Origin of the sequence: Aeromonas simiae, assembly GCF_000820125.1 — a bacterium.
Lineage (GTDB): Bacteria > Pseudomonadota > Gammaproteobacteria > Enterobacterales > Aeromonadaceae > Aeromonas > Aeromonas simiae.
On the sequence record NZ_CDBY01000061.1, the window covers coordinates 17,289 to 130,923 of the forward strand.

Sequence of the window (113,635 nt, forward strand, 5' to 3'; positions counted from 1 at the left end):
AGAGGCAGAGGCAGAGGCAGGCTAGCACCGCCGAGAATCCTGGCAAGCGCACAATACAAAAAGGCCGCTCATTGAGCGGCCTTTTCCGATTTGGTCGGTGTGAGAGGATTCGAACCTCCGACCCCTTCGTCCCGAACGAAGTGCGCTACCAAGCTGCGCTACACACCGATGTCGACGGGGCGAGAATTTACCTAAACCCCCGTAACATGACAAGGCTTTTTTCACTTTTTTTAGTAAAAAGCCGCCATTTGCTCATCCCGCCGTCACAACGCTGGTTTTTCAGGCAGGAATGCCTTCCGGCCCGAGCAGACGGCGGCGCCAGTCACCCGGTTCGCCCCGCTCCAGCCAGTCACGAGCATGCTGCCGCCAGTTGGGAGAGAGAACCGGCAGCTCCGCCAGCAGGCGCAGATCGGCCTCGACCCGCTCCTGATTGAACAGGATGTCGGCGCAGCGCCGCACGCTCAGGTTGTGGGCGCGATCGATCAGGGTCAGCTCGGCATCCGGCGCCACCCACCCCTCCTCCAGCACCCGCAGCAGCCAGCCACAGCGGCCGCTGGCCTGTAGCAGCACGGCGAAACCGGGATAACCGAAGCAGGCATTGAGCTTGAAGCAGGGGGAGCGCGGCTGACTCACTTGCACCAGCGCCTCGCCAAGGCGGAACACATCGCCGATATGCACCTGCCCCTCACTCATGCCCAGGGTCGACAGATTCTCGCCAAACGCCGCCGGCTGCCATGGGGTGACGGGGTCCGCCAGTCCCAGGCTGCGCTGCCAGCTGCGCCAGAAGGGGTAATGATCGGCTGGGTAGTGGTGCAACGCCCGCTCCGGCCCACCATGGTGGCGCCGTTCGGCCTGTTCGTCCCCCTGCAGCCCAAAGAGGCCGCACCAGAGGGGTTGAGAGGCGGGTTGCTTATCGATGGCAGAGAGGAGCTGGGGAGCCAGTTCACGCGTTGAACCGGCAAAGAGGGAAATCCGCATTCTCATCCTCCTGATTGACGAGAGAATGCGGATTTTATCATCACTGGGCGTCGACCACCGCCTGCATCTGCTGCATCTGGGCGATCTCGCTCTTGCGCCGCCGCTCAGCCTTAGCCATGGAGTACCATGCCACGAAGGTGAACAGGGAGACCGACAGCAGGATCAGACTAGCCACGGCGTTGATCTCGGGTTTCACCCCGAGGCGCACCGCCGAGAAGATCTCCATCGGCAGCGTGGTGGAGCCAGGGCCCGCCACGAAGCTGGCCAGCACCAGATCATCGAGGGAGAGGGCAAACGCCATCATGCCGCCCGCAGCCAGCGAGGGGGCGATCATCGGGATGGTGATGAGAAAGAACACCTTCCACGGGCGCGCACCCAAGTCCATGGCGGCCTCCTCGATGGAGAGATCCAGCTCGCGCAGGCGCGCCGACACCACGATCGCCACATAGGCGGTACAGAAGGTGGTGTGGGCGATCCAGATGGTCAGCATGCCGCGTTCGGCAGGCCACCCCACCAGCTGGGCCATGGCCACGAACAGCAGCAACAGCGACAGACCGGTGATCACCTCGGGCATGACCAGTGGCGCCGTCACCATGCCGCCGAACAGGGTTCGGCCGCGAAAGTGCGGGATGCGGGTCAGCACGAAAGCCGCCAGGGTACCGAGCGCCACCGCGGCGATCGCCGTGTAGAGGGCGATCTCCAGCGAACGCAGCACAGCGTTGATGAGCTGGCTGTTATCGAGCAGGCTGAAGTACCACTTCACCGACCAGCCGCCCCACACCGTCACCAGCTTGGAGGCGTTGAAGGAGTAGATCACCATGATGACCATGGGCAGGTAGATAAAGCCAAGCCCGAGCCACAACATGATGCGCGAGAAGTTGTGCTGTCTCATGCCTTGCCCTCCAGTTCCTTGGCCTGGTTACGGTTGAACAGAATGATGGGGATGAGGAGAACCACCAGCATCACCACCGCCAGCGCCGAGGCCACCGGCCAGTCGCGGTTGTTGAAGAACTCCTGCCACAGCACCCGGCCAATCATCAGGGTCTCGGGGCCGCCGAGCAGCTCAGGGATCACAAACTCCCCAACCACCGGAATGAACACCAGCATGCAGCCGGCGATGATGCCGTTCTTGGAGAGGGGCACAGTGATCTGCCAGAAACGGGTCAAGTTGCGCGCCCCCAGATCCGAGGCCGCCTCAAGCAGGCTCTGATCGTGCTTGGCCAGGTTGGCGTAAAGCGGCAACACCATGAACGGCAGGTAGGAGTAAACGATACCGATATACACCGCCGTGTTGGTGTTGAGGATCTGCAACGGCTGGTCGATGAGACCCACCCCCATCAACAGGCTGTTGAGCAGGCCGTTGTTGCTGAGAATGCCCATCCACGCATAGACCCGGATCAGGATGGCGGTCCAGGTCGGCATCATGATGAGCAGCAGGTAGACGGTCTGCATGTGCTTGTCGGCCTTGGAGATGGCATAGGCCATGGGGTAGCCGATCAGCAGACAGAGCAGGGTGCTGACGCACGCCATCTTGAGCGAGCCGAGATAGGCCGCCAGATAGAGCTCATCCTCATCGAGCAGCAGGTAGTTGCCGAGATTGAGCAGTATGGTGAGCTGGCTGTCAGCCCAGGTCACCACATCCGTGTAGGGCGGGATCGCCACGTCCGCTTCGGCGAAGCTGATCTTCAGCACCATGATGAACGGCAGCAGGAAGAACAGGAACAGCCAGAAGAAGGGGACGGCGATGACGAAGCGCTGCCCGATTGCCAACTTCAACCGACGTTTCATGATTGCAGTACCACGCCGCTGTCATCTTCCCAGTACAGGAACACCTGATCATCCCAGGTGGGCCGCTTGCCGTGGCGTTCGGCGTTGGCGATGAAAGCCTGAACAATCTTGCCCGAGGGCAGTTGGATGTAATAGACAGAGTGGCCGCCCAGGTAGGCGATGTCATAGACCTCACCCTTGGTCCAGTTGAAGTCCGGGTGCTCGATCTCCACCGGCTTTTGCAGGCTCATCAGCAGCTTCTCAGGACGCAGGGCATAGGTCACCTTCTTGTTCTCGGCACGCGAGCTGATGCCGTGACCCACGTAGATGGGCTGCTCCAGATCGGCGCAGGCGATGGTGGCGTGGTCCTGCTCATCCTCCACCAGCATGCCGTCAAACAGGTTGACGTTGCCGATGAACTCGCACACCAGACGGCTGACCGGGGTCTCGTAGATGTCCATCGGGCTACCGATCTGTTCGATGCAGCCTAAGTGCATGATGGCGATGCGCTCGGCCATGGTCATGGCCTCTTCCTGATCGTGGGTCACCATGACGCAGGTCACCCCGACCCGCTCGATGATCTCAACCAGCTCGAGCTGCATCTGGGAGCGCAGCTTCTTATCGAGGGCCCCCATCGGCTCGTCCAGCAGCAGCAGCTTGGGGCGCTTGGCCAGGGAACGGGCCAGGGCCACCCGCTGGCGCTGGCCACCGGAGAGCTGGTGCGGCTTGCGACGGGCATACTGGGTCATCTGCACCAGTTTGAGCATCTCTTCGACCCGGGCGTCGATCTCGGCCTTGGGCAGACTGTCTTGCTTGAGGCCGAAGGCGATGTTCTGAGCCACCGTCATGTGCGGGAACAGGGCGTAAGACTGGAACATCATGTTGATCGGCCGCTCGTAGGGAGGCATGTCGGTAATATCCACCCCGTCGAGGAAGATACGCCCCTCGGTCGGGCGCTCGAACCCGGCCAGCATGCGCAGCAGGGTCGACTTGCCGGAGCCGGAGCCGCCGAGCAGGGCAAAGATCTCGCCCTTGTTGATATTCAAAGAGACGTTGTCCACCGCCAGAGTCTCGTCGAACTGCTTACTCACCCGATCGATCTTGACCAGCACCTCTTTGCGCTGCTGGCTTCCTTCTAGGGCTTTCTTGTAGGCACTGGAGGCTATTGCCATTACCACACTCCTAATAATGCACACCGCCCCTTGCGGCCGTGCCGTTGCATCCAATCTGGACGAACCCAGAGGGCCGCCCGCGGCTTCTTCACTTGCCGGACTTGATCTTGGTCCAGCTACGGGTCAGCAGGCGCTGCACCTGGGCCGTACGCTCCTTCTGGATATACAGCCGGTTCAGCACTGCCTGAGGCGGGTAAACCGACTCGTTGTTGGTCAGCTCGGGGCTCATGAAGGCCCGCGCTGCCGGGTTGGGGTTGGCATAGCCAACGTAGTCGCTCACCTCGGCGATCACCTTGGGGTCGAGCAGGTAGTTGATGAAGGCGTGGGCCTCGTTGACGTTCTTCGCGCCGGCCGGGATGGCCATCATGTCGAACCAGAGGTTGCCCCCCTCCTTCGGGATCACATACGCGATGTCGATCCCCTTGCCCGCCTCCTCGGCCCTGGCAGCCGCCTGCAACACGTCACCGGAAAAACCAGCCGCCACGCAGACGTCGCCATTGGCCAGATCGCCGATGAACTTGGAGGAGTGGAAATAGGTGACATAGGGGCGCAGCACCATGAAGCGCGCCTCCGCCGCCCGAATATCGGCCGGATCGCCACTGTTGGGGTCCTTGCCAAGGTAGTTGAGCATGGCCGGGATCATCTCGTCCGCCGAGTCGAGAAACGCCACGCCGCAGCTATGCAGCTTCTTGAGGTTTTCCGGCTCGAACAGGACACGCCACGAGTCGATACGCTCGACCCCCAGCACCGCCTTCACCTTGTCGATGTTGTAACCGATGCCGTTGGTGCCCCATAGGTAGGGCACGGCATACAGGTTGCCCGGATCGGCCTCCTGCAACTGCTGCATCAGCAGCGGATCGAGGTGGTTCCAGTTCGGCAGCAGACGGCGATCCAGCTTCTGGAACGCCCCCGCCTTGATCTGTTTGGCCAGGAAGTTGTTGGAGGGAACGACCACGTCATAACCGGTGTTACCGGTCAACAACTTGCCCTCAAGAGTCTCGTTGGAGTCAAACACGTCATACACGGGCCGGATACCGGTGGCCTGCTGGAACTGGGCCAGCGTCTGTTCACCGATATAGTCCGACCAGTTGTAGATGTGCACGGTAGGGGCGGCCTGTGCGCACGATGCGCCCATGGCCATCCCCAGAGCAATGCTCAACAGAGTCTTGTTCACAGATCCATCCTCGTATCTTGGGTGGTCCCCATCACGCTCCGGCGAGCCCCCTCCCGAGAGAGGGGGCGATACGGCTTACTTACCAGACTTGATCTTGGTCCAGCTGCGGGTCATGGTCCGCTGCACCTTGGCCGGCAGATCCGGGAAGGTGTAGATCTTCTTGAGGGTATCCGGGGTCGGGTAGATGCCCGGATCGGTGCGGATGGCCTCATCCACCAGCGGGGTGGCGGCCTTGTTGCCGTTCGGGAACTGCACGGCGTTGGTGATCTCGGCCATGATATCGGGCTTCATCAGGAAGTTGAGGAAGGCATAGGCCTCGTCAACGTTCTTGGCATCGGCCGGAATGGCGATCATGTCAAAGAAGCTGCCCGCCCCCTCCTTCGGAATGGAGTAGACGATGTTCACCCCATTCTTCGCCTCGACGGCACGGGACTTGGACTGCTGCAAATCACCGGAGTAGCCGACCGCCACACAGATGTTGCCGTTGGCCAGGTCACCGATGTACTTGGAGGAGTGGAAATAGGTCACGTAGGGGCGGATGGCGAGGAACAGCTCCTCAGCCTTCTTCAGATCAGCCGGCTTCTGGGAGTCGTTCGGCAGACCCAGGTAGTGCAGGGCAGACGGCAGGATCTCGGTCGGAGAGTCGAGGAAGGAGACACCACACTCCTTGAGCTTGGCGATGTTCTCCGGCTTGAACACCAGATCCCAGGAATCGACCGGAGCCTGGTCACCCAGGGCCGCCTTCACCTTATCGACGTTGTAGGCGTAACCTATGGTGCCCCACATGTAGGGGAAGGAGTACTGGTTACCCGGATCGCTCGGCTCCAGCGCCTTGAGCAGATCGGTGTCGAGGTTCTTCCAGTTCGGCAGCTTGGACTTGTCCAGCTTCTGGAAGACGCCCGCCTTGATCTGCTTGGCCAGGAAGGGGTTGGAGGGAACCACGACGTCATAGCCCGACTTACCGGCCAGCAACTTGGCTTCCAGCACTTCGTTGCTGTCGAACACGTCGTAGACGACCTTGATACCGGTCTCTTTCTCGAACTTTTCGATGGTATCCGGCGCAATATAGTCGGACCAGTTGTAGACATGCAGCACCTTGTCGGCCGCCATCGCATTTCCAGCCAGCATGGCGGACGCCACGCAGACGGCAAGTACACCCTTGTTAAAAGACATTATCCTTGTCTCCTTACAGTTGCATAAGGTCACCGATCTAGAGCGTCAAACGAGCAGCCGTTCGGCGGTCAGCTCCAGACTCCGTCTAGCCAGGTCAACCAGGTTATCCACCTCCGTCTCGGTGATCACCAACGGGGGCGATATGATCATCGTATCGCCGACCGCCCGCATCACCAAGCCATTGTCAAAACAGAACTCGCGACAGGTCAGACCGGCATGGGCCGTGGCCGGGAAGCGGGTTTTGCTGTGTTTGTCCTGTACTATCTCCAGTGCGGCCACCATGCCTTTGCCACGGGTTTCCCCGACGATCGGCAGGGCGGAGAGCTCTGCCCAGCGACGCTGGAGATAGGGCGCGATTCTATCATGTACTCGCTTAACTATGCTCTCTTTTTGCATAAGGCGAATGTTAGCGATCGCTACGGCGCAAGAGACCGGATGACCTGAATAGGTGAAGCCATGGGCGAACTCGCCGCCACGCTCGATCACCCCCGCCACCCGGTCGCTCACCATGACGGCCCCCAGCGGCACATATCCCGAGGTGATCCCCTTGGCCAGACACATGAAATCGGGGCGAATGCCGAAGGTGTCGCAGCCAAACCATGACCCGGTACGACCGAAGCCGCAGATCACCTCATCGGCAATCAACAAAATGCCGTAGTGATCGCAGATGCGCTGCACCTCGGGCCAGTAACTCTCGGGCGGGATGATGACCCCGCCGGCCCCCTGGATCGGCTCACCGATGAAGGCCGCCACCTTGTCCGGCCCCAGCTCGAGGAGCTTCTGCTCGAGCTGGCGCGCCCGCGCCACTCCGAACTCGTGCGGGCTCATCCCCTGCCCCTCGCCAAAGTGGTAGGGCTGGTCGATGTGGACGATCCCCGGGATCGGCAGCGAGCCCTGCTCGTGCATGCCCCGCATGCCGCCGAGACTGGCCCCCGCCACGGTCGAGCCGTGATAGGCGTTGCGGCGGCTGATGATCACCTGGCGCTCCGGCTTCCCCTGACAGGCCCAGTAATGGCGCACCATACGTAATACCGTATCATTGCACTCCGAACCTGAACCGGTGAAAAACACCTGGTTAAATCCCGGCGGAGTCACCTCGGCCAGCAGGCCGGCCAGCTCGATGGCCGGCGGGTGGGCGGTCTGGAAGAAGAGGTTGTAGTAGGGCAGCTCGCGCATCTGCCGTTCGGCCGCCGCGATCAGCTCCTCGCGGCCATAGCCCATGTTGACGCACCACAGGCCGGCCATGCCGTCGAGGATGCGCCGCCCCTCCGAGTCGATGAGATAGACCCCCTCACCACGGGTGATGATGCGAGCCCCCTTATCGCGCAGCTGCTGGTGATCGGTAAAGGGGTGCAAATGGTGGCTGGCATCGCGCCGCTGCCACTCACGGGTATCAAGATCCATGTTGTCGCTCCTTGCGCGGGCTTCGGTCGCCCCACATTCCCTAAGTGAAGCGGGCCTTGCGGCCCGCCTGTCACACGTTCAGCAGCAGAAACTCACGTTCCCACGAGCTGATGACACCGAAATAGGTCTCGTACTCCTTGCGTTTGACCGCCACGAAGGCGCGCACGAAGCGCTCCCCTAGCATCTCCTTGATGGGCTCGCACTGCTCGAGGTGGGTCAAGGCCTCCTCCAGGGTGCGCGGCAGGCTGTAGGGCAGGTCATAGGCGCTGCTCTTCATCTCCGGCAGTGGCTCGAGCTGCTCCTTGATGCCGAGATAGCCGCACGCCAGGGTGGCGGCGATGGCCAGATAGGGGTTGGCATCGGCACCGGCAAAACGGTTCTCGACCCGGCGCGCCGCCGTGTCGGCGAAGGGAATGCGCAGACCGCAGGTGCGGTTCTCGGTACCCCACTGCACGTTACGCGGGGCACTCTCACCAAAGGTGAGGCGACGGTAGGAGTTGACGTTGGGGGCCAGCAGGGCGGTGACCGCCGGGGTGTACTTCTGCAACCCGGCGATGAAGTGCATGAACATCTGGGTGTTGCCACCATCGGCGCTGCCAAACAGGTTCATCCCGTCCCCATCCTCCAGGCTCTGGTGGATGTGCATGGCCGACCCCGGTTCGTGGCTCATCGGCTTGGCCATGAAGGTGGCATAGATGCCGTGCTTGTGGGCTGCCTCGCGCATGGTGCGCTTGAACAGGAACACCTGGTCGGCCAGATCGATGGCATCCCCGTGCAGGAAGTTGATCTCCATCTGGGCTGCGCCGGACTCGTGCACCAGGGTGTCGACCTCCAGCTCCTGAGCCTCGCAGTAGTCGTACATGTCCTCGAAGATGGGGTCGAACTCGTTCACCGCATCGATGCTAAACGACTGGCGCGCCGTCTCGGGTCGGCCGTTGCGGCCGATCGGCGGCTCCAGCGGGTAGTCGGCATCCTCATTGCGCTTGATGAGGTAGAACTCCAGCTCGGGGGCCACCACCGGCTTCCACCCCTCCTGCTGGTAGCACGACAGCACCCGGCGCAGCACCGAGCGCGGGGCAATGTCCACCAGTTGGCCGGTCGCGTCGAAGCAGTCGTGGATCACCTGAGCCGTCGGCTCCGCCGCCCATGGCACGAAGCGGATGGTGTTGGGGTCTGGGTAGAGCAGCATGTCCCGCTCCAGCGGGTCGACCATGCTGTCATCATCGGGATAATCGCCGGTGACGGTCTGAATGAAGATGACCTCGGGCAGCCGCAGCCCCCCTTCACGCAGAAACTTGCTGGCCGGGATAATCTTGCCGCGGGCATTGCCGGTAAAATCCGGGATGAGACACTCCACCTCAGTGATGCGGTTGGCGTCCATCCAGCTCTTGATACGATCCATATATAACCCCGACAGGTTGGGCAATCGGGTGCCATCCTGGCACCTTGTTACCGGAATGTGAGCCCTACCATCTAAGCCACCGCCCAATTTGGGTGTCAAGGCAGGCGTTTAAAAAAATAAATGAACCCGGCCTCATTTAACCAACTTGGTGCAAAATACTAAACACCTGCCCCCCTATGCCCCCTGCGTCGAGCTGTGCCGTTTCCCAGCAAAAGGCGTCAAAAAGCACTGCTGTTTCCCTATACCGCGCACAATTTGCAGAAACAGCGCTTTGCTATCCGCCGAAGATCTGATACAAGGCCCGCCCTGATTTCGTGCAGCAACACGCAAGTCAGACTGCAGGGACTCGGTCTGGTCACAGACCGCCCATATCCATACTGACAATCGGGTTTGAATACACGGGTAATAGATCACATGTGTGACGTTATGACTGAAGACCAGCTGGCTTTTTACAAAGGCCAAATCCAGGCGCAAATCGACAACATCGAGGAGCGTCTGAACTCCCAGGCCAGCCAGGCGATCGCTACCGACACCAACGAGATGGCCGACGAGATCGATCGCGCCAGTGTCGAAGAGGCCCGCCGCCTCGAGCTGAACCGCATCGAGCATGACAAGCTGCACCTGCGCAAGCTCAAGGCTGCCCTCAAGCGCATCGATGAAGGGGATTTCGGCTACTGCGAATCCTGCGGTGACGAGATCGCCGAGAAGCGCCTGCAGGCTCGCCCCGAGTCGCGCTTCTGTGTCGAGTGCCAGAGCACCAAGGAGTTCAACGACAACCACGTCTATCGCCGCGTCGCCTGACATTTCTGCTAGAATCCGGCCCATTCCTGCCCCTTTCGGAGTGTGGCCCGATGAAATGGCTCGGCTGGCTGTGCCTGTTGCTCCCCCTGCTGACGCAGGCACAGCCCCTCAAGATCAAAGTCCCCCAGCTGCCCGTACACCAGCTGGCCGACGAGTACCAGCTGCCGCTGCTCAAACTGGCGCTGGAAAAGTCCGGTACCCCCTTCACCATCGAGCTGGTGCCCACCACCCTGACCCAGGACTCGCTGCGTCGCGAGCTGGAAGAGGGCAAGCGCTTCAACCTCTACTGGATGGGCACCTCGAGCGAGCTCGAGTCCCGCCTCACTGCCATTCCCATTCCGCTGTTTCGTGGCATGGAAGGGATGCGGGTGGCCCTTATTCATCAGGATGACCAGGAAAAATTCGCCCAGATCACCGGGCTGGGGCAACTGCGCAAATTTCGCGCAGGTCAAGGGATCGGCTGGAGTGATGGCCGTATCCTCGACGCGGCCGGCATCCCCACCTACGCCGGGCGGGCCGCCAACCTGTTTCGCCTCATCAATCGCCACGAAGCCATCGACTTCTTTCCGCGCTCCCTGGTCGAGGCCTTCAGCGAGCAGCACGAGCTGGTCGAGCAGTATCCCAATCTGGTGATCGAGCGCCACCTGCTGCTGCGCTATCCCTATGCCCAGTTCTTCTTCGTCAATCATGATCAGAAGGCGCTGGCCAAGGCATTGCAGACCGGTCTGGAGCGGGCCTATGCCGACGGCAGCTTCCTGCGCTTCTTCAACCAGCACCCCAGGGTGCGTGAGGCGCTGGCCGGCGCCAATCTGGCCGGACGCACCACCCTCACCTTGGGCAATCCCGACCTGACCGACGCCATGCGCAAGGTGCCGGCCCACTACTGGGAGTGGCCACTACCCTGATTGCCGGCTCAAGGAGGAGCCCATGAAATCCATCGATGCGTGGTTTGCCGCTTACGCCACCTGTCACCGTCACCCCGGCAACCTCGCCATCCACCAGGTGGCGGTACCCGGCATCTACCTGAGCGTCATCGGCCTGTTGCAGGCGCTGCCGGCACCGGTCGGGGCGGGCTGGGGGGCCCTCATCGCCATCCCGGTATTGCTGTTCTATCTGCGCCTCTCCTTCAGCCTGTGCGTCGGCATGGCCCTGTTCACCGCCGCCGGACTCTGGCTGTGGCAGGGGATGGCCGCCGTTTCTCCTATCTGGCCATGGGCTCTGACGCTGTTCGTCCTGCTCTGGCTGGCCCAATTCATCGGACACCGCTGGGAGGGACGCCGTCCCGCCTTCTTCACCGACCTGCAGTTTCTGCTGATAGGTCCCCTCTGGGTGCTGGCCGGCCTCTATCGCCGGCTGCGTATCCCCTACTAGACGAGGATATCCATGCGTCAGTCTCTCCTGCTTGCCACCCTGCTCTGCGCCGGCGCCGTCCAGGCAACCGATGCCGACCGGGTCGGTGAGGTCAGCACCGCCTTCAAGCTGTTTGGCCCCAACCACAAGATCGTCATCGAGGCCTTTGATGATCCCCGCATCAAGGGCGTGACCTGCTACCTGGCCCGCCCCAAGACCGGCGGCATCAAGGGCGGGCTGGGGCTGGCCGAGGACCCTTCCCATGCCACGCTGTCGTGCCACCAGGTGGGCCCCATCACCCTGCCGGCCAAGCTCAAGGAGAGCGAAGAGGTGTTTGACGTGAGCACCTCGCTGGTGTTCAAAGAGCAGCGGGTCGTGCGTTTTTATGACGCCAGGCGCAATGCCTTGGTCTATCTCACCTACAGCACCAAGCTGGTCGACGGCTCTTACAAGAGCGCCGTCAGCGCCGTGCCCATCATGCCCTGGGGTTAACCCACAAGGAGAACAGGATGTACGAGACCATACTGGTTACCGGCGCCACCAGCGGCATCGGTCATGCGTTGGTGCACGATCTGTGCGGCCGCGGCTATCGCGTCTATGCCAGCGGCAGGAACGAGGCGGCGCTGGCCGCGCTGATGACCGCCACCGGCTGCCTCGGCAGCACCGCCGATCTGACCGACCCGCAGCAGGCGCTGGATCTCTACCAGCGGTCCCGCACCGCCCTCGGTCACATCGACGTGCTGGTCAACAACGCCGGGGCCAACCACCGCAAGGCACCCATCGCCGAGACCAGTCTGGAGGAGTTCGAGCTGCAATATGCCCTCAACCTACGCGCCCCCTATCTGCTCGGGCGTGAGGCGCTGCGCGAGATGATCCCGCGCGGCAGCGGCTATCTCATCAATGTGGTGAGCACCTGCGCCCTGCGCCACCCCAGCCCCATGGGGATCTACAGCACCATGAAGAGCGGCCTGGCCAGCCTGAGCCAGGTGATGATGAAGGAGGCGCAGCCCCACGGCATCAAGGTCTCGACCCTCTACCCGGGCGGCGTCGATACCCCGTTCCGTGCCGAGGCCAAACCCCACTACATGCAGCCGGCCAGCGTCGCCACCACCCTGGTGACCCTGCTCACCCTGCCGGCCGATGTCGTCGTCCATGAGATGACGTTCCGGCCGCCGTCCGAGCTGGAGTGAGCCCTTTTCCCACACGGTGAAGCGGGTGATCGGGATCACGCTTTGTAGTAACGTGGAGCCATCGCCCGCATCGGAGTCAACAAGATGAAAATCGCTGTCTTCAGCAGTAAGAGTTATGACAAGGAGTACTTCCAGAAGGCCAATGCCGCCTACGGCTTTGATCTGGAATTTTTCGACGTGCGCCTCGAGACCAAAACCCTGCGGCTGGCCCACGGCTTCCCCGTGGTCTGCCTGTTCGTCAACGACGATGCCGACCACGCCATTCTGAGCGAGCTGGCCCAGCACGGCACCAAGGTGATCGCCCTGCGCTGCGCCGGCTACAACAACGTGGATCTGGTGGCCGCCAAGGAGCTGGGACTGACCGTAGTGCGGGTGCCCGCCTACTCCCCCGAGGCGGTGGCTGAACACGCGGTAGGGCTGATGATGACCCTTAACCGCCGCATCCATAAGGCCTACCAGCGCACTCGCGACGCCAACTTCTCCCTCGAGGGGCTGGTCGGCTTCAACATGTTCGGTCGCACCGCCGGCGTCATCGGCACCGGCAAGATCGGCCTGGCGACCCTGCGCATCCTCAAGGGGTTCGGCATGCGCCTGCTGGTGAGCGACCCTTACCAGAACCCGGCCGCCATCGAACTCGGCGCCGAATACGTCGATCTCGACACCCTCTACCGCGAGTCCGATGTCATCTCCCTGCACTGCCCCCTGTTCCAGGAGAACTATCACCTGCTCAACGCGGCTGCCTTCGCCAAGATGAAGGACGGGGTGATGATCATCAACACCAGCCGCGGCGGCCTGCTCGACGCCAACGCCGCCATCGAGGCACTCAAGACCAGCCGCATCGGTGCGCTCGGCCTCGATGTCTACGAAGAGGAAGAGGAGCTGTTCTTCGAGGACAAGTCCAACGAGGTGATCACCGACGATGTATTCCGCCGCCTTTCGGCCTGCCACAACGTGCTGTTCACCGGTCACCAGGCCTTCCTGACCCGCGAGGCGCTGCACGCCATCGCCGACACCACACTGAACAATGTCAAAGCAGTGCACGAAGGACGCCACAGCGGCAACGAAGTGGAATAAACCCGCCGCTTGAGCCCCGCTCCGGCTTTGGGGTAGGCTCTCTCTTTTGCCCGGGAGAACCTGCCCCATGTTTGTCGGATTCGATTACGGCACCTCCAACTGCGCCATGGCGGTGCTGGAGCAGGAGGGCCCGCGCCTGCTGCCACTCGGCCGTACTGCCTATCTCCCCTCCACCCTGCACGCCCCGCACCGGGATGCCATCCCCGGCCTGCTCGCCGAAGCCCTGCCTGCGCCACTGCGCGAACGTTACCTGGCCCTGCGCGGCCCGCAGATCCAGCGTGCCCAGAGCCTGCGCCGAACCCTGCGCGAAGAGGGGCTGCCCGACGAGCTGGCCTTCGGCGAAGCGGCACTGGAGGCCTATCTGGAGGAGCCGGACGAGGGCTACTACATCAAGTCGCCCAAATCCTTCCTCGGCGCCTCCGGCCTCAAGGCCCCGCAGATCGCCCTGTTCGAAGACATAGTGCTGGCCATGATGCTGCAGGTGAAACAGCGCGCCGAGGCACTCACCGGCGCCCCGATCACCCAGGCGGTGATCGGCCGGCCGGTCAACTTCCAGGGGCTGGCCGGTGAGGAGAGCAACCGCCAGGCTCTGGCCATCCTGAGCGAGGCGGCCAGCCTGGCCGGTTTTGAGCAGGTGGCGTTTCTCTATGAGCCGGTCGCCGCCGGCTTCGAGTTCGAGGCCCGCCTCAGCGAGGACTGCACCGTGCTGGTGGTGGACATCGGCGGCGGGACCACCGACTGCTCCATGCTGCGCATGGGGCCGAGCTACCGGGATCGGCTCGAGCGCGACGCTCAGATGCTCGGCCACAGCGGCCAGCGCATCGGCGGTAACGACTTCGACATCCGCCTGACGGTGGAGGGGATCATGCCGCTGCTCGGCATGCACGAGCGGCTCAAGACCGGCAAACCGCTGCCCCACCCCCTGTTCTGGGATGCGGCAGCCATCAACGACGTGGCGGCCCAGAGCCGCTTCTACAGCCTGACCACGGGGCGCGAGCTGCAAGACATGCTGCTCGACTGCCAACCGGGCAGCCTGCTGCCCCGTCTCATCCGCCTGCGCGAGCACAAGTTAAGCCACCAGCTGGTGTGGCGCGCCGAGCAGGGCAAGATCGCCCTCTCCGAGCAGCCGGTGAGCCGCCAGCCCCTCGGCGAGCTGGAGCACGACCTCAGCGTCGAGCTGACCCGGTCACAGCTGGCCGATGCCGCCGCCCTGCTGCTCGACAAGATCGGCGAGCTGATGGACGAGGCGATCGCCCAAGCCGGGTGCCAGCCGGATCGGGTGTTCGTCACCGGGGGCAGCGCCAAGTCGCCGCTGGTGGCCCGCTTCATCCGCGAGCGTCTGCCCGGCGTACCGGTCGAAGGGGGGGACGATCTCGGTTCGGTGGCCGCCGGCTTAGCCCGTCACGCCGCCCGTCTGTTCCGCTGACGCCCCGCGACAGGGGCGGTCGGTTGAGCGCCCCGCCCCTCTGTCATCCCCTCCGGCCAGCCTCTATCCTTGCCCTCAACCAAGGAGCCGCCGTGATAAACCGCCCAGCCATCATCCTCACCAGCCTGTTACTCACCGCCTGCACGACCCCCAGTGCCCTCCGCCAGGAGTTGATGCACCACCACTGGGTGCTGGAGAGTGTCGACCAGCGCCCGGTGCAATCCGAGCGCGGCCGGGCACCGGATCTCGAGATCGGCGAGCACTTCACCGTCAACGGTATCGCCGGCTGCAACCGCTACTTCGGCAAAGGCAACCTGAAGCAGGGGCGCTTCTGGGTCAGCAGCCTCGGCAGCACCGAGATGGCCTGCGGCGCCACTCTGGATGTGGTGGAGCAGGCGGTGCTCACCACACTGCGGCAAGGCGCGGCACTGACCACTGACGCGCAGGGGCTGACACTGCAAGGAGAGCAGCACACCCTGCGCTACCGGCTGGAAGAGTGGAAATAACACGCTAGCCCCGCCATCGCGCTCACCCCGGCGTGCATGGCGCGCAGGCATGAGTTCCCGGCTGAACATGGGGCCATCGAAAGGAGGCGGCCCGCGCTCCCCTGTGACACAATAAGCACAGTTGGCCACAGGGAACCGCCACACCATGTCGATGGATCGCCTCTTTGACAAGATCAAGCAGTTGCCGAGCATCCCCCAGCTGCTGCATGAGCTGATGCACAGCTTCGGTGACGAGAACGCCCGCATTGACGACATCGCCGCCAAGATCGCCATGGATCAGGTGATCAGCGTCAAGGTGCTGCGCATGGCCAACTCGGCGGCCTTTCGCCGTGGCAACGAGGTCACCTCCATCGAGCAGGCGGTGATGCGTCTTGGCTTCTCTCGCCTGCGCTCGCTGGTGGTGGCCTCCGGCATCATGAGCGGCTTCAAGGCCCCCCCCAGCTTCGACAAGACCCACTTCTGGACCGAGACCTTCCAGGTCGCCACCATCGCCAAGACCCTGGCCCAGCAGTGCGGCACGGTCGATCCCGAAACCGCCTTTACCTGCGCCCTGATCCACAACATCGGCGAACTGCTCATCCAGACCACCCTGCCGGAAGAGGCGGAGCTGGTGCACATGGCTATCGAGCGGGGCGCCAGCCGGGTCGATGCCCAGCGCGAGATGCTGGGCTACGACTACGCCCAGCTCGGCGCCGAACTGGCGCGGCGCTGGAACCTGGCCGACACCTTCGTCACCGCCATCGCCGAGCAGCTCGATCCGCTGGAACATGAGCCGGTGAGCAAAGAGGCGGTGCTGATCCGGCTGGCGGTCTTTGTCTCGTTCGCCTGGAGCGCCGGCGTACCGGCCCAGGCCATCGCGGCCCGTTTTCCGCGCGCCCTCGCCGAGCAGCTGGCGCTGGACCCGGCCACCCTCATCCCCCATCTGGAATCACTGCATCAACAGGGCAATGCCCTGGCCGACATATTGACGACCCCATGACCCCACCATTTCTGTTTCACCCCCAGGTGTCGCCCTGGTTTCGCGCGACCCACGATCAACTGCAGCTGACCCTGTTCAGCGATGCCGAGACCGCCTTCGACCAGGTGCTGCTGCGCCTCGAGCCCGATAACGAGGAGGAGCTGCACCCCATGGCGCTCCTCGAGCAACGTGGCCGGTTGCAGATATGGCAGATCACTGTGCCGTTGCCACGCGGCCAGGAGCACCACCGCTACTGCTTCAAGTGCCTCACCGGCGATGGCCAATGGTGGCTGCACGGCGGAGGTTGTGACCCCGCCATGCCGGCACGCGACACCCATTTTCGTTACAACAGCCGTCACCGGCCACCGGCCTGGGTGCAGGATCAGGTGTTCTACCAGATCTTCCCCGATCGCTTCTGCAACGGCGATCCGAGCCTCGACGTGCAGACCGGCGACTATGACTACCGCAATCGCCCTGTCATCCACAAGGCGTGGGGAGAGCCGGTCAGCGCCCAGGGTGAAGGCACCGCCGCCTGCGAATTCTACGGCGGCGATCTGGCCGGCATCGACCAGAAGCTGCACTACCTGCAATCGCTCGGGGTGAGCGCCCTCTACCTCAACCCCATCTTCGCCTCGCCGAGCAACCACAAGTACGACACCCAGGACTACTACCGGGTCGATCCCCACTTCGGCAGCAATGCCCAGTTCGCCGAGCTGACCCGCAACCTGCGCCAGCGCGGCATGCGGCTGGTGCTCGATGCGGTGGTCAACCACACCTCCACCGAACACCCCTGGTTTGCCCCTCCCGCAGGAGCCCACCGCAACCCCGCCTCCCCCTGGCGCAGCTTCTACACCTTCGATGCCGAGGGCGACTACGTCAGTTGGAAGGGGATCCGCAGCCTGCCCAAGCTCGATTTTGCCAGCGAGCAGGTGCAGGACGCCGTCTATCGCGCCGATGACGCCATTTTGCGCCACTGGATGCGCCCTCCCTACCAGATCGATGGCTGGCGCCTCGACGTCATCCACATGCTGGGGGAAGGGGGCTGCGCCCAGGGCAACCGCCGCCACGTGCGGGCCATCCGGGCCGCCATCAAGCAGGAGAACCCGGACGCCTACGTGCTCGGCGAGCACTTCTTCGAGGCCAGCCAGTGGTTGCAGGGCGATCAAGAGGACGGCGCCATGAACTACTACGGCTTCGCCCACCCGATCCGGGCCTTCCTGGCCGGCAAGGACATCGCCTATCACCCGATCAAGATCAGCGCAGCCGGGCTCGACCAGTGGCTGCGCCAGGCCCGCGCCCATATCCCGTTTGCCAACCAGCTGGCCCAGTTCAACCTGCTCGACAGCCACGACACCGCCCGCTTCCTGCAACTGCTGGACGGGGATCGCGCCCGCATGACCCTGGCCGTCACCCTGCTGATGACCTATATCGGCGTCCCCTGCATCTACTACGGCGACGAGGTGGGCATGCTGGGGGGCAACGATCCCGACTGCCGCCGCTGTTTCCCATGGGAGACCACCCACTGGGATCACGCGCTGCACGAGCGCTACCGCCACCTGATCCGCCTGCGCCGGCAACGGCCGGCCCTGCGCCGTGGCGACTGCCAGACCCTGTATGCCGGCGATCATACCCTGGCCTTCGCCCGCACCCTGGAGAGCGATCAGGTGGTAGTGGCCTGCAACCGTCACCCGACCAACCCGCGCACCCTCACCCTGCCCCTGTGGCAGACCGGCGCCAACGCCACCCGCTTTCGCGATGCCTGCAGCGGCGAGCGCTTCGAACTGGTGCAGGGTGAGTTACAGCTGACCCTGCCCCCCGGCGCGGCCCGCGTACTCATCGCCACCTGATCCACGCCACCGCCCGGCCTTTGCCCCACGCCGGGCGGAAGATTAGAATGTGCCCCTAACCTGCAAACGGATAACCCTATGTCAGCTCAGCAACCCGTGACCCTGGCGGTCGCCATCACTACCTTCAACAGCATGCGCTGCCTGCCCCAGGTGCTCGACAGCCTGGATGGGCTGGCCGAACGGGTGGTCATCGTCGACTCCGGCTCCACCGACGGGACTCGCGAGTACGCCAGCGAGCGCGGCTGCGTGGTCATCGAGCGCCCCTGGCCGGGCCCGCTCAAGCAGAAGGTCTTCGCCATGGAGCAGTGCGCACCGGCCAAGTGGATCCTGCTGCTCGACTCCGACGAGTCGCTCGAGCCGGAACTCAAGGCCGATATCGCCCGGGTGCTGCAAGAAGATGACAGCGCGATCGCCGCCTGGGAGTTCCAGCGCAAGATCTGGTTCCTCGGCGGCTGGCTGCACCACATGTACCAGCCGGAGTGGCGCCTGCGGCTGGTTCGCGACGGCCAGTGGCGGATGGAGGGCAAGATGGGCCTCTACCACGACAAGCTGGTGACCGACGGCAAGGTGGGCAAGCTCAAGGGGATCTGCCGCCACGACTCCTATGCCGACATCAAGGATGCGGTGCTGCGCGCCCAGCGCTACGCCGAGCGGGCGGTGGGCCGTGAACTCAAGGGCGGGCGCTGGTATGACTTCGTCTGGTGCGTCATCGACGTACTGTGGCGCCACGGCATCCGCCAGCGCGCCTTCCTCGACGGCAAGCGCGGCCTCATCATGCTGGGGATCACCATGGCCTCCAAGTTGATCCGCCAGGCCTACCTGTGCGAGCAGCGCCTCAACCCGCGTCCGAAGGACTGGGACAACCCAGTGGTGTAACGGCAATAAAAAAACGGGCTCACAAGAGCCCGTTTTTCATGGGAGATCAAGACCAGAAGCGGGGAGCCCAATCGGCAATCTCGGCCGCCACCACCTTGGGTTCGATCTGGCTCATGTCCTCCGGGTGGTCGCTGTCCTCCGGCGGACTGAAGGCCAGGTGGCGCCCCTCGCCGTTGAGCGGCCGCCAGCGCAGCGGCGTGGCCGAGCGGCGCATCGGGAAGAAGCCGACCGTCGGCACGTCCATGGCAGCCGCGATGTGCAGCGGCCCTGTGCTGCCCGCCATGAACAGGGCGGCGTTAGCGATCACCTGGCAGAACAGGGGTAACCCCCCTTCCGAGCGGTAGATCCAGCCGTTACCTCCGTGGGCCAGCATCTCGGCGGCCAACTGCTCGGCGATCTTCTCCTCCCCCGGGCCGGCAGTGAGGATGCACTGCAACTCGGGCCGCGCCTGGTTGAGCTTGATGATGATGCGGGCGTACTGCTCGATGGAGAGGTTGTTGGCCGAGCCACCGCTGCCGGCATGCACCAGCAGCCAGGGACGCTCGGCATCGACCCGCAACCGCGCCGCTACCTGCTCGCGCACCCGGGCCAGCACTTCGGGCGGGAAGCGCAGGAAGGGGGCCGAGGGTTCGACCGGGCTGGCCCCCTGCTCGTGCACAAAGTGGCGGATCAGATCGAGGTTGTACTCGGATTCGGGCTTCTCGGAGCGGGAACGGCGCTGGGTCAGGCGATGGTTGTAGAGCACCTGGGCCAGCTTGGTGGCCGGCGCCAACCGGTAGGGAATGCCCGCCTTCCACACCAGCATGGCATTGCGCGAATTGGAGAAGAGGCAGATGGCGGCGTCAAACGCCTGCTGCTTGACCCGCGCCAGCAAAGCCAGTTGGGTCTCTTTGTCCGCCCCCTTGCCGGGATCGATCATCACCTCGTCGATCCAGGGGCACAATTGCGCCAGCGGCGCCGTGTAGGCGGGCACCAGGGCGGTCACGTGGCAAGGCAGCGACTGCTTGAGCATGGCAAAGCTCGGCCAGGCCAGCATGAAGTCGCCGATCTTGTCGTTGCGGACCACCAGTATACGTTTCATCACAACCTCGACTTGTGCCCCGTTACTTCGGGTCGGGACATTGGTTTCACACGGTGCGCTATTCTTGCCCGGCACACTCCACATCTCAAGCGGTGGCCGTATAATGCGGGCATTTCGCCTTCAGGAGATCACGCCATGAGCAATCGGGTCATCTATCCGGGGACGTTCGATCCCGTCACCAACGGCCACACCGACCTCATCAACCGCGCCGCCCATCTGTTTGACGAGGTGATTGTCGGTGTCGCCGCCAGCCCGAGCAAGCGCCCCCTGTTCGATCTCGAGGAGCGGGTCGCCCTGCTGCAACAGGTCACAGCGGCGCAGCCCAACGTCACCGTGGTGGGCTTCTCCGGCCTGCTGGTGGAGTTCGCCCGCCAGCATGGTGCCAACGTGCTGATCCGCGGCCTGCGCGCCGTCTCCGACTTCGAGTACGAGTTCCAGCTGGCCAACATGAACCGCCGCCTGATGCCGGAACTCGAGAGCGTCTTTTTGACCCCGGCACAGGAGAACTCGTTTATCTCCTCCAGCCTGATCAAGGAGGTGGCGCTGCACGGCGGCGACATCGATCAGTTCGTCGACCCGCTGGTGGCAAAGGCCATCAACGCCAAGCTGGCCGCCCGCTCCGCTTAGCGCGGGAACAGCTCGGCCATGCGCTGGGCCAGCGCATCCAGCCACTCGTAGCGGCGCCGGTACATGGCCCGCTTCTTGGAGGCGATCTCCTCGAGTGGCTTGCGCTCGACCTGGCCCAGCTGGACGAAGTTATCATCCAGCGCCGTGGCGCCAAACTCTTCCCACAACTCGTCATAGTCAGCTTGCAGGTTGGCCTTCTGCTTGCTGCTGTAGCGCTTGGCCTGGAACACGTGAGCCTGGGTGCGCACCGCCCGCACCCGGCGGGCACCGAGCCGTTCGGCCAGCATCAGCACCAGCATCACCACCAGTGACTTGGGACGCAGTCCATGGGCCTGCTTGGTGAGGACGCGCACCCGCCCCTGGGCATCGTCGATCGAAGGCTCCGGCCCCTGCATGGAGCCGATCACCAGCCCGATGCCATCGCCGACCCGTTCGAGGGAGAAGGCGCAGCTGTAGAGCCGTTTGTCCTGCTCGTCGAGAATGGAGAAAGAGAGCTCGGCCTCGCGACGGAAGGTGCCGTCATAGCGCAGCACGATGCGCGCCTGCTCTTCGGGCAGGGGGCCAAAATCCAGCCCCTGCTCCAGATAGAGCGAGCGGATCAGCTCAGGGTAGAGCGAGAGCAGCAGGCGATAGTGCTCCTCGAGCATCTCGGCCCGCTGCGCGGCGCTGGAGCCGGCGAAACGGTAGGGGCGCAGCGGCTTGTCGAGCAGCTCGTGGTAGCGCGCCGGCAGCTCGCGCAGGCCCGGCTCCTGGAACAGCTGGAAAATGCGGGTCAGCTCGTTGCGATAGAGCAGGCTGCGCAGCCGGAACTTGATGCGATTGAAGGTGACGCGTGACGAGCCGTCGGGGTAGAGATACTGCGCCATGGCAGCAGCATCATAGCGTTGCCGGCTAGCCAGTTCAGGCCAGCTCATGCGAGATGGAGTCATGATGTTCTCTCAATTCAATAACTGCACCGGATCCTAGGGAAGCTGACGCGGCAAGGCAACCCGGAGCAACAGGCCGTTACAAGATGGTTCAGTGCTGGCACTCGGGGCAGTAGAAGGTGTTACGCTGCCCCAGTCGCAGGGAGCGGATCTCGCTGCCGCAGGCATAACAGGGCTCGCCAGCCCGGCCATAGACCTGCAACTGCTGCACGAAATAGCCCGGTTTGCCGTCGGCACTGGTGAAATCCTTCAACGTGGTGCCCCCCTGCTTGATGGCCTCGGTCAGCACCCGCTTTATCTCTGCTACCAGCTCCCCCAACCGCCCCCGGTCAATGTCGCCGGCGGCGCGCTTGGGATGAATGCCGGCGGCAAACAGCGCCTCGTTGGCATAGATGTTACCCACCCCCACCACCACCTGGTTGTCCATCAGGAACTGCTTGATGGCGGTGCTGCGCCCCTTGGCGCGCGCTTGCAGGTAATCGGCGTTGAAGGCATCGGTGAGCGGCTCGGGGCCCAGTTTGGCCAGCAGGGCGTGCGCCTCGGCCGGATCGCGGGTCCACAGCAGGGCGCCGAAGCGGCGCGGGTCGTTAAGCCGCAGCAGCTTGCCGTTCTCCAGCTCGATATCCACGTGATCGTGTTTCTCGGCCGGCGTACCGATCGGCAACACCCGCAGGCTGCCCGACATCCCCAGGTGCAGGATGGCGGTACCAAAATCGGTCTCCAGCAGCAGGTACTTGGCGCGCCGGCTGACCCGGCGGATGGTGAGCCCGGCCAGCTCCTGGATCTCTCCCGGCACCGGCCAACGCAGACGACCATCACGCACCACCACGCGGCGCACGGCGACGCCGGTCAGCCAGGGGGCGATCCCCTGCCGGCTCACCTCGACTTCTGGCAATTCAGGCATTTAACGACTCCGCTTCACTCTTTGGCCACCGGCCCGGGGGCCAGCAGCGAACGATATTGCTGCTCGCTCAAGGCGAGCCAGCGATCTGGCGGCAGCAGGGCGGCATACTGGCCATTGTCCTGGTACAGACCGATTTCGAGCGGCTCATCGCGCCCGGCCACCCACACCTTGAGCACCACAGGCACACCGCGCAGTGCCGTGGCGGCAGGCAATGACCAGCGACTCCATTCGCGGATATGCGTATCGAGCGCGGCGGCATCCAGCCCCAGATCGGGCCGGCTGCGCCAGCCCTGACCAAGCCGCTCAATCTGCCAGCTCGGCCCCTGCCAGGTGAGCACGACCGCATCAGCAGGCAGCAATGGCCGCTCACGATCGCGGCTGTTGATCTCCTGCATCTGATCCATACGGTGCAGCAGCGTGATGGCGGCGAGTACACCGACGATGATGACGTTGTTCCAGCCCTTGCGGGAGAGTCGCAGCATGGGTCCTCCTGGTGCAGCAGGCAGTGTATGTGGATCGCCGGTATAAAAAAACCCGGCCGAAGCCGGGTTTTTTGGGAGAGCAGGATCAATTACTTGATCTTGCCTTCCTTGTAGATCACATGCTGGCGAACGACCGGATCAAATTTCTTGATCTCCATCTTTTCGGGCATGGTGCGCTTGTTCTTGGTAGTGGTATAGAAGTGACCAGTACCGGCGCTGGAGTTCAGGCGAATCTTCTCGCGAATACCTTTAGCCATGATTTAGCTCCTTATACCTTCTCGCCGCGGGCGCGCAGTTCGGCCAGAACGACCTCTACGCCACGCTTGTCGATGATACGCATGCCCTTAGCGGATACGCGCAGGCTTACGAAGCGCTTTTCACTCTCAACCCAAAAACGGTGAGTGTGCAGGTTCGGCAGGAAACGACGCTTGGTAGCGTTGTTAGCGTGCGAACGGTTGTTACCAACTGCCGGACGCTTGCCGGTTACTTGGCATACTCTAGACATGTCAGTCTCTCCAAATCTTACTTCTTGCTCGAGCAAATATTTGCCCCGCTGGCCTTCGATTGCGGGGCAAACAGAAGGCGGCATTTTATACAGCATCTGTGATCAAAGATCAACAAAAACGGGGCCCAGCGCCGCCGGCCATTCAGAGCCAACCACGCTCAGCAAAGGAAACCGTGATGCCGTCACCGATCACCAGATGATCCAGGACTCGCACATCGATCAGGGCCAGCGCAGCGAGGATCCGTTCCGTGAGCTGGCGATCGGCCCGGCTGGGCTCGGCCACACCGGACGGGTGATTATGCGCCAGAATCACCGCCGCTGCATTATGTTTGATGACGATCCGCACAATTTCCCGCGGCCAGACGCTGGCACCAGCCAAGGTTCCCTGAAACAACTCCTCGTCATGCACCACCCTGTGCTGGCTGTCGAGCAGCAGCAACAGGAACACCTCCCGCTCGCGATCGCGTAATCTGGCCTGCAAATAATCACGGGTCAGCAAGGGGCTGGTGAGAGGGTCGCCACGGCGCAGCGGCTCACCCAGATAACGGCGCGACATCTCCAGCACCGCCTGCAACTGCACGAACTTGGCCTCGCCGAGGCCATGGCTGCGGCAGAACGCCTGACGATCGGCACCGAGCAGGGCGCGCAGCGAGCCGTGCTCATTAAGCAACACCCGAGCCAGCGCCACCGCATCCATGCCACGCACCCCGGTGCGCAAAAAGATGGCCAGCAGCTCCGCATCCGAGAGGGCCTCCGGCCCCTTTTGCAGCAGTTTTTCACGCGGCCGCTCGGCGGCCGGCCACTCCTTGATCCCCATCCCATGCTCCTCCCCTAGCCTGCATCAACCATAGCCGGCGCGGCTGCCTCCGTGCGTTTTCGGTTCCTTGACCTCACCCCACTGTGCTCGCCAGCACGGTGTGTTATCTTAGCCGACCAGTATTCAGACAGTCTGGAATTGCCCATGAGATTGGCCGACAAACGCATCCTGCTTGGCATCAGTGGCGGCATCGCCGCCTACAAGAGCGCGGAACTGGTGCGCCGCCTGAAAGATCAGGGGGCCGAAGTGCGCGTGGTGATGACCCGCTCCGCCAAGGAGTTCATCACCCCGCTGACCTTGCAGGCGGTGTCGGGCCATGCGGTGGCCGACAGCCTGCTCGATCCGGCCGCCGAGGCTGGCATGGGCCACATAGAGCTGGCCAAGTGGGCCGATCTGGTGCTGATCGCCCCGGCCAGCGCCAATCTGATGGCACGTCTGGCCGCCGGCATGGCCGATGAGCTGCTCACCACCCTCTGCCTGGCCACGCCGGCCCCCGTCGCCTTGGCGCCGGCCATGAACCAGCAGATGTACCGTAACGCCGCCACCCAGGCCAATCTGGCCACCCTGGCCAGTCGCGGCCTCCAGCTGTGGGGGCCCGACTCCGGCAGCCAGGCCTGCGGCGATGTGGGCCCCGGTCGCATGCTCGATCCGCTCGAGCTGGTCGAACGCTGCGTGGCCGCCCTGGCACCGGCGCAAACGCTGGCCGGTCTGCGCCTGCTGTTGACCGCAGGGCCGACCCGCGAGGCTCTCGACCCGGTGCGCTACATCAGCAACCACAGCTCGGGCAAGATGGGCTTTGCCCTGGCCCGCGCCGCCGCCGAGCTGGGTGCCGAGGTAACCTTGGTGAGCGGCCCGGTGACCCTGACCACCCCGCCCGGCGTCACCCGGGTCGACGTGGAGAGCGCCGAGCAGATGCACGCCGCCGTGATGGAGCGCGTCAGACAACACGATATTTTCATCGGCTGCGCCGCCGTGGCGGACTATCGTCCGGCACAGATCAGCGCACAAAAGATCAAGAAAACCGCCGATAATGACGAGATGGTGCTGCAACTGGTGAAGAACCCTGACATCATCGCTGCGGTTGGCGCCCTCGCTAACAAACCCTTCACGGTCGGATTTGCCGCCGAAACCGTGGATGTGGAACAATACGCCCTCGACAAGCTCAACCGTAAACGCCTCGACATGATCGCCGCTAACGACGTGTCGCGCGCCGGACAGGGCTTCAATGCCGATGACAACGCCCTGACCGTGTACTGGCAAGGCGATCGGCGTGAACTGCCACTGAGCGATAAGTTGTCGCTCGCCCGCCACCTGCTTGATTTGGTGGCGGATCGTTATCGATCCAGCCGGGCCCCCGGCACACAACCATAACCACAAGCCGCATGACGACACAGATTGAAGTAAAGATCCTCGACACCCGTATCGGCCGCGACTATCCGCTGCCCGCCTACGCCACTCCTGGCTCTGCCGGTATGGATCTGCGTGCCCTGCTGGACGAAGCCATCACCTTGGCTCCCGGCGACACCGTTCTGGTACCGACTGGCCTGGCCATTCACATCAAGGATCCGGGTCTGTGCGCCACCATACTGCCGCGCTCCGGTCTCGGCCATAAACACGGTATCGTGCTCGGCAACCTGGTCGGTCTTATCGACTCCGACTACCAGGGCCAGCTGATGGTCTCGGTCTGGAACCGTGGCCAGGATAGCTTCACCATGCAGCCCGGCGAGCGTATCGCCCAGTTGGTGATCCTGCCGGTCGTGCAGGCTAGCTTTCAGCTGGTCGAAGAGTTCGATCAGAGCGAGCGGGGTGAGGGCGGCTTCGGCTCCTCTGGCCGCCAATAAAAACCGGATGCTTTGCGTTCCGGGATAAGAAAGATAAGCCATTGTTTTTAGGGGAATATATGGCAAGCAGTCAATTGAAACAGAGCCGGCGGGAGCAGATCCTGCAGGCCCTGGCCCACATGCTGGAGACCAGTCCGGGGCAGCGCATCACCACCGCCCGGCTGGCCGCTGAGGTGGGGGTTTCGGAAGCCGCGCTGTACCGCCACTTCCCCAGCAAGGCCAGGATGTTCGAGGGATTGATCGATTTCATCGAGGACTCCCTGCTATCTCGGGTCAACCTTATCCTCAGCGAGGAGAAGGAGACCATGGCGCGTTGCCGCCATATCCTGCAACTGTTGCTGGTGTTCGCCGAGCGTAACCCCGGGATCACCCGCATCCTCAACGGCGATGCCCTGCTCGGCGAGAACGAGCGGCTGCGCGATCGCATCGGCATGCTGTTCGACAAGCTGGAGACCCAGCTCAAGCAGGTGCTGCGTGAGAAACGACTGCGCGAAGGACAAGGGTTCCAGCTCGATGAGGGCATGCTGGCCAACTTGCTGCTGGCCTATGCCGAAGGGCGCATCAGCCAGTTTGTGCGCTCCGAGTTCAAACACAAGCCGACCACCGGCTTCGAGGAGCAGTGGACCTTCATTCGCAGCCAGTTGCTGCAGAGTTGAACCCATCGCTCCCATGCTCCAGAGGGAGGCCTTGGCCTCCCTTTGCTTTTTTATTGTTCACCCAACGACGATGAATGTCGCAATCCAGAGCACTAATGCTGCATTTTGCGCTCATCTTTCATGACCCACAGGAGATTCCATGGAACCTGAGATCCTCAACCAAGCACAGACCTGGCTGGTCCAAAATCAGGGGCTCATCATCGAGTACTGCGTGAATATCGCCGCCGCCCTGCTCACCCTGCTGCTTGGCTACATCGCTGCCAACCTGATCAGCAGCGCCGTGGTGAAAGTGATGAAGGGGCGCAAGCTCGACATCACCATCACCGAGTTCGTCGGCAACATCCTCAAGTACGCCATCCTGGTGTTCGTGGTGATCGCCGCACTGGGCCGGATCGGGGTACAGACCGCCTCCTTCGTGGCCATCATCGGTGCCGCCGGTCTGGCCATCGGTCTGGCGTTGCAAGGCTCGCTCTCCAACTTTGCCGCCGGCTTCCTGCTCATCATCTTCCGCCCGATCAAGGCCGGTGAGTTCATCGAAGTGGCCGGCACCAGCGGTGTGGTGCAGTCGGTACAACTGTTCACCACCACCCTTACCTCGGGCGACAACAAGATGCTGGTGGTGCCCAACTCCTCCATCCTCAACGGCACCATCATCAACTACTCGCGCATGGAGACCCGCCGCATCGACATGACCTTCGGCATCGGCTACGACTCCGATCTGCGCAAGGCCAAGCAGATCCTCGAGCGGCTGGTCAATGAAGAGCCGCGCATCCTGAAGAGCCCGGCCGCCACCATCGCCGTCGCCGCGCTGGCCGACTCCTCGGTCGATATCGTGGTACGCCCCTGGGTCAAGACCGGTGATTACTGGGGGGTCTGGTTCGACTTCCACGAGAAGGTGAAGCTGGCCTTCGACGCCGAAGGCATCGACATCCCCTTCCCGCAGCGCGTCGTGCACATGAAGCAGGCGTAACTGCGCCCGTCATGAAAAAGGCCGCCCATGGGGCGGCCTTTTTATTGGCGTGGTGAGCGTTACTGCTTGAGCAAGGAGGCATCGGTCACCACCACGGCCTGACCCCCGCTGGCGAAGAAGCTACCGAACTCCTTTTGCAGCTCGCGGGTCACCAGGCCGCTTTCGTCGTTGCCGTCCGGCGCCAGCAGTGAGCCGTGGCCCCCTTCCAGGAAGCGGGCGGCGTGATGGATGGCCCCCAGCTGGGTGTTGCCGAGATCGCCCAGCCCGAGCACCTTGAACAGCGGCTCGGTGCCGCCCAGCGGTGCGCTGGCAATCTGGTTCGGGATCACCCGATCCGAGAGGTTGAGCGCGCCATCCCCGACGATCTCGGTGGCAAACAGCTTGAAGTCCGGGCTGATGGCGGCCCCCAGGTTGATCGGATCGGCCGAGTCGAGCACCGACTGGGCGGCAAAGCTGTAGCTGGCCAGGGTACTGGCCGCACTGGCCTGGGTGGCCGCGCTCTGGCTTGGCAGGAACTCGTTGACGAAGCAGGTCGGCGCCGGCGTCTTGCAGTTCGGGGCATAGGCCGCAAAGGCGTTCTTGAGATCGGCAGAGCCTCCGGTCAGCACCCCGTACTGGAGAGTGGGGCCAAAGGTCGGCGAATTGAGCAGCAGCGGGGCGATGCCACCGCCCGGCATGGCCAGCGCACCGCTCTCGAACTCAAACAGGGCATCGGCCAGCGGGTTGCCCAGCTTCTGGTTGGCAACCGCCAGCAAGTTGGTGCCGGCAATGGCCCCCAGGGAGTGACCGAGGAAGTGCACCTTCAGGCCACCGGGCGTGCCAATCTGGGTGCCCAGCCCCTTGGCATTGGCCAGCCCCACCGCCAGACGCAGACCGAGCAGGTCAGCCACGCTCTGCTTGAGGTTATCGCGCGCCACGGTCAGGTAGCTCAGGTTCAGATAGGGGGTGGGATTGCTGCTGGTGGTGACGGTGGCTTCGCTGCCGCTCAGGGCGTAGCCACGCTCACCGTGCAGCGGGTGATCGATCACCACCACCGCAATCTGCTTGGCCGTAGGTTGGGCCTGCAGGCCGGCACCGATCTGGCTCAGGGCCAGGGCATAGGCGTTCTCCTTCACCGAGGTGACGCCATGCTGGTAGATGATGACGTCGGTCACGGCAGAGAGCGGGGCCACCGAGAAGATGCGCAGCGGCACCGACTGCACCTCTTCCAGCGCCGGCAGCGGGTTGAAGCGACCAATGTTGCGCTGGGCATCGAGCGGCTTGCCGCCCGAGGTGAGGCTCACGCCGATCAGCTTGCTCGCCTCGGCCAGCAGTTCGCTCTGGCGAGTCGGGTCGGCAATCAGTTCGCCCAGCAGCTGCGGATCGACGCCGGCCGCAGCCAGGCCGCCGCTCACCTCCTTGTCACCCGCCTTGAGGGCATTGGCAATGGCATAGAGGCTGTCGATGGCGCCATGCCATGACTGACCCTTGGCCTTATCCCAGGAGCCGGCCAGCGCCGGGGTGGAGAGGAAATAGGGGAGCTTGACGCTGCCGCTGTAGACGGTGGTGTTGTCGGCCAGCCCCTTGAGCTGCGGATCGGCTTCAATGGCCGCGGCCAGCTGCTCCTTCGAGGCCTACGGCAGGAAGGGCTCGGCCGCCAGCCGGGTCAGGAACGCGCTGCCCGCATCGATATCGCTCAGGGTATAGGTGAGCGGCAGGCTGGTGTTGCCGTGGGCATCTTGCTTCCACAAGGCGGCGGCGTCCAGACTCGGTGACTTGAGCACGCTGGCAGCGGCCCCCTTGACGGCCACCAGCACATCGGCGCCGGACTGGGTGGCAAACCAGTCGGAGAAGATCACCTGCTCCGACTTGATGCCGGTGGCCTGCAAGAACAACCCCTCTTGCAGGGCAATCATGCCGTGCAGGGTCTGCGAGGTGGCACTCTCACCCGCGCTGGCACGGATATTGGCATAGTCATCCCCGGCGCGCAGCGGGTTGCCGGTGCTGTCCTTGAGGGCGGTGGTCGCCACCATCATGTAGTAAGAAGAGGGATTGAGGGGCTTGAGCGGCACCACGGCCAGCTTGCCACCACTGCCGGTCACGATGAAGTCACTCCCGTAGACCAGCTGCTGCTTGATGCCGGAAGGGCGCAGTGTGCTGCTGTCAAACTCCAACTCAAAGACATAGATCGGAGCCACGGCAGCGCTGAAGGCGGCGGCGGCCGGTGTCGGCACGCTGATGCCCGCCGTGGTGACCGGCACCAGTTGGATCGCCTGAGTCGTGGACCAGCCATCCAGGGTGGAGAGGGCGGAGACCGGGTTGGAGAGATCGCTGGTCTCGGTCGAGAACTTGAGCGTGCCGTCGCTGTCACGGGCAGCCAAGGCGCTGGGGCGCACGCCATTGGCGCCGCTCAGCAGGTAACTCAGGGTGCTGGAGGTGTCGTCCTTGTTGTCACCACCACCACAACCGGCCAGCAGGGCACTGGCCACGGCAGCAAAAATCAGCTTCTTTTTCATGTTTTTGTCTCATTATTGTGAACTTGTACCTGACGGGGGCGGGGTAATGGGTTCCAACCCGCCCCAAGACATTAACATGAAGGCAACAAATGGAAAGCCTCTGGTCAGTCATCGGATCTCACTTCCTGAACAAAAATGCGACACGGCCCTCATCCTGGAAACCGGCAGACTAGCATGCTCACTCCGCTCGCCCACTCCGACCAGCGCCGATCCGGATCACAGGCTGCCGCATGCCGCTCGGCAGGATCGGTCAATCCGGGTAGAATGGCGGCAACCAGAAGGAGATTCCGATGATTGACCCGAAGAAACTCGAAGAGATCGCCAAGCAGATCCACAACGCCATGCCGCCCGGCATCAAGAGCATGGGTGAGGAAGTAGAGAAGAAGATTCGCCAGGTGCTGCAAGCCCAGCTCGGCAAGCTGGATCTGGTTAACCGCGAGGAGTTTGATGTGCAGACCAAGGTGCTGCTGCGTACCCGTGAGAAACTGGCGGCCCTCGAAGCCAAGCTGGAGCAGCTCGAAAAGCAGCTCAGCGACAAGGGCGAATAAGCGCCGAATCCGGTAACGGGCCTACACCTGCAACAGATGCCAGGCCCGCTTTCCTTGCTCCTTGGCCTGATACATGGCCCGATCCGCCAGTTCCAGCGCCGTCTCGAACGCCAGCTCATCCCGCCACACCGCAATCCCGATACTCATGCCAACCCGCAGCGCTGAGCCCGGCGCCGGCGCGAACGCCTGCACCCGCGCCAGCAGCACCTCGGCCAACGCGGCCAGGGCCGCCGGCTCTGCCGCACCGGCCAGATAGACCACAAACTCGTCGCCACCATAACGACCACATACCGCCTGTGGTGCCAGCTCGTGCAACCATTCGCCCATGCGCTGCAATACCCGATCGCCGCAGACATGGCCAAACAGATCGTTGATTTCCTTGAAGTCATCCAGATCGATAAACAGCAGGGCCGCCGGCCCCATCAGATGCTCACCCCCGAGTGACTGGCGCAGCCCCTGCCGGTTGAGCAGGCCGGTCAGCGCATCCCGGCATGCCTGCTCGGCCAGGCGCCGCTCGTACTCCTTGCGCTGGGTAATGTCGATATGAGCCCCCATGATGCGCAGCGGCCGCCCATCCTCATCCCACTCGATGACCCGGCCGCGATCCCACAACCAGGTTACCTCCCCCTGCGGGCTGAGGGTCCGGTATTCGGCCTCATAGAAGGGGGTCTTGCCGGCCAGGTGACTGAAATAGTGGTGTTGAGCCCGCTCGCTGTCGTCCGGGTGCAGCTTGGCCCGCCACACATCGAAGTGGGGTGCCATGTCACCGGCCTGGAAATTTTGCAGGTTGAACACCCGCAGCTCACCGGTCTGCACCAGCCCCTGCCATAGGCAGAGGCCGGTGCCATCAAGCGCCGCGTTGAGCTTCTCCTGCAACTGGCGATTTTCCTGTTCAAGGCGCGCCAACTCGGCCCGCAGCCCAGTCAGTTCATCCGCAGCCATCAGCCGGGTACCATCTGCGGCTACCCCTTCGCTGATCGGGCTCAGGTTATATTCGGATGCAGTCATGAGCACCTTCACTCCCTTGTATGGCTGGCTCCATCAGAATGCGACTCTCCGGACAGATTCAGGAGAGGCTGTCATCATGGTGAAATTTACGACGAAATGCCATGGTCTGATGCAAATCGCCGGGCCGGACTCACAACGAAAGAGCCCCCGCATTGGCGGGGGCCCGAGTCGTCATGCAAGCGGCTCAGATGAACTCGTAGGCATCGCCGAAGATGCGCTCCGGTTCGGCCCCGAGCAGCTTGAAATCTTCGCGGGCGGCACCGGCCATCTCGAAGCGGCCCGCCACATAGATGTCGTAGTCGTGCAGGCTGACGAAGTCGTCCATGATCGCCTTGTGTACCAGGCCGGTACGTCCTTCCCATGCGCTGTCAGGCTCCTGCACCACAGGAACGAAGGTGAGCGGGGCATAGTGCTGCTCGAGGGCGCGCATCTCATCAAACTCATAGAGCCAGTGGGCCTGACGTACCCCCCAATAGACGAACACGGGGCGCTCACTGCCGCTATCGACCAACTGTTGCAATATGCTGCGCACGTAGGAGAACCCCGTGCCTCCGGCCATCAGGATCAGCGGGCGGGGCGAGCTTTCGCGCAAGAAGGCCTTGCCAGCCGCCAGCTCCACCTCGATCTCGCCTTGCTCGCGCATGCGCGCCAGCACCTGACCGGCATAGGCGTTCTCCGCCGTGGCGCCGATTTGCAGCTCCAGCCCGGAGCGGGTGGGGGCATTGGCAATGGAGAAGGGGCGCTTATCCGAGTCGCTCATCACCACCAGCAGGTACTGGCCTGGCTTGAAGGCAACCGCCTCAGCAGGCTCCAGGCCGACTTGCCAGATGGTCTCCACCACTTCGCGCAACTCCGTTACGCGGCACTTGATTCGTTGCATGCGTTTCCTTTCACGGTGGTCTCGGCCACCTCGCTCATGTTCTTCATTGTGATGATCGGTGCCTGCGCACCGATCAGTCGAGAATACCCAGTTCGCCCCAGATAGCGTCAATCTTCTGCGTCACCGCCGGGTCCTGGACGATGGGCTGACCCCATTCGCGGTCAGTCTCGCCCGGCCACTTGTTGGTGGCATCCATCCCCATCTTGGAGCCAAGCCCCGATACCGGCGAGGCGAAATCGAGGTAGTCGATCGGGGTGTGCTCGATCAGGGTGGTGTCGCGCGCCGGGTCCATCCGCGTGGTGATGGCCCAGATCACGTCTTTCCAGTCGCGGGCGTTGATGTCGTCATCACACACTATCACGAACTTGGTGTACATAAACTGACGCAGGAAGGACCAGACCCCCAGCATCACCCGCTTGGCGTGGCCGGGGTAACGCTTCTTGATGGTGACGACCGCCATCCGGTAGGAGCACCCCTCCGGCGGCAGGTAGAAGTCGACGATCTCGGGGAACTGCTTTTGTAGCAGCGGCACGAACACCTCGTTGAGGGCCACCCCGAGCACTGCCGGCTCATCGGGCGGGCGGCCGGTATAGGTGCTGTGATAGATGGCATCCTTACGCAGGGTCATGTGGGTGATGGTGAAGACCGGGAACTCATCCACTTCGTTGTAGTAGCCGGTGTGATCGCCATAGGGGCCCTCGGGAGCCTGCTCGCCCGGCTCCAGATAGCCCTCCAGCACGATCTCGGCGCTGGCAGGCACCTCCAGATCGCAACTGATGGCTTTTACCACCTCGGTACGGCTGCCGCGCAGCAGGCCGGCGAAGGCGTACTCGGAGAGGGTGTCAGGCACCGGCGTCACCGCACCGAGAATGGTCGCCGGATCGGCACCCAGCGCCACCACTACCGGGAAGCGCTCGCCCGGGTGGGCCTCCTGCCACTCACGAAAATCGATGGCACCGCCACGGTGATCGAGCCAGCGCATGATGAGCTTGTTCTTGCCGATCTTCTGCTGACGGTAGATGCCGAGATTCTGCCGCTTCTTGTAGGGGCCGCGGGTGATGGTCAGCCCCCAGGTGACCAGGGGGGCCACATCGCCCGGCCAGCAGTGCTGGATCGGGATACGGTCGAGATCCACCTCGTCACCGGTCAGCACCTGCTCCTGGCAGGGGGCCGACGAGAGCCGCTTAGTCGGCATGTTGAGCACCTGCTTGAAGATCGGCAGTTTCTCCATCAGCTCCCTGAATCCCTTGGGCGGCTCCGGCTCCTTGAGGTAGGAGAGCCAGGTTCCCACCTGGCGCAGGGCGCCCACATCGGGCTGGCCCATGCCCATGGCCACCCGATCCGGCGTGCCAAACAGGTTGGCCAGCACCGGCATCTGATATCCCTTGGGGTTCTCAAACAGCAGGGCAGGACCGCCGGCACGCAGGGTGCGGTCACAGATCTCGGTCATCTCGAGATAGGGATCGATCTCGCGGCTGATCCGCTTGAGCTGACCCTGCGCCTCGAGCTGTGCGATGAAATCTCGTAAATCCTTGTATTTCATAAGGCTACCGCGTTGGGATTCGGGGGGATCACAGTATACCGCCAAGGGCCATCAGGGGCGACCCGGCTCAGGGTAGACACGGCCACCCCCCTGTTCATGGAGCAATCGATCCGCCAGCAGGATCAGTTGCAGCGATTCGGCGCGCGGCTTGAGCAACTTGGCCAGCGCCACCCCATCCGGCCCGATCCCAAGCTCCCGATGCAGATAACTGCGCACCGGATCGGGCAGGGGATGCAATGCCCCGAGCGCCAGCATGGCGGCACTGTTGAGCCCAGGCTCGGCAGCCGCCGACAGCAGCAGCTCACCCGCCGCATTCCCCTCATGGAACCGGGAAACCAGAGCCAAGGCGCGCAGGGAGTCGTCATCCACCGGGCGCCGCCACAGGGTGAAAAACAGCTCGGACGAGCCGGTATAGTCGAGCAGGGTGTAGATCAGCCGGTTATCCGGCAGATAGAGCGGTGTACGGGCCACGGCCTGGGCCAGCTGCAACCTGACCGGGTTCGGAGCCTGCGCCAGCGCCGCCAACAGGGCACTCTGCTGGCGCTCCAGATCCGGGTTGTTCCAGCGATAGATAGCGCGCAGGTTCAACTTGCCCGCCGCCAGTTCATAGCCATATTGTCCCTGCCAGTCGAGCTGCTGCCAACTCTGTAGCAGCCGGCGAGCCAAAGCCGGGTAGTCATAGCGGGGCAGGGAGACCAGAAAGCCATCCTGCGTCTGTGAAGTGAGGGTGCTCGGCACCCGCTTGCTCTGCGCGGCCACCCAGGTTCGGGTCGGTGCCGCCGGTCGCTCCGAGCCGGAGAGGCCTTGCAACAACCACCAGCGCAGCGGCTCGGACTGAGCGCTGGGGAGGGAGTCGAGGAAGGTATCGAGCGCCGCCAGCTGCCCCTGTTGCAGACGTGCCGTCAGATAGGGCAGATGCTCGCTCGGACGAGCCCTCTGGTAGTCGTCATCGGCCATGGCGGTCAGGCTCAGCACGAGCGTGGCGCAGGCGATCAGCATCCTTCTCATCGTGTTCCCATTCCTTCTGGAGCCCCAGGCCATAGTGCGTAAATGCTCGCCCGCCAGCAAATGAAAACCGCGACCCTGAGGCCGCGGTTGTCGCATCGTAACGAATTACTTCTGCTGACGTTTCATCGAGTCAAAGAACTCGTCATTAGTCTTGGTCGCCGCCAGCTTGTCGATGAGGAACTCGATACTGTCGATCTCACCCATGGGGTGAATGATTTTGCGCAGGATCCACATCTTTTGCAGCTCGTCCGGAGCCGTCAGCAGCTCTTCCTTACGGGTACCGGAGCGGGTGATGTCGATAGCCGGATAGACGCGCTTCTCGGCGATCTTGCGAGACAGGTGCAGTTCCATGTTACCGGTGCCCTTGAACTCTTCGTAGATCACTTCGTCCATCTTGGAGCCGGTGTCGATCAGCGCGGTCGCGATGATGGTCAGGCTGCCGCCCTCCTCCACATTACGGGCCGCACCGAAGAAGCGCTTCGGACGATGCAGGGCGTTGGCATCCACACCACCGGTCAGTACCTTGCCGGATGACGGGATGACGGTGTTGTAGGCACGCGCCAGACGGGTGATGGAGTCGAGCAGGATGACGACATCCTTCTTGTGCTCGACCAGGCGCTTGGCCTTCTCGATCACCATCTCTGCCACCTGTACGTGACGGGCCGCCGGCTCGTCGAAGGTGGAGGCGATCACTTCACCCTTGACCATGCGCTGCATCTCGGTCACTTCTTCCGGACGCTCGTCGATGAGCAGCACGATCAGCTCACAGTCGGGGTGGTTGTAGGCGATGCTCTGGGCGATGTTCTGCAGCAGCATGGTCTTACCGGCCTTGGGCGGTGCGACGATGAGGCCGCGCTGGCCCTTACCGATCGGGGAGGCGAGATCCAGTACACGCGCAGTGATGTCCTCGGTGGAGCCATTGCCACGCTCCATGCGCAGACGCTCGTTGGCGTGCAGCGGGGTGAGGTTTTCAAACAGGATCTTGTTGCGAGCGTTTTCCGGGCGGTCATAGTTGATGTTGTCAACTTTGAGCAGGGCAAAGTAGCGTTCACCCTCTTTCGGCGGGCGGATCTTGCCGGCAATGGTGTCACCGGTGCGCAGGTTGAAACGGCGGATCTGGCTGGGAGAGACATAGATATCGTCCGGGCCAGCCAGATAGGAGCCGTCAGCGCTGCGCAGGAAGCCGAAGCCGTCGGTCAGGATTTCCAGCACACCATCACCGAAGATGTCTTCCCCACCCTTGGCATGGGCTTTCAGGATGGCAAAGATGATGTCTTTCTTGTGCGCCCGCGCCAGATTTTCCAACCCCATGGATTCACCAAGCTTGATCAGCTCAGACACAGGGGTGTTCTTCAATTCAGTCAGGTTCATAGTGGTAAAAATCTGTAAGCAAGGATTGTGAGATGTGGGGGAGTTTGCTGGATTGTTGCTGATTTGCTTGAGGTTGCCCGGTGGCAAAAAGATGAGCAAACGGACAATAAACTAGCACCAATCGGAATGAGCGTCCACTGGCAGAAACTAAAGGAGCGCATTATTGCAATGCGCTCCCCGAATCAATCATTAGATGTTGTTGTCCAGGAACTCTTTAAGTTGAGTCTTGGACAGTGCGCCCACCTTGGTCGCAGCCACTTCGCCGTTTTTGAACAGCAGCAGGGTCGGAATACCGCGAATGCCAAACTTGGGCGGAGTATCGGCGTTGTGATCGATGTTCAACTTAGCAACGGTCACACGGCCTTCATATTCCTGAGCAACTTCATTCAGGATCGGTGCAATCATCTTGCACGGACCACACCATTCGGCCCAGAAATCAACCAGAACGGGACCAGCAGCCTTGAGAACATCTGCCTCGAAGCTGGCATCGCTCAGTTGAACAATCTTGTCACTCATCTCCAACTCCAGTCAGTAAATAAGGCTTTATTGAGAGGCCAATAAAGGCCATAGTTGCCCTATTTGAAATGATCCTGTTTATTAATGCAAGCCTAACCTGATAACCTACCGCCATGAGCAAAACACATTTAACTGACGAAAAATTCGCCCAAATGGGCCTCGAACCTGAAGTGCTTGCAGGTCTGGAAGCCAAAGGATTTCACTACTGTACACCGATCCAGGCACTATCACTGCCACTGCTGGTCGAAGGCCATGACATCGCAGGCCAGGCTCAGACAGGTACAGGTAAAACCATCGCCTTCCTCGCCGCCACCTTCAATTATCTTCTCACCCATCCGCTGACCACTCCCCGCCTCATCAACCAGCCGCGCGCCATCATCATGGCTCCGACTCGCGAGCTGGCGGTGCAGATCCATAAGGACGCCGAAAGCATGGCGGCCAGCACCGGCCTGAAACTGGGGCTGGCTTATGGTGGCGAAGGCTACGACAAGCAGCTCGCCGTACTGGAGCAAGGGGTCGACATCCTGGTCGGCACCACGGGTCGCATCATCGATTACTACAAGTCGAAGGTGATCGATCTGGCCAACATCCAGGTCGTGGTGCTGGACGAAGCGGATCGCATGTTCGATCTGGGCTTCATCAAAGACATCCGCTTCCTGTTCCGCCGTATGCCGGCCGCCGGTGATCGACTCAACATGCTGTTCTCAGCCACCCTCTCGCTGCGTGTGCAAGAGCTGGCCTACGAGCACATGACCAACCCGCACCATGTGCAGGTGGAGCCGGAGCAGATGACCGGTGTCCGCATCAAGGAGGAGCTCTTCTACCCCTCCAACGAAGACAAGATGCTGCTGCTGCTCACCCTGATGGAAGAAGAGTGGCCGGATAAGGCGATCGTGTTCGCCAACACCAAGCACTGCTGCGAAGACATCCATGCCTGGCTGGAGGCCGATGGCCACCGCGTCGGCCTGCTGACCGGTGACGTGCCGCAGAAAAAGCGCATGAAGATCCTCGAGGAGTTCACTCAGGGCAAGCTCGATATCCTGGTTGCCACAGATGTGGCCGCCCGTGGCCTGCATATCCCTGACGTCACCCACGTCTTCAACTACGACCTGCCGGATGATGCCGAAGATTACGTGCATCGCATCGGTCGTACCGGCCGTGCCGGTAAGAGCGGCCACTCCATCAGCCTGGCGTGTGAAGACTATGCCTTCAACCTGCCGGCCATCGAGGAGTACATCCGCCATCCGATCCCGGTCAGCAAGTACGACCGCGAGGCTCTGCTTACCGATGCCACCCCGCCGCGCCGTGTGCAGCGCAACCGCCCGCCGGTGAATCGCAACATGCGCGATCGCCAGGGTGGTGGCGGTAACCGTCGTCGTCCCCCCAAGCGCGCCTGAGGATACCGTTGAGCAGCTCTCCTCTCTATGCCGCTATCGACCTCGGCTCCAACAGCTTTCACATGCTGGTGGTGTGCGAGGTCGCCGGAGCCCTGCGCACCGTGGTCAAGGTCAAACGCAAGGTGCGTCTGGCCGCTGGCCTGGATGCCGATTTTAGCCTGAGCAGGGCCGCCATGGAGCGGGGTTGGGACTGCCTGCGCCTGTTTGCCGAACAGCTGCAAGACATACCGCCCGAGAACATTCGGGTGGTCGGTACCGCCACCCTGCGCCTGGCCAGCAACGTCGATGACTTCCTGCGTGAAGCCGAGCGGGTACTCAACCACAACATCGAAATCATTTCGGGTGAGGAAGAGGCCAAGACCATCTATGAAGGGGTCTCGTGGACATCGGCCGGCGAGGGTAACCGACTGGTCATCGACATCGGCGGCGCCAGCACCGAGCTGGTGATCGGCGAGCAGAGCGAGGCCAAGCTGCTGAGCAGCCTGCATATGGGCTGTGTCACTTGGCTCAACAACCATTTTGGTGATGGTGAGCTGTCGGCCGAGCGCTTCCAACAGGCCATCTCCGCGGCCAAAAGCGTGCTGGCCAAGGTGGCGGCCGACTATCTGGCGCTTGGCTGGAAGAGTTGTGTCGGGGCCTCCGGCACGGTGCAGGCCCTGCAAGAGATCATGCTGGCTCAAGGCAAGAGCGAACAGGTCACCCTGCCCAAGCTGCGTGAGTTGATGCAGCAGGCTATCGCCTGCGGCCGCCTCGATCGCCTGCAACTGGAAGGGCTCAACGCCGAACGGTTGACGGTCTTTCCCTCCGGCCTTGCCATCCTCATCGCCCTGTTCGAAGAGCTCGGCATCGAGAGCATGACGCTGGCCGGCGGGGCGCTGCGCGAAGGGCTCATCTATGGCCTGCTCGGCAACAGCCACGACTGTGACGCCCGCGATCGCACCGCCAACAGCCTGATCAACCGCTATCAGCTCGATCGGGAACACGCCGAGCGGGTACGCGATACGGTGGTGGAGGCCTTTGGTCAGGTGCAGGCCGGTTGGCGCCTTTCGCGCCGCTATGGCCGCCCGATCCTGCGCTACGCCGCACTGCTGCACGAAATCGGTCTGTGCATCGAGTACAAGAAGGCTCCGCAGCACGCCGCCTATATCATCGACAACATCGACATGCCGGGTTTCACTCCGGCCCAGAAGAAGTTGTTGTCCGCCCTGCTGCTCAACCAGCGCGACGATTTCCGGCTCGACCCACTGGAGCGTCAGGGGGCCGTGACCGGCCAGCAGGCGATCCAACTGGTTCGACTGCTGCGCCTCTCCATCATTCTGTGCATGCGCCGCACCCGGGGTACGGTGCCGAACTTCGCCTTCCATGCCGAAGGGGAGAGCCTGACCCTCACCCTGCCAAAAGGGTGGCTCGACGTGCACTATCTGCGCGCCAGCGAGCTGCGTCTCGAGGTAGAACGTCAGCAGAAGATGGGCTGGCCGACCCGCTTGCAGGAGCGGGATCAGGAGTAAATGAGGGGCGCCATAGCGCCCCTCTTCATTGGGGTCAAACGCCCCCGCCTCCGACAATCTGTTTCGCAGATCGGCATCCCCTCCAAAAGCTCTTTTCTATCCATTTCATGCAGTTGTCATCATCCTCCCCTTTGGGGATAAGCATGTGCCGCGACCAGCCTCGACTACATTGGAGGGGCATAACCCTAACTCGCAAGGATGAACCCCATGAAACGACTGTTCCTGTTCGGGCTGACCGCCGCACTGACCGCCTGTGGCGGCGGGGGGGATGACAGCGCTTCCGATGCCAAGATGTCGCTGGCCTTCTCCGATGCACCGGTCGATGCGGCCAAACGGGTCTGCATTGCGGTGAGCCAGGTCAGCATCCATCCGATCTCGGGCGCAGAGACGGCATGGAGCAGCAAGAGCTTCCTCGATGCCAGCCAGGACGACGGTTGCACCCCGCCGGGCGAGAGCATTCCGCTCAACGCCGACGGCAGCCCCCGCTTTGTCTACATCGATCTGCTCAAGTATCAGGGATCGGCCAGCCGCAACCTGCTCGCAGGCCAGACGGTGAGCGCCGGGGAGTACAGCCAGATGCGCCTGACCGTGCTCGACGGGCGCGCGGTGACCAACCAGTTTGACGACGGCACGCCCTACTCCTACGTGCAGCAGGATGACGACACCATCAAGCCGCTCGAGGTGCCGAGCAGCCAGCTCAAGCTCGACGCCTTCACCATCACGGCCGGCGGCACCAGCAACTTCACCACCGAGTTCGACCTGCGCCAGGCTCTGGTACTGCCGGGGCATGAGGCCTACTACAAGCTGAAACCCCGCGGTGTACGGCTGGTCAACAACACCCAGGTGGCCACCCTGAAGGGCAGTGTGGAGGGGAGTCTGTGTGCGGGTGCGCTGGCCGATCAGGCTGCGGTTTACCTCTACGCCCCACGCAGCGACGACGCCTACCCCGACATGGCGGATGCCGACAACGGCTTCTATGCCAGCGCCCCGGTGGTGAGCGATGGTGCCGGCGGCTACCGCTACGAGCTCGGCTTCGTCGAGCTGGGCAACTACGACGTGGCGCTGGTGTGCAACGCCACCGAGGATGACCCGGCGGTGGCAGGGGATCCGCTCGATCTGGAGCGCACCCTGAAGGCCCAGACGGTGACCGCCCCCACCACCACCCTCAACCTGGAATGAGAAAGCGGGGCCTGACGGCCCCGTTTCATGATGGGGTCAGTCGGCCAAGCGGGCAAAGGAGACCGGCTTAGGGTCTGCGATACGCCGATAATCCTCGGTAGCGAGGATCAGGGAGCGCTCCAGCAGACCGGCGTTGAAAGCCAGCTCATCGAAGCGCGAGAACAGCAGCGGATCGGCGACCAGCAGCAGCTCGTCGTGGAAACTGAACGGCGGGATGGCGCCAAACACGCAGTCGGTCAGTGCCGCGACCTCCACCGGGCTCGCCAGCGAGGCACGGCTGCCGCCCACCCCCTTGGCCAGCGCCGCCAGATCGGCCTGACAGTCGGCCGGCAGCACCGCCAGCACATGGCACTTGATGCCGTTGCCCTTGACGTGGCACACCAGCCCCTTGGCACCCTGCCCATGCACTGTGCCGCGCACCTTGGCCACCTCCTCGGTCTTGCCGGCGCTCGGGTGATCGACCACCCGGTAGCGGGCACCACCGGCATCCAGTAGCGAGATCAGGCGATCGAAGGTGTGCAGTGACATAGGGCAGCCTCTCCTGTAGCAAACAAAACGGGGCGCCGCAGCGCCCCGTCCATCATACCCCAATCAGATGCCGTACTGGGCACGATAGGCGCGCATGGCGGTCAGCTGCTCGGCCATCTCCGGCTTCTCTTCGAGGTACTTGATAAGGTCTGCCAGCTGGATGATGGCGATAACGTGAGCGTTATAGTCGCGCTCCACCTCCTGGATGGCGGACAGCTCGCCCTTGCCCTTCTCCTGACGGTCCAGCGCAATCAGCACACCAGCGAGCGAGGCCCCATTGGCCTGGATCAGATCCATCGACTCGCGGATCGCGGTGCCGGCGGTGATCACATCGTCCACCAGCATGATGCGCCCCTGGAGCGGGCTGCCCACCAAGTTGCCACCCTCGCCGTGATCCTTGGCCTCCTTGCGGTTGAAGCACCATGGGGTGTCCACGTCGTGCTGCTCAGCCAGCTGCACCGCGGTTGCGGAAGCGATGGGGATCCCCTTGTAGGCCGGCCCGAACAGGACGTCATACTCGATGCCGGCATCCATCAGTGCTGCGGCATAGAAACGGCCGAGACGGGCCAGATCACGCCCGGTGGAGAAGAGGCCGGCATTGAAGAAATAGGGGCTCTTACGACCGGATTTCAGGGTGAACTCACCGAATTTCAGAACCTGTTTTTCCAGGGCAAACTCGATAAATTGACGCTGATAGGCTTTCATCCTGGCTCCTTGCTTGATTGCTCTGTGTGGGGGTAAACAACGGGTAGAAAAAACGCGGCCCATGCCGCGTTTTCAACGATCACTCCAGCGAGGCTTTCTGCACCTCGATGATCTGGTCGATGCCATCTTTGGCGAGCGCCAGCATCGCCAGCAGCTCCTCATGGGTGAATGGCTCACCCTCGGCGGTGCCCTGCACCTCGATCAGGCGACCATCTTCGGTCATCACCACGTTCATGTCGGTCTCAGCCGCCGAGTCCTCGACGTATTCCAAGTCGCAGATGGCCTGACCGTTGTGAATGCCGACCGACACGGCGGCCACCATCTGCTTGAGCGGGCTCTGCTTGAGCATGCCCTTGCCCACCATCCAGTTGAGGGCATCCACCAGCGCCACACAGGCGCCGGTGATGGAGGCGGTGCGGGTGCCCCCATCGGCCTGCAGCACGTCGCAGTCGACCGTGATGGTGTGCTCACCCAATGCAGTGAGATCGACTGCCGCACGCAGGGAGCGGGCGATCAGACGCTGGATCTCGAGGGTGCGACCCCCCTGCTTGCCGGAGGCGGCCTCACGGTTCATGCGCGAGTGGGTGGAGCGCGGCAGCATGCCGTACTCGGCCGTCACCCAGCCCTGGCCCTTGCCCTTGAGAAAGCGCGGCACGCTGGTGTCGACGCTGGCGGTACACAGCACCCGGGTATTGCCGAACTCGACCAGCACGGAACCCTCGGCATGCTTGGTGAAGTGGCGGGTAATGGTGACCGGACGGACGGCGGCAGGCGCGCGATCGTTGGGACGGGACATGATGACCTCTGGGCTGGCTTGAATTGGCGGAGGAGTATACGTGATCGGGCAACAAATATCAGCCTGACGGCCTGCGCCGGACAAGTCGGCTGACGCACCTGGGTACGACGGGTATAATCGACGCACTTTTCATCAGATGGGACACACCCATGATCCACAGCATGACCGCCTACGCCCGTAAAGAGATCAAGGGCGACTGGGGCACCGCCGTCTGGGAGATCCGTTCGGTCAACCAGCGCTATCTCGAGACCTATATCCGCATGCCGGAGCAGCTGCGTGGCCTCGAACCCGTCCTGCGCGAGCGCTTTCGCAATGCCCTGCAGCGCGGCAAGGTGGAGTGCAACCTACGCTTCGAGGCCGCCCAAGCCGGCGCCGGCCAGCTGCACATCAACGAGGAGCTGGCCAAACTCATCATCGACAGTGCCAACTGGGTAATGAAGGAAGCCGGCCAGGGTCAGCTCAATCCGGTCGACGTGCTGCGCTGGCCTGGCGTGATGGCCGCCGCCGAGCAGGACATGGATGCCGTCAACAGCGCCCTGATGGCCGGTTTTGACGAGACCCTGACCGACTTCATCGCCTCACGCGCCAGTGAGGGGAATAACCTCAAGGCCCTGATCGAGCAGCGCCTCGACGGGATCAGCAGCGAAGTGGTCAAGGTGCGCGGTCAGATGCCGCACATCCTCGAATGGCAGCGCCAGAAACTGAGCGATCGCCTGGCCGAGGCCAAGGTGGAGCTGGACCCGGCCCGCCTCGAGCAGGAGATGGTGCTGCTGGCCCAGAAGATCGACGTGGCCGAGGAGCTGGACCGCCTCGAGATGCACATCGGTGAGACCCGCAAGATCATGAAGAAAGGGGGCGCCTGTGGCCGCCGCCTCGACTTCATGATGCAGGAGTTCAACCGCGAGTCGAACACCCTCGGCTCGAAATCGATCAACGCCGAGGTGACCCAGTCCGCCGTCGAGCTGAAAGTGCTCATCGAGCAGATGCGCGAGCAGATCCAGAACATTGAGTGATGTTTCACTCCGCGTAATCGGTTGTCACCAAGCGAAACGAGCCCTTGATGATCAAGGGCTTTTTTACATAACAGTTATAGATATCTGCTGTTTTTCAATTTCATGGTGAGTTAGCCGGTGAGTACTGTCCCCATTGCCAAGCAATGTTAGTGGTATGTCTTTTCTGTGTGTGTAACCAGCAGGAATACCACTCATGGCAATCCTCAATCCCACCAAGATCGCAACTTTGGACAACACCCCCACTTTTGGACACTTTGCTGACGGATTAGGACTCTACTTTATAAGGCCAAAGTTACTGGGCATACCGTTACACGGCCCACGGACGACGTCGCCAGATGACTTGGGAGCAATTGACCAATGCCAGAGCAGAGAGCGTTATAAAAAAGAAGGTATTAATCGCCACCAGTGATCAACACAGTGGCTCCAAGCAGGTCGCCATGGCAAGATAACCCTCTGTTTTTTCTCGTCTTGGTAGCCCAATGAATCAATCAAACTTCCCCTTACAAGTGCTCGATTTCTGGCACAACATAGAGTTTTTTGAGTCCACCGATATTCAAGAGCTACGTAAACAGGGCGAGGGAGTAATCCAATATCAGCTATCCGAGCTGAACGCTGATCCGACCTGCCTGCCTTGGCTGAACCACCAGCAGATCCGGCGAGCATCTCCCCACCACTCGCCGACCAAACCCTACCGTTACATCCTCTATCTGGGCATCTTCGATCGTAGTGAAATTTTTAAAGCCGCCCGCCTTACCTTTCCCCACTGGGAGGGAAACAACGACGAGCAGATAGACAACGAGGGACTTACATGCTCCCTTAAGCTCTCCTTGGATCAGAATGGTCGGCTCGACCCAGACAGCTTGGAATGCTCCACCGTCACTTGGGCCTTGGGGCAATTGCAAATCCACAATCTGGAAGCCATCAGATTAGAAGACTACGAGACAGCCAGTCAGCAGTTGCAGCAGCGACTGCTGGAGATAGTCACCGTCGCCGACAACCTCAAGCAAGAACACCAGCTACCTCCAGCCCTTACCACCTTTGAGGTTCTGGAGTTTCTCAAAGTCATGGGAGAATGGAGCACCTTCTCCCCCCAGAACCTCGAAAAACACCCAGCACTGTTAGTTCAGCTCACCGAACTGGACATGAAGAAAGTTAAGTGCGCGCCAGCAATTACACAGGCTCACCAATGGCTTCCCCTTAGCCAACTACCCAGCAAACTGGGTATGACCCAAGCTCAGGTTGATGACAAGCATCAATCCTCAGGGCCCAAACCCTTTTCAACCAATGCGCCAGAGGAAATTACTATCCTCAACAGCTTTTACTTACGTGATCTTGAACGGGTCAAGGCAGACATAGCGGCAAATGGATTATCTCAAGAGAGTCCGCTTGGCCGCTACCTGAGTGACAGAGTGCCACGCCGGTCGGATTTGCTTACAACCAAAGGCGAGACTGTACTACGGGAGGGACTGCGCTTGGCACGGTTGCCCTTGGGACGCTGGCCCGGCGAAGACTCCCACTCCATGAGCCTGATGCAACAGTTCGCCATCAATACCATCACCCACGATCTGCTTAACACAGGTCTTTATTCGGTCAATGGCCCGCCTGGCACTGGCAAGACAACCATGCTGCGGGACTTAGTGGCCCACAATTTGGTATCACGCGCGGCGGTGTTAGCAGACTTAGCCGAACCTGGCTGTGCCTTTGGCCCCGACCTCACGCTCAACCTGGACGGTAAACCCAAAACTATTAAGACGCTGATCCCTGGACTGACTGGTTTTGAGATGGTGGTGGCCTCAAGCAATAATGCTGCGGTAGAGAACATCTCCAAGGAGCTGCCTCAGCTCAAGAGCCTAGGACAGGCCTATCGGCAGAGCGCCTATCTCAAACCAGTGTCCCAGAAGCTGGCAGCCAAACACCACTACCCTAAAAACAAGCGCAGTTATGTGGAACCGCTAACCGAGCGGGACGATTGCTGGGGGTTAATTGCAACAACCTTGGGTAAGTCGGAAAACCGTAAACGCTTTGGTAACCAAGTGTTCTTTGAAACCATCGATTATTTGGATGCCCAAGGCGAAGCGCACCATTACCGCACTCTAGTCCCAGCCCTCAAACAGCTGGCCACTGGCCAAAACCTAAAGAAAGACTTCTCCCATGCCCAAATTGCTTTTTGCTCAGCACGTGAACAGGTAAAGAACATTCAAAAGGAGTTATCCCGCCTCGAAGCGCTCAATAACTTGCATACAGAGTGTCAAGCACAGCAACGGAGTCTTGATAGCAAGGCGCTGAGACTAGCCCACCTGGATGCCAGGTTAGCCCTACGGCGCAGCAGGCTCCCAGTGTGGTGGAAAGGGCAATTGGTACGTCATTGCCGTGGTAAGGCCATCTTACGTGGACTGGGGCTACGCCGCGATCTGCTGACCAAGCAACTAACAGTGGCACAAATAAAGCTCACCGACTTACAAGGCAGACTGGCGGCCGAACGACTGACCTGCACGCCATTATTGGCTCGTTATCCGGACGCCAACTTTGCTGGCCCAGAGACCGATTTCGAAACTGCGAGTGTACAACGTCAAGCATTCGGTCAATGCCTAGCATTGAATCAGGCCCGCGCCCAATTGACCGTTGCAGCACTGGAGCTACATCAAGCCTGGTTGGTAGCCGCCTATAATGATGGAAAAAATAACCTGTACGATTCGATCTATCACCTGATAACCACCGTCAATGGAAAGGTGGCAGATAAAGCCGTCGCCAAGGCACTGTGGCAGTTGCTGTTTATGGTAGTTCCTCTGGTTTCCTCTACCTTTGCCTCGGTAGCCAGGCAATTTTCCGCCTTGGGCTCTGGTGACATAGGCTGGCTGTTTATTGACGAAGCTGGCCAAGCCAGCCCACAACAAGCAGTGGGAGCCTTGTGGCGTGCCAAACGCGCCGTAGTGGTTGGCGATCCATTGCAGATTGAACCGGTGTTCACCATACCGCCAGCCTTTGTCGAAGCAATGGCCAAGCAAAGACTGGGAAAACAGTGGCTGTACTGGTCACCAGGTATGACCTCAATTCAGCAACTGGCCGACAGAAGCAATCCATATGGTACTCAGCAGATTAATCAAAACCTCTGGCTGGGTAGCCCGTTGCGAGTTCACCGCCGTTGTGACGATCCTATGTTCTCCATCGCCAACCAAATCGCATACAACAACAAAATGATCCACGGTTCAGATCATCCTCATGATGCGACAGAGTTTCTCTGGGGACCAAGCTGCTGGTTCGACATCCGTGGACAGGTAGAAGGCAAGCATTTCGTGCCGCAACAGGCACAACATGTATCGAACATGCTAGAGGCCTATCTGCACCAGTATCAGGCTTTACCGGATGTCTACATCATCACCCCTTTCAAGCGGATCAAAAAGGAGCTTCAGCGCTATCTGAGCAGAGCCCTAACCACTAAGGTGTCGCACAATACCAAGCTAGTAAAACAGTTACAGGAATTAGTAACCCGCAGAATTGGTACAGTGCACACCTTCCAAGGCCAGGAGGAGAAAAACGTCATCTTGGTGCTCGGACTCTCCAAGGAAAGTCCAGGTGCGGCCGACTGGGCAAGCAGTAAACCCAACCTGCTTAACGTGGCGGTGACTCGCGCCCAAAAGCGCGTTTATATAGTTGGTTGTGCGGAAACTTGGGGCTGCCTTCCCTTTTTCTCGGATGCCTATGCAGCCTTGCTAACAGCCTCTCCGAGGCAGCAAGAAGCCCATGTACAGCCAGCAGAGGCATATCCCTCATAAACAGTTTCGTCTCAAAAATTTCGTGATATCGGATTCCATCTATAGGCCCGATCATCGAAGGAATGAAGATTTCCCACATGACAACAGTGATGTATGGGAAATCTTCATTCATGAATTTTTGACCGCCGCTCTGTTGCTCAATACGAGGAATCTTCGTGATTCTCACCACAGGTCAAGGTATCGGTAAAAACGGGGCCATCACCGTTAGCAACGCTAACTATCGCTAAAAATAATATCAACCGGTCAAGTGATATCATTTTTATTGATAGCAGACATCAGCAATCACGTTTGGATTTATATCCCCCCCTCTTGGCATCATGCTCCCCTTTTCTATCCGCAGGAGAGTCCATGTCAGCCCTGTTCACCCCCTTCACCCTCAAGCGCGTCACCCTGCGCAACCGCATCGCCATCCCCCCCATGTGCCAGTACAGCGCCCAGAATGGGATGGCCAATGCCTGGCACCTCTCCCACTACGCCAGCCTGGCACGGGGCGGCGCCGGCCTGGTGATCGTCGAGGCCACCGCCGTCTCTCCCGAGGGGCGCATCACCCCGGCCTGCCTTGGCCTGTGGAATGATGAGCAGGCCGCCGAGCTGGCCCACATTGCCGCCGCCATCAAGGCCGCGGGCGCCGTGCCAGGCATTCAGATTGCACACGCAGGGCGCAAGGCCAACGCCAACAAGCCGTGGGAGGGGGATGATCATATTGCCGCCGGCGATCCCCGCTACTGGGAGACCCTCTCTCCCTCCGCCATCCCGTTCGGTCAGCATCTGGATCGCGAACCACGCGCCATGAGCCACGCCGACATCCAGCGGGTACAGGCCGACTTCGCTGCCGCGACCCGACGTGCCCGCGATGCCGGCTTCGAGTGGCTGGAGCTGCACTTCGCCCACGGCTATCTGGCCCAGAGCTTCTTCTCGGTGCACGCCAACCAGCGCGAGGATGAGTACGGTGGCAGCGCCGCAGGACGCGGCCGCTTCCTGCTCGAGACCCTGGCGGCAGTGCGCCAGGAGTGGCCTGCCGATCTGCCGCTCACCGCCCGCTTCGGTGTGATCGAATATGACGGCAACGACGAGCAGACCCAGCAAGAGGCGATCGCTCTGACCCAGGCCATGAAGGAGCAAGGGCTCGATATGCTGAGTGTCAGCGTGGGCTTCTCCACCCCACAAGCCAACATTCCTTGGGGGCCGGCCTTCCTCGCCCCCGTGGCAGGCAGGGTGCGCCGCGAGGCTCAGATCCCGGTGGCCACCGCATGGGGGCTCGAAAACCCCCATCATGCCGAGGCGGCACTGGCCGAGGGGCATATCGATCTGGCCATGATCGGTCGGGTACACCTGGCCAACCCGAACTGGCCCTATCAGGCGGCGCAGGCACTGGGAGTGGAGCGGCCCTCCTGGGTGCTGCCGGCGCCCTATGCCCACTGGCTGGAACGCTACCGCCCGAATTAAGACCAGAAACGGCGCCGTCAGGCGCCGTTTTTCATCTCGTCCGTCCCACAGGTCTCAAGCAACAGCTCCCGCAACCAGCGCTGCGCCGGATTGTTATGGGTGCGCTCGTGCCACGCCATCACCTTGGTGAAACCGGGCACCCATAGCGGAGCGGGCACCACACAGACCCCGCTCACCCCATCCACCAGCCGGCGCGGCATCATGGCCAGCAGATCGCTGCCGCGCAGCACCTCGAGCAACACCAGAAAACTCGGTACCGAGAGCGCCACCCTCCGGCGCAGCCCCAACTCGGCCAGGGCGCGATCCGTGGAGCCACTCAAGCCACCCCCACTGTAAGAAACCAGCGCATGATCCAGGGCACAAAAGCGCTCCAGCGTCAGTCCCTCGGCCAGCACCGGGTGATCGGTGCGCAGCACGCAGACATACTCTTCATCATAAAGAGGGCGCAGGTGCAACTCGGCCGGCGTCACCTCGGGGGTCGTCAGCACCAGATCCAGCGCACCGCGCTCCAGTTGGCGCAACACGGCCCCATCATCGATGGGGTGCACCATCACCCGGATGCCGGGGGCCAGCCGGCGCAGCCGGGCCAAAAAGGGAACCACCACCGCCTGCAGCGAATAATCGGTGCCGGCAACCGACCAGCTGAATTCGGCGCTGGCAGGATCGAAGTGCGCCGGTTGCAGCATGGTCTCGACATCGGCGAGCACCCGCTTGAGGGTAGGGGCCAACTCCAGCGCCCGCTGGGTCGGCACCACACCACGTGCGGTGCGCACGAAGAGGGGATCGTCAAAACTCTCGCGCAGCCGGGTCAGCATGCCGCTGACGGCGGGTTGAGTGAGGGAGAGGCGGGCCGCCGCCTGAGTGACGCTGCGCTCGTCGAGCAGGGCGGAGAAGGCCTTGAGCAGATTGAGATCCAGCTTGCGAATATCGGTCATGGCTACCGCTATGATGGGGGGGTCATCCCCTTATCTTGCGTCAATCCCAGGGCGGGATACAGCCGATCGTGACGGTACTCGCTCGGCTAAGACACAGATTGGCACAGCACAGCGGGCAGCGGCTCCTCCTTCCGTTGTCCCTCGGGGAAGATGGCTTGGCAGTGCATCATTTGTTGCTATGCTGCCCCCTCCACTCGCACGAGGAACCAAGATGCCCCCCATTCTGCTGCGTGGCCTGTTGGCCGCCGGTCTGCTTTTCGCCCTGCCAGCGGCCGCCGACGATGGCTGCTTCCTGTTTGCCGATGGCAGCGGCAAGACGCTCTCCCGTGAAGGCGCGTGCAGCATGCGTCTCCCACCGGCATCGACCTTCAAGATCCCGCTGGCCCTGATGGGCTATGACAGCGGCTATCTGGTCGATGAGCAGTGGCCCGCGCTCCCCTTCAAGCCCGGTTATAATGGCTGGCTGCCCGCCTGGCACGAGACCACCACCCCGAGCCGCTGGATGACCTACTCAGTGGTGTGGTTCTCCCAGTTGATGACCGAGTGGCTCGGCATGCCGCGCCTCCAGCATTACGTCGACCAATTCGACTACGGCAACCGGGATCTCAGCGGCCATCCGGGCAAACAGGATGGCCTGACCCAGGCCTGGCTCAGCAGCAGCCTGCAGATCAGCCCCGAAGAGCAGGCCCGCTTCCTCGGCCGCATGCTGGAGGGCAAGTTGCCGGTGGCGGCGAGCACCCTGCAACATACCGCCAATCTCCTCAAGGTGAGCGAGATCGACGGCTGGCAGATCCATGGCAAGACCGGCATGGGCTATCCCAAGAAACTCGATGGCAGCCTCAACCGGCAACGGCAGATCGGCTGGTTTGTCGGCTGGGCCAGCAAGGGCAGCGAACGGCGCATCTTCGTGCATACCGTGATCCAGCCGCCCGGCAAGCAGTTCGCCTCGCTCAAAGCCAAGGAGGAGGTGCTGGCCGCCCTGCCGGCCAAGCTGGCTGAGCAAGCCAACTAAAACAACACGGCGCCCGCAGGCGCCGTTGTTCATTGCTCTATCGCATCACTTCTTCTTCACCGGGCGTGCCCAGTTCTGAATGTGGCGCTGAGGCACCCGGGTGATCACCAGCTCGTTCTCGGCCACGTCCTTGGTGATGGTGGAGCCGGCCCCCAATGTGGCGCCCTTGCCGATGCGCACCGGAGCCACCAGCTGGGTATCGGAGCCGACGAAGACGTCATCCTCGATGATGGTCTGGAACTTGTTCACCCCGTCGTAGTTGCAGGTGATGGTGCCGGCACCGATGTTCACCTTGGCGCCGATCTCGGCATCGCCCAGATAGGTGAGGTGACCGCACTTGGAACCTACCCCGAGGCGCGCTTTTTTCATCTCGACGAAGTTGCCGACGTGGGCATCCTGCTCCAGCACCGCGCCGGGGCGCAGCCGGGCAAACGGCCCGACCGAGCACTGATCCGCCACCTTGGCTCCCTCTATCACCGAGTAGGGTTTTACCTCGGTGTCATCGCCTATGGTGCAATCCTTGAGGATGGCGCCGGCGCCGATCACCACCCGGTGACCCAGGGTCACCTTGCCCTCGATGATGACGTTGACGTCGATCACCACCTCTTCCCCTACGCTCAGCTCGCCACGCAGATCGAAGCGGGCCGGGTCCATCATGCTCACCCCGGCGATCATCAGCCGCTCGGCCTGCATCTGCTGGTAGCTGCGCTCGAGCGCCGCTAGCTGTACCCGGTTGTTGGCTCCCTCCACCTCGGCAGCGCGCTCCGGGTGTACCGCGGCAATCGGGCAACCATCGGCGTGGGCCATGGCGATGACGTCGGTCAGATAGAACTCACCCTGGGCATTCTTGTTATCCAGACGCGACAACCAGCTGCGCAGCTGGCCACCGTTGGCCACCAGCACCCCGGTGTTCACCTCGCGGATGGCGAGTTGCTCGGAGTTGGCATCCTTCTGCTCGACGATACCGACCACCTGGCCCTGCTCGCGCACGATGCGACCATAGCCGGTCGGGTTGTCCAGCACCACGGTCAGCAGCGCCATGCCGGCGGCCGGCTTGGCGGCCAGCAGCCGTTGCAGGGTCTCGGGCTGGATCAGCGGGGTGTCGCCGTACAGCACCAGCACGTCGTCTTCATCGTTCCAGAATGAAACGGCCTGAGCCACCGCGTGACCGGTGCCCAGCTGCTGCGCCTGCAACACCCAGTTGAGATCCGGGGCGGCGATGCGCTCTTTGAGCAGTTCACCGCCGTGACCGTAAACCAGGTGCAGCTGTTCGGCGCCGATCTGACGGGCGGTGTCGATGACGTGGGAGACCATGGCCTTGCCTGCGACCGGATGCAGCACTTTCGGCAGAGGGGAGCGCATGCGGGTGCCTTTACCCGCGGCCAGGATGACGACGTTGAGAGACATGACTTCGACCTTGAATCCGAGTGGAAATACTCGGCGGAGTCTATCGGAGGGTCAAAAAAAAAGCGACCCGCAGGTCGCTTTTTGCCTCACCGCGTTTAGCGGTAATTCTTTTTGACGATATCGATGACCCGCAGCTGGGCCATCGCCTTGGCGAGCTCGGCGGACGCCTGGGCGTAGTCGATATCACCATGGGAGCTGTGGATCCGATCCTCGGCCGAACGCTTGGCTTCGAGGGCTTTCGCCTCATCCAGCTCGTCGGCACGAATCGCGGTGTCCGCCAGCACGGTCACGGTTTCCGGTTGTACTTCCAGCATGCCGCCGGAGATGTACAGCACCTCTTCACCACCGCCCTGTTTCACCAAGCGGACCAGGCCCGGCTTGATGGAGGTCAGCAGGGGAGCGTGACCGTGGTGGATACCCAGCTCACCTTCGGAGCCTGATACCTGGACAGTCTGGACGCGACCGCAGAACAGCTTGCCTTCGGCGCTTACCACATCCAGGTGAAAGGATATCTCAGCCATGGGCCCTCCTATCGAGGCTTACAGTTTCTTGGCTTTCTCGACGACTTCGTCGATGCCGCCAACCATGTAGAACGCCTGCTCCGGCAGATCGTCATACTCACCCTTCAGGATGCCCTGGAAGCCACGAATGGTCTCCTTCAGGGAGACGTACTTGCCCGGAGAACCGGTGAACACTTCGGCCACGAAGAAGGGCTGGGACAGGAAGCGCTCGATCTTACGGGCACGGGCTACGGCCAGCTTGTCGTCTTCCGACAGCTCGTCCATCCCCAGGATCGCGATGATGTCCTTCAGTTCCTTGTAACGCTGCAGAACGGTCTGCACGCCACGGGCGGTCTCGTAGTGTTCCTTACCTACCACCAGCGGATCGAGCTGACGGGAGGTGGAGTCCAGCGGGTCGACGGCCGGGTAGATACCCAGGGCGGCGATCTGACGGGACAGAACCACGGTGGCGTCCAAGTGGGCGAAGGTGGTGGCCGGAGACGGGTCGGTCAAGTCATCCGCCGGCACGTAAACGGCCTGTACGGAGGTGATCGAGCCAGTCTTGGTGGAGGTGATACGTTCCTGCAGAACACCCATCTCCTCGGCCAGGGTCGGCTGGTAACCTACTGCGGAGGGCATACGGCCCAGCAGTGCGGATACCTCGGTACCGGCCAGGGTGTAACGATAGATGTTATCGACGAACAGCAGTACGTCCTTACCCTCGTCACGGAACTTCTCGGCCATGGTCAGACCGGTCAGGGCCACGCGCAGACGGTTTCCAGGCGGTTCGTTCATCTGACCGTACACCAGGGAAACCTTGTCCAGTACGTTGGACTCCTTCATCTCGTGGTAGAAGTCGTTACCCTCACGGGTACGCTCGCCCACACCGGTAAACACCGAGTAGCCGGAGTGCTCGATCGCGATGTTACGGATCAGCTCCATCATGTTGACGGTCTTGCCTACACCGGCACCACCGAACAGACCGACCTTACCACCCTTGGCAAACGGGCATACCAGGTCGATAACCTTGATGCCGGTTTCCAGCAGTTCGGTAGAGCCGGACTGCTCTTCGTAGCTCGGCGCTTCGCGGTGGATGCCCCAGCGCTCGTCTTCGCCGATCGGGCCCGCTTCGTCAACCGGCTCACCCAGCACGTTCATGATGCGACCCAGGGTCGCTTTGCCAACCGGTACCTGAATCGGCTTACCGGTATTGGCCACTTCCATCCCACGACGCAGACCGTCGGAGGAGCCCATGGCGATACAGCGAACAACGCCGCCACCGATCTGTTGCTGAACTTCCAGCACCAGACCATGGCCTTCGCTGATGACCTTCAGTGCATCGTACACTTGGGGCACGGCATTCTGCGGGAACTCGATGTCCACCACAGCGCCGATGATTTGGACGATGAAACCGTTACTCATGTCAAATCCTCTAAACCTTTAGGTAACCCTTGCCTTACACCGCAGCGGCACCGGACACGATCTCAGTAAGCTCCTGGGTGATACTGGCCTGACGGGCCTTGTTGTACACCAGTTGCAGATCGTTAATCAGGTTGCCGGCGTTGTCAGTCGCGGCTTTCATGGCAACCATTCGGGCTGCCTGTTCACTTGCCAGGTTTTCTACCACGCCCTGATACACCTGGGATTCGACATAGCGAACCAGCAGGGTGTTCAGCAGCTTCTTGGGATCCGGCTCATAGAGGTAATCCCAGTGGTTCTTCTTGGCGAGCTTGCTGTCTTCTGTAATCGGCAAAGGCAGCAGTTGATCGACCTTGGGCTGTTGCACCATGGTGTTTACAAACTTGTTGTACACCAGATACAGACGGTCAATCTCACCGTTGTCGTAGGCCTTCAGCATGACCTTCACGGAACCGATCAGGTCATTGACACTCGGGGAGTCCCCGAGGCCGGACACTTGAGCAACGACCTTGGCACCGTACTTCTGGAAGAAGCCGGAGGCCTTGCTGCCAATCAGGGCCAGGTCAACCTGGGCGCCCTTCTGGCTCCATTGCTGCATGTCGTTGAGGGCAGACTTGAACAGGTTAATGTTCAGGCCGCCACACAGGCCACGGTCGGTGGAGATGACGATATAGCCCACTCGCTTGACCTCACGTTCGATGAGGTAGGGGTGCTTGTATTCCAAGTTCCCCTGGGCGAGGTGGCCGATCACCTTGCGCATGGTTTCAGCGTAGGGACGGCTGGCAGACATGCGATCCTGCGCACGGCGCATCTTGCTTGCCGCAACCATCTCCATAGCGCTGGTGATCTTCTGAGTGTTCTTCACACTCCCGATCTTGGTACGTATCTCTTTTGCGCCGGCCATCTCTTCTCTCCATCAGGTGGCAGCTTGCGCTGCCACACACGCTTACCAGGTCTGGGTTGCCTTGAAGGTATCGAGCAACGCAGTCAGCTTGCCAACGATCTCGTCGTTGTAGTCGGCCTTGGCATTGATTTCAGCCATCAGCTCGCCATGCTGGGTATTGGCGTAAGAGGTCAGAGCGGCTTCGAAATCAACAATCTTGCTGAGTTCGACGTCGTTGAGGTAACCCTTCTCGGCAGCAAACAGCACCAGAGCCTGGTGAGCAACGCTCATCGGGGCATACTGCTTCTGCTTCATCAGCTCGGTTACCTTCTGGCCGTGATCCAGTTGCTTGCGAGTTGCGTCATCCAGGTCGGAAGAGAACTGGGCGAACGCAGCCAGCTCGCGGTACTGAGCCAGCGCGGTACGGATACCACCGGACAGCTTCTTGATGATCTTGGTCTGCGCCGCACCACCGACACGGGATACGGAGATACCCGGGTCAACCGCCGGACGAATACCGGAGTTGAACAGCTGGGTGGTCAGGAAGATCTGGCCGTCGGTGATGGAGATCACGTTGGTCGGAACGAACGCGGAGACGTCACCGGCCTGGGTTTCGATGATCGGCAGGGCGGTCAGCGAACCGGTCTGGCCCTTGACGGCGCCGTTGGTGAACTTCTCGACATAGTCGGCGTTCACGCGAGCAGCACGCTCAAGCAGACGGGAGTGCAGATAGAAGACGTCACCCGGGTAGGCTTCGCGTCCAGGCGGACGACGCAGCAGCAGGGAGATCTGACGATAAGCAACGGCCTGCTTGGAGAGGTCGTCGTAAATGATCAGCGCGTCTTCACCACGGTCACGGAAGTATTCGCCCATGGAGCAACCGGAGTACGGTGCCAGGTATTGCAGGGCAGCCGCTTCGGAAGCAGAAGCCACCACCACGATGGTGTTGGCCAGAGCACCGTGCTCTTCCAGCTTGCGTACCACGTTGGCGATGGTAGAGGCCTTCTGGCCAATCGCAACGTAGACACACTTAATGCCGGACTCTTTCTGGTTGATGATGGTGTCGATGGCGATGGCAGTCTTACCTACCTGACGGTCACCGATGATCAGCTCACGCTGGCCACGACCGATAGGGATCATGGCGTCGATGGCTTTCAGACCGGTCTGGACAGGCTGGTCAACAGACTTACGCTCGATAACGCCCGGGGCGATGACTTCTACCGGAGAGAAGCCGTCGTGATCCAGCGGACCCTTACCGTCGATCGGTTGACCCAGGGTGTTGACCACCCGGCCCAGCAGACCGCGACCGACCGGCACTTCCAGAATACGGCCGGTACCCTTGACCTTCATCCCTTCGGCCAGATCGGCGTAGGGACCCATGACGACCGCACCGACGGAGTCACGCTCGAGGTTCAGAGCCAGAGCGTAGCGGTTGCCCGGCAGCTCGATCATCTCCCCTTGCATGGCGTTGGCCAGGCCGTGGATACGAATGATACCGTCGCTTACAGAGACGATAGTACCTTCGTTGTGCGCCTCGCTCTTGATGTCAAACTGCGCAATACGCTGCTTGATCAGCTCGGCGATTTCAGTGGAATTCAGTTGCATGCTCTAATACCCCAATCAAGATTGCAGCGCGTCAGCCATCCGATCCAACTTACCGCGGAGGGAACCGTCGATAACCAGATCGCCGGCCTTGATGAGCACTCCGGCCATCAAAGACGCATCGATGCTGCAATTCAGCTTCACGTTGCGCGCGAGACGTTTCTCCAGAGAAGCCTGAATGTTGGCTTTCTGCTGATCGGTCAGCTCAGTTGCCGATACCACCTCAGCCTGAACAGTTTTTTCCTGTTCGGCCTTGAGCAGATGGAATTCGGCAACCACCGCCGGCAATACACCCAAGCGACCATTCTCGGCCATCACCCGGATCAGGTTCTGGCCGTGCTCGTTGAGCTGCTCACCGCAGACACCGACAAACACATTTGTCAGCTGGTCGGCAGCCATGGCGCTGCTGATCAGGGAGGCGATGGTGTCGTTTCTGCTCACTTCGGCAGCAAACTCCAGCATCCCCAGCCACTGATCCACCGCCTTGTGCTCAACGGCAAACTCGAAAGCAGCCTTGGCGTAGGGGCGAGCAATGGTAGTCAGTTCAGACATGGCCCCATTCCCGTTACAGTTCAGCTACCAGCTTGTCGACGATGTCGTTGTTGGCAGCCTGGTCGATGTGACGCTCCAGGATCTTCTCCGCGCCGGCGATGGCGAGGGCAGCAACCTGCTTGCGCAGATCTTCTCTGGCACGATGGCTTTCGGCTTCGATCTCGGCACGGCCTTGAGCCAGGATTTTCTCCCGCTCGGCCTGTGCAGCCACGGTGGCTTCATCGATGATCTGGGCCTTGCGCTTATTGGCCTGGTCAATGATTTCAGCTGCCTGCAGCTTGGCTTCCTTCAAACGATCGGAAACGTTGGCGTGAGCCAGTTCCAGATCTTTCTTGGCACGCTCGGCAGAAGAGAGACCGTCAGCAATGACTTTTTGACGGGCTTCGATGGCAGCCATCAGCGGCGGCCATACGTACTTCATGCAAAACACGACGAAGAGGAAGAAAGCGATTGCTTGGCCGAGGAGGGTGGCGTTGATATTCACAGCCTGAGTCCTCTTAAGTTAGTTAATGGGTTGTGCGTCGGGTAGAGGCGGAACTTAACCGGCCACCGCAAACATCACATACAGACCCAGACCAACAGCAATCATCGGAATCGCGTCAACCAGACCCATGACGATGAAGAACTGGGTACGCAGAACAGGGATCAGATCCGGCTGACGGGCAGCACCTTCCAGGAACTTACCACCCAGGATACCGATGCCGATGGAGGCGCCAATGGCAGCCAGGCCCATCATGAAAGCAGCAGCGATGTACAGCAGGTCCATGTTCAAGTTTTCCATGAGGATCTCCAAAATTATTTTAACTATTAATGGTTTAACGGGGTAAAACAGGTTGCGTCATCAATGATCCTGTTGCGCCATCGACAGATAGACGATGGTCAGCACCATGAAGATGAACGCCTGCAGCGTAATGATCAGGATGTGGAAGATGGCCCAGGGCACAGACAGAATCCACTGTGACCACCAGGGCAACAAACCTGCAATCAGGATGAAGATCAATTCGCCAGCATACATGTTGCCGAAAAGACGCAGACCCAGAGAAACAGGCTTGGATATCAGCGTGACGGTTTCCAGGATGAAGTTAACCGGGATAAAGGCCGGATGGTTGAAGGGCTGCATAGTCAGCTCCTTCACAAAACCGCCCACACCCTTGACCTTGATGCTGTAGTACAGGATCAAGAAGAACACGCCCAAGGCCATGGACATGGTGATGTTAACGTCAGCAGAGGGAACCACGCGCAGATAAGGAACACCCATCATCACGGCAGCGTGAGGGATAAAGTCGACAGGAATCAGATCCATGAAGTTCATCAGGAAAATCCAGACGAACACGGTCAGCGCCAGCGGTGCGATCACCGGGTTACGACCATGGAAGATATCCTTGACACTACCATTCACGAACTCGACCAGCATCTCGACGAAGCACTGCAGCTTACCGGGTACACCGCTGGTAGCCTTGACGGCGACCCTGCGGAACAACCAGATAAACAAAACGCCGAGAGCGACGGAAAATATCATGGAGTCGATATTGACCGTCCAGAACCCAGAGCCCACTTGCAGGTGATGCAGGTGGTGGGAGATATATTCCTGAGTGGTCAGGACTTCTCCGGTTGCAGCCATGAGGTTTCCTAGTAGTGGTTGTTAAGAGTGAATGAAGCCATCCACTGTACAACAAGAGCGAGGAAGTAAGCGCAGAAGAAGGGAGCGAAACTGATTTCCATTCCACTGCCAAACATCAGGGCAAAGAGTCCTGTTGTTGTTATGAGCTTAATCCCTGCCCCACCATAAAAGTCCCACAGCACCAGTCCCGCGCTGTGCTTATCCACCTTGCGGCGCATGACCCAGACACTGAAAAGGCATTGAGGGACCCAGAATGCCCCGCCTCCTAAGAGGGCAGAGCGACCCGCCACCTCACCATCCAGCAGAAACCAGACAGTAGCGATGGCGAGGATCAGGACCAACTGACAAACCATCAGAGCTAAGGCCAGTGCCAGACCACCCGTGACTCGACTATGCTTCACCAGAAGACTCCCGAAGATTACAGAACTGTAAAAAATTGGGATCCGAAGACCCCGCGTTTACAGCCATTAAAGCCGGTCAAATTATACCCTTGCAATAAGCTATTGCAACACGGCGCAAATCCTTATTTTTTGCGGCCTTTGACCCGTTATTCAGTATCCTTTCAGATGCAAAGTAATGCATGTTTTATTACTACAAAAAGCGCAAAAATCACGATTCAGACAGGCCAAAATGGCCCAATATCTTGTCCAATTCCGCCAAGTCACTGTAACTAATTACTAACTTACCGCTATCCTTCTTACCCGGCTGAATTAACACCTGATTGCCAACCACTTCGGCCAGCCGGCGCTCCAGAAAGCCCAGTTGCGGGTCGCGTTCCGCTTCCGGCTTGGGTTTGGCCGGCTCCTGGCTCTTCTGTACCAGCCGCTCGGTCTCACGCACCGTGAGCCCTTTCTGTACCACGGCACGGGCCAGCTCGGATTGTGCCTCGCCACTGAGAGCCAGCAGGGCACGGGCGTGGCCCATGTCGAGATCCCCATGCTCCACCAGGCGCTTCACGTCATCGTTCAGTTGATTCAAGCGCAGCAGGTTAGTCACCGTGGTGCGCGACTTGCCGACCGCGTCGGCCACCTGCTGGTGGGTCAGCTCAAACTCCGTCATTAGCCGTTGCAGTGCCACCGACTCCTCGATGGCATTGAGATCCTCGCGCTGAATGTTCTCAATCAGGGCAATAGCGACCGCGGCGTCGTCGGCCACCTCTTTGACCAGGCAGGGCACCACCTCGAGACGAGCCAACTGGGCGGCACGCCAGCGCCGCTCACCGGCAATGATCTCAAAACTCTGCTCCCCCAGCGTACGCACGACGATGGGCTGGATCACGCCTTGGGCACGGATCGAGCTAGCCAGCTCCTCGAGCGCCTCCTGGGACATGTCCTTACGCGGCTGATACTTGCCGGAGCGCAGCCACTCGACAGGCAGCTTGCGCAGCTCCCCCTGGGGGGTGGGCTGCATCGCCTGTTCGGTACGCAGCTCGCTCTGAACCTGTTTCTGACGGGCAGCCGTGCTGGTGCTGAGCAGGGCGTCGAGGCCCTTGCCGAGGCCGCGTTTCTTCGGGGTCATAGGGATTCTCTTTCTGTGATGGCGGCCTGGCGCTCCTGCTCACGGCGGCGCAGCATCTCGCCCGCCAGCGCCAGGTAAGCCTTGGCCCCTACCGAACTCTTGTCGTAGTGCATGGCGGGGGCGCCGAAGCTGGGCGCCTCGGCCAGCCGCACGTTGCGCGGGATGATGGTGCGATAGACCTTGTCGCCAAAATGCTGTTTCAGCTGATCGGACACATCATTGGCGAGGCGGTTGCGGTGATCGTACATAGTACGCAGCACCCCCTCGATGTGCAGGGCAGGATTAACCACGGCCGCCAGCTTGCTGATGGTATCGACCAGGGCGGTAAGCCCCTCCAGGGCATAGTACTCGCACTGCATGGGCACCAGCACCGAATCGGCGGCCGCCATGGCGTTGACCGTCAGCATGTTGAGTGAGGGAGGGCAGTCGATGAAGATGTAGTCGTACTTGTCGCGCACCGGAGTCAGTGCGTTGCGCAGGCGGATCTCGCGGGCGAAGAACTCCATCAGGCGGATCTCGGCGGCGGTTACGTCCGCGTTGGCAGCAATCAGGTGATAACCGCCGGAGGTTTCGGTGATGATCACCTCACCGATCGGGGTCTCTTCAACCAGCAGCTCATAGGCAGTGCGATCGACATCGTACTTGTCGACACCACTGCCCATGGTGGCGTTGCCCTGTGGATCCAGATCGATCACCAGCACCTTGCGCTTGGTGGCCGCCATAGAGGCGGCCAGATTGACACAGGTGGTGGTCTTTCCAACTCCACCCTTCTGGTTGGCAATGGCGATGACTTTTCCCACGCTTTCCCCTAACTCGATTCTGTGCCCGCTAGTCGGGCCGGGTGATATTCAACTCCAGTAGATGGCGCTCTCCCTCCAGCTCCGGCACCACCAGGGTATGGGAAGCGAGCAGAGAGATACCTTCCGGCAAATGGGCCAGCTCCTCGGCGGGATAGATCCCCTTTAACGCGAGAAAACGGCCGTCGGCGGCGGGCAGGTGACGACACCAAGTCAGCATGTCCTCCAGAGAGGCAAATGCCCGGCTCAGCACCCCATCAAAACCTTGTTCGGGTCGAAACTCCTCAACCCGGGACTGTACCGGCGTCACATTGGTCAACCCCAACTCCAGGATCACCTGGCGGATGAAGCGGATCCGCTTGCCCAGGCTATCGAGCAGAACGAACTGTTTGTCGGGATTGATGATGGCAAGTGGCAGACCAGGCAGGCCGGGTCCGGTGCCTACATCGATGAAACGCTCACCGTGCAGGTGCTGACTGACCACCAAGCTGTCCATGATGTGCTTGACCAACATCTCCTGCGGTTCACGCACCGAGGTGAGATTGTAAGCTTTGTTCCACTTGTGCAGCAACTCAACCAACTGAACCAGTTGGGTCTTCTGCTGATCGGTAATAACAATACCGGCCTGCGCAAGCAGGCCGTTCAGTCTTTCCAGCATGGGATTCCTCAAGCGGTCTTACGCAGCAGACCGTGTTTTTTCAGATGAACCAGCAGGATCGAAATGGCCGCCGGGGTAACCCCGGAGATGCGTGAAGCCTGACCAATGGTCTGCGGCTTGGCATCGTTCAGCTTGGCGATCACTTCGTTGGAGAGGCTGTTGACGTCGCGGTAGTCGAGATCCAGCGGCAGCAGGGTGTGCTCATTGCGCAGCTGCTTCTCGACCTCATCCTGCTGACGTTCTATGTAGCCGGCGTACTTGATCTGGATCTCCACCTGTTCGGCCGCCTGGGCATGCTCCAGCGCCGGGCCCACCCCTTCGATCGCCATCAGGCTGCTGTAGGTCACCTCCGGACGGCGGATCAGCTCCTCCAGGGAGTGCTCGCGAGTCAGCGGCGTGTTGACCAGTGCATTGATGGCCTCCAGCGAGGCGTGCTGCGGATTGACCCAGATGCTGCGTAAGCGCTGCCGCTCCTGCTCGATCAATTCCAGCTTCTGGTTGAACTTGGCCCAACGATCATCATCAACCAAGCCGAGTTCGCGGCCGGCCGGCGTCAGACGCAGATCAGCGTTGTCTTCACGCAGCAGCAGGCGATATTCGGCACGGCTGGTGAACATGCGATAGGGCTCACGGGTTCCCAGCGTGGAGAGATCGTCCATCATCACCCCCATGTAGGCCTGATCCCTGCGCGGATGCCAGGGATCCTTCTCCTGGGCACGCAGTGCGGCATTGAGGCCCGCCAGCAACCCTTGGGCACCGGCCTCTTCGTAGCCGGTGGTGCCGTTGATCTGACCGGCAAAGAACAGGTTCGGCACGAACTTGCTCTCCATGTTGGCCTTGAGATCCCGAGGATCGAAGAAGTCGTACTCGATGGCGTAGCCAGGGCGGGTGATGTGGGCATTCTCGAAGCCACGGATCGAACGAACGATCTGCACCTGCACATCGAACGGCAGGCTGGTGGAGATGCCGTTCGGATAGAGTTCGTGGGTCGTCAGCCCTTCGGGCTCGACGAAGATCTGGTGTGACGTCTTGTCAGCAAAGCGAGTGATCTTGTCCTCGATCGAAGGACAGTAACGCGGGCCAATCCCCTCGATCACCCCGGCGTACATGGGGCTGCGATCCAGATTATTGCGGATCACCTCGTGGGTCTGTTCGTTGGTGTGAGTCACGAAACAGGGGATCTGCCGCGGATGCTGGCTGGCATCGCCGATGAAAGAGAAAACCGGGGTTGGCGTATCGCCCGGTTGTGGCTGCATCACCGAGAAGTCGACGCTGCGGGCATCGATACGCGGTGGTGTTCCCGTTTTCAGACGGTTGATGCGCAGCGGCAATTCACGCAGGCGCTGAGCCAGGGCGATCGAGGGGGGATCCCCGGCTCGGCCACCGCGGTAATTCTCCATTCCCACGTGGATCAAGCCGTTGAGGAAGGTCCCCACGGTCAGCACCACCGCCTTGGCGGTGAAACGAAGCCCGGTCTGGGTGATCACCCCCACGACGGCATCACCGTCCATGATGAGATCGTCACAGGCCTGCTGGAAGATCTTCAGGTTCGGCTGGTTCTCCAGCATCTGGCGTACCGCCGCCTTGTAGAGCAGGCGATCAGCCTGGGCGCGAGTGGCTCGTACCGCAGGTCCTTTAGAGGAGTTGAGCGTACGGAATTGGATCCCGCCCAGATCGATGGCTTGCGCCATGATCCCGCCCAGAGCGTCAATTTCCTTGACCAGGTGTCCTTTGCCGATTCCACCGATCGCCGGGTTGCACGACATGTGTCCCAGGGTATCGATGTTATGGGTCAACAACAGGGTATTCATGCCCATGCGGGCTGCTGCTGTGGCCGCTTCAGTACCGGCATGACCGCCGCCGACGACGATCACATCAAATTGTTCGTGGTATTGCATCTGGATCACCTTGATCTGCACGCCAGAAGATCGCTGTTTGCCTGCTTAAAAAGGCGGGACATTCTATCTGTTTACGGTCGGGAGGGGAACGTCTACTTAACGTCCAATATAGATCCAGGATCCGCTTAGTAGATCTTAAGGATCTTTAGATCGATCTTTTATTGGATCTTTTATTAGATCCGACGAGATCTGTTGATAAGCACTTTTTGATCAGAAAGATCATTATCTTAAGCACGATCATCAACTGTGGAAAAGCTTGGATCCTAGGGGTGGATGGCAGGGGACAACTCGGGTATTTATACACAAGCCTCCGCCAGGCCAAAAGTAGTACATTGGATAACTATAGGTTTTAAAGAGGATCTAAGTGTAGTTATTCACAGTTGTGGGTGTCGTTGTGGGTAAGATTAGGGAAACTGATCTAAAGCGGATCTGTTGATAACTAGGTGGACAGTCATTTTGCGCAAAGGAAAGACGGGAACGCCGGAAAGGGGCGATCCCGTACTACTGATCATCCGATCAGGGGTATCCAGTCGCGGATCCAGATCTCGGCGGCGTCTTCCGGGATCTCGTAACGGGTCACATCGATCTCCAGGCGCGTTCCAATCCGGCTGGCTCCGCATGCGGTCAGTTGCTGATCCAGTGCCTTGCCGGCGGCGCAGAAGGTGTCGTAATTACTGTCACCGAGCGCGATAACGCCATAGCGGCGACCGCTAAGATCCGGTTTTTTAGCACAAAGATCCTGATAGAAGGGTTGCAGGTTGTCGGGCACGTCACCGGCGCCGTGGGTCGATGTCACCACCAGCAAGATAGCGTCAGGGTCGGCCAGCACCTCGTCGAGGCGCGCCGGATTGTGTTCAGTGGCTCGATGATCCGCCTGCTCCAGCAGGGCAGCCACATGCTCCGCCACGTACTCGGCGGCACCCAGCATGGAGCCGATCACGATATGAATGTGTGCCATTGCAAAGATCCTGGTTGAACAAGCAAGTGGCCGATTCTACCCCCAACTCATGTGGATAAATATGGATAAAGGGTGGGGACAAGATCCGTGAAGCGATCCATGGCCGGATCGGGTGGGGAAGATAACATTTTTGTTTTTCATCAATCTAAATGCAAATGATTGGCAATTAAATAATCGATTCGAGCCTTGTGCTGTTGTAGCATTTACCCGCTTGATTGCGGGCGTCTGATCGCCTTGCACACCATAACAACAGCAACCGAGATGCTCGTATGAACGTTACTCCTTCCCCCGTCTGCCGGGCCGTGCTGTGGGGGCTCTCCCTGACGGCGGCCGCTCCCTTGGTTCTGGCTAGTGAATCTCCGGCGCTCCAGCTCGAGCCGGCTGAGACCATGATCGTGACCGGCACAGCCATGAAGGTCGAGGTGCCCATGGCCGAGACCGCCCGTTCGGTATCGGTGGTCAACCGTGAAGAGCTGGATCAGCACGCGGTACAAAAGCTCGATGAGGCGCTGCGTTACCGCTCCGGCGTACTCTCCCAGGCCTATGGCTCGGACAATGACACGGACTGGTTCAAGGTGCGCGGCTTCGATGCGGCCAACTATCTCGATGGTAATCGCCTGTTCAGCACCGGCTACTATGTGTGGACGCTGGAGCCGTTCGGTCTCGAGAGTGTCGAACTGCTCAAGGGGCCGGCCTCGATCCTCTATGGTGAGGCGCCCCCGGGCGGGGTGATCAATGCCATCGCCAAGCGCCCCACCGCCAAGCCTCGGGGTGAGCTGGATCTGCAACTGGGCAACCGGGATCACCGCCAGATCGGGGTGGATGTCTCCGATGCGCTGACCGACCAGAGCCGCTACCGCATGGTGGCGCTCTACAGCAAGCGCGATGGGGTGCTGGATGGCAGCGAGAATGAGCGCCTCTACCTGGCGCCGAGCGTCACGCTGGATCTTTCCGATCGCAGCGCCTTGACCCTGCTGGCCAGCATCAAACACGATGAGGGGGTGCCGACCAATGGCTTCTTCCCTGTCTATGGCACCATCAACAAGGCGCCGGGCGAGATCGATCCCAGCACCAATCTGGGTCAGCCGGATTACGATCGCAACCGCAACACCCAGATCTCGGCCGGTTATGAGTTCAGCCACCAGCTCAATGACACCTGGGAGTTCAAGCAGAACGCCCGCTTCAACTACAACGATCTGCTGCTGCGCAGCACCTATATCTTCCCGGCTTATGACTGCACGACGGCTTACCGCGGCCTTATCTATCGTGACGGCAAGACCAAGAGCGTGCTGCTCGACAACCAGATGATCGGCTACTGGAGCGGCGAGCGTACCGAGCAGACCCTGCTGCTCGGGGTCGATTTGCAGAGCCATGGCAACGACGGCGTCGAGGCCGACAGTTTCGGCATGGGGGCCATCGATACCCAGCAGCCGGACTACTCCGCTTTCCCCGGCTTCGATCCGGCCACGGCCACCTATCAGAAGAGCCGCAAGGAGCAGAGTGGCCTCTATGCACAGCATCAGATCCGCTGGGATGATCGCTGGTTGCTGACGGCGGGGGGGCGCTACGACTATGTGGAGACCCACAACCGCAGCGAGAAACTGGCCAAGAACGAGAACCAGTATGATGACGAGCTTTCTCTTTCCGGCAGCATCATGTATCTGGCCGATAACGGTCTGTCACCCTACCTGACCTACGCCGAGTCGTTCGAGGTGCTGGCGGGGATGGACCCCAACACCAAGAACGCCTACAAGCCGCTCAAGGGCAAGCTCTACGAGACCGGCATCAAGTACACACCGCGTTTCATGGATGGCTATGTCAACCTGGCCCTGTTCGATCTCGAGCAGACCAACTCGCTGGTGGCCACCGGCTCCGGTCAACAGACTCAGGCCGGCAAGGTCACCTCGCGCGGCGTCGAGCTGGAGGGCAGCGTGCAGGCCACCGAGGGGCTGCGCCTGACGGCGGCCTACACCTACACCGATGCCAAGACCAACGACAGCGGGGAGGGGGAGCGCAGGGCCAGCATGATCCCGCGCCACCAGGCCTCCTTCTGGGGGAACTACAAGGTGCAGGCGGGCCCGGCTTCCGGTCTTGAGGTGGGATCTGGGGTGCGTTACACCGGATCGAGCGTCGGTATCGGCGCCGTGGATGCGGCCTACAACCCCATCTATGGGTCGGCCAAGGTGCCGGCCAACACCGTCTGGGATGCGATGATCGGGTATGACATCGACAAGCACTGGCGGGCCCAGCTCAACGTGACCAACCTGCTGGGTGAAACCTATATCGCCAGCTGCGATTACTACTGCTACTACGGCGAGGAGCGCAGCGTCATCGGCTCCATCAACTATCGCTGGTAAGCCAAAGAGGCCGCCTGCGGGCGGCCTTCTCCCCTGTTATACGTGACACACATGAAACTGCTTGCTCTGGTCTATCGCCACTATCGCTGGCCCTTTCTGGCCATCACCCTGCTCAGCCTGCTGAGTGCCCTGCTCGGCATCGGGGTGATCGCCTTCATCAACCAACGCCTCATCACGCCGGTGGGGGAGCCACTGTGGGTGCTGGCCCAGCTGCTTGGCCTCATCGTTCTGCTGCTGGTGCTGACCCTGGGCAGCCAGCTGGCTCTGACCACCCTGGGCCATCACTTCGTTTATGCCCTGCGTGGCCGCTTGCTCAAACAGCTGCTCGACACCGATGTGCAGCAACTGCGCACGATCGGCAGCGCACCTCTGCTCGCGTCGCTCTCCAGCGATATTCGCAGCATCACCCTGGCCTTCGTGCGCCTGCCCGAGCTGGTGCAGGGATCGGTGCTGACCCTGGGGGCCTGCGCCTATCTGGCTTGGCTCTCGCCCGGCATGCTGCTGGTGACGGCGCTGTGGGTCACTCTGACCATGGTCGTCGGCTGGCTGCTGGTGCAGCGGGTCTACGCCCACCTGCACCGGATGCGCGGCGCCGAGGATCGCCTCTATCAGGACTATCAGGCGATGATCGAGGGGAGCCGTGAGCTGATGCTCAACCGCCAGCGGGCCCAATGCCTCTATGCGGAGCAGTACCAGCCCAACGCACTCGATTACCGCCACCACGTGATCCGTGCCGACACCTATCACCTGAGCGCCATCAACTGGTCGAATATCATGATGCTGGGGGCCATCGGCCTCTCGTTCTTCCTCGCCAATGGCCTCGGCTGGGCCGACGGCGCTGTGGCCTCCACTTTTGCGCTGACCCTGCTGTTTTTGCGAACCCCTTTATTACAGGCGATCGGCGCCCTGCCGACCCTGGTGGCGGCCCAGGTTGCTTTTGACAAGCTGGCCGCGCTGGCGCTGGCCGAGCACAGCGAGCACTTTGCCGGGCAGGCCCCCCGTCCCTGGCAGCGCCTGACGCTGGAGGGGGTGAGCTTCGGTTATCAGGGGGGATTTACGGTGGGGCCGGTCGATTTCACCGTGCGCCGTGGCGAGCTTATCTTCCTCATCGGGGGCAACGGCTCGGGCAAATCGACCCTGGCCATGCTGCTCACCGGCCTGCATCGTCCGAGCGCAGGCCGCCTGCTGCTCGATGAGCAGGAGGTCGATGACTGGCACGCCTATCGCGGCCTCTTCTCCGCCATCTTCACCGACTTTCACCTGTTCGACCGCCTGCTCGGGCCACAAGGGGTCGATCCGGCCCTGCTCGATGAGTGGGTGGCGCGGCTCGAGATGGGCCACAAGTTGCAACTGGAGGGGGAGCGCATTACCGACATCCAGCTCTCTCAGGGGCAGCGCAAGCGGGTGGCTCTGCTGCTGGCCATCGCCGAGCGGCGCGACATCCTGCTGTTTGACGAGTGGGCCGCGGATCAGGATCCCCAGTTCCGCCGCATCTTCTACCAGGTGCTGCTGCCGCGCCTCAAAGAGATGGGCAAGACGGTGATCGCCATCAGCCACGACGATCACTACTTCCACCTGGCCGATCGGCTGCTCGAGATGCGAGCCGGCCAGTTGCATGAACTGGATGCGCAGGAGCGGGCCTGCGCCAGCCATGACGTGGTGGCCCGCCTCGATCTGCGCCACAGCGGGGGAAGCCATGTTTGAGATGAACGGCGCCGGGTTTGCCATCGATGGCAAACCCCTGCTGCAACCGACCACCCTTCGCTTCGATGAAGGACGGGTCTATGGCCTCATCGGCCACAACGGCTCGGGCAAGTCGACCCTGCTCAAGCTGCTGGCTCGCCAGCAGCCTTTCTGCAGTGGCGACATTCTGCTCGACGGCCGTTCGCTGCGCGAGTGGGAAGCGCGCCCCTTCGCCCGCCGGGTGGCCTATCTGCCCCAGCACTTGCCGCCTGCCGACAACCTGCTTGGCCGCGAGCTGATCGGGTTTGGCCGCTTCCCATGGCGTGGCCTGTTCGGCCGCACCCGCAACGAAGACAAGGCGCAGGTGGCGCGCGCCATTGCCCTGACCCACACCGAGGCATTCGCCGATCGGCTGGTCGACACCCTCTCCGGCGGTGAGCGCCAGCGGGTCTGGCTGGCCATGCTGCTGGCCCAGGAGAGCCGCTTCATCCTGCTTGACGAACCGCTGGCCGCCCTCGATGTGGCGCATCAGGTCGAGGTGATGAGCCTGGTGCACGATCTCAGCCGTCAGCTTGGGCTTGGGGTCATCGTGGTGATCCACGACATCAACATGGCCGCCCGCTACTGCGACGAGCTGGTGGCCCTGCATGGCGGCCGGGTGCTGACCCAGGACACGCCGGGCGAATTGATGCGCGAAGAGACCCTGAAGGCCATCTATGGCCTGCCGATGCGGGTGATCCCCCATCCGCAGTCCGCTTACCCGATCGCCATCGTATGAGGGGTGCCATGAAGCAAATTGCCCGACGCTGGCTGCTGGCCGCCCTGTTGCCGCTGTCCACTGTGGCGGCCCCGCGCATCGCCACGGTTGACTGGACCATAGGGGAGACCCTGCTGGCGCTCGGCACCCCACCGCTGGCGATGGGAGATCTGGTTGCCTATCGCGCCTGGGTCGAGCAGCCGGTGATGCCGTCCACTGTGGTCGACATTGGCCTGCGTGCCCAGCCCAACCGCGAGCTGCTGGCCGAGCTGGCCCCCGATCTCATCCTCATCTCGCCGCTGGCGGCGCCCCTTGCGCCGACGCTTTCGCGCATTGCGCCGGTGCGCTCCATCCCCATCTATGACCCGCAAGGGGATTACTGGGCGCAGCTGCGCCAGGCGACCCTGACCATCGCCGATCTGGTCGGGCGGCGCCCCGAGGGGGAGGCCCTGCTCGCTGAGTTGGAGCAGCACCTGACCACGCTGGCGGGCAGGGTACCGGCCACGACACCGCCGCTGCTGCTGGTGCAGTTTATCGACGAGCGCCACGTGCGGGTGTTCGGCCAGCACAGCCTGTACCAGTCGCTGCTCGGCAAGCTGGGCCTGCGCAATGCCTGGCAGGGAGAGGTCAACTACTGGGGCTTTGCCGCTATCGGCATCGACCAGCTGGCTCCCCTGCGGGAGGCGCAGCTGGTGGTCATCGAGCCGGTGCCGCTCGGGGTGCAAGAGCGGCTGGCGGAGTCGGCGCTGTGGCAGACACTGCCGCTGCTGCGTGACCATGCGCCGCTGCAGCTGCCCCCTGTGTGGAGTTTTGGCGGCGTGCTGTCGGCCAGGCGCTTTGCCGACCAGCTGCTGTTGACGCTGACCGGGGAGGGCGCATGAGCGTGCATCGTTATCCTGCTGCGCCCCTGTGTGCCGGCCTGCTTGGTCTGACTCTGCTGCTGGCGTTGTGCTCTCTTGACCAGCAGTTGCCGATGAGCCTCTGGTGGCAGGGGCTGCTGGCCCCGGCCCCGGATCAACCGGGCCAGCTGGTGCTGCATTTTTCCTGGCTGCCACGGCTGGCGCTCTGCCTGCTGGCGGGGGCGGCCCTCGGCCTGGCCGGTCTCTTGTTGCAGCAGGTGCTGCGCAATCCGCTCGCTTCGCCGACCACGCTCGGGGTGAGTGCCGGCGCCCAACTGGCGCTATTGCTGGCGACCTTGTATGCCCCCGCCCTGCTGGTGGTACGCGAAGGGGTGGCATTGGCCGGCGGCGGCGCTGCCATGGGGCTGGTGTACCTGCTCACCTGGCGACGCAGCCTGACCCCGCTGGTGATCGTCTTCGCCGGCCTTGTGGTGAGCCTCTATGTGGGGGCCATCAGCTCGGCCCTGATGCTGTTTCACCAGGAGGAACTCAAGGGCTTGCTGGTGTGGGGCAGCGGCGCCCTGACTCAGGATGGTTGGGGAGGCGTGGCCCGGCTGCTGTGCTATCTGCTGCCGGCGCTGGGGGTGGCGCTGTTGCTGCTGCGCCCGCTGGCCCTGCTCGATCTGGACGAGGCCAGCGCCCGCAGCCTGGGGCTGCCACTGCGTCCGCTGCGTCTGGCGGCCATCGCGCTGGGGGTGTTTCTCACCGCCAGCGTGGTCAGCGTAGCCGGGGTGATCGGCTTTATCGGGCTGGCTGCGCCGGCGCTGGTGCGCCTGCTCGGTGTGCGTAGCTTCACCCAGCGCCTGCTCTGGTCGGGCCTACTCGGCAGTTTGCTGCTGAGCGCCACCGATCAATTGCTGCAACTGCTGGCCGGTTTGACCAGCATGCTGTTGCCGACTGGCGCCATGACGGGGCTGCTCGGCGCTCCCATGTTGCTTTGGCTGATCCCGCGCCTGGTGCTGCGCAAACCGCCTCCGAGCAAGGTTGCCAGCGCCCCGGCTCGCCGCCATCCGATGCCTGCTCGCCTGTTGTGGCAGTTGTTGCTGGCTCTGCTGCTGGTAATGCCGCTGGCCCTGGCATGGGGGCAGGGGGCCATGGGGTGGCGCTGGTTGCCGGGCGAGCTGTGGTCTAGCCAGCTGGAGTGGCGGTTGCCGCGGTTGCTGGCGGCGGCGGCCGTTGGATTGCTGTTGGCCCTGTGCGGCACCTTGCTACAGCGCATCAGCCGTAACCCCATGGCCAGCCCTGAGCTGCTTGGGGTGAGTGGTGGCACCGTCATGGGGCTGCTGCTGGCGGCGTTGTTGTTGCCGATGCTGCCGTTGCCGCTGTGGCTGCTGTGTGGGGTGGTGGGCGCTCTGTTGACCCTGCTGCTGCTGGTCGGTATCAACCGGCGCAGCGGTTTTCAGCCGGAGCGGGTGCTGCTCTCAGGGCTGGCCATCACCGCCATGCTGGAGCCATTACAGAGTGTGGTGATGGCCAATGGGGATCCGCGGGTGCAGCAGTTGCTGAACTGGATCGCCGGCTCCACCTACTACGTGACGGCGCCGGTGGCGACGGGGCTGGTGCTGGTGGCCCTGTTGCTGCTGGCGCTTGCCCTGTTGCTGGTGTGCTGGCTCGATCTGCTACCGCTCGGCCAGGCGGCTGCGGCGGCCCTCGGGGTCAATTTGCGGCGGGCTCAGCTCTGCTTGCTATTGCTGGTGGCGGTAGGGACGGCGCTGGCCACCCTGGTGATCGGCCCCGTCTCCTTTGTCGGCTTGCTGGCGCCACACCTGGCTCGCATGTTGGGGCTGGTGCGGGCTCGCGATCAGCTGCTCGGGGCTGGATTGGGCGGCGCCCTGCTGATGGTGCTGGCCGACTGGGCCGGCCAGCAGTGGCTCTTTCCCATGGAGTTGCCGGCCGGGTTGGTGGCCACCCTGATCGGTGGCGCCTACTTCATGGGGTGCCTGCGCCGGATTTAGCGGGAGCCAAATAAAAAAAGCCCGGGAATATCCCGGGCTTTTTAGTCTCTGATGCTCACTTGCCGATGCAGAATGTAAATAATCTATTATCTTCAATATGTTAGTTACTTTTCGGGGGCCGCTTGGGGTAAAAGTAACTAAAACAGCATATTGAGAGGCCGCTCACGGGTTTCTGCTATCGTGCAGCGTTCCCATATAGTCCATTCTCGATCGTGCAGCCTTCCCATATGAATCAACGCGATGCTACTACACGCATTCAAAACCGCTTTTTAGGTGAGTTTTGAACATATTTTGCACCGACCATAGCACCGTCCGGTGCCTGGAAAGCCGCTTTTACTCTTCGAACCGTGCAAACTTCCCATAGGTGGTTTGGCTAACCGTGCAATCATCCCACATACCGCCAATTTAATCCCAGCCCTTTATCAGCCTGGCTGAGCGGGCTTTTAGGCCCTCTAGAATGGTGCTGCTGATGGCATCGGGGAAGCCCGCTGGCAATTGCTGGGTAACACGCTCAATAACATCATCAACGGAGTTGGCCAGTTCTGTCAGGATCTCTTCCATAGCAGAACGCTCAAATCCCACAGCTTTCGCCGTTTGGAAGAAATGACGCGGGAATATCTGCTCAATGGCGTATTTCTTTCCCTTGCTGCTTGCTAGGCCCATAGCGAGCTTGGCGTCCCTTCGGTTGAGGCCTCGGCCGCCAAACACTGGATAGACAGATAGGATGTCGTAAAAAGGGGTCAGGCGAAAACGCCCTTCCGGTTCAATAAAGACCGAGAAGTTCTTTGCATGGCCATCGGTGGCCGCCAGCAGCCAGAACAGGACCTGAGATTTCATGAACAGGTAGCGATCCTGTTCTGGTGTCGCAGAGCCCAGCAAGGTTTTCATGATGTCAGTGATCCCTGGTCCTCCATGGCTCTCGTATTTCCGTGCTGACGGAACATTCAATACCTGACAGAAATCTTCTTGGGGAAGACGCATGATCCAACTGCGATCGGCAGCGTAACGTCTGTCGAAGCGTTCCACAGCCAGTGCTTTGACCTGGCCAACCTGCATCATGAAGCAGTGAGGTACGGGTAGACCAAACTCCTTGGCAATCAGAATGCAGAGATATTCGTTTTCTACGCTCTGGGAGAGGTCTATCGAGTAGGAGTGGCTTTCAATCTTGCCGATAGGGAGTTTGATTATGTGGGTTGTCGGCGTTGCGTTGAGTGGCAAGTACCAACGGCCATCGAGATAGAGCAGCGCAGTCTTTTCTTGTGCCCCGGCGATAGAGATCCGGAACTCCTCTTGCTCCCTGACCATCCCCAAAGGGATTCCTGATTTGTAGCTGGTCAGGATCTGCTCGAGCTCGTCATCGGAAAGGGCCTTGTAGTCGATTCGCCTGACATCTGGAACATCGTGTCCTTCGGTAACCAGCTGTAATGCCCCTACGCTATCCTGACCAATGCAACTGAGCAGATCGAAGGGCTGGGTTGATTCCGCTTGATAGCGTGCAACAACCCTGTTCCTCACCTCTGCATTATCTGGCAGCAGGTTATCAAAGAAGTTATAGGCTTCATCGCCCCGGTAGGGCTGATGGCGCAATGGCATGGAGAGTGAGAGCGGACGGTTGCCCGGTTGTGCTAGCCATGACTCATGGTACTGAAATTGATGGGCGCCGCTGGTAGTTTTGGTGAATGTGCCTACCCGATAGCCGTTCATATAGACAGCCAGATTGGCCATTACCACTCCTCCTTCCAGCCCGATGCCGGACTATCGGATGACTCATTGCGGGGTTTGATGTCCAGTGACAATTCGAGTGCCGCGAGGATCTTGAACAGGGTCTCCAGCTTGGTGGACTCAGGATTGAGCTCGAAGCTGGAGACTGTGTCTTGCCTAATCCCCACTTTCTCGGCCACTTTGCCTTGAGAGAGCTTTTGAGAAAGCCTGGCATCCTTGATACAGGCGCTCAGCTGCTTGGCGCTGGTTACTTTCATGATTCGACAACCTGGTAGCGTGCCTTCTTCCAATTTACACGCTATGACAGATATATCAATATTTACCTGCTGTAGAGGGTAAGTATCATTTACACGCCATAGGCGGTATTTAACATTTATCCCCTATAGCGGGTAAGAGAACAGCAGGCGGGGAGATTACCAAGCCATGGGGTAAAGAACTGCCGCGCTGCGCTTGGCTGCTGGCTTGTTCGGTGAGTCGAAAAGATGACTCACCTCAAAGCCCAGCTTCTGTAGATTTCCTCCTTTAGCATCCCATTCAGCAGATCAGGAATGGTGAGCAACATCGCTTAAATACTCAAATACAACTCAAAAGCAACTTTGTGATGACGGATCACACTTAAAGTTTGTTCTGTCAGATCAGAAGGCTATCGAAAGGTCGTGTTTCGATCGTCATGTGGTGGTTCTAAAAAGGTATACCTAATAGGAACTGCATCTCGGGTGGAAAAAAACTATTTTGGAACCATTTAAAATGCACTAATGTTAAGGAACTATTTAAAACAGACTTAAGGGTGACATCGATGTTCATTCGCGCTTATCTGCGAGCCTCCACTGCCGATCAAGACGCTGAGCGCGCCAAGGAGCAGTTGGTGACCTTTGCCAGGGAGCATGGCCACCAGATCGCCTCTTTTTATGTTGAGAACGAATCCGGGGCTACGCTGGCCCGGCCCGAGCTGATGCGGCTTATCCGCGATGCCGGGCCCCGAGACATTGTTCTGGTGGAACAGATTGACCGCCTTGCCCGTTTGAACCAGGGCGACTGGCAGACGTTGAAGGCGCGCTTGGCGGAGAAGCAACTGGCCATCGTCTCCCCCGAGCTGCCAACCTCCTGGGTGGCATTACAGGGTGAAAGCGGCTCCGAGTTCACCAGCGCCATCTTGCAGGCCGTCAACGGAATGCTGTTGGATATGCTGGCCGCCGTGGCCCGCAAGGACTACGACGACAGGCGGCGTCGGCAACAGCAAGGCATTGTCAAAGCCAAAGAGGAGGGGAAATACCGTGGTAGGCAGAAGGATGAGAAGAAGCGTCAGCACATCGCCAGGCTGTTGGTGACAGGCCACAGCTATTCAGCAATTCAGGAGATGCTTGGCTGCTCTCGGCACCTTATCGCCAGTGTGGCCAAGGAGGCGCGCAGTCAGTTCCAGAAGTAGTAATTTTTGATGACCGGCCCACCCTTGCGCTGAGGGCGTGGGGTTGCCTTGAGGGTTTTCGCTGTCCAGACAAGCGAGATGCTCAGCGCTGTGAACAGCCCGGCGGGCCAGTGCCAGCAGGTGAGGGCGGCAAGAGCCAGTAACAGCAGCCTGGCCGTGATAGGCCGCCTGGTAGCCCATGCCAGTATTGGCCAGCACCAATACACCAGCGGCAGGCAGATCAGCAGCCAAGCAAACAGCGTGTTGCCCAGTGCCATCAAGCCCAGCACTACCACCGCCATGAGGGCGATATCAGCGATCGGTTTCATGGTGCCGCTCTTTTGCATGGGTCTTGTAGCTATACAGGCTCCACACGAAGACAAGCGTGAAGAAGGCCAGCAAGCCTACCATCCCCCAACTGAACGCATCCATCGTGTTACTCCACCACTGAACATAATTTCAGCATGTCACTGAAGGCCTTGGTGTTCAATCAACTTATTGAAAATGTTGACTTTGTTAGTTCGTGACAAAGTTGGAGTACTGGAATCCAGTGGCTTATTGACCAGTGGAATCAGCGCCCTCATTCCCGGCCAATCTCTGTCCAATTCCTTTCCACATAACTATCTATCTGGAATCTTGGTGAGGATATTCCAGATAGTGGAATGTCGCTTCAGAACGAGCCCCTGGAATCTGGATAGGGGCTTTCCCATCTATCTGGAATGTTCGTGCTGTTTTTCGCTCTGGAATGTTGGTCGTCTTATTTGAAGGGATGATGGACCTTGGTGTGCTGGAATTGATGGGGGCGGATTCCTATCTATCTGGAATTTTTCCCCTCATATTTCAGGATATCAGCAGTCGGTGGGCCATCCCATCGAGCAGCAGCTTGGTCTTCTCCCAGGTTGGCATCACCTGACTGAGCAAGCGCCAGAATCGCTCGCTGTGGTTGTGCTCGGCAAGGTGGCAAAGCTCGTGGAGGATGACGTAATCAATGCACTCTCTGGGTGCTTTTACCAGATGAGGATTGAGTGTGATCCGGCCATTGGGTGAACAGCTTCCCCATTGGGTTTGCATATTCAGCAGGCGTAGCGGAGGGCGATCCACAACCCACAAGGCTTGTTCCAGCATGGCATCGAGACGTTTGGCGAAAAGCTCTCTGGCGCGGGTTCTATACCATTGGGTCAGTTGAGCCTTCACTGTCTCGGGTCCTGGCTGCCTGACGGATACTTCCAGCTTGCCTCGCAGCAGTTTGACCCCTTGCACACTGCTTGGTGCAACGATGACCTTGAGCAGGTATTGCTTGCCGAGATAAAGGTGACTCTCGCCACTGACATAACGGCGTGGCGTAACATGTTCCAACTGCTGACGAAAGTCACGCAACTGTTCGTAGATCCAGCGGGCACGTTTTTTTACCGCCGCAAGCACCTCTTCATCTGGCGTTTGCGGCGGGGCCATCACTTCAACCCGGCAGTCAGGATGTACCTTGATCAGCAGTTTGCCGGCCTTGGGTCTGGTGAGCCGTTCGAACCGGATGAGCTCGCCGCCATAGGAAAAGTGCTGGAGTCTATTGGCCATGTTGCCGGAGGTACTCATCTGCAGTTACATCCCACTGTGACCAACTCGGGTAATCTGCACGACCATTTCCACCATGCGCTTGGCTTGATCCATGCCACAGCCGATGGCCTTGCACTCGGTGAACAGCAATGGCAGCAGCTTCTTGCGAATATCGGCCTCAATATTTTGCGGGTTGATAGAGTGTTCGGCGACCGAGGCATCAACCAACCGGTCGATCTCGAAAGCGAGTTTGACCCACTTTTCTTCAACCTGAGCATCCTGGCTGTCAAACAGTTGTGGAAGGTTCTTTTTGAATACACCGAAGTAGGCCTGAGCATGGCGGTTAGTGCCAAACGCATCAGGCATATCGTTCAGGCGGCGTTCCTGTACCTGCTCTTCAAACTCGCGGAACAGCATGTACTGCTTGAGAGGGTGATCAAACAGTTTTTCCGCCTCTTCAATGGCGAGGCGCAACAAGGTTGAGAAAGACTCCTGAGCATAAGGGTCATCCCTGAGATCCTGCTCAATCATGCGCGTGGCGCGAGTCTTTATGATGTCAGTCTCGTTGCGGGTCTTCTCTTTGCTCCACTCTTCCGGCGGTTTTTGCAGTCCCATCTTGCCGACTTCATACACACCACCGGGCTCTTTGACCTCGACACCAACCACATGCTTGTCGAGCAGCATTTTCACCTGCTGGGCATACTCGTCGTAGTCGACTCGTTCACCTGCATCCTGTTGCACGGTTTGCCGCAGGCTGGAGAACTGTTGCAGCGTCTCTTTGTAATGGCGGCGATCCGCTTCGGTAAAGGCGGTGTCCTCGAAGAACGAGGCTGACTGTAGAGCTACTTTCAGGCAACTGGCAAAGCGGGAGAGTGCCTCATAGAAGTCTTCACGCACCTTGATATGCACATCCACCAGTTCTCCCTCTACCTCTTCCATTCGGGGTACCAGCACCTGGCGCAGTTGCTCTATGTCCTGCTTGTTCTTTACCCCAGCAAAGATGTTCCACAGGTCCTTGTAGAGCTGTGGCAGGCGCTTGTATTCAGAGCTCATCTGGTTGTAGAGGCCGGCGATGTCGTCAAGGTCGTAGCCACCCTGAGTGCGTGAGGCGAGATCCTGATACTTGGCGATAGTGGTATCTAGCTCCGAGAGAATGCCGCGGTAGTCGATGAGCAAGCCAAACTCTTTGTCCGGGTGCAGCCGGTTGACCCGGGCGATGGCCTGGATCAGGTTGTGCTCCTTTAAGGGTTTGTCGATGTAAAGCACCGTATTCTTGGGCTCATCGAAACCGGTCAGTAACTTGTCTACCACGATCAAGAGCTTGAGCGGATCATCCTTGTCGGCGAAGCGTTCGATAATCTGCTTGGTGTAGAGCTGCTCATCCTGGCTACCCACGTTATCTTTCCACCACTGCACGACCAGAGGGAGGGTTGATTCATCAACATCGGTATTGCCCTCCCGGCTATCGGGGGAGCTGATAACAATGGCGGATTCGAACAAGCCAACCTCATCGAGATATTGCTTGTACTTGATGGCGGAAGACTTACTGTCGCAGGCGAGCTGACCTTTCAGCCCTTCCGGAATGTTCTTGTCGAAGTGTTCGGCTATGTCGCGAGCGATAAGCTGGAGCCGGTCATCGGCTTTGTAGAGCTCGCCTTTGCGCGTGTATTTGCGCTTCAGGTCAGCCTTTTGCTCCTCGGTCAGCTTGGTTGAAATGCGGTTAAAACCGGCATCAATCGCCCTGTCGTTCACATCGAGATCCGGGATGCGTTCTTCATAGAGCAGGGGGGTGACCGCCTTGTCCTCAACGGCTCGCTGCATGGTGTAAGCGTGCAGGATGGGGCCAAACTTGTTGGTCGTTTTGTCGTTTTTCAGCAGCGGAGTGCCGGTAAAGGCCACAAAGGCGGCATTGGGCAGGGCCAGTTGCATGCGAATGTTGTTTTCGCCCCCCTGGCTACGGTGCCCCTCATCAATCAGCACGATGAGGTCCGGGCTCTTGTTGACGCACTCAGGTAATTTGGTGGCAGTGTTGAACTTCTGGATCAGCGAGAAAATGATGCGCTCGGTACCCTTGCCAATTTGCTCGGCCAGTCGCTTGCCCGAGGTGGCCATCGCCGCGTCCTTGTCCTTCTTGCCAGCCAGTTCACCACTGGATGAGAAGGTCTTGCTGAGCTGGCTTTCGAGATCCACCCGGTCGGTCACGACAATGATGCGGCACGCTTTAAGCGCATCATGCAAGATCATCGCCTTGCTCAGGAAGACCATGGTGAACGACTTGCCTGATCCTGTGGTGTGCCAGATCACCCCGCCTTGGCGGCCGCCATCAGGGCGCTTGTGGCTGATCCGCTCGATCAGTCGCTTGATGCCGAACACCTGCTGATAGCGGGCCACTATCTTGCCGGCCTTCTTGTCAAACACGGTAAACAGACGGGTCATCTCCAGCAGCCGATCTGGTGACAGCAGGCTGATAAGCAGCCGATCCTGGTCCGTCACCGCCAACTCGCCTGCGGCCAATAGGGTCTGGTACCAATCCAGTGTGGCCGGTGGACGATGATCAAATAGTGTCGAGAGGGTATCTTGGGGAATCGGCCGATTCTTGATCTCGGCCATCTGCGCGTCGCTTATGTCCTCTTCACGCCAGGCTGCCCAGAATTTTTCCGGTGTGCCGCAGGTGCCATAGCGTCCTTCGATACCGCTGATGGAAAGCAGCAACTGGCTATAGGCGAACAACAGCGGGATCTCACCGTGTAGCTGGTTGCGAATAGTCTGGGAGATCCCCTCCTTGATGGTAGGTCCCTTCTTGGCGTTGCTATCCGGGCGTTTCGCCTCGATCACCGCCAATGGCAGGCCATTGACGAAGCAGACGATATCGGGGCGACGCGACTCTATACCACTGGCTCGGGTGACGTGAAACTCTTCGGTAAAGGTGAAGCGGTTATTGTGCGGGTGATGCCAGTCGATCAGGGCAATGGTCGGGTTCACCTTCTTGCCGTCAATGAATTCGGTGACCGACATGCCATAGAGCAAATGGTTATAGATCCGTTCATTGGCGGTCATCAGCCCTTCGTTAAGCGCTGGAGTACACAGCTCACTCACCAGATTATCGACCGACTTGGCCGAGAGCGGATACCTCTTGCCAGCATACACAAAGGCGCGCTTGCTCAGCTCCTCGCGCAGAATCTGGCTCAGCACGACCTGGTCATATTTATTGTTACGGGCTGCCAGCGCCTGCTTGGGGGGCAGAAAAGTCCAGCCCAGCTGGGTCAGCAGGGTCAGGGCCGGGATCTTGGCGCTGAACTCTTCCTGGAATTTTGGCACGGGGTGAGTCATGGCCTGTCCTTGTGTTGCTTGCTCATACGCTCGGCGAGCTGTTCCAACTCACGCAGTTCTTTTTGATCTTCGGCTATGGCTTCTTGCTGCTTGCGCTGACGGTCAAATGCTTCGTATCGCTCATAGGCGATTTGTTCCATCTGCTTGCGGCTGACCTGACCAGCATTAGCCAGCAGCGGTTGCTCATTGAAGGTCATAAACTTGTCGAGGTAGTCACGCCACTCTTTGATGCGCAGGTGTTGTCTGCTTTTGGCCCGGAATTCGGCAAAGTCGAAGAACATGCTGACCAGCCTATTCAACTGCTCCAGCTCCTCTCCCTGCAGGTAGTTTTTCGCTATGACGACATCGGCCTTACGTACCCGTTTCCCGGCAAAACTGCGGAGATTCATATTGGGTTGCCCCGGATCGGCGCGCAGAACGATCAGCTCGGCGGCGGTGTGGCCCGTGACGGCATAAAACAGCTTGTTTTGTACCTCGGCAAACAGCAACTGGGTCTCTTGCTCGCTGGCTCGATAATCTTCTGCCAAGGTGAACAGGTCACGAACCTTCTGATAGAAGCGCTTCTCCGATGAACGTATGTCGCGGATGCGCTCGAGCAGTTCATCGAAGTAATCCCACTTGGGATCCTTAAGGCGCTCGTCATCCATGGCGAACCCCTTGGTGAGGTATTCACCAAGTGTTCGTGTAGCCCATTGGCGGAATTGGGTGCCTCTAGTCGAGCGTACCCGATAGCCGATAGCGACGATCATCGGCAGGGCATAGAGTTGCAGTCGCCGCCTGACTTGACGCGCTCCCTCAGTTTTAACTGTCAAGTCTTCCTTGACGGTTAGATTTTGAACAAGCTCGCCCTCATCCAGAATGTTCTGAACATGCAAACTGATATTTTGTTTGGTGGTCTGATAGAGCTCGGCGATCTCCTGCTGGGTTAGCCATACCTGACCTCCTAGCTCACGTAGTACAAGTTGGGACTCGCCATCGTCGGTGGTATAGAGGATCAGATCATTGCTGCTATTCATCCCGGGCTCCTGGTTAATGCAAACAGCACTGTTTGAACTTCTTGCCGCTGCCACAGGGGCAGGGGTCATTGCGCCCGATCTTGGGGGCCGCTCTAACCGGCAGGGTTACTGGTGTGAGGGCTGGTGCGACTATCGGCGCTGTGCTTGGCCCCCGTTGGGCCAGAAAATGGGCGTGCAGTCGCAAGGCGGCGGGGCCCACCTCTGCCACGCTCTGCTGATGTTCCGGTAGCGACAGGCTGGCAAGCAGTGGCAATTGGTCATCGCTGCCATGCAGGCGGATCACCTCAAGCCAGGTATCCAGGTCCTCTGGCAAGGCTGGCCAGTTTCCCAGTGCCATGCCACGCAGATAGCCAAAGCACCACTCCTCGGCGTTGCAGATCTCCTGCCCTTCGACATAGTTGGCCATCAGCATTGGGATAAAGTGCTCGGGCTGATAACAGAGGGTATGGGCCAGAATATTCATATGGCCGAGGATCAAATCCAGCGCCCGTTTCATCTCATGCTCGGAAGACCACTCAGGGGGCGTGCCACCCCAGAGTACCGGCCACCACTGGCTGGGTGGCACCAGCTCGGGGCCGGAGAGTACCGCAGTCAGAAAGCCGTCGAGCGCCGACAGACTCAGCATCGAATCGTCGTTGCCATAGTCCATCAGCCGCTGCTCCAACCACTCAACGTCAGCCTCGGTCATGGGGGGAATGGTTACTTTTTTCATGCGGCCACCTCTACCTTGACCCGTCGTTTGCCGGTCAACAGTTGTTGCATCAGGGCCTGTTTCTCCTGCTTTAAGGCGTCGAGCTTTTGTTGTAGCGCAGTAACTTCTTTATCGGCGGTGGACAAGACTGCGGCTATTTTTTGTTGTTCATCAATACTAGGTACTTGCCAGCTAATATTCTTAAAGTGGTTAAATTTCAAATTCCAAGTATCTGAAACAAGGCCTTGAGAATGCCTGTAGAAGATATGGACAAGGGCTGGGAACTTAAATAAATACGCAGCATAAGCAGGACAAACTTTGCTCGTTGGTGTGACAATTGTATAAGCAGGACTAACAATCCCTTCTTTATCTGACAAGCTAGATCGGCCTTGCCACATGCGCATGGTGTTGTAGCCAATGTCATTCACGCAAATTCTACGATACTTTGACTTGTCTTCATTGGAGGTATTTTTTCTACCGGTATCTTCCTGGTAAACAACGCCATCGTCAGCCGTAATCGACAGCAGGGGCAGATCATCCCGGCCAGTTTCAACTCGCTCATTGAACAAACTGCTGAATTTGTACGTTTTCCATTCCCCACTAAACCTAACTCCATTCTTATCCAGCAGGCGTTTTTTGCCGGTAAGCAGTTGCTGCATCAGCGCTTTTTTCTGTTGCTGGCTATTGGCCAGGAGTTGCTCGGTGGTGCTGATCGCCTTATCCCAACTGGAAAGTATTTGGGCGATTTTATTTTGTTCAGGGAGTGGGGCACAAAGAACCTTTACCTTTCTAAGTTCTTCTAATGAGATCTCCTTGAATGTACTTCCTTTGCTCAAGGCATTGACACGATTCAAAATCTTCTCAGAGGCCAGCTGATAATAGTGAAACTGGTTAGAGTGTTCGGCTGAAACGGAAATTCGTGCTGTACCCTGAGTTAAGTTAGCTTCAGGCAAACTAGCTGGAACAATCGCCGATTCACCGATGTTTCCGCGTAGAGAAAATACAATATCACCGGGGTGAACAGATGAACGTCTGTATTTTAAGTGTATTTCCTGGCTAGTTCTTTGTAGCGTGTAAGGATTAATAGTTCCTCTGACGTCTGAACTTTTAATGTAAGGTACGCCATCTGGAACGTGGGGGCCAGCTTGGACAATCCCGTATGAGATTTTTTCTTTTACAATATCCGCTAACGGCTTTGCACTCCATCCATTAGGCACCATATCCCAGCTCCTCCAGATACTTGGCCATCTCGGTTTCTAGCTCGGCTAGTTGTGCTTTTAGTTGTTCCCGCTCGGCACGCACCGCTAGCAGATCGATCTCTTCCTCTTCTTCAAAGGTATCCACATAGCGAGGGATATTGAGGTTGTAATCGTTCTCCTTGATCTCTTTGAGCGAGGCAAGGTAGGCGTATTTATCGACATTGCCGCCATTGCGGTAGGTGGCAACGATCTTGGCGATATTCTCTGGGCTCAGCACGTTCTGGTTCTTGCCCGCTTTGAAGTCGCGGCTGGCGTCGATAAACAGCACGTTGTCGTCCACCTTCTCTTTTTTGAAGATCAGGATGGCGGCGGGGATGCCGGTGCCAAAGAACAGCTTTTCCGGCAGGCCAATCACCGCATCGAGCAGGTTCTCGTCAATCAGCTTTTGGCGGATCTTGCCCTCGCTGGAACCCCGGAACAGCACGCCATGGGGCACCACCACACCCATGCGACCGCTCTTGGGTTTCAGGGTCTCGATCATATGGAGGATAAAGGCGTAATCCCCCTTGGTCTTGGGCGGTATGCCGCGCTTGAAGCGGCCGAATTTATCGTGCTCGGCCTCATCATGTCCCCACTTGTCCAGCGAGAACGGCGGGTTGGCGGTCACGATATCGAAGTGCATCAGATCGCCGTTTTTATCCAGCAGCTTGGGGTTGCGTATAGTGTCGCCCCACTCGATCTTGTGGTTGTCTTCCCCGTGCAGGAACATGTTCATCTTGGCCAGCGACCAGGTGGAGCCGATGGCCTCCTGCCCGTAGAGGGCGTAACGTTTCTGGCCGTGGTTTTGCACCACCTTGCGGCCGCACTTCATCAAGAGCGACCCAGAACCACAGGCGGGATCACAGATAGTATCGCCGAGCTGCGGATCCAGCAGTTCGGCCATCAGATCGGAGACCTCGGGCGGGGTGTAGTACTCGCCAGCCTTCTGGCCGCTGTTGGCGGCAAACTTGCCGATCAGGTACTCGTAGGCGTTGCCAATCACGTCGAGGTTACCGACCCGGCTTGGTTTCAGGTTAAGCTCCGGCTTGGCAAATGCCTCCAGCAGGTAGCGTAGTATGGTGTTCTTCTGCTTCTCTTCACCGAGGCGATCGCTGTTGAAGCTGATGTCCTGAAACACGCTCTTGTTGCCATCTTTGAGCTTGGTGCCGTTGGCTTCTTCGATAGCGTGCAGGCTGACGTCGATGCGCTCGCCGTTACCGGGTTCGAATCGCTTCTCGTACAAGCTGTAAAAGTTAGCCTTGAAGGACTGAACTACCTTGTCATCCTGATCCTTGATTTCGGCGATGGGCAGCACAAAGCGCTCGCTCTTCATCATCTCTTCGATCAGCTCTGGCGCATCGCCGTACTGCTTCTTGTAGCTGTCGTAATGGTCCTGCCAGACATCGGAGATGTACTTCAGGAACAGCATGGTGAGGATGAAATCCTTGTAAGTATCGGGGCTGATGGTGCCACGGAAGATATCGCAGGCATCCCAAACGGTGTTGTTGATAACGTCCTGATTGATCTGTTCGGTCATAAAGGGTGTTTCCTTGGCGTAATAACGGGTATGCGAGCCTCAAGAGGCATCTGCATCGGATGGTTCAAGTAGGCGAGTCGCGATGGCGTGCATCATCTGCTCGCCATTGTGCTGGAGGCGCTGCATCAGTTGGCGCTCCTCCTGCAGCGTGCGAGCTATTGCCAAAATGGTTTGTTGTTCTGCCAGTGATGGAAGCCCAATCAAGGCCTCTTCCAACACCTGGCGGCGAATACTCTTGGTCAGGGTGCCTTCGGCATGCAGTTCGAAGTAACGCTGGCAGGGCTGCTGATTGAGCTGCCAGGCGAGGAACTCCGGTATCAGTGCATCAGATTGTGGCCGCACCACATAAAAGTGGGGGGCCGCTACAGCTGGCAGTGGGGCATGCCGGGTATCAACCAGCACGGCATAGTTTTGGTTGCCCCGCGCCGCCACCAGAATATCCCCGGTTTGCAGCCAGTCCGGCGCTTTCTTGCCTGTTGCCTCACTGCGCACACAGCTTATCCAGTCGACACCGAACTCAGACGAGCAGTCTTTCATCTGCACAACGGCCAGATTCCCCTCGGGATGCTCAGGGATCTTGCCGCGAAACGGATAACCAGCGCTGATAGTGGCGATTTGGTTCAGGTGTAATTTCACAAAAAATCTCGTCATCGCTAATGATGCTGATGCTTAGTGTCTCTGATGAGACTTTGTTTCGTCAATACAAAGCTTGGGTTTTTTTGCATCAACGGCGATGAATCTTAATGTGTGGCTTTCACATGTGAAAGTTTCCCTCCGCAAAAAACGCTCTTGGTGCCCAAATTGGACAACTACAGGCACGAGGATTTCGCCAGACCCCCGATACGCTCTTGCATGCTGATGATTGCTACGAGGAGACCATCTGCATGCGTGAACAAAATCCGCCGCTTTACGGTGAAAACAATGGAGCCATTCTGAAAGAGCTTTATGAGCTGAAACAGCTGGTGCGCCAGCAAGGGCAGGCGCAAAAGGAGGTGCTTTCTGCCGAGGAGTGCGCTGAGTTGCTGGGGGTGTCGGTTAGTTATGTGTACCGGCTGACTAGCGAAAAACGCCTGCCGCATTACAAGCCCCAGGGTAAGAAGATCTACTTTAAGCGAGATGAGCTGCTGGACTGGCTGCTCTCTCACCGTATCTCCCCAGACGCAGAGCTCAATGAGCATGTAGCCAAACGCGTGCGGCAAGCCCGCCATGGGCGGCTGTGAGGCGGGTATGGAGCCGGATCTTATCGCATCTCACTGGCCCCTGGATCTTCAAGCGGCCTTTACCGAACCTCCCAAGCCAATCGACTTTGTTTTGCCGGGGCTGCCGGTGGGCTGTGTCGGAGCCTTGGTATCACCAGGCGGTGCCGGTAAATCCATGCTGGCACTGCAGTTGGCAATGCAGATAGCCGGCGGACCGGACTGGCTTGAGCTTGGCAAGCTGGAACAGGGAGCTGTGCTCTACCTGCCTGCCGAGGACCCTCTGCCAGTGTTACATCACCGGTTATTTGCCTTGGGTCAGAACCTTGATGCAGGGCAGCGTGCGGCGCTTGAACACGACCTTAGGTTGATACCGCTTCAGGGGACCAGCCCCAACCTGTTGGATAGCCAGTGGTTGGAGGTGATTGCCCTTTGGGCTGAGGGCGTGAGGTTGATCGTTATCGACACCCTGCGGCGTTTTCATGATACGACGAGAACGTGGCAAGTGCCATGACGCAGGTGCTGGGTCAGTTGGAACGGCTGGCCATGGGGCAGGGATGCGCCGTGCTGTTTTTGCACCACACCAGCAAGCTGGCAGCCTTCCAGGAGGTTGGCGATCAGCAGCAGGCCAGCCGTGGTTCGTCTGTGCTGGTAGACAATGTGCGTTGGCAGGGCTACCTCGCCACCATGACCAGGAAGGAGGCGCAGCAGCTGAGCTTGTCGGCACAGCAGAGCCATCGCTACGTGCGGTTTGGGGTTAGTAAAAGCAACTATGTTCTGCCGTTACCAGAGCGCTGGCTGGTGCGGGGGGAAGGTGGCGTGCTGCGCCCTGCCAGGTTGGACGTAGCACGCCGAGCGGGAGGCAAGCGTGCCTTGCTTTGAACTAACTCATGCCCGGCACGACCATATGCACTGTCTGGCGCCAGGATTGTTCAGAGCCATCTCTCGTGGCCAGCGCCGCCGAGACAAGCTGGATGTGGTGTATCGATTCGGTGGGGGCAATCAGATTGAGTTTTCCGGGCCAGAACCCTTGGGGGCTGACGATTTGCGCGTACTTCAAGGGTTGGTTGCCCTGGCTGGTATCGAGGACTACAGCGCCATCATCGAACCCATTGCCGCTACCGGGGAGGGCAACACCTTGCGGACCCTGCTAGAGCCTCGCTGGGCAGCCAATCAGCAACGCGTCTTGGTGGTCAAAAGCAGCCTGCGCAAACTGGCCAAGGAGATAGGCTACGCCAACCCTCGTGACACCAATACAGTGCGCCGCTGTGTCGAGCGGTTGTGGAAGGTGTCGGTGATAGCCCAGGTGGCTGGCCAGCGCAGCGGTTTTCGTCTGCTTGCGAACTATGCCAGCGACGCCCTGACCGATGGGCTCTTTGTGGCGCTTAATCCTTTGCTGACCTCCGCCATTATGGGCACTGGCCGCCATGTTCGTATCGACATGACAGAGGTGCGGCGCCTGAATAGCAGCATCACCAGATTGTTACATCAACGGCTATGTGCCTGGGTCGATGTTGGCCAGAGTAGAGTGGCGCAGTTAGACACCTTGGTTGCTTATGTCTTTCCTGAGGAAGCCAGCATGGCCACCCGCCGCAAGCGGCAATCGCGAGTTCGTAAGGCATTGGATGAGCTGACTGCTTTGGGCTGGTCTATCTGCGAACATGCCAAGGGGCGGTTTACCATCGGCCGGCCTGCACTATCACGATAATGGTCACAGACCATCACGAAAGTGGTCACAAAGCTCACGATAATGGTCACAAACCAATTGAGCGAAACCCAGGTGCTACTTGGGCTGCAGGGCGATCCTGAAATCCGATCTAGATTATCTAAGATCATCTACACCAGCGCTGGGTGGCGCCGGCGCTTTTGTTGGCTCTTCCTGGCCAGGATCCGCTTCTTGCTCTAACTGGTTAAGTATCAGCGCAGCCTGCTGTTTGGCGGCCGCGACCACTTCAGGCTTTTCACTGGCCAGGATCTCGTCGAGGGTGCGTCCCATCTTCTATCACTCCAATACGTTGGGGAAATCCAGCATGGCATCTCTTCGCCGCGATTCAAGGATGTCGGCATAGATCTCGGTAGTTCTCAGCTCACTGTGCCCCAGCAAGCGGGAGAGGGCATAGATATCGACGCCGCGGTTAAGCTGGATGACGGCAAAGGAATGACGTGCGCTGTGGAAGGTGACCTTCTTGGTGATCCCGGCCTGCAACGCCCACCGGGTGAGCTCCATGTTGTGCCAAGCCGAGTACTTGAGGCCCTTGAAGATTCGCTCAGATGTCTTGCCTGGGCGCCCCATCAGCTGCATCGCCATGTCATTCAAATCCAGGTATTGCAGGCCGCTAGTCTTCTTCTGGGTGAAGACGATTCGGTAATGGCCGTAGAAGGGCTCAAGCTCTGCCCAAGTCAGCTTATGAATGTCGGACCAGCGCAAGCCAGTGCAGCAGGAGAACAGAAAGGCGCGCTTAAGAACGTCGTAGCGGCATTCGGCCTGGGCCAGGGCTCGTACCTCGTCTTCGGTCAGGTAAACGCGCTTGTTCTTCTCTCCCTGGATGACTTTGACGCGTCGTACCGGATTATCCATCAGCAGCCGCTCCTGCTCTGCTTGGTTCAGGGCTGCCCTCAACTTGTTGAAGTAGGCACTTTGGGTGTTGCGGCTCAGTGGCGTGCCGCTTTTGGTGCGGGCCTTGTGCATCAGGTAGTGCCGAAAACCCTCCAGGAACAGCTGATCGACCTCCTCGAAAGTCAAATCAGGCAGTTTATGGTACTGGCGCAAATGCTTGAGGGTAGACACCCAGATGGAATAGTTGCTCTTGCTGCCTGCCGCCTTTTGGTCGGTCACTTCCTGGAAGTACTCAAAGAAGCTGGCCTTGTGGGCGCTCGATAAATCCAGGTGGTGTTTGCCGGTCTCGTATTCGAAGAGCCGCTTGGCGCGAATGGCTTCGGCTGCTCGCTGGGTTTCTTTGTTGTGAAGCCGCTGTGCCGGGGTACGCGGCTTGTCGTACAGGAAGAGATCCAGGCTCTCTCTGCTGCGCTTGTGCTTGCGGATGCCTGTGGCGGGGTCAAGGTAGGAGCCGGCATAGTAGGTTAAGCGCGCAGTGCGCTTGCCTTCGGCGTCCGGTGCGCGGTATTCGATGCTGATCTTCATGAGTGTCCCCCAAAAGTACCCCAAGAGGTTACTTCGGGGTACTCTCGGGGTAAATTCTCACGAAACAAGATCAGGCAAGAACAGCCAGTAAAAAACAAAATACATTATTTACAATGCCTTATGTTCTTTCTGGCTGCTTTTTATTGCTGATTTTTCACCACATTACTTGCCGATGCAAAAACTCGAGAAGATGCGGCTGAGCAGGTCATCGGAGCTGAACTCGCCGGTGATCTCGGAGAGGGACTCCTGCGCCAGGCGCAGCTCCTCGGCCACCAGCTCGCCGGCCACGAACACCTCGAGCTGCTCCTTGGCCACCAGCAGACGCTCGGCGGCGCGCTCCAGGGCGTCGAGGTGGCGGCGACGGGCCATGAAGCCGCCTTCAGTGTTGCTTTGAAAACCCATGATGGCTTTGAGGTGCTCGCGCAGGGCGGGCAGCCCCAGCTCGGTCTTGGCCGAGATGCGGTAGACGGCGTGGCCATGCTCCTGGCTGGGGGCGAGATCCTCGCCGGTCAGATCGGCCTTGTTGCGCACCACGGTGAGGCCGATATGGGCCGGCAGGCGGTCGATAAAGTCGGGCCAGATGGCGCGCGGGTCGACTGCGTCTGTGGTGGTGCCATCGACCATGAACAGCACCCGGTCGGCTTGTTCGATCTCGGCCCAGGCGCGCTCGATGCCGATCCGCTCCACCTGATCCTCGGTGTCGCGCAGGCCGGCGGTATCGATGATGTGCAGCGGCATGCCGTCGATGTGGATGTGCTCGCGCAGCACGTCGCGGGTGGTGCCGGCAATCTCGGTGACGATGGCCGACTCCCGCCCGGCCAGGGCGTTGAGCAGACTCGACTTGCCGGCGTTGGGGCGGCCGGCGATCACCACCTTCATCCCCTCGCGCAGCAGGGCGCCCTGCTTTGCTTGTGAGCGCACACTATCAAGGTCGTCCATGATGGCGTAGAGATCGCCCGCCACCTTGCCATCGGAGAGGAAGTCGATCTCCTCATCCGGGAAGTCGATGGCGGCCTCCACATAGATGCGCAGGCGGATCAGGCTCTCTACCAGCGTCTGGATGCGGCTGGAGAACTGCCCCTGCAACGAGTGCATGGCACTGCGGGCTGCCTGTTCGCTGGAGGCCTCGATGAGATCGGCGATCGCCTCGGCCTGAGCCAGATCCAGCTTGTCGTTGAGGAAGGCGCGTTCGCTGAACTCGCCGGGCCGGGCCGGGCGCAGCCCTTCAATCGCCAGGATGCGGCGCATCAGCATGTCGAGGATGACCGGGCCGCCGTGGCCTTGCAGCTCCAGCACGTCTTCGCCGGTGAAGCTATTGGGGGCCTTGAACAGCAGGGCGATGCCCTGGTCGAGCACCGCGCCACTGGTATCCATGAAGGGCAGGTATTCGGCGTAGCGCACCCGTGGCTGCTTGCCGAGCACCAGCTCGGCGACCCGTTCGGCGAGCGGGCCGGAGACGCGCAGTATGCCCACGCCGCCGCGGCCGGGAGGGGTGGCCTGGGCCACGATAGTGTCTGTACTCATGAATCTTCTCTCCGTCCTGATGCGGCACATTGTAATAAAAAAGGCGGCCAGAAGGCCGCCTTTTATCGTCAGGTTCAGGGTCAGCTGCGGGTGTGCAGGCCCTTCTTCTCCAGCTGACGGTAGATGATGGTCTGCTGGGTGATGGAGATGATGTTACTCACCAGCCAGTAGAGGGTCAGACCCGCCGGGAACCAGAGGAACATGAAGGTGAAGATGATCGGCATGAAGTTCATCACCTTCTGCTGCATCGGATCGGTCACCGTGGTCGGGCTCATCTTCTGCAGGAACCACATGGAGGCCCCCATCAGCAGCGGCAGCACGAAGTAGGGGTCCTTGACCGACAGGTCATGGATCCACAGGGCGAACGGGGCGTGACGCAGCTCGACGGATTCCATCAGGGTCCAGTAGAGGGCGATGAAGATGGGCATCTGGATCAGGATCGGGAAGCAGCCGCCGAGCGGGTTGACCTTCTCCTTCTTGTAGAGCTCCATCATGCCCTGGGACATCTTCTGGCGATCGTCACCGAAGCGCTCGCGCAGGGCCGCCAGCTTGGGCTGCAGCATACGCATCTTGGCCATGGAGGTGTACTGGGCCTTGGTCAGCGGGTACATCAGGCCGCGCACCACCAGGGTCACCATGATGATGGCCACACCCCAGTTACCGACAAACTTCTGCAAGAAGGTCAGCAACCAGTGCAGCGGCTGGGCGATGAACCAGAGCCAGCCGTAGTCGACGGTCAGATCCAGATGGCTGGCTACGACGGCCATCTTGTCTTGCAGCTTGGGACCCACCCACAGCTTGCCGTCCACTTCACCTTGGGCACCGGCGGCGATATCCACCATGGGGGCCTTGTAACCGATGATGGCTTGCTGGCTGTTGTCGACCACACGGGTATAGAAGGTGTTGGTCTGGTCAGCTTGCGGAGCCCAGGCGGCCACGAAGTAGTGTTGCAGCATGCCGACCCAGCCACCCTTGGTGGTCTTGTCCAGGTTGGCTTCCTTCATCTCATCGAAGGTGTACTTCTTGTAGCGGGTGTCTTCGGTGGAGAAGGCGCCACCACGGTAGGCGCTGGCCACCATGGCGTGACCCTGCTGGCCTTCCGGCGTGGCGATGGTCTGCTTCAGCTGGCCGTAGAACTGCACCTGAACCGGTTGCTGGCTCTTGTTGTCGACCTTGTAGTCGATGCCGACGGCGTAGTCACCGCGCTTGAGTACGAACTCCTTGGTGAAGGTCACACCCTGGGCGTTGGTCCAGCTCATCGGTACCACCACGCTCTCCTGACCGTCAGCCAGGGTATAGCTGGTCTGCTCGGTGCTGTAGGTCGGGCGGCCCTCGGGGCGGGAATCCGGACCGTCACGGCCAATCAGGCCGCTCTGGGCGGTATAGAGGTGTTTGCCATTCTCCAGCAGGACGAACGGCTGATCCTTGCCCTGTTCCAGGGTGTGGGCCAGCAGCTCAGCCTTGACGATGTCACCGCCCTGGGTGTCCAGGGTCAGCTTGAGTACGTCGGTGGTGACGGTGATCAGCTTGCGTGCGGCATTGGCCTGCTCGGCAATCTGGGGGACGTCAGCGGACTGACCGGCAGGGACAAAATGCTCGGTCTGTGCGGCGACAGTCGGGGCCGGTTTCGGCGCCTTGTCAGCCTCCCACTGTTGCCAGAGCAGAAAGCTCACGAACAGCAGACCGATCAGGAGTAGATTGCGTTGAGATTCCATAGTCGTCAGTTTCTTCGCTTGGGTTGCGGAACCGGGTCATAACCACCCTCGGATAAGGGGTGGCATTTTAATAGACGTTTACTGCCTAACCAAATGCCTTTTATGAAACCGTGAAGTCGGATGGCTTCCATCGCATATTGCGAACAAGTCGGGGTAAAGCGACAACGGGGTCCCAGCAGGGGGCTGATGATCAGTTGATACAGACGTATCAGCTTGATGGCTACCCATTGCAACGGCGTGACAGAGTGCGCCATAGCTTTTCCAGTAACTTGAACAGCTCCTCGTTCGTCATTTCACGCACACCACCCTTGGCGATCACGACGATGTCGATGGCCGGCAGCTGATGTTGCTTGAGACGGAAACTCTCTCTCACCACCCGTTTGAGACGGTTGCGCCAGACGGCACGCTTGAGGGCCTTTTTGGGCACGGCAAGACCGAGTCGGGGATGATCGAGCTGGTTGGGAACGGCAAGGAGGGTTAATTGCGGGGAAGCGGCCCGGACAGGCTCTGCGAAAACACGCTTGAAATGATCGGGAGTTAGCAGACGTAACTCCCGGGGGAAGGTGTGCGTTGGCATTAAACTACCAGGCGGGCACGACCCTTGGCACGACGAGCGGCCAGAACTTTACGACCGTTGGCGGTGGCCATACGAGCGCGGAAACCGTGAGAGCGCTTGCGCTTCAGGTTGGAGGGTTGGAAAGTACGTTTCATGTTTTTCTACCGTCTTAACTGTACAGTTTTGATTGTCACACTTTAGCCGACGCGCCAGCTAACAGCGTGTGACGACTAGCAAAAGAGGCCGAATTCTAAACAGAGTTCGGCTTTTAGTCAATCCGCCGGGGATTGTCGGCTCAACCTTACGGCCTTGCCGAGGCACGATCCCGGTGGATCGCGGGCATCGGATTATACTGGCTACCCGCGCAGGCACAAGGATCCTCTGCGAAAAAAGGCGGCTTTCGCCGCCAAACACAGAGTCTACTTGATGACTTTTCGCAGAAAGGAGCGGGTGCGCGGATCCTTGGGGTCGACCAGGATCTCGCTGGGTGGCCCCTGTTCCACGATGCGTCCCCCCTCCATGAAGATCACCCGATCGGCGACGTCGCGGGCAAACTCCATCTCGTGGGTCACCACCACCATGGTCTGGTGACGGCGCGCGAGTTGTTTCATCAATCCGAGTACTTCATCTACCCACTCGGGATCGAGCGCCGAGGTGGGTTCGTCAAACAGGATGACCTTGGAGTGGGCCGCCATGGCGCGCCCTATGCCCACCCGCTGCTGCTGCCCTCCGGAGAGGGAGGCGGGGTAGGCATCCTTCTTATCTTCGAGCCCGATGTCGCGCAGGATGCCAAGAGCCGTGGCGCTGGCCTCCGCCTTGGGCTGTTTCCACACGGTAATCAGCCCCTCGGCGATGTTTTGCTGCGCCGTCTTGTTGGCAAACAGGGCGTAGTTCTGGAACACGAACGAGGCGCGCTTACGCAGCTCGATGGCCTGACGTTCGCTGGTGTTGGCCAGGTCTAGGGTCAGGTCGTCGATGGCGAGGGTGCCCGCATCCGGGGTCTCGAGCAGGTTGAGGCAACGCAACAGGGTGGACTTACCGGTTCCCGAGGGGCCGATGATGACCACGATCTCGCCCTTGCTCACCTCCAGATCGATGCCATCGAGCACTGTCTTGCCGTCATAGACCTTACGCAGGCCAGTCAGTTTAATCATGGCGGCCTCCTCAGTAAGCCCGGTTCAGGCGCAGCTCGAGCAGGTGCTGCAGCCGGGTAAAGATGATCACCACCACCCAGTAGACCAGGGCCACCGCCATGAAGCTCTCGAAGAAGCGGAAGGAGGAAGAGGCCTCCATCTGCGCCTTGCCCATCATCTCGGCCACACCGAAGGTGAAGGCGAGCGAGGTGCTCTTGATCATGTCGATGAAGTAGTTCATCAGGGACGGCGACGCGATACGGGCCGCCTGGGGCAGTATGATGCGCTGCATCGCCTGCAACCGGCTCATGCCGATGCTGAGGGCGGCCTCCATCTGGCTCTTGTGGATACCGAGGATGGCGGCGCGGATCGACTCGGCCATGTAGGCGGCGAAGTGCAGGGTGAGGCCCACCACGGCGGCGCTGAAGGCGTCCATCCCGACGAAGATCGGGAACACCTGCGGCAGGCCGTAGTAGAGCAAAAACAGCTGGACCAGCAGTGGCGTCCCCCGAAAGAAGGAGATGTAGAGCATGGCCAGCCAGTGGATCACGGGAACGCGAAACACCCGCACTATCGCCAGAACGAGCGACAGGACGAGTGCCAGCGCGAACCCCCACAGGGCCATCTCCATCGTAGTGCCCAAGTATTTGAGCAGGATAGGAAACAGCCCCAGGGTGTAGTCGAGGTCGAACTCCATCATTTATTTGCTGGTGATGTCGGCGGCGAACCATTTTTCGGAGATCTGACGCAGGGTGCCGTCGGCACGCATGGCGCTCAGGGCGTCATCGACCTTCTTCAGCAGCGCCTCTTTCTCCGGCTTTTTCAGGAAGGGCAGGGCGTTTTCCAGGGTCTCAAACGGCTTGCCGGCCTGTTGCAGCGGCAGTTTGGACTCTTTGATGAGCTGGGCGGTGGAGACGCGATCCATCACGAAGGCGTCGATACGGCCCAGGGCGACATCCTGCTCGAAGGCGGAGTCATAGGTGCGGATATCGATCTTCTTCTCGGGATCGTTCTTGCGCAGCAGCTCTTCAAAGTTAGAGCCGAGGTTGACGGCGACCTTCTTGCCGGCCAGATCGGCGAGAGTGTGGATGGTGTCATTGCCCTTGCGCACCACGATCTGGGCACCGTCATAGACGTAAGGCTGGGAGAAGTTGTACTTGGCCTTGCGCTCGTCGGTGATGGTGATCTGGTTGGAGATAGTGTCGATCTTGCCGGTTTCCAGCATGCCAAACAGGCCGGAGAAGCTGGCGGTCACGAACTCGACCTGATCGCCTGTGCGCTTGCCGATCTCGTTCCACATGTCCACTTCGAAGCCTTGCAGCTTGTCCTGCTTGACGAAGGTAAACGGAAAATACTTGCCGGACATACCGACCTTGATGGTTTCTGCCTGGACATTGGCGGACAGGGCGGCCAGCAGAATAGCGGCGCCAGACATCAGCTTGATGGACATGAAGATACCTCTCTGTGTGATGTGTTTTTGTTTATAGTTTTTGGTTCGGTTCTGGAGATATTATTGGAATAAATGTTCTTAAATAAAGACATCTTGGTTATAAGAAATAACCTCATTGCCGGGAGTATGGCAGATGATCCTGCTGTGGGTAACTTTGGGGATGAATCGGGATCCCCTGGTTCGGATCCTTGAAAGTCAAGGATCTTATTTGCCGGATCCGGGCGGGGATCAGCTGGAGATCCCCCACCCAAAAACGTACAATAGCCGGTCTTTGGTCGAACTGTTTTACGGGAGTGTAGAGTGACTGCTTCGCTATGGCAGCAGTGCCTTAACCGGCTGCAAGATGAATTGCCCTCGGCAGAATTCAGCATGTGGATCCGGCCGCTACAAGCGGAGTTGAGTGAAGATACTCTGACCCTGTATGCACCGAACCGTTTCGTTCTGGACTGGGTACGCGACAAGTATCTGATCCGGGTTAACGGCATCATCAAGGAGCTGTGCGGCGTCGATGGCCCCGCGCTGCGCTTCGACATTGGCAGCCGTGCTCAACCGGTGATCCACCGGCCGCCCGTGCGCGGCACGACGCCTGTGCATAACCCGCAGAAGAGCTGGGATAACAAGCCGGACACCAAGCCCGAACCGAATCACAAGAGCAACACCAACGTGAATTACACCTTCGACAATTTCGTCGAAGGTAAGTCGAACCAGCTGGCCCGCGCTGCGGCTCGCCAGGTGGCCGACAATCCGGGTGGTGCCTATAACCCGCTGTTTCTCTATGGCGGGACCGGCCTCGGTAAGACCCACCTGCTGCACGCGGTGGGCAATGCGATCAAAGATCGCAAGCAGGATGCCAAGGTCATCTACATGCATTCCGAGCGTTTCGTACAGGACATGGTGAAGGCGTTGCAGAACAATGCCATCGAGGAGTTCAAGCGCTACTACCGTAGCGTGGATGCGCTGCTCATCGATGACATCCAGTTCTTCGCCAACAAGGAGCGCTCCCAGGAGGAGTTCTTCCATACCTTCAACGCCCTGCTCGAAGGCAACCAGCAGATCATCCTCACCTCCGATCGTTATCCCAAGGAGATCGACGGGGTGGAGGACAGGCTCAAGTCCCGTTTCGGCTGGGGTCTGACCGTGGCGATCGAGCCGCCGGAGCTGGAGACCCGTGTCGCCATCCTGATGCGCAAGGCCGAAGAGAATAAGATGCACCTGCCCGATGAGGTGGCCTTCTTTATCGCCAAGCGGCTGCGTTCTAACGTGCGCGAGCTGGAAGGGGCGCTCAACCGGGTCATTGCCAACGCCAACTTTACCGGCCGCGCCATCAATATCGACTTCGTGCGCGAGGCGCTGCGCGACCTGCTGGCGTTGCAGGAGAAGCTGGTCACTATCGACAATATCCAGAAGACGGTGGCCGAGTATTACAAAATCAAGGTGGCGGATCTGCTCTCCAAGCGTCGCTCCCGCTCAGTGGCTCGCCCGCGTCAGCTCGCCATGGCGCTCGCCAAGGAGCTGACCAATCACAGCCTGCCTGAGATCGGTGACGCCTTCGGTGGTCGTGACCACACCACAGTCCTGCACGCCTGCCGCAAGATCGAGCAGCTGCGTGAGGAGAGTCACGACATCAAGGAAGATTATTCCAACCTGATCCGCACCCTCTCTTCCTGACAACGGAGAACACAGATGCAGCTCGAAATCAGCCGCGAGGCCCTGTTACGTCCCCTGCAACTGGTGTCCGGCGCCCTCGGTGGCCGACCGACCCTGCCGATCCTCGGTAACGTGCTGCTCAATGTGAGCGATGGCTTACTCTCGCTGACAGGCACGGATTTAGAGGTTGAGATGATTGGTCAGGTGCCACTCATTGGCGCGAGTCAAGATGGCCGCACCACGGTGCCGGCGCGCAAGCTGCTGGATATCTGCCGCGGCTTGCCGGAAGGGGCCGACATTCACCTCACCACCGAGGGGGAGCGCCTGATCATCCGTTCCGGCCGCTCTCGCTTCAATCTCTCCACCCTGCCGGCCAATGAATACCCGAACATCGAGGATTGGGAATCCGTGCTCGAGTTCGACATCAGCCAGATGGAACTCAAGCGCCTCATTGAGGCGACCCAGTTCTCCATGGCCAGCCAGGATGTGCGTTACTACCTCAACGGCATGTTGTTCGAAACCGAGGGGCAGGGGTTGCGTACCGTGGCCACTGATGGCCACCGTCTCGCCACCTGCCGTCGTGAAGTGGTAGAGAATCCGCTGCCCGATCATCAGGTTATTTTGCCGCGTAAAGGGGTGCTCGAGCTGGTGCGTCTGCTGGAGGCGGAAGACAAGCCGGTTCGTCTGCAAGTCGGTCGCAGCAACCTGCGTGCCGTGCTCGATGGGTTCATCTACACCTCCAAGTTGGTGGATGGCCGTTTCCCGGATTGGCGCCGCGTCATCCCGCGTGGCGGCGACAAGGCGCTCATCTCCGGCCGTGAGGATTTGCGCCAGGCCTTTGCCCGTGCCGCCATCCTCTCCAACGAGAAGTTTCGTGGTGTGCGTCTGAACCTGCAGGAGAACCTGCTGCGTATCACCGCCAATAACCCGGAGCAGGAAGAGGCAGAAGAGCTGCTCGATGTTCAGTACGATGCCTCCGAGCTGGAGATTGGTTTCAACGTCTCGTATGTGCTCGACGTGCTGAATACGTTAAAATGCGAGCAGATTCGGATCAGCCTGAGCGACTCCGTCAGCAGTGCCATCATTGAGGACCTGGAGAGCCAGGACGCCCAATACGTGGTCATGCCGATGCGGATCTAGCCGTGACCCTGCTCCGACTGCAGCTCAGCCAGTTTCGTAATATCGAGCAGGCGAGCCTGGAGCTGTCGCCCGGCCTCAATGTGTTGGTCGGGCGCAACGGCAGTGGCAAGACCAGCGTGCTGGAGGCCATTCATTATCTGGGGTTGGGCCGCTCGTTTCGTACCCATCTCACCGGGCGGGTGATCCGCCAGGGTGAGAAGGCCTTTACCCTGTTTGCTCGCATGGAGCAGGAGGGGCGAGCCGTGCCGGTGGGCCTCGCCAAGGAGAAGAGTGGCGAGACCCAGCTCCGCATCGATGGGGCGCCGGCCAAGGCGCTGGCCGAACTGGCCGAGCTGATGCCGGTACAGTTGATCCACCCCGATGGCTTCAACCTGTTGACTGGCGGGCCGCAGCCACGGCGGGCTTGGCTCGATTGGGGGCTGTTCCACAGTGAACCGGGGTTTCTGGCGCTGTGGGGAAGGGTGAAACGGTTGCTGAAACAGCGTAACGCCCTGCTGCGCACCGTGACCCAGTATCGTCAATTGGCGTTCTGGGATCAGGAACTGACCCGGCTCGGTAATGAATTGGCCCAGTTGCGCGCCAATTACTGTCAGGCCATTTCTCCTCTCATCAAGGAGATGACGGCCGATTTCTTGCCCGAATTTGAGATCAGTCTCGGTTTCTACCGGGGCTGGGAGAAGGATACGCCGCTGGACGAGTTGCTGGTGGCGGGATTTGAGCGGGACAAATCGCTGGGTTACACCGGCGTCGGTCCCCAGAAGGCGGATGTTCGCCTCAAGGCCAACGGTGTGCCTGCCCAGGATATTCTCTCCCGGGGTCAGCTCAAGCTGCTGGTATGTGCTATGCGGCTGGCCCAGGGACTGTTTCTGCGCGAGCATGGCGGTCGTGGCTGCATTTTTTTAATTGACGATTTTGCCTCGGAGCTGGATGTCGAGAAGCGTCGCCTACTGGCGGCCCGGCTGAGGGAGTGTGCCTCCCAGGTGTTCATCACCGCCATCGATATTGAGCAGCTGGTGGACATGATGGACGCCGGCGAGTGCAAGTTGTTCCACGTGGAACAAGGCAAGATCTCCGAACCCAAGAAGGCAGAGACAAGCTATGAGTGAGAACAGTTACGACTCCTCGAGTATCAAGGTACTGAAGGGCCTGGATGCGGTCCGCAAGCGCCCGGGGATGTATATCGGCGACACGGACGACGGCTCGGGCCTGCACCACATGGTGTTCGAAGTAGTCGACAACTCCATCGATGAAGCACTGGCTGGCTACTGCAGTGAGATTCAGGTCAAGATCCACTCCGACGGCTCGGTCTCGGTGCGCGACAACGGTCGTGGCATCCCGGTCGATATCCATCCGGAAGAGGGGCGTTCCGCCGCTGAAGTCATCATGACGGTGCTGCACGCCGGCGGTAAGTTCGACGATAACTCCTACAAGGTCTCCGGTGGTCTGCACGGTGTGGGTGTCTCCGTGGTGAACGCGCTGTCCGATACCCTCAAGCTGACCATTCGTCGTCAGGGTCATGTCTACGAGCAGACCTACAAGCTGGGTGAGCCGCAGGCGCCGCTCAAGCAGATCGGCGATGCCACCACCACCGGTACTGAAGTGCGCTTCTGGCCGAGCCCGACCATCTTCAGCGACACCCTGTTCCACTACGAGACCCTGGCCAAGCGCCTGCGCGAGCTCTCCTTCCTTAACTCTGGCGTCTCCATCGTGCTCAGCGACGAGCGTGATGGCCGCGAGATTAATTTCTGCTACGAAGGGGGCATCAAGGCCTTCGTCGAGTATCTGAACCAGAGCAAGACCCCGATCCATCCCAAGGTGTTCCATTTCTCCACCGAGCAGGATGGCATCGGTGTTGAAGTCGCCATGCAGTGGAACGATGGCTATCAGGAAGGGGTGTACTGCTTTACCAACAACATCCCACAGCGGGATGGTGGTACCCACCTGGTAGGGTTCCGTACCGCTCTGACTCGTACCCTCAACACCTACATGGACAAAGAGGACTACAGCAAGAAGGCCAAGATGTCTGCCGCCAGCGGTGATGACGTGCGTGAAGGCCTGATTGCGGTGATCTCGGTTAAGGTGCCGGATCCCAAGTTCTCCTCCCAGACCAAGGACAAGCTGGTCTCCTCCGAGGTGAAGACTGCCGTAGAGCAGGCGATGGGCGAGAAGATGGCCGAGTTCCTGCTGGAGAACCCGAGCGACGCCAAGATCGTGGTCAACAAGATCATCGATGCGGCCCGCGCTCGTGAGGCGGCCCGCAAGGCTCGCGAAATGACCCGCCGCAAGGGGGCTCTCGACATCGCAGGGCTGCCCGGCAAGCTGGCCGACTGCCAGGAGAAAGACCCGGCGCTCTCTGAACTCTACATAGTGGAGGGTGACTCTGCGGGCGGTTCCGCCAAGCAGGGCCGCAACCGTAAGAACCAGGCTATTCTGCCGCTCAAAGGCAAGATCCTGAACGTAGAGAAGGCGCGTTTCGACAAGATGATCTCCTCTCAGGAGGTCGGTACCCTGATCACCGCGCTGGGTTGTGGCATCGGCCGGGACGAGTACAACCCGGACAAGATGCGTTACCACAATGTCATCATCATGACCGATGCGGACGTCGACGGTGCCCACATTCGTACTCTGCTGCTCACCTTCTTCTACCGCCAGATGCCGGAAATCATCGAGCGTGGTTATGTCTACATCGCCCAGCCGCCACTCTACAAGGTGAAGAAGGGGAAACAGGAGCAATACCTCAAAGACGAGGATGCGCTGCTGCAATACCAGACCACCATGGCACTGGAAGATGCCAGCCTGCACGTCAACGAGTCGGCTCCGGCCATCGCCGGTGCGGCACTCGAGCGTCTGGTGAACCAGTATCGCAGTGTCATCAGCCTGATTGGCCGCATGTCCCGCCGGGCCCCTGAGTTGGTGCTGAACCAACTGATCTACCATCCGGCGCTGGTCGATGAGTTGCTGACCGACGAATCTGCGCTCAAGGCCTGGTGTGATGGGGTCAATGCCGTGCTCAACGAGGGCACCAGCGGCATACAGTACAACCTGAGCCCGCAGCGTGATGAGGAGCGTAGCCTCTTCATTCCGGTCGCTCAGGTTCGTCAGCACGGTATCGAGCGTGAATACCCGCTCAGCCACGACTTCCTGCAATCTCCCGAGTACCAGCAACTGGTGGCCTTGGGGGGTGAGATTGCCAACCTCATCGAGGAAGGTGGTTTTGTGAAGCGTGGTGAGAAGGTTAAGCCGGTAGACAGCTTCGTTGAAGGGGTCGAGTGGCTGATGAATGAAGGCAAGCGTGGCATCTACATCCAGCGTTATAAGGGACTGGGTGAGATGAACCCGGAGCAGCTGTGGGAGACCACCATGGATCCGGACACTCGTCGTATGCTGCGCGTCACCATTGAGGATGCGGTTGGTGCAGACCAGCTCTTCTCTACCCTGATGGGCGATGCGGTTGAGCCGCGTCGTGACTTTATCGAGACCAACGCCCTGCGCGTGGCCAACCTCGACGTCTGATCGCTCTGTCGACATGAAAAAGCCGCTCCTTGTGAGCGGCTTTTTGTTTTGTGGCGCGCAGATATTGCTCCACGTGAAACACATCATCCAGGGCCATCGTCACATCTAGGAGAGAGGCAGAGACAACCCGTTGTATGCACCTGCCATAGAGATCACTGCCTGAATATCCGCATTATTGGGTCGCCCCCTTGAAAGGGAAATTCGAGCCCCTATATAGGTAACAAGGCCGGAATGCTCAACAGAGGTTTCGACCACAGGGCCCGTCGATTATGAGGGCAAACATTCGTTATCGCTCAAAAGAGGGTAATTTAATGCGTAACTTCGATTTTTCTCCGCTCTATCGCTCTGCCATCGGTTTTGACCGTCTCGCCAATCTGATCGAATCGGCTGCTAACAACGGTAACGGTGGTTATCCCCCCTACAACATCGAGCAACTCGGTGAGCATGACTATCGCATCACCATGGCGGTGGCTGGTTTTACCCAAGAAGAGCTCGAGATCGGTTTTCAAGAAAACCTGCTGACCGTGAAGGGGAGCAAGCAGGCTGATCCAGAGCGCAACTACCTCTATCAAGGGATCGCTGAACGTGGTTTCGAGCGTCGTTTCCAACTGGCTGACTACGTGCGCGTTCAGGGGGCGGATCTCAAGAATGGCCTGCTGCACATCGAGCTGGTACGCGAGCTGCCTGAGGCGATGAAGCCGCGCCGGATTGAAATCAACGGCTGAGCCTCTTTTTCCCAACGGAACGTGACCGGGTGCTTCGGGCCCGACAACTTATCTATTGCTTGAATGAGGATAGAGACATGCGAATCGACTTTTCTTCTTTGTATCCCAACGTGGTGGGTTTCGAGCGGATGGCCCGCGAGCTGGAGGGGCTGTTCGAGCAGAAGAGCGCCAGCTGGCCACCTTACAACATCGAGAAGCTGGAGCAGGATCGCTACCTGATCACCCTGGCGGTGGCCGGTTTTGAGCGTGATGAACTGATCCTGGAGACTGAGCTGGGCACCCTGAAGATCAAGGGACAGAAACATCCGCAGGAAGGGGAACGCACCTTCCTCCATCAGGGAATTGCTGAGCGGGACTTCGAGCTCTCGTTCAAGCTGAGCCAGCATGTCGAGGTGCAGGGGGCAAGACTCGAGCACGGCCTGTTGCAGATAGAGCTGGCCCGTGAGTTGCCTGAGCCACTGAAGCCGCGTCAGATTGCCATTGGCAATGCTGAAACCTTGGCACTGCCATCAGCCAAATAACCGGTCGGTACGAAGAGAAAAAGGCCTGCGATTGCAGGCCTTTTGCGTATTTAGCTGGCGTAGAGGTGGTTGATCTCTTCGGCCAGGATGGCGATGCCGCGGCGCACCAGATCTTCGCTCTGGGCATAGTTGAGACGGATGCACTCCTGACTGTGACGCCAATTGGGATCGTCGATGCCGGGGAAGAAGTAGTGGCCGGGGACGATCAGCAGGTTCTTGTCCTTGAGGCGCTGATAGAGGTCGGCACAGTGGATTGGCAATCCCTCAAACCAGAGCCAGAGGAACAGCGCGCCTTCCGGCTTGTGGATGTGGAAGCGTGGGTCGGGAATGGCCTCACGCAGCAGGCGTACTGCCAGCTCGGCCCGCTCCCGATAGAAGGGCTTCACCACCTCTTCGCTCAGGCGAATGATTTCACCGCTTTCAATCATAGGAATGGTCATGGCTGGCCCCAGTCCGCCCGGAGCAAGATTGATGATGCCACTCAGGTTGGTGATGGCCTCAATGATCGGCTCCTGGGCGATGACGATACCGCAGCGGGTGCCTGGCAGCCCTAACTTGGAGAGGCTCATGCACAGAATGGTGTTCTCGTTCCAGAACGGTTTCACCTCGCTGAAGATGATACCGGGAAAGGGGACGCCATAGGCGTTGTCGATGAGCAGTGGGATACCCTTGGCGCGGGCGATCTGATCGAGGTGCTCGATCTCCTCATCAGTCAGCACATTGCCAGTCGGGTTGGTCGGACGGGAAACACAGATGACGCCAATATCATCGTTCACCTCGAGCTGCTCGAAATCGACGTGGTACTTAAACTGGCCATCCGGCAGTTTCTCGATCGTTGGCTTGTAGGCGACAAAGTGATCATCACTGAGGGCCGAGTCGGCGTAGCCGATATATTCCGGGGCCAGCGGGAACAGCACCTTCTTTTTTCGGCCGTCCGGGAAGTCACCGGCCAACAGGTTAAAGAGATAGAAGAAGGCATTCTGACTGCCGTTGGTCAGGGCTATGTTACGGGCACTGATATCCCAGCCCAGTTCACGATGCAACAGGTCGGCCAATGCCTGAATGAAGCGATCTTTGCCCTGAGGGCCATCATAGTTGGCCATGGCCTTGACCAGTTCGCCGTTGTCGAGCAGGGCCTGTGCCTGCTGCTGGAACTGCTCCAGCATGGCGGGGATCGGGGCCGGGTTTCCGCCACCCAGCATGATGGCGTTAGGGTTGGTTAATCCCTGGTTGAGGTCATCCATCAGCTGGGTAATACCGGCGTGGCGAGTGAATTTTTCGCCGAAAATTGAGAAGTCCATGTGGTGCTCTGTCCTGTGTTCCACTGCAATCGTTTGTTATAGACAGTCCACCTTAACGCACCGCTAAAGGTGGTGTCGACGGGAAAAATGCGACGTTCCACGTGGAACAGGGCGAGTCATCCCACTTCAGGTAAGAAATGCCACGTTGTGGTTAAAAATACACCTTTGTTGTCGTTTTATTTCCTAGGTTTATTAAATATCCAATGAAAATCAATTGGTTATATCTTGGCACAAGAATTGGAACGGGTGCAGAGGAGAAACTCATACCACTGGAGAGCGCAATATGAAAAGCCTGTTCCCCGCCTTGCTGCTGTGCCTGTCTACCCTTGCTGTTGCCCATCAGGAGCAGGAGCCTCCTGCGCTGGATCTCGTCCGCTTGCAGCAGGAAGTGACCCAAGAGGTTGGCGATGCCAGTGCTGCGGTTGTGGCCGATGCACTGGAGAACCTACGTCAGCCTGATATCAGCATCATGGTGACGAAGAGCCGTGCCGAAGCCGAACCCCGAGGTTGAGGTGCGTTTCTCACCTGTTTGCGGTCATGAGGGGGTCATCGTGTTCCACGTGAAACGTTACTGGCCGATGAAGCGATAACCGATGCCCGTTTCTGTCTCGATGAGGTGGGGAGCCTGGGGGTTGTCCCCCAGCTTTTTACGCAGGCTGGCCACCACGATGCGCAGATAGTGGGTGTCCTCTTTGTGGCTCGGGCCCCAGATATCGTTGAGCAGTTGGGTTTGCAGCACCAGTTTGCCGGGGTGGCAGACTAGCGCTTGCAACAGCGCAAACTCCTTGCGCGAGAGCGTCACATCCTCCCCATGCAGGGTCACCTTGTGATTCGTGGCGTCGATGCTGAGCCCACAGCCGGCAAAGGCGCGGCAGTCGCTCTGGGTTGTGCCGACTCGCTGGCGCAGCAGTACCCGGATGCGTGCCATCATCTCCTGAATACCGAACGGTTTGCTCATGTAGTCGTTGGCCCCGGCGTCCAGCAGACGCACCTTCTCCCGCTCTGAGTCCCGCGCCGAGAGCACCAGCACCGGCAGTTGATGATGCTCACGAATCCGCTCGAGCACCTGGATGCCGTCGCCGTCCGGCAGGCCGAGATCGAGGATCACCAGGTCGGGGTGAAGGTGGCGGTATTGGGTCATCCCTTCATCGACGCTGACCGCCTCGCTCACCTGGTGGCCTTCGGCGGTCAGGCTGATGCGCAGAAAGCGGCGGATGGGGAGTTCATCATCGATGATCAGGATATGGGCCATCATGTCTCCGGTGAGTTGAGCGCCAGGGGTAGGGTGATGCGCATGCAGGTACCGATGCGGTTCGGCCCGGGGAAGGCCCAGATCCGTCCGCCGTGGGCCTCAATCATAGCGCGGGAAATGGCGAGGCCAAGCCCGGTTCCACGGCTGCCGCAGTCGCCGACCGGTTGGGTGTAGAAGAGATTGAAGATCTTGTCCCGGTCTGACTCGGCGATACCGACCCCGATATCGATGATGTCGATGATGAGGTCGGGCGAGGCTAGCATCACCTTGAGTTCGATGGGCGTGCCTACCGGTGAGTAGCGGGAGGCGTTGTCGAGGATGTTGACCAGCACCTGCTCGAGCAGGGCGCCGTGCACATAGAGCTGGGGAACGTGCTGATCGATGTGTATCAGCAGCTTGTGTTGGCGCCATGAGGCCTCGAGCCGGTGGCGGGCGCTCTCGACCAGATCCTCGATGGCCACCCAGTCCCGCTTGAGCTGGAAGTCGGGCGAGCCGATGCGGGTCATGTCGAGCAGGTTCTGCACATAACCGTGCAGGCGGCTGGCCTCCTCCTGTACCGACTGCAACAGTTCGGTCCGCTCCTCAGGCGTAATTCTTTCTCCGTATTCCAGCAGTGTGCTGCCGGCCCCCATGATGGTGGAGAGCGGGGTTTTGAGATCATGAGAAACCGAGGAGAGCAGGGCGGCGCGCATCCGATCTGTTTCGGCCTGCAATTGGCTGTCGGCGAGGCGCTCATCGAGATCGATCCGCGCCAGCGCCGCGCGCATGTCAGCCAGCAGGGCCTGTAGCTGACGTTCGGCCCCTGCCGAGAGGGGCTTGCTCAGATAGATGCCCAGCACCAGTTCGTCGGTGAGGGGATGGTACTGGGATTCGGCCGCATTGAGGGTGGCGGTGTGGGCGCCGGCGTTCTGCTTTTGGGCCAGGCACCAGTCGATGGCCGCCTTGTCGGTCTGCCCCGGCGGTGGAAGGGCGCTACCACTGTGCTCCTGATACTCCTGATCGAGCACCCTTATTTTAGCTCCGAGCGCTCTGGTGATCGCCTTGCTGCCCTGGCGCAGCACCTCTTCACGGGTGTTGGCCTTGGTGAGTGCCTGGCTCAGTGAGAGCAGGGCATTACCCAGATGCTGGCTCTCGCGCAGGCTGATGAGTTGCTGGCGCTGGCGCGAGGCGAGGCGGCCTGCCGTCATGCCGACGATAAGCAGCACCAGCAGGGTCAGCAGATCGCTGTGGTTGTCCACCGTGAGGGAGAAGAGCGGATGGACGAACAGCAGGTTGTGGGCGGCAAAGCCGAGCAGGGCTGCCATGGTGGCGGGCAGCAGGCTGGTGCTGAGGGCTGTGGTCATCACTCCCAGCACGAAGATCAGCGGCATCGAGCTGGGGGGGAGCCACTCCGAGAGCAACCAGGAGCCGGCCGAGGTGATGCCCATGATACCGAGGGAGAGCAGGTACTCGTGTGGTTTGCCTGGCTGGGTGTCAAACCGGTGGAGGGAGGGGCGGTGATGCTCGAGATCGACCAGTGTCACCTCCAGCCCCTGGGCGGCGCGGATCAGGTGCTGTACCAGGGAGGGACGCCACGGAATCTTGTGGGGCTTGCCGAGCAACAGTTGCGACACCTGTTGCTGCTCGGCCGTCTCGAGCAGGGCATCGGCGACCGATGGGCTGGAGAGGGTGAGCACCTTGGCGCCAAGCTGGGAGGCCAGTGTCAGCGCCTGCTCGGTCTCGGTCGATGTCTCCCCCCGGGTATCGACGTGAACGACCAGCCAGGGCAGCTGGCGACGCTGGGCGAAGCGGTGCCCATGGCGCACCAGCGCGGCGCCCTGCTCATCACCGAGACAGACCATCAGCTTGCCGCGCAGGGGCAGGGTGGTCTTGCCGGCCGCCTGCCATTGCAGCTGTAAGTCGCCCTCCACGTGGCTGGCGGCTGTCTGCATCGCCAGCTCGCGTAGGGCGGTGAGGTTATTGAGTGAGAAGAAAGATTGCAGGGCGGCCCGCGCCTGATGGGGCACATAGACCTTTCCCTCGCGCAGCCGCTCGAGCAGCTCCTTGGGGGGCAGGTCAATCAGCACCAGGCTGTCGGCATCGAGCAGTACCTGGTCGGGCAGGGTCTCGCGCACCCGAACGCCGGTCAGTTGCCACACCAGATCGTTGAGGCTCTCCAGGTGCTGCACATTGAGGGTGGTATAGACATCGATGCCGGCTGCCAGCAGCTCCTGCACATCCTGCCAGCGCTTTTCGTGGCGGCAGCCGGGGGCATTGGAGTGAGCCAGCTCATCCACCACCGCCAGTGCCGGTTTGCGAGCCAGCAGGCCATCGAGATCCATCTCCTCAAGACGCTGGCCGCGATGATAGACCGGCATGCGTGGCTGCATCGGCAGTTTGTCGAGCAGGGCCAGCGTCTCGCGCCGGCCGTGGGTCTCGACCACCCCGATGAGCAGGTCGACCTCTTCCCTGGCCTGTTCCCGCACCGCTTGCAGCATGGCGTAGGTCTTGCCTACGCCAGGGGCGGCCCCGAGAAAGATCTTCAGCTTACCCTTCTGTTCGTTCTCCAGACTCGCCAGCAGGGCATCGGCCCGCACATCATCACGCATGGTGATCCTTATCGAGGAGCAGGTTCAGCTCCAGCACATTGATGACAGACGGCCCCAGAATACCAGCTTCCTGCCGCGATCGAACCCAGGCCGCCAGTCGATCCGGCTGCATGCCGCGGGCCTTGGCCACCCGTTCGACCTGCTCTAGCACGGCGGCCAGCGGCAGGTGCGGATCGAGCCCGGAAGCGGAGCGAGTCAGCAGGGTGGCGTCGTGGAAGCCAGCGTTAGCCTGGCGCTCGGCAAAGGCGCGCCGCTCGGGGGCGCTCATGCCCAGGTTGCTGGCGCTGCCGCCGAGGGGGGCAAAGTCGCTGGCCGAGGGGCGGGAGGTGAAGTATTTCGCCTCATGAAAGGGCTGGGCCAGCAGGGCGCTGCCGATCAGTCGCCCCTCGGCGTTGTGCAACTGGCTGCCGTTGGCTTGCCAGGGAAAGAGCCACTGGGCCAGGCCCGTCACGGCGAGGGGATAACCGACTCCGAGCAGCAGGGTCAGGGCCAGCAGGGTGCGAATGGCGATCATGGTCTCTCTTCCTTATACCAGCCCGAGGCCGGTCACTATCACATCGAGAAGCTTGATCCCGACGAAGGGGACGATGAGCCCCCCCACGCCGTAGATGAGCAGGTTGCGGCGCAGCAGCTCGGCGGCGGAGCCCTTGAGACTGACTCCCCGCAGGGCCAGCGGCACCAGCGCCACGATCACCAGAGCGTTGAAGATGATGGCTGACAGGATGGCACTCTCGGGGCTGTGCAGTTGCATCAGGTTCAGCACACCGAGCTGCGGGTAGGCGGCCACAAACAGGGCCGGCAGGATGGCAAAATACTTGGCCAGGTCGTTGGCGATCGAGAAGGTGGTGAGGGCGCCACGGGTCACCAGCAGCTGTTTGCCCACTTGCACCACATCCAGCAGCTTGGTCGGGTTGGAGTCAAGATCGACCAGGTTGCCCGCCTCCTTGGCGGCCTGGGTGCCCTCATTCATGGCCAACCCGACGTCGGCCTGGGCCAGGGCCGGGGCATCATTGGCCCCGTCGCCACACATGGCGACCAGCCGGCCATCGCCTTGCTCCTGACGGATATAGGCCAGCTTCTTCTCCGGGGTGGCTTCGGCGATGAAGTCATCGACCCCGGCCTCGGCCGCAATGGCGGCGGCAGTGAGGGGGTTGTCGCCGGTGATCATCACGGTGCGGATGCCGAGGTGGCGCAACATCTGAAAGCGCGCCTTGATGCCGGGCTTGATGATGTCCTTGAGATAGACGGCGCCGAGTAGCTTATCCTGGCTACAGACCAGCAGCGGTGTTCCCCCCTGGCGGGCAATACGCTCGACGGCGTGGCGCAGGGGTTCGGGCATCTGCTCGCGGCGGATGGCGAGGAAGGTCAGCACTGCGTCGACGGCGCCCTTGCGGTAGCGGTGGCCATCACGATCCAGGCCGCTCAGACGGGTCTCGGCGCTGAAGGGGATCACCTTGTCATGCGCTTGCAGCTCGGGGGCGGGCTGGCTCTTGGCTCCCAGCGTCAGGATGGATTTCCCTTCCGGCGTGCTATCGCCGAGTGAGGCCAGCATGGCGGCCTGTCCCAGCAGAGCGGCATCCACTCCGGGAGCCGGGATCAGCTCGTCAGCCATGCGGTTGCCGAAGGTGATGGTGCCGGTCTTGTCGAGCAGCAGGGTGCGTACGTCCCCCGCCGCCTCCACCGCCCGGCCGGATTTCGCGATGACGTTGAGCTTGACCAGCCGATCCATCCCAGCGATACCGATGGCCGAGAGCAAACCACCGATGGTGGTCGGGATCAGGGTGATGAAGAGGGCAATGAGGTAGAGGCGCGGCACCTGGGTCTGGTTGTAGCCGAGAAACAGGGGCAGAGTGGCCACCACCAGTAGGAAGATGAGGGTCAAACCGACCAGCAGGGCGGTGAGTGCCTGCTCGTTCGGCGTTTTCTGCCGCTTGGCACCCTCGACCAGAGCAATCATCCGATCCAGGGTGCTCTCACCGGGATTGGCACTGACGCAGATCCAGATCTGATCCGAGACCACCTGGGTATTACCGGTCACCCCACTCTTGTCGGTACCTGACTCCCGGATCACCGGGGCGGATTCACCTGTGATGGCCGCTTCGTTCACCGAGGCGATGCCTTGTATCACCTCACCGTCGGCGGGGATCGTCTCACCGGCGCACACCAGTACCAGGTCACCCTTACGCAGCTCGGTGGCTGCGACCCACTCGCCGATGCGGTCGTCGAGTGCCGCCACCCGGCGTGCCTGCAACTGGTTCATCCCCGCCTTGAGGCTGTCGGCTCGCGCCTTGCCACGCCCTTCGGCCAGGGTCTCGGCAAAATTGGCAAACCACAGCGTCAACCACAGCCAGGTGGTCAGCTGCCAGGCCAGGCTCGGTGCCACGCCAGACAAGGTTCGGCCGAGCAGGGATTCGAGCGTTGCCATGACGGCACACAGCCACAGAGTGAAGAGGATCGGGCTGCCCCATAGCGCACGTGGATTGAAGCGACGCACGGCCTCGATAGCCGCGGTCAGTAGCAGGGGATTGTGGCGACCTAGTTGGCCTTTCTTGTGGCCGCCGGTCGAGGTCATTGAGGTACTCATGATCAGAGTGCTCCCAGCATCAGGTGTTCGGCGATAGGTCCCAGTGCCAGTACCGGCAGGAAGGAGAGGCCACCGATCAGCAGGATGGTGATGATCAGCAAGGTAATGAAGAGCGGGCCACTGAGCGGGAAGTCACTGTCGCTAACCTCCTGTCTGGGAGCTCGCGCCAGCTGTCCGGCAATGGCCAGCACCGGCACGATATAGCCGAAGCGGCCGAGCAACATGGTCAGCCCGATGAAGATGCACTGCCCGCTGTCGGCGGCGGCGAAACCGGCAAAAGCTGAGCCGTTGTTACCAGCCCCCGAGGCATAGGCATAGATGAGTCGCGCCAAGCCGTGTGGGCCAGGGTGACCGATGACGGTGGCGGCATTGGGTAGCAACAGCGTTAGGCCGCCGAGTACCAGCACACCGACCGGCATCACCAGCATGCTGGCCACCACCCACTTCATTTCAGCAATGCCGAGGCGCTTGCCAAGATAGGTAGGGGTACGCCCGACCATCAGGCCACACAAAAACACGGTGAGCAGCACGAACAGCAGCATGCCGTAGATGCCGGCACCGACACCGCCGAAGATCACTTCACCGAGCAGCATGTTGAACATGGCCACCATGCCGCCAAGGGGGGTGAGGCTGTCGTGCATGGCATTGACCGAACCGTTGGAGGCCGAGGTGGTGGCCACTGCCCAGATTGAAGAGAGGATGGGGCCAAAGCGGCTCTCTTTCCCCTCCCAGTTACCGGCTTGAGTGGTCAGTTGATGCAAGTTGGGGTCGACGGCCAGCTCCTGGCCCAGGGTGATGCACAGCCCGGTCAAAAACAGCAGGGTCATGGTGATCACGATGGCGCGGCTGTGGGCCATGTCTTTCACATAGCGACCCAGCGTGAAGACCATAGCGGCGGCGAGGCTTAGCAGGGCCACCATCTCCAGCCAGTTGCTGAGCGCGGTCGGGTTTTCAAACGGATGGGCCGAGTTGATGCCGAAGAAGCCACCACCGTTGGAGCCCAGCTGCTTGATGGCGATCTGAGAGGCCGCAGGGCCGAGCGGCAGAACCTGCTCATTGCCTTCAACGCCGATGAAAGAGAGGTAGTGGCTCAGGCTCTGGGGTACCCCTTGCCACACCAGCAGCAGGGCCATGATCAACGCCATCGGCAGCAGGATATAGAGATTGAAACGCACCAAATCGACCCAGAAGTTGCCGAGGCTGGTGGTCTGCTGGCGCGCAATACCGCGAAACAGGGCGACCGCGACGGCGGCTCCGGTGGCAGCCGAGGCGAAGTTCTGGGTCGTTAATCCCACCATCTGACTGAAATAGGAGAGGGAGGTCTCTCCTGAATAGGCCTGCCAGTTGGTGTTGGTCATGAAACTGACGGCCGTATTAAAGGCCAGCGACCAGTTCAGGCCTGGCAGCTGCTCCGGATTGAATGGCAGGGCCCCTTGAGCGATGAGAATGATGAACAGTAAAAGGAAACCGGCCAGATTGAACGCAAGCAGGCTCTGCAGGTAGCCTCGCCAATGCTGCTCGCGCCCGTCGCTTCCACATATAAACAGAGTGAGGCGCTCGATGGGGCCAAGCCAGTGGGTCTTGCCCTCGAATACGTTATAGATATAGCGGCCGAGCAGTGGCGCCGGCAGTAGGATCAGCAGCAGGTAGGTTAGGGGGTAGAGATAGGTTTGCCACATGGTTTGTGTTCCTTCACTCGTGCGAACGTGCCAGGGCACGCGTCAGGTAAACGGTGAGGGCAATCACCAGCAACAGATAAAGCCAGCTCATAGTGACTCCGTGATTGGATTGGTCGGCGAGATCCTAGATAAGAGGGGCGTAAAGTCGCCATAAAGGTGCAGGTGACTGGCGTAAAATCGGCGTAAAAACGCGGTGCAGCAAAGAGGGAATGGCTCGGATTAACGCTGGGCTTGTGGATAATTGTGTGTGTAAGTTGTGTGTTTGTTCGGGGTTTAGGCGAACGGTGCAAAAGTCTGGTTTTTTCTCGGTTTTTCCCTTGCCAGCTGGCGGTGGATCTCTATAATGCGCCCTCACCAGCACGGCGGATGACGCCAGAGGGTCAGTGAGTTGGGTTTTGAACCAGCCCGCTGCGAAAGAAAAGCCGCTACGGCGCTTGACTTTCGAAA

Annotated in this window: 108 protein-coding genes, 1 tRNA gene and 1 pseudogene; 41 read left to right on the forward strand and 69 right to left on the reverse strand. The window is 60.3% G+C overall.

Annotated features, from left to right (window positions below):
- Window positions 1–91: 91 nt before the first annotated feature.
- The 9 genes from BN1134_RS12505 to BN1134_RS12545 form a co-directional block, all read right to left on the reverse strand.
- A tRNA-Pro gene (locus BN1134_RS12505) sits at window positions 92–168 on the reverse strand.
- A gap of 111 nt (window positions 169–279) precedes the next feature.
- Window positions 280–978 (reverse strand): MOSC domain-containing protein, encoded by a 699-nt coding sequence (locus BN1134_RS12510; RefSeq protein WP_042047596.1) that lies wholly within the window; start codon window positions 976–978, stop codon window positions 280–282.
- Window positions 979–1,018: 40 nt separating this feature from the next.
- Window positions 1,019–1,870, reverse strand: coding sequence for an ABC transporter permease subunit (locus BN1134_RS12515; RefSeq protein WP_042047597.1), 852 nt, complete (start codon window positions 1,868–1,870; stop codon window positions 1,019–1,021).
- On the reverse strand, window positions 1,867–2,766 hold the full coding sequence (locus tag BN1134_RS12520; protein ID WP_042047598.1) for an ABC transporter permease subunit: 900 nt from the start codon (window positions 2,764–2,766) through the stop codon (window positions 1,867–1,869). Before BN1134_RS12520 ends, BN1134_RS12515 begins: the two co-directional genes overlap by 4 nt.
- On the reverse strand, window positions 2,763–3,917 hold the full coding sequence (gene potA / locus BN1134_RS12525) for a polyamine ABC transporter ATP-binding protein (RefSeq protein WP_042047599.1): 1,155 nt from the start codon (window positions 3,915–3,917) through the stop codon (window positions 2,763–2,765). Before potA ends, BN1134_RS12520 begins: the two co-directional genes overlap by 4 nt.
- 88 nt (window positions 3,918–4,005) lie before the next feature.
- Window positions 4,006–5,058, reverse strand: coding sequence for a polyamine ABC transporter substrate-binding protein (locus BN1134_RS12530; RefSeq protein WP_042047724.1), 1,053 nt, complete (start codon window positions 5,056–5,058; stop codon window positions 4,006–4,008).
- 108 nt (window positions 5,059–5,166) lie between these two features.
- Window positions 5,167–6,264, reverse strand: coding sequence for an extracellular solute-binding protein (locus BN1134_RS12535; protein WP_042047600.1), 1,098 nt, complete (start codon window positions 6,262–6,264; stop codon window positions 5,167–5,169).
- A gap of 45 nt (window positions 6,265–6,309) precedes the next feature.
- Window positions 6,310–7,668, reverse strand: a complete 1,359-nt coding sequence (locus BN1134_RS12540; RefSeq protein ID WP_042047602.1) for an aspartate aminotransferase family protein — start codon at window positions 7,666–7,668, stop codon at window positions 6,310–6,312.
- 70 nt (window positions 7,669–7,738) lie between these two features.
- Complete coding sequence (locus BN1134_RS12545) at window positions 7,739–9,070, reverse strand: glutamine synthetase family protein (RefSeq protein ID WP_042047604.1); 1,332 nt, start codon at window positions 9,068–9,070, stop codon at window positions 7,739–7,741.
- Between the two features lie 414 nt (window positions 9,071–9,484).
- Here BN1134_RS12545 and BN1134_RS12550 point away from each other — a divergent pair, with 414 nt between their 5' ends.
- The 11 genes from BN1134_RS12550 (at window position 9,485) to BN1134_RS12600 (ending at window position 19,098) form a co-directional block, all read left to right on the forward strand.
- Window positions 9,485–9,871 (forward strand): TraR/DksA family transcriptional regulator, encoded by a 387-nt coding sequence (locus BN1134_RS12550; RefSeq protein WP_042047606.1) that lies wholly within the window; start codon window positions 9,485–9,487, stop codon window positions 9,869–9,871.
- A 50-nt stretch (window positions 9,872–9,921) separates the two neighbouring features.
- Entirely contained in the window at window positions 9,922–10,776 is an 855-nt protein-coding gene (locus tag BN1134_RS12555; RefSeq protein ID WP_042047607.1) for a hypothetical protein, read from the forward strand.
- A 22-nt stretch (window positions 10,777–10,798) separates the two neighbouring features.
- A complete protein-coding gene (locus tag BN1134_RS12560) occupies window positions 10,799–11,242 on the forward strand; it encodes an Mpo1 family 2-hydroxy fatty acid dioxygenase (RefSeq protein WP_042047610.1) in 444 nt (147 codons plus the stop codon).
- Between the two features lie 12 nt (window positions 11,243–11,254).
- Window positions 11,255–11,713: a CreA family protein gene (locus BN1134_RS12565; protein WP_042047612.1), complete on the forward strand. Its 459-nt coding sequence runs from the start codon at window positions 11,255–11,257 to the stop codon at window positions 11,711–11,713.
- A gap of 17 nt (window positions 11,714–11,730) precedes the next feature.
- On the forward strand, window positions 11,731–12,411 hold the full coding sequence (locus tag BN1134_RS12570; protein WP_042047613.1) for an SDR family oxidoreductase: 681 nt from the start codon (window positions 11,731–11,733) through the stop codon (window positions 12,409–12,411).
- Between the two features lie 84 nt (window positions 12,412–12,495).
- Window positions 12,496–13,485, forward strand: coding sequence for a 2-hydroxyacid dehydrogenase (locus BN1134_RS12575; RefSeq protein WP_042047615.1), 990 nt, complete (start codon window positions 12,496–12,498; stop codon window positions 13,483–13,485).
- A 67-nt stretch (window positions 13,486–13,552) separates the two neighbouring features.
- Entirely contained in the window at window positions 13,553–14,911 is a 1,359-nt protein-coding gene (yegD, locus tag BN1134_RS12580; protein WP_042047617.1) for a molecular chaperone, read from the forward strand.
- A gap of 95 nt (window positions 14,912–15,006) precedes the next feature.
- On the forward strand, window positions 15,007–15,417 hold the full coding sequence (locus tag BN1134_RS12585) for an META domain-containing protein (RefSeq protein ID WP_042047725.1): 411 nt from the start codon (window positions 15,007–15,009) through the stop codon (window positions 15,415–15,417).
- A 145-nt stretch (window positions 15,418–15,562) separates the two neighbouring features.
- Window positions 15,563–16,396: an HDOD domain-containing protein gene (locus BN1134_RS12590; protein ID WP_042047619.1), complete on the forward strand. Its 834-nt coding sequence runs from the start codon at window positions 15,563–15,565 to the stop codon at window positions 16,394–16,396.
- Window positions 16,393–18,222 (forward strand): maltodextrin glucosidase, encoded by a 1,830-nt coding sequence (malZ, locus tag BN1134_RS12595; RefSeq protein WP_042047620.1) that lies wholly within the window; start codon window positions 16,393–16,395, stop codon window positions 18,220–18,222. The genes BN1134_RS12590 and malZ overlap by 4 nt, the downstream gene beginning before the upstream one ends.
- Before the next feature lie 78 nt (window positions 18,223–18,300).
- Window positions 18,301–19,098, forward strand: coding sequence for a glycosyltransferase family 2 protein (locus tag BN1134_RS12600; RefSeq protein ID WP_052449488.1), 798 nt, complete (start codon window positions 18,301–18,303; stop codon window positions 19,096–19,098).
- Window positions 19,099–19,144: 46 nt separating this feature from the next.
- Here the strand turns inward: BN1134_RS12600 and BN1134_RS12605 are convergent, their stop codons facing one another.
- Window positions 19,145–20,179 (reverse strand): glycosyltransferase family 9 protein, encoded by a 1,035-nt coding sequence (locus BN1134_RS12605; protein ID WP_042047621.1) that lies wholly within the window; start codon window positions 20,177–20,179, stop codon window positions 19,145–19,147.
- A gap of 135 nt (window positions 20,180–20,314) precedes the next feature.
- Between BN1134_RS12605 and coaD the strand changes: the two genes are divergently transcribed.
- Window positions 20,315–20,806, forward strand: a complete 492-nt coding sequence (gene coaD / locus BN1134_RS12610) for a pantetheine-phosphate adenylyltransferase (RefSeq protein WP_042047622.1) — start codon at window positions 20,315–20,317, stop codon at window positions 20,804–20,806.
- Here the strand turns inward: coaD and BN1134_RS12615 are convergent.
- From BN1134_RS12615 to radC, 6 genes are all read right to left on the reverse strand, one after another.
- Window positions 20,803–21,672, reverse strand: coding sequence for a VirK/YbjX family protein (locus BN1134_RS12615; protein WP_084214803.1), 870 nt, complete (start codon window positions 21,670–21,672; stop codon window positions 20,803–20,805). The genes coaD and BN1134_RS12615 overlap by 4 nt on opposite strands.
- Window positions 21,673–21,823: 151 nt before the next feature.
- Window positions 21,824–22,636: a bifunctional DNA-formamidopyrimidine glycosylase/DNA-(apurinic or apyrimidinic site) lyase gene (gene mutM, locus BN1134_RS12620; protein ID WP_042047625.1), complete on the reverse strand. Its 813-nt coding sequence runs from the start codon at window positions 22,634–22,636 to the stop codon at window positions 21,824–21,826.
- Between the two features lie 14 nt (window positions 22,637–22,650).
- Complete coding sequence (locus tag BN1134_RS12625; RefSeq protein WP_042047626.1) at window positions 22,651–23,118, reverse strand: hypothetical protein; 468 nt, start codon at window positions 23,116–23,118, stop codon at window positions 22,651–22,653.
- Between the two features lie 89 nt (window positions 23,119–23,207).
- Window positions 23,208–23,375, reverse strand: coding sequence for a 50S ribosomal protein L33 (gene rpmG / locus BN1134_RS12630; protein WP_005307500.1), 168 nt, complete (start codon window positions 23,373–23,375; stop codon window positions 23,208–23,210).
- A gap of 11 nt (window positions 23,376–23,386) precedes the next feature.
- Entirely contained in the window at window positions 23,387–23,623 is a 237-nt protein-coding gene (gene rpmB, locus BN1134_RS12635; RefSeq protein ID WP_005349438.1) for a 50S ribosomal protein L28, read from the reverse strand.
- Window positions 23,624–23,765: 142 nt separating this feature from the next.
- Window positions 23,766–24,440: a RadC family protein gene (gene radC / locus BN1134_RS12640; RefSeq protein WP_042047628.1), complete on the reverse strand. Its 675-nt coding sequence runs from the start codon at window positions 24,438–24,440 to the stop codon at window positions 23,766–23,768.
- 144 nt (window positions 24,441–24,584) lie between these two features.
- Between radC and coaBC the strand changes: the two genes are divergently transcribed.
- The 4 genes from coaBC to BN1134_RS12660 all read left to right on the forward strand — a co-directional run bounded on the left by coaBC (window position 24,585) and on the right by BN1134_RS12660 (window position 27,907).
- Window positions 24,585–25,811: a bifunctional phosphopantothenoylcysteine decarboxylase/phosphopantothenate--cysteine ligase CoaBC gene (gene coaBC / locus BN1134_RS12645; protein ID WP_042047630.1), complete on the forward strand. Its 1,227-nt coding sequence runs from the start codon at window positions 24,585–24,587 to the stop codon at window positions 25,809–25,811.
- An 11-nt stretch (window positions 25,812–25,822) separates the two neighbouring features.
- Entirely contained in the window at window positions 25,823–26,281 is a 459-nt protein-coding gene (gene dut / locus BN1134_RS12650) for a dUTP diphosphatase (protein WP_042047632.1), read from the forward strand.
- A gap of 59 nt (window positions 26,282–26,340) precedes the next feature.
- Window positions 26,341–26,937: a nucleoid occlusion factor SlmA gene (gene slmA, locus BN1134_RS12655; RefSeq protein ID WP_042047634.1), complete on the forward strand. Its 597-nt coding sequence runs from the start codon at window positions 26,341–26,343 to the stop codon at window positions 26,935–26,937.
- A 139-nt stretch (window positions 26,938–27,076) separates the two neighbouring features.
- On the forward strand, window positions 27,077–27,907 hold the full coding sequence (locus BN1134_RS12660; protein ID WP_042047635.1) for a mechanosensitive ion channel domain-containing protein: 831 nt from the start codon (window positions 27,077–27,079) through the stop codon (window positions 27,905–27,907).
- Window positions 27,908–27,966: 59 nt separating this feature from the next.
- On the opposite strand, the pseudogene BN1134_RS12665 reads toward BN1134_RS12660, so the two are convergent.
- Window positions 27,967–30,402: pseudogene (locus tag BN1134_RS12665) on the reverse strand (VolA/Pla-1 family phospholipase).
- Between the two features lie 290 nt (window positions 30,403–30,692).
- On the opposite strand from BN1134_RS12665, the gene ubiK reads away from it, so the two are divergent.
- Entirely contained in the window at window positions 30,693–30,950 is a 258-nt protein-coding gene (ubiK, locus tag BN1134_RS12670; protein ID WP_042047637.1) for a ubiquinone biosynthesis accessory factor UbiK, read from the forward strand.
- Between the two features lie 21 nt (window positions 30,951–30,971).
- Here the strand turns inward: ubiK and BN1134_RS12675 are convergent, their stop codons facing one another.
- From BN1134_RS12675 to trxA, 6 genes are all read right to left on the reverse strand, one after another.
- A complete protein-coding gene (locus BN1134_RS12675) occupies window positions 30,972–31,958 on the reverse strand; it encodes a GGDEF domain-containing protein (protein ID WP_052449490.1) in 987 nt (328 codons plus the stop codon).
- A gap of 184 nt (window positions 31,959–32,142) precedes the next feature.
- Window positions 32,143–32,838, reverse strand: coding sequence for an NAD(P)H-flavin reductase (gene fre / locus BN1134_RS12680; protein WP_042047639.1), 696 nt, complete (start codon window positions 32,836–32,838; stop codon window positions 32,143–32,145).
- A gap of 73 nt (window positions 32,839–32,911) precedes the next feature.
- Window positions 32,912–34,381 carry a 4-hydroxy-3-polyprenylbenzoate decarboxylase gene (ubiD, locus tag BN1134_RS12685; RefSeq protein ID WP_042047640.1) on the reverse strand — a complete coding sequence of 490 codons (1,470 nt, stop codon included), beginning with the start codon at window positions 34,379–34,381 and terminating at the stop codon, window positions 32,912–32,914.
- 51 nt (window positions 34,382–34,432) lie between these two features.
- Complete coding sequence (locus tag BN1134_RS12690) at window positions 34,433–35,389, reverse strand: hypothetical protein (protein ID WP_156991766.1); 957 nt, start codon at window positions 35,387–35,389, stop codon at window positions 34,433–34,435.
- A 105-nt stretch (window positions 35,390–35,494) separates the two neighbouring features.
- On the reverse strand, window positions 35,495–36,760 hold the full coding sequence (rho, locus tag BN1134_RS12695; protein WP_042047641.1) for a transcription termination factor Rho: 1,266 nt from the start codon (window positions 36,758–36,760) through the stop codon (window positions 35,495–35,497).
- A gap of 189 nt (window positions 36,761–36,949) precedes the next feature.
- Window positions 36,950–37,276: a thioredoxin TrxA gene (gene trxA / locus BN1134_RS12700; RefSeq protein ID WP_042047643.1), complete on the reverse strand. Its 327-nt coding sequence runs from the start codon at window positions 37,274–37,276 to the stop codon at window positions 36,950–36,952.
- A 113-nt stretch (window positions 37,277–37,389) separates the two neighbouring features.
- On the opposite strand from trxA, the gene rhlB reads away from it, so the two are divergent.
- The 3 genes from rhlB to BN1134_RS12715 all read left to right on the forward strand — a co-directional run bounded on the left by rhlB (window position 37,390) and on the right by BN1134_RS12715 (window position 41,360).
- Window positions 37,390–38,673, forward strand: a complete 1,284-nt coding sequence (gene rhlB, locus BN1134_RS12705) for an ATP-dependent RNA helicase RhlB (RefSeq protein WP_042047645.1) — start codon at window positions 37,390–37,392, stop codon at window positions 38,671–38,673.
- An 8-nt stretch (window positions 38,674–38,681) separates the two neighbouring features.
- Window positions 38,682–40,181: a guanosine-5'-triphosphate,3'-diphosphate diphosphatase gene (gppA, locus tag BN1134_RS12710; protein ID WP_042047647.1), complete on the forward strand. Its 1,500-nt coding sequence runs from the start codon at window positions 38,682–38,684 to the stop codon at window positions 40,179–40,181.
- A 207-nt stretch (window positions 40,182–40,388) separates the two neighbouring features.
- A complete protein-coding gene (locus BN1134_RS12715) occupies window positions 40,389–41,360 on the forward strand; it encodes a DUF4382 domain-containing protein (RefSeq protein WP_042047648.1) in 972 nt (323 codons plus the stop codon).
- Between the two features lie 36 nt (window positions 41,361–41,396).
- Here the strand turns inward: BN1134_RS12715 and BN1134_RS12720 are convergent, their stop codons facing one another.
- The 3 genes from BN1134_RS12720 to rph all read right to left on the reverse strand — a co-directional run bounded on the left by BN1134_RS12720 (window position 41,397) and on the right by rph (window position 43,389).
- On the reverse strand, window positions 41,397–41,888 hold the full coding sequence (locus tag BN1134_RS12720) for a YbaK/prolyl-tRNA synthetase associated domain-containing protein (RefSeq protein ID WP_042047649.1): 492 nt from the start codon (window positions 41,886–41,888) through the stop codon (window positions 41,397–41,399).
- Window positions 41,889–41,951: 63 nt separating this feature from the next.
- A complete protein-coding gene (gene pyrE / locus BN1134_RS12725) occupies window positions 41,952–42,593 on the reverse strand; it encodes an orotate phosphoribosyltransferase (RefSeq protein WP_042047650.1) in 642 nt (213 codons plus the stop codon).
- A gap of 79 nt (window positions 42,594–42,672) precedes the next feature.
- Window positions 42,673–43,389: a ribonuclease PH gene (gene rph / locus BN1134_RS12730; RefSeq protein WP_042047652.1), complete on the reverse strand. Its 717-nt coding sequence runs from the start codon at window positions 43,387–43,389 to the stop codon at window positions 42,673–42,675.
- 149 nt (window positions 43,390–43,538) lie between these two features.
- Here rph and BN1134_RS12735 point away from each other — a divergent pair, with 149 nt between their 5' ends.
- The 3 genes from BN1134_RS12735 (at window position 43,539) to BN1134_RS12745 (ending at window position 49,621) form a co-directional block, all read left to right on the forward strand.
- Entirely contained in the window at window positions 43,539–44,402 is an 864-nt protein-coding gene (locus BN1134_RS12735; protein ID WP_042047653.1) for a YicC/YloC family endoribonuclease, read from the forward strand.
- Between the two features lie 479 nt (window positions 44,403–44,881).
- Complete coding sequence (locus BN1134_RS12740) at window positions 44,882–48,175, forward strand: DEAD/DEAH box helicase (protein ID WP_042047655.1); 3,294 nt, start codon at window positions 44,882–44,884, stop codon at window positions 48,173–48,175.
- Window positions 48,176–48,523: 348 nt separating this feature from the next.
- Window positions 48,524–49,621: an NADH:flavin oxidoreductase/NADH oxidase gene (locus BN1134_RS12745; protein WP_042047657.1), complete on the forward strand. Its 1,098-nt coding sequence runs from the start codon at window positions 48,524–48,526 to the stop codon at window positions 49,619–49,621.
- 17 nt (window positions 49,622–49,638) lie between these two features.
- On the opposite strand, the gene BN1134_RS12750 is transcribed toward BN1134_RS12745, so the two are convergent.
- Complete coding sequence (locus BN1134_RS12750) at window positions 49,639–50,556, reverse strand: LysR family transcriptional regulator (protein ID WP_042047659.1); 918 nt, start codon at window positions 50,554–50,556, stop codon at window positions 49,639–49,641.
- A 211-nt stretch (window positions 50,557–50,767) separates the two neighbouring features.
- Here BN1134_RS12750 and blaOXA point away from each other — a divergent pair, with 211 nt between their 5' ends.
- Window positions 50,768–51,568, forward strand: coding sequence for a class D beta-lactamase (gene blaOXA / locus BN1134_RS12755; RefSeq protein WP_042047660.1), 801 nt, complete (start codon window positions 50,768–50,770; stop codon window positions 51,566–51,568).
- A gap of 45 nt (window positions 51,569–51,613) precedes the next feature.
- Here blaOXA and glmU read toward each other — a convergent pair whose 3' ends face one another.
- The 15 genes from glmU to mioC all read right to left on the reverse strand — a co-directional run bounded on the left by glmU (window position 51,614) and on the right by mioC (window position 65,381).
- Window positions 51,614–52,975 carry a bifunctional UDP-N-acetylglucosamine diphosphorylase/glucosamine-1-phosphate N-acetyltransferase GlmU gene (gene glmU, locus BN1134_RS12760; protein WP_042047662.1) on the reverse strand — a complete coding sequence of 454 codons (1,362 nt, stop codon included), beginning with the start codon at window positions 52,973–52,975 and terminating at the stop codon, window positions 51,614–51,616.
- Window positions 52,976–53,070: 95 nt separating this feature from the next.
- Window positions 53,071–53,496, reverse strand: a complete 426-nt coding sequence (locus tag BN1134_RS12765; protein WP_042047664.1) for a F0F1 ATP synthase subunit epsilon — start codon at window positions 53,494–53,496, stop codon at window positions 53,071–53,073.
- A gap of 18 nt (window positions 53,497–53,514) precedes the next feature.
- A complete protein-coding gene (gene atpD, locus BN1134_RS12770; protein ID WP_042047666.1) occupies window positions 53,515–54,897 on the reverse strand; it encodes a F0F1 ATP synthase subunit beta in 1,383 nt (460 codons plus the stop codon).
- Between the two features lie 34 nt (window positions 54,898–54,931).
- Window positions 54,932–55,798, reverse strand: a complete 867-nt coding sequence (gene atpG, locus BN1134_RS12775) for a F0F1 ATP synthase subunit gamma (RefSeq protein ID WP_042047667.1) — start codon at window positions 55,796–55,798, stop codon at window positions 54,932–54,934.
- A 42-nt stretch (window positions 55,799–55,840) separates the two neighbouring features.
- A complete protein-coding gene (gene atpA / locus BN1134_RS12780) occupies window positions 55,841–57,382 on the reverse strand; it encodes a F0F1 ATP synthase subunit alpha (protein ID WP_042047668.1) in 1,542 nt (513 codons plus the stop codon).
- A 15-nt stretch (window positions 57,383–57,397) separates the two neighbouring features.
- Window positions 57,398–57,931: a F0F1 ATP synthase subunit delta gene (atpH, locus tag BN1134_RS12785; protein WP_042047669.1), complete on the reverse strand. Its 534-nt coding sequence runs from the start codon at window positions 57,929–57,931 to the stop codon at window positions 57,398–57,400.
- A gap of 13 nt (window positions 57,932–57,944) precedes the next feature.
- A complete protein-coding gene (gene atpF / locus BN1134_RS12790) occupies window positions 57,945–58,415 on the reverse strand; it encodes a F0F1 ATP synthase subunit B (RefSeq protein ID WP_042047670.1) in 471 nt (156 codons plus the stop codon).
- Between the two features lie 54 nt (window positions 58,416–58,469).
- Window positions 58,470–58,712 (reverse strand): F0F1 ATP synthase subunit C, encoded by a 243-nt coding sequence (atpE, locus tag BN1134_RS12795; RefSeq protein WP_042047671.1) that lies wholly within the window; start codon window positions 58,710–58,712, stop codon window positions 58,470–58,472.
- Between the two features lie 60 nt (window positions 58,713–58,772).
- Window positions 58,773–59,552 (reverse strand): F0F1 ATP synthase subunit A, encoded by a 780-nt coding sequence (atpB, locus tag BN1134_RS12800; RefSeq protein ID WP_042047672.1) that lies wholly within the window; start codon window positions 59,550–59,552, stop codon window positions 58,773–58,775.
- A gap of 8 nt (window positions 59,553–59,560) precedes the next feature.
- A complete protein-coding gene (locus BN1134_RS12805) occupies window positions 59,561–59,971 on the reverse strand; it encodes an ATP synthase subunit I (protein ID WP_042047673.1) in 411 nt (136 codons plus the stop codon).
- A gap of 190 nt (window positions 59,972–60,161) precedes the next feature.
- Complete coding sequence (locus tag BN1134_RS12810; protein WP_042047674.1) at window positions 60,162–61,070, reverse strand: ParB/RepB/Spo0J family partition protein; 909 nt, start codon at window positions 61,068–61,070, stop codon at window positions 60,162–60,164.
- Window positions 61,067–61,870, reverse strand: coding sequence for a ParA family protein (locus BN1134_RS12815; protein ID WP_042047675.1), 804 nt, complete (start codon window positions 61,868–61,870; stop codon window positions 61,067–61,069). The genes BN1134_RS12810 and BN1134_RS12815 overlap by 4 nt, the downstream gene beginning before the upstream one ends.
- Window positions 61,871–61,898: 28 nt before the next feature.
- Window positions 61,899–62,525: a 16S rRNA (guanine(527)-N(7))-methyltransferase RsmG gene (rsmG, locus tag BN1134_RS12820; RefSeq protein WP_042047676.1), complete on the reverse strand. Its 627-nt coding sequence runs from the start codon at window positions 62,523–62,525 to the stop codon at window positions 61,899–61,901.
- A gap of 8 nt (window positions 62,526–62,533) precedes the next feature.
- Window positions 62,534–64,423, reverse strand: a complete 1,890-nt coding sequence (mnmG, locus tag BN1134_RS12825) for a tRNA uridine-5-carboxymethylaminomethyl(34) synthesis enzyme MnmG (protein WP_042047730.1) — start codon at window positions 64,421–64,423, stop codon at window positions 62,534–62,536.
- A 508-nt stretch (window positions 64,424–64,931) separates the two neighbouring features.
- Window positions 64,932–65,381: an FMN-binding protein MioC gene (mioC, locus tag BN1134_RS12830; RefSeq protein WP_042047677.1), complete on the reverse strand. Its 450-nt coding sequence runs from the start codon at window positions 65,379–65,381 to the stop codon at window positions 64,932–64,934.
- 269 nt (window positions 65,382–65,650) lie between these two features.
- Between mioC and BN1134_RS12835 the strand changes: the two genes are divergently transcribed.
- Genes BN1134_RS12835 through fhuB form a run of 5 tightly spaced genes read left to right on the forward strand, consistent with a single transcriptional unit; the run spans window position 65,651 to window position 73,032 of the window.
- Window positions 65,651–67,738: a TonB-dependent siderophore receptor gene (locus BN1134_RS12835; RefSeq protein ID WP_042047678.1), complete on the forward strand. Its 2,088-nt coding sequence runs from the start codon at window positions 65,651–65,653 to the stop codon at window positions 67,736–67,738.
- A gap of 51 nt (window positions 67,739–67,789) precedes the next feature.
- Window positions 67,790–69,442, forward strand: a complete 1,653-nt coding sequence (locus tag BN1134_RS12840) for a multidrug ABC transporter permease/ATP-binding protein (protein ID WP_042047679.1) — start codon at window positions 67,790–67,792, stop codon at window positions 69,440–69,442.
- On the forward strand, window positions 69,435–70,199 hold the full coding sequence (locus BN1134_RS12845; protein ID WP_042047681.1) for an ATP-binding cassette domain-containing protein: 765 nt from the start codon (window positions 69,435–69,437) through the stop codon (window positions 70,197–70,199). The genes BN1134_RS12840 and BN1134_RS12845 overlap by 8 nt, the downstream gene beginning before the upstream one ends.
- Before the next feature lie 8 nt (window positions 70,200–70,207).
- Window positions 70,208–71,059, forward strand: coding sequence for an ABC transporter substrate-binding protein (locus tag BN1134_RS12850; protein ID WP_042047682.1), 852 nt, complete (start codon window positions 70,208–70,210; stop codon window positions 71,057–71,059).
- Window positions 71,056–73,032 (forward strand): Fe(3+)-hydroxamate ABC transporter permease FhuB, encoded by a 1,977-nt coding sequence (gene fhuB / locus BN1134_RS12855; RefSeq protein ID WP_042047683.1) that lies wholly within the window; start codon window positions 71,056–71,058, stop codon window positions 73,030–73,032. Before BN1134_RS12850 ends, fhuB begins: the two co-directional genes overlap by 4 nt.
- A 405-nt stretch (window positions 73,033–73,437) precedes the next feature.
- Here fhuB and BN1134_RS12860 read toward each other — a convergent pair whose 3' ends face one another.
- Window positions 73,438–74,757, reverse strand: coding sequence for a type II toxin-antitoxin system HipA family toxin (locus tag BN1134_RS12860; RefSeq protein WP_042047684.1), 1,320 nt, complete (start codon window positions 74,755–74,757; stop codon window positions 73,438–73,440).
- On the reverse strand, window positions 74,757–75,011 hold the full coding sequence (locus BN1134_RS12865) for a helix-turn-helix domain-containing protein (RefSeq protein ID WP_042047685.1): 255 nt from the start codon (window positions 75,009–75,011) through the stop codon (window positions 74,757–74,759). Before BN1134_RS12865 ends, BN1134_RS12860 begins: the two co-directional genes overlap by 1 nt.
- Window positions 75,012–75,550: 539 nt before the next feature.
- Here BN1134_RS12865 and BN1134_RS12870 point away from each other — a divergent pair.
- Window positions 75,551–76,180, forward strand: coding sequence for a recombinase family protein (locus BN1134_RS12870; protein ID WP_042047686.1), 630 nt, complete (start codon window positions 75,551–75,553; stop codon window positions 76,178–76,180).
- On the opposite strand, the gene BN1134_RS12875 is transcribed toward BN1134_RS12870, so the two are convergent.
- The 8 genes from BN1134_RS12875 to BN1134_RS12915 form a co-directional block, all read right to left on the reverse strand.
- Window positions 76,165–76,488: a hypothetical protein gene (locus tag BN1134_RS12875; RefSeq protein ID WP_042047687.1), complete on the reverse strand. Its 324-nt coding sequence runs from the start codon at window positions 76,486–76,488 to the stop codon at window positions 76,165–76,167. The genes BN1134_RS12870 and BN1134_RS12875 overlap by 16 nt on opposite strands.
- A 511-nt stretch (window positions 76,489–76,999) precedes the next feature.
- Entirely contained in the window at window positions 77,000–77,749 is a 750-nt protein-coding gene (locus tag BN1134_RS12885) for a M48 family metallopeptidase (protein ID WP_232300643.1), read from the reverse strand.
- A 6-nt stretch (window positions 77,750–77,755) separates the two neighbouring features.
- Window positions 77,756–81,040, reverse strand: a complete 3,285-nt coding sequence (locus BN1134_RS12890; protein ID WP_042047689.1) for a type I restriction endonuclease subunit R — start codon at window positions 81,038–81,040, stop codon at window positions 77,756–77,758.
- A complete protein-coding gene (locus tag BN1134_RS12895) occupies window positions 81,037–82,056 on the reverse strand; it encodes a virulence RhuM family protein (RefSeq protein ID WP_042047690.1) in 1,020 nt (339 codons plus the stop codon). The genes BN1134_RS12890 and BN1134_RS12895 overlap by 4 nt, the downstream gene beginning before the upstream one ends.
- A gap of 13 nt (window positions 82,057–82,069) precedes the next feature.
- Complete coding sequence (locus tag BN1134_RS12900) at window positions 82,070–82,768, reverse strand: UPF0149 family protein (protein WP_042047691.1); 699 nt, start codon at window positions 82,766–82,768, stop codon at window positions 82,070–82,072.
- Window positions 82,765–83,967, reverse strand: a complete 1,203-nt coding sequence (locus tag BN1134_RS12905) for a restriction endonuclease subunit S (protein WP_042047692.1) — start codon at window positions 83,965–83,967, stop codon at window positions 82,765–82,767. Before BN1134_RS12905 ends, BN1134_RS12900 begins: the two co-directional genes overlap by 4 nt.
- Window positions 83,957–85,522 carry a type I restriction-modification system subunit M gene (locus tag BN1134_RS12910; RefSeq protein ID WP_042047693.1) on the reverse strand — a complete coding sequence of 522 codons (1,566 nt, stop codon included), beginning with the start codon at window positions 85,520–85,522 and terminating at the stop codon, window positions 83,957–83,959. Before BN1134_RS12910 ends, BN1134_RS12905 begins: the two co-directional genes overlap by 11 nt.
- A gap of 39 nt (window positions 85,523–85,561) precedes the next feature.
- A complete protein-coding gene (locus BN1134_RS12915; protein ID WP_232300644.1) occupies window positions 85,562–86,158 on the reverse strand; it encodes a restriction endonuclease subunit S in 597 nt (198 codons plus the stop codon).
- 248 nt (window positions 86,159–86,406) lie between these two features.
- Here BN1134_RS12915 and BN1134_RS12920 point away from each other — a divergent pair, with 248 nt between their 5' ends.
- The 4 genes from BN1134_RS12920 to repC are packed head-to-tail and all read left to right on the forward strand — an operon-like array spanning window position 86,407 to window position 88,426.
- Window positions 86,407–86,742 (forward strand): helix-turn-helix domain-containing protein, encoded by a 336-nt coding sequence (locus BN1134_RS12920; RefSeq protein WP_042047733.1) that lies wholly within the window; start codon window positions 86,407–86,409, stop codon window positions 86,740–86,742.
- 7 nt (window positions 86,743–86,749) lie between these two features.
- Window positions 86,750–87,232: an AAA family ATPase gene (locus BN1134_RS20185; RefSeq protein WP_232300645.1), complete on the forward strand. Its 483-nt coding sequence runs from the start codon at window positions 86,750–86,752 to the stop codon at window positions 87,230–87,232.
- Complete coding sequence (locus BN1134_RS20190; protein ID WP_232300646.1) at window positions 87,229–87,600, forward strand: helicase RepA family protein; 372 nt, start codon at window positions 87,229–87,231, stop codon at window positions 87,598–87,600. Before BN1134_RS20185 ends, BN1134_RS20190 begins: the two co-directional genes overlap by 4 nt.
- 46 nt (window positions 87,601–87,646) lie before the next feature.
- Window positions 87,647–88,426, forward strand: a complete 780-nt coding sequence (repC, locus tag BN1134_RS12930; protein ID WP_232300647.1) for a replication protein C, IncQ-type — start codon at window positions 87,647–87,649, stop codon at window positions 88,424–88,426.
- A 114-nt stretch (window positions 88,427–88,540) separates the two neighbouring features.
- On the opposite strand, the gene BN1134_RS19740 is transcribed toward repC, so the two are convergent.
- The 10 genes from BN1134_RS19740 to BN1134_RS12965 form a co-directional block, all read right to left on the reverse strand.
- Window positions 88,541–88,714 carry a hypothetical protein gene (locus BN1134_RS19740; protein WP_156991768.1) on the reverse strand — a complete coding sequence of 58 codons (174 nt, stop codon included), beginning with the start codon at window positions 88,712–88,714 and terminating at the stop codon, window positions 88,541–88,543.
- Between the two features lie 6 nt (window positions 88,715–88,720).
- Window positions 88,721–89,860 carry a site-specific integrase gene (locus BN1134_RS12935; protein ID WP_042047696.1) on the reverse strand — a complete coding sequence of 380 codons (1,140 nt, stop codon included), beginning with the start codon at window positions 89,858–89,860 and terminating at the stop codon, window positions 88,721–88,723.
- A 162-nt stretch (window positions 89,861–90,022) separates the two neighbouring features.
- The gene (gene mnmE, locus BN1134_RS12940; RefSeq protein ID WP_042047697.1) at window positions 90,023–91,384 is read right to left on the reverse strand and encodes a tRNA uridine-5-carboxymethylaminomethyl(34) synthesis GTPase MnmE; all 1,362 of its coding nucleotides are present in this window, start codon (window positions 91,382–91,384) and stop codon (window positions 90,023–90,025) included.
- A gap of 80 nt (window positions 91,385–91,464) precedes the next feature.
- Window positions 91,465–93,099: a membrane protein insertase YidC gene (gene yidC / locus BN1134_RS12945; protein WP_042047698.1), complete on the reverse strand. Its 1,635-nt coding sequence runs from the start codon at window positions 93,097–93,099 to the stop codon at window positions 91,465–91,467.
- A 5-nt stretch (window positions 93,100–93,104) separates the two neighbouring features.
- The gene (gene yidD / locus BN1134_RS19330) at window positions 93,105–93,353 is read right to left on the reverse strand and encodes a membrane protein insertion efficiency factor YidD (protein WP_084214801.1); all 249 of its coding nucleotides are present in this window, start codon (window positions 93,351–93,353) and stop codon (window positions 93,105–93,107) included.
- A complete protein-coding gene (gene rnpA, locus BN1134_RS12950) occupies window positions 93,320–93,676 on the reverse strand; it encodes a ribonuclease P protein component (RefSeq protein WP_042047699.1) in 357 nt (118 codons plus the stop codon). Before rnpA ends, yidD begins: the two co-directional genes overlap by 34 nt.
- Window positions 93,676–93,810, reverse strand: coding sequence for a 50S ribosomal protein L34 (gene rpmH, locus BN1134_RS19335; protein ID WP_005307156.1), 135 nt, complete (start codon window positions 93,808–93,810; stop codon window positions 93,676–93,678). Before rpmH ends, rnpA begins: the two co-directional genes overlap by 1 nt.
- A gap of 264 nt (window positions 93,811–94,074) precedes the next feature.
- Window positions 94,075–94,809: an amino acid ABC transporter ATP-binding protein gene (locus BN1134_RS12955; protein ID WP_042047700.1), complete on the reverse strand. Its 735-nt coding sequence runs from the start codon at window positions 94,807–94,809 to the stop codon at window positions 94,075–94,077.
- A 10-nt stretch (window positions 94,810–94,819) separates the two neighbouring features.
- Window positions 94,820–95,488, reverse strand: coding sequence for an amino acid ABC transporter permease (locus tag BN1134_RS12960; protein WP_156991769.1), 669 nt, complete (start codon window positions 95,486–95,488; stop codon window positions 94,820–94,822).
- Window positions 95,489–96,244, reverse strand: a complete 756-nt coding sequence (locus BN1134_RS12965) for an amino acid ABC transporter substrate-binding protein (RefSeq protein ID WP_156991771.1) — start codon at window positions 96,242–96,244, stop codon at window positions 95,489–95,491. It abuts the gene before it with no gap.
- Window positions 96,245–96,538: 294 nt separating this feature from the next.
- Here BN1134_RS12965 and dnaA point away from each other — a divergent pair, with 294 nt between their 5' ends.
- From dnaA to BN1134_RS12995, 6 genes are all read left to right on the forward strand, one after another.
- Entirely contained in the window at window positions 96,539–97,906 is a 1,368-nt protein-coding gene (gene dnaA, locus BN1134_RS12970) for a chromosomal replication initiator protein DnaA (protein WP_042047703.1), read from the forward strand.
- A 15-nt stretch (window positions 97,907–97,921) separates the two neighbouring features.
- Window positions 97,922–99,025: a DNA polymerase III subunit beta gene (gene dnaN / locus BN1134_RS12975; RefSeq protein WP_042047704.1), complete on the forward strand. Its 1,104-nt coding sequence runs from the start codon at window positions 97,922–97,924 to the stop codon at window positions 99,023–99,025.
- 2 nt (window positions 99,026–99,027) lie between these two features.
- Window positions 99,028–100,131: a DNA replication/repair protein RecF gene (recF, locus tag BN1134_RS12980; protein WP_042047705.1), complete on the forward strand. Its 1,104-nt coding sequence runs from the start codon at window positions 99,028–99,030 to the stop codon at window positions 100,129–100,131.
- Window positions 100,124–102,538: a DNA topoisomerase (ATP-hydrolyzing) subunit B gene (gene gyrB / locus BN1134_RS12985; protein ID WP_042047706.1), complete on the forward strand. Its 2,415-nt coding sequence runs from the start codon at window positions 100,124–100,126 to the stop codon at window positions 102,536–102,538. The genes recF and gyrB overlap by 8 nt, the downstream gene beginning before the upstream one ends.
- Window positions 102,539–102,849: 311 nt before the next feature.
- On the forward strand, window positions 102,850–103,263 hold the full coding sequence (locus BN1134_RS12990; RefSeq protein WP_042047708.1) for an Hsp20 family protein: 414 nt from the start codon (window positions 102,850–102,852) through the stop codon (window positions 103,261–103,263).
- Window positions 103,264–103,340: 77 nt separating this feature from the next.
- Window positions 103,341–103,784 carry an Hsp20 family protein gene (locus tag BN1134_RS12995; protein ID WP_042047711.1) on the forward strand — a complete coding sequence of 148 codons (444 nt, stop codon included), beginning with the start codon at window positions 103,341–103,343 and terminating at the stop codon, window positions 103,782–103,784.
- Window positions 103,785–103,834: 50 nt separating this feature from the next.
- Here the strand turns inward: BN1134_RS12995 and BN1134_RS13000 are convergent, their stop codons facing one another.
- Window positions 103,835–105,085 carry a valine--pyruvate transaminase gene (locus BN1134_RS13000; protein WP_042047713.1) on the reverse strand — a complete coding sequence of 417 codons (1,251 nt, stop codon included), beginning with the start codon at window positions 105,083–105,085 and terminating at the stop codon, window positions 103,835–103,837.
- 283 nt (window positions 105,086–105,368) lie between these two features.
- On the opposite strand from BN1134_RS13000, the gene BN1134_RS13005 reads away from it, so the two are divergent.
- A complete protein-coding gene (locus tag BN1134_RS13005) occupies window positions 105,369–105,596 on the forward strand; it encodes a hypothetical protein (protein WP_042047714.1) in 228 nt (75 codons plus the stop codon).
- Between the two features lie 57 nt (window positions 105,597–105,653).
- On the opposite strand, the gene BN1134_RS13010 is transcribed toward BN1134_RS13005, so the two are convergent.
- The 6 genes from BN1134_RS13010 to BN1134_RS20195 form a co-directional block, all read right to left on the reverse strand.
- On the reverse strand, window positions 105,654–106,337 hold the full coding sequence (locus BN1134_RS13010) for a response regulator (RefSeq protein WP_042047715.1): 684 nt from the start codon (window positions 106,335–106,337) through the stop codon (window positions 105,654–105,656).
- Window positions 106,337–108,925, reverse strand: coding sequence for a sensor histidine kinase (locus BN1134_RS13015; RefSeq protein ID WP_042047717.1), 2,589 nt, complete (start codon window positions 108,923–108,925; stop codon window positions 106,337–106,339). Before BN1134_RS13015 ends, BN1134_RS13010 begins: the two co-directional genes overlap by 1 nt.
- Entirely contained in the window at window positions 108,918–109,439 is a 522-nt protein-coding gene (locus BN1134_RS13020) for a potassium-transporting ATPase subunit C (RefSeq protein WP_042047718.1), read from the reverse strand. Before BN1134_RS13020 ends, BN1134_RS13015 begins: the two co-directional genes overlap by 8 nt.
- Window positions 109,440–109,451: 12 nt before the next feature.
- Window positions 109,452–111,515, reverse strand: a complete 2,064-nt coding sequence (gene kdpB, locus BN1134_RS13025) for a potassium-transporting ATPase subunit KdpB (protein ID WP_415857804.1) — start codon at window positions 111,513–111,515, stop codon at window positions 109,452–109,454.
- Window positions 111,512–113,188 (reverse strand): potassium-transporting ATPase subunit KdpA, encoded by a 1,677-nt coding sequence (gene kdpA, locus BN1134_RS13030; RefSeq protein ID WP_042047720.1) that lies wholly within the window; start codon window positions 113,186–113,188, stop codon window positions 111,512–111,514. Before kdpA ends, kdpB begins: the two co-directional genes overlap by 4 nt.
- 124 nt (window positions 113,189–113,312) lie before the next feature.
- Window positions 113,313–113,635: hypothetical protein (locus tag BN1134_RS20195; RefSeq protein WP_232300648.1), on the reverse strand; the 323-nt coding region annotated here is incomplete at its 5' end.

Bases quoted from the DNA above. Each gene is read 5' to 3' on its own strand.
- BN1134_RS12510 (WP_042047596.1), bottom strand. From the start codon at position 978: ATGCGGATTTCCCTCTTTGCCGGTTCAACGCGTGAACTGGCTCCCCAG.
- BN1134_RS12515 (WP_042047597.1), bottom strand. From the start codon at position 1,870: ATGAGACAGCACAACTTCTCGCGCATCATGTTGTGGCTCGGGCTTGGC.
- BN1134_RS12520 (WP_042047598.1), bottom strand. From the start codon at position 2,766: ATGAAACGTCGGTTGAAGTTGGCAATCGGGCAGCGCTTCGTCATCGCC.
- potA (WP_042047599.1), bottom strand. From the start codon at position 3,917: ATGGCAATAGCCTCCAGTGCCTACAAGAAAGCCCTAGAAGGAAGCCAG.
- BN1134_RS12530 (WP_042047724.1), bottom strand. From the start codon at position 5,058: ATGGCCATGGGCGCATCGTGCGCACAGGCCGCCCCTACCGTGCACATC.
- BN1134_RS12535 (WP_042047600.1), bottom strand. From the start codon at position 6,264: ATGTCTTTTAACAAGGGTGTACTTGCCGTCTGCGTGGCGTCCGCCATG.
- BN1134_RS12540 (WP_042047602.1), bottom strand. From the start codon at position 7,668: ATGGATCTTGATACCCGTGAGTGGCAGCGGCGCGATGCCAGCCACCAT.
- BN1134_RS12545 (WP_042047604.1), bottom strand. From the start codon at position 9,070: ATGGATCGTATCAAGAGCTGGATGGACGCCAACCGCATCACTGAGGTG.
- BN1134_RS12550 (WP_042047606.1), top strand. From the start codon at position 9,485: ATGTGTGACGTTATGACTGAAGACCAGCTGGCTTTTTACAAAGGCCAA.
- BN1134_RS12555 (WP_042047607.1), top strand. From the start codon at position 9,922: ATGAAATGGCTCGGCTGGCTGTGCCTGTTGCTCCCCCTGCTGACGCAG.
- BN1134_RS12560 (WP_042047610.1), top strand. From the start codon at position 10,799: ATGAAATCCATCGATGCGTGGTTTGCCGCTTACGCCACCTGTCACCGT.
- BN1134_RS12565 (WP_042047612.1), top strand. From the start codon at position 11,255: ATGCGTCAGTCTCTCCTGCTTGCCACCCTGCTCTGCGCCGGCGCCGTC.
- BN1134_RS12570 (WP_042047613.1), top strand. From the start codon at position 11,731: ATGTACGAGACCATACTGGTTACCGGCGCCACCAGCGGCATCGGTCAT.
- BN1134_RS12575 (WP_042047615.1), top strand. From the start codon at position 12,496: ATGAAAATCGCTGTCTTCAGCAGTAAGAGTTATGACAAGGAGTACTTC.
- yegD (WP_042047617.1), top strand. From the start codon at position 13,553: ATGTTTGTCGGATTCGATTACGGCACCTCCAACTGCGCCATGGCGGTG.
- BN1134_RS12590 (WP_042047619.1), top strand. From the start codon at position 15,563: ATGTCGATGGATCGCCTCTTTGACAAGATCAAGCAGTTGCCGAGCATC.
- malZ (WP_042047620.1), top strand. From the start codon at position 16,393: ATGACCCCACCATTTCTGTTTCACCCCCAGGTGTCGCCCTGGTTTCGC.
- BN1134_RS12600 (WP_052449488.1), top strand. From the start codon at position 18,301: ATGTCAGCTCAGCAACCCGTGACCCTGGCGGTCGCCATCACTACCTTC.
- BN1134_RS12605 (WP_042047621.1), bottom strand. From the start codon at position 20,179: ATGAAACGTATACTGGTGGTCCGCAACGACAAGATCGGCGACTTCATG.
- coaD (WP_042047622.1), top strand. From the start codon at position 20,315: ATGAGCAATCGGGTCATCTATCCGGGGACGTTCGATCCCGTCACCAAC.
- BN1134_RS12615 (WP_084214803.1), bottom strand. From the start codon at position 21,672: ATGGCGCAGTATCTCTACCCCGACGGCTCGTCACGCGTCACCTTCAAT.
- mutM (WP_042047625.1), bottom strand. From the start codon at position 22,636: ATGCCTGAATTGCCAGAAGTCGAGGTGAGCCGGCAGGGGATCGCCCCC.
- BN1134_RS12625 (WP_042047626.1), bottom strand. From the start codon at position 23,118: ATGCTGCGACTCTCCCGCAAGGGCTGGAACAACGTCATCATCGTCGGT.
- rpmG (WP_005307500.1), bottom strand. From the start codon at position 23,375: ATGGCTAAAGGTATTCGCGAGAAGATTCGCCTGAACTCCAGCGCCGGT.
- rpmB (WP_005349438.1), bottom strand. From the start codon at position 23,623: ATGTCTAGAGTATGCCAAGTAACCGGCAAGCGTCCGGCAGTTGGTAAC.
- radC (WP_042047628.1), bottom strand. From the start codon at position 24,440: ATGGGGATCAAGGAGTGGCCGGCCGCCGAGCGGCCGCGTGAAAAACTG.
- coaBC (WP_042047630.1), top strand. From the start codon at position 24,585: ATGAGATTGGCCGACAAACGCATCCTGCTTGGCATCAGTGGCGGCATC.
- dut (WP_042047632.1), top strand. From the start codon at position 25,823: ATGACGACACAGATTGAAGTAAAGATCCTCGACACCCGTATCGGCCGC.
- slmA (WP_042047634.1), top strand. From the start codon at position 26,341: ATGGCAAGCAGTCAATTGAAACAGAGCCGGCGGGAGCAGATCCTGCAG.
- BN1134_RS12660 (WP_042047635.1), top strand. From the start codon at position 27,077: ATGGAACCTGAGATCCTCAACCAAGCACAGACCTGGCTGGTCCAAAAT.
- ubiK (WP_042047637.1), top strand. From the start codon at position 30,693: ATGATTGACCCGAAGAAACTCGAAGAGATCGCCAAGCAGATCCACAAC.
- BN1134_RS12675 (WP_052449490.1), bottom strand. From the start codon at position 31,958: ATGACTGCATCCGAATATAACCTGAGCCCGATCAGCGAAGGGGTAGCC.
- fre (WP_042047639.1), bottom strand. From the start codon at position 32,838: ATGCAACGAATCAAGTGCCGCGTAACGGAGTTGCGCGAAGTGGTGGAG.
- ubiD (WP_042047640.1), bottom strand. From the start codon at position 34,381: ATGAAATACAAGGATTTACGAGATTTCATCGCACAGCTCGAGGCGCAG.
- BN1134_RS12690 (WP_156991766.1), bottom strand. From the start codon at position 35,389: ATGAGAAGGATGCTGATCGCCTGCGCCACGCTCGTGCTGAGCCTGACC.
- rho (WP_042047641.1), bottom strand. From the start codon at position 36,760: ATGAACCTGACTGAATTGAAGAACACCCCTGTGTCTGAGCTGATCAAG.
- trxA (WP_042047643.1), bottom strand. From the start codon at position 37,276: ATGAGTGACAAGATTGTTCAACTGAGCGATGCCAGCTTCGAGGCAGAT.
- rhlB (WP_042047645.1), top strand. From the start codon at position 37,390: ATGAGCAAAACACATTTAACTGACGAAAAATTCGCCCAAATGGGCCTC.
- BN1134_RS12715 (WP_042047648.1), top strand. From the start codon at position 40,389: ATGAAACGACTGTTCCTGTTCGGGCTGACCGCCGCACTGACCGCCTGT.
- BN1134_RS12720 (WP_042047649.1), bottom strand. From the start codon at position 41,888: ATGTCACTGCACACCTTCGATCGCCTGATCTCGCTACTGGATGCCGGT.
- pyrE (WP_042047650.1), bottom strand. From the start codon at position 42,593: ATGAAAGCCTATCAGCGTCAATTTATCGAGTTTGCCCTGGAAAAACAG.
- rph (WP_042047652.1), bottom strand. From the start codon at position 43,389: ATGTCCCGTCCCAACGATCGCGCGCCTGCCGCCGTCCGTCCGGTCACC.
- BN1134_RS12735 (WP_042047653.1), top strand. From the start codon at position 43,539: ATGATCCACAGCATGACCGCCTACGCCCGTAAAGAGATCAAGGGCGAC.
- BN1134_RS12740 (WP_042047655.1), top strand. From the start codon at position 44,882: ATGAATCAATCAAACTTCCCCTTACAAGTGCTCGATTTCTGGCACAAC.
- BN1134_RS12745 (WP_042047657.1), top strand. From the start codon at position 48,524: ATGTCAGCCCTGTTCACCCCCTTCACCCTCAAGCGCGTCACCCTGCGC.
- BN1134_RS12750 (WP_042047659.1), bottom strand. From the start codon at position 50,556: ATGACCGATATTCGCAAGCTGGATCTCAATCTGCTCAAGGCCTTCTCC.
- blaOXA (WP_042047660.1), top strand. From the start codon at position 50,768: ATGCCCCCCATTCTGCTGCGTGGCCTGTTGGCCGCCGGTCTGCTTTTC.
- glmU (WP_042047662.1), bottom strand. From the start codon at position 52,975: ATGTCTCTCAACGTCGTCATCCTGGCCGCGGGTAAAGGCACCCGCATG.
- BN1134_RS12765 (WP_042047664.1), bottom strand. From the start codon at position 53,496: ATGGCTGAGATATCCTTTCACCTGGATGTGGTAAGCGCCGAAGGCAAG.
- atpD (WP_042047666.1), bottom strand. From the start codon at position 54,897: ATGAGTAACGGTTTCATCGTCCAAATCATCGGCGCTGTGGTGGACATC.
- atpG (WP_042047667.1), bottom strand. From the start codon at position 55,798: ATGGCCGGCGCAAAAGAGATACGTACCAAGATCGGGAGTGTGAAGAAC.
- atpA (WP_042047668.1), bottom strand. From the start codon at position 57,382: ATGCAACTGAATTCCACTGAAATCGCCGAGCTGATCAAGCAGCGTATT.
- atpH (WP_042047669.1), bottom strand. From the start codon at position 57,931: ATGTCTGAACTGACTACCATTGCTCGCCCCTACGCCAAGGCTGCTTTC.
- atpE (WP_042047671.1), bottom strand. From the start codon at position 58,712: ATGGAAAACTTGAACATGGACCTGCTGTACATCGCTGCTGCTTTCATG.
- atpB (WP_042047672.1), bottom strand. From the start codon at position 59,552: ATGGCTGCAACCGGAGAAGTCCTGACCACTCAGGAATATATCTCCCAC.
- BN1134_RS12810 (WP_042047674.1), bottom strand. From the start codon at position 61,070: ATGACCCCGAAGAAACGCGGCCTCGGCAAGGGCCTCGACGCCCTGCTC.
- rsmG (WP_042047676.1), bottom strand. From the start codon at position 62,525: ATGCTGGAAAGACTGAACGGCCTGCTTGCGCAGGCCGGTATTGTTATT.
- mnmG (WP_042047730.1), bottom strand. From the start codon at position 64,423: ATGCAATACCACGAACAATTTGATGTGATCGTCGTCGGCGGCGGTCAT.
- mioC (WP_042047677.1), bottom strand. From the start codon at position 65,381: ATGGCACACATTCATATCGTGATCGGCTCCATGCTGGGTGCCGCCGAG.
- BN1134_RS12835 (WP_042047678.1), top strand. From the start codon at position 65,651: ATGAACGTTACTCCTTCCCCCGTCTGCCGGGCCGTGCTGTGGGGGCTC.
- BN1134_RS12840 (WP_042047679.1), top strand. From the start codon at position 67,790: ATGAAACTGCTTGCTCTGGTCTATCGCCACTATCGCTGGCCCTTTCTG.
- BN1134_RS12845 (WP_042047681.1), top strand. From the start codon at position 69,435: ATGTTTGAGATGAACGGCGCCGGGTTTGCCATCGATGGCAAACCCCTG.
- BN1134_RS12850 (WP_042047682.1), top strand. From the start codon at position 70,208: ATGAAGCAAATTGCCCGACGCTGGCTGCTGGCCGCCCTGTTGCCGCTG.
- fhuB (WP_042047683.1), top strand. From the start codon at position 71,056: ATGAGCGTGCATCGTTATCCTGCTGCGCCCCTGTGTGCCGGCCTGCTT.
- BN1134_RS12860 (WP_042047684.1), bottom strand. From the start codon at position 74,757: ATGGCCAATCTGGCTGTCTATATGAACGGCTATCGGGTAGGCACATTC.
- BN1134_RS12865 (WP_042047685.1), bottom strand. From the start codon at position 75,011: ATGAAAGTAACCAGCGCCAAGCAGCTGAGCGCCTGTATCAAGGATGCC.
- BN1134_RS12870 (WP_042047686.1), top strand. From the start codon at position 75,551: ATGTTCATTCGCGCTTATCTGCGAGCCTCCACTGCCGATCAAGACGCT.
- BN1134_RS12875 (WP_042047687.1), bottom strand. From the start codon at position 76,488: ATGAAACCGATCGCTGATATCGCCCTCATGGCGGTGGTAGTGCTGGGC.
- BN1134_RS12885 (WP_232300643.1), bottom strand. From the start codon at position 77,749: ATGAGTACCTCCGGCAACATGGCCAATAGACTCCAGCACTTTTCCTAT.
- BN1134_RS12890 (WP_042047689.1), bottom strand. From the start codon at position 81,040: ATGACTCACCCCGTGCCAAAATTCCAGGAAGAGTTCAGCGCCAAGATC.
- BN1134_RS12895 (WP_042047690.1), bottom strand. From the start codon at position 82,056: ATGAATAGCAGCAATGATCTGATCCTCTATACCACCGACGATGGCGAG.
- BN1134_RS12900 (WP_042047691.1), bottom strand. From the start codon at position 82,768: ATGAAAAAAGTAACCATTCCCCCCATGACCGAGGCTGACGTTGAGTGG.
- BN1134_RS12905 (WP_042047692.1), bottom strand. From the start codon at position 83,967: ATGGTGCCTAATGGATGGAGTGCAAAGCCGTTAGCGGATATTGTAAAA.
- BN1134_RS12910 (WP_042047693.1), bottom strand. From the start codon at position 85,522: ATGACCGAACAGATCAATCAGGACGTTATCAACAACACCGTTTGGGAT.
- BN1134_RS12920 (WP_042047733.1), top strand. From the start codon at position 86,407: ATGCGTGAACAAAATCCGCCGCTTTACGGTGAAAACAATGGAGCCATT.
- BN1134_RS20185 (WP_232300645.1), top strand. From the start codon at position 86,750: ATGGAGCCGGATCTTATCGCATCTCACTGGCCCCTGGATCTTCAAGCG.
- BN1134_RS20190 (WP_232300646.1), top strand. From the start codon at position 87,229: ATGACGCAGGTGCTGGGTCAGTTGGAACGGCTGGCCATGGGGCAGGGA.
- BN1134_RS19740 (WP_156991768.1), bottom strand. From the start codon at position 88,714: ATGGGACGCACCCTCGACGAGATCCTGGCCAGTGAAAAGCCTGAAGTG.
- BN1134_RS12935 (WP_042047696.1), bottom strand. From the start codon at position 89,860: ATGAAGATCAGCATCGAATACCGCGCACCGGACGCCGAAGGCAAGCGC.
- mnmE (WP_042047697.1), bottom strand. From the start codon at position 91,384: ATGAGTACAGACACTATCGTGGCCCAGGCCACCCCTCCCGGCCGCGGC.
- yidC (WP_042047698.1), bottom strand. From the start codon at position 93,099: ATGGAATCTCAACGCAATCTACTCCTGATCGGTCTGCTGTTCGTGAGC.
- yidD (WP_084214801.1), bottom strand. From the start codon at position 93,353: ATGGCGCACTCTGTCACGCCGTTGCAATGGGTAGCCATCAAGCTGATA.
- rnpA (WP_042047699.1), bottom strand. From the start codon at position 93,676: ATGCCAACGCACACCTTCCCCCGGGAGTTACGTCTGCTAACTCCCGAT.
- rpmH (WP_005307156.1), bottom strand. From the start codon at position 93,810: ATGAAACGTACTTTCCAACCCTCCAACCTGAAGCGCAAGCGCTCTCAC.
- BN1134_RS12955 (WP_042047700.1), bottom strand. From the start codon at position 94,809: ATGATTAAACTGACTGGCCTGCGTAAGGTCTATGACGGCAAGACAGTG.
- BN1134_RS12960 (WP_156991769.1), bottom strand. From the start codon at position 95,488: ATGATGGAGTTCGACCTCGACTACACCCTGGGGCTGTTTCCTATCCTG.
- dnaN (WP_042047704.1), top strand. From the start codon at position 97,922: ATGCAGCTCGAAATCAGCCGCGAGGCCCTGTTACGTCCCCTGCAACTG.
- gyrB (WP_042047706.1), top strand. From the start codon at position 100,124: ATGAGTGAGAACAGTTACGACTCCTCGAGTATCAAGGTACTGAAGGGC.
- BN1134_RS12990 (WP_042047708.1), top strand. From the start codon at position 102,850: ATGCGTAACTTCGATTTTTCTCCGCTCTATCGCTCTGCCATCGGTTTT.
- BN1134_RS12995 (WP_042047711.1), top strand. From the start codon at position 103,341: ATGCGAATCGACTTTTCTTCTTTGTATCCCAACGTGGTGGGTTTCGAG.
- BN1134_RS13000 (WP_042047713.1), bottom strand. From the start codon at position 105,085: ATGGACTTCTCAATTTTCGGCGAAAAATTCACTCGCCACGCCGGTATT.
- BN1134_RS13005 (WP_042047714.1), top strand. From the start codon at position 105,369: ATGAAAAGCCTGTTCCCCGCCTTGCTGCTGTGCCTGTCTACCCTTGCT.
- BN1134_RS13010 (WP_042047715.1), bottom strand. From the start codon at position 106,337: ATGGCCCATATCCTGATCATCGATGATGAACTCCCCATCCGCCGCTTT.
- BN1134_RS13015 (WP_042047717.1), bottom strand. From the start codon at position 108,925: ATGCGTGATGATGTGCGGGCCGATGCCCTGCTGGCGAGTCTGGAGAAC.
- BN1134_RS13020 (WP_042047718.1), bottom strand. From the start codon at position 109,439: ATGATCGCCATTCGCACCCTGCTGGCCCTGACCCTGCTGCTCGGAGTC.
- kdpA (WP_042047720.1), bottom strand. From the start codon at position 113,188: ATGTGGCAAACCTATCTCTACCCCCTAACCTACCTGCTGCTGATCCTA.